Annotated in this window: 76 protein-coding genes; 43 read left to right on the top strand and 33 right to left on the bottom strand. The window is 46.3% G+C overall.

Annotation, left to right across the window (positions count from 1 at the left end):
* Positions 1-570: 570 nt before the first annotated feature.
* The 7 genes from C943_RS13000 to C943_RS12960 all read left to right on the top strand — a co-directional run bounded on the left by C943_RS13000 (position 571) and on the right by C943_RS12960 (position 11,373).
* Positions 571-1,728, top strand: a complete 1,158-nt coding sequence (locus C943_RS13000; protein ID WP_008628553.1) for a helix-turn-helix domain-containing protein — start codon at positions 571-573, stop codon at positions 1,726-1,728.
* A 264-nt stretch (positions 1,729-1,992) separates the two neighbouring features.
* Positions 1,993-3,519, top strand: coding sequence for a DUF1214 domain-containing protein (locus C943_RS12990; protein WP_008628552.1), 1,527 nt, complete (start codon positions 1,993-1,995; stop codon positions 3,517-3,519).
* 56 nt (positions 3,520-3,575) lie between these two features.
* Complete coding sequence (locus C943_RS12985; protein ID WP_008628550.1) at positions 3,576-4,976, top strand: DUF1254 domain-containing protein; 1,401 nt, start codon at positions 3,576-3,578, stop codon at positions 4,974-4,976.
* Between the two features lie 32 nt (positions 4,977-5,008).
* The gene (locus C943_RS12980; RefSeq protein ID WP_081610485.1) at positions 5,009-6,475 is read left to right on the top strand and encodes a DUF1254 domain-containing protein; all 1,467 of its coding nucleotides are present in this window, start codon (positions 5,009-5,011) and stop codon (positions 6,473-6,475) included.
* A gap of 292 nt (positions 6,476-6,767) precedes the next feature.
* Positions 6,768-7,934 carry a helix-turn-helix domain-containing protein gene (locus C943_RS12975; protein WP_008628539.1) on the top strand — a complete coding sequence of 389 codons (1,167 nt, stop codon included), beginning with the start codon at positions 6,768-6,770 and terminating at the stop codon, positions 7,932-7,934.
* Between the two features lie 416 nt (positions 7,935-8,350).
* Positions 8,351-10,234: an alkyl sulfatase dimerization domain-containing protein gene (locus C943_RS12965; RefSeq protein WP_040480601.1), complete on the top strand. Its 1,884-nt coding sequence runs from the start codon at positions 8,351-8,353 to the stop codon at positions 10,232-10,234.
* Between the two features lie 389 nt (positions 10,235-10,623).
* Positions 10,624-11,373 carry a porin family protein gene (locus C943_RS12960; protein WP_008628533.1) on the top strand — a complete coding sequence of 250 codons (750 nt, stop codon included), beginning with the start codon at positions 10,624-10,626 and terminating at the stop codon, positions 11,371-11,373.
* 55 nt (positions 11,374-11,428) lie between these two features.
* Here the strand turns inward: C943_RS12960 and C943_RS12955 are convergent, their stop codons facing one another.
* Together C943_RS12955 and C943_RS12950 are read right to left on the bottom strand one after the other, a co-directional pair.
* Complete coding sequence (locus tag C943_RS12955; protein WP_008628531.1) at positions 11,429-12,085, bottom strand: hypothetical protein; 657 nt, start codon at positions 12,083-12,085, stop codon at positions 11,429-11,431.
* 31 nt (positions 12,086-12,116) lie between these two features.
* Positions 12,117-12,566, bottom strand: a complete 450-nt coding sequence (locus C943_RS12950; protein WP_157198541.1) for a copper resistance protein NlpE — start codon at positions 12,564-12,566, stop codon at positions 12,117-12,119.
* 171 nt (positions 12,567-12,737) lie between these two features.
* On the opposite strand from C943_RS12950, the gene C943_RS12945 reads away from it, so the two are divergent.
* Positions 12,738-15,269 carry a glycogen/starch/alpha-glucan phosphorylase gene (locus tag C943_RS12945; RefSeq protein WP_008628527.1) on the top strand — a complete coding sequence of 844 codons (2,532 nt, stop codon included), beginning with the start codon at positions 12,738-12,740 and terminating at the stop codon, positions 15,267-15,269.
* 98 nt (positions 15,270-15,367) lie between these two features.
* Here the strand turns inward: C943_RS12945 and C943_RS12940 are convergent, their stop codons facing one another.
* The 3 genes from C943_RS12940 to C943_RS12930 form a co-directional block, all read right to left on the bottom strand.
* Entirely contained in the window at positions 15,368-16,492 is a 1,125-nt protein-coding gene (locus C943_RS12940) for a lipase family protein (protein ID WP_008628524.1), read from the bottom strand.
* Between the two features lie 18 nt (positions 16,493-16,510).
* Complete coding sequence (locus C943_RS12935; RefSeq protein ID WP_008628523.1) at positions 16,511-17,119, bottom strand: HdeD family acid-resistance protein; 609 nt, start codon at positions 17,117-17,119, stop codon at positions 16,511-16,513.
* Between the two features lie 157 nt (positions 17,120-17,276).
* Positions 17,277-18,017, bottom strand: coding sequence for a hypothetical protein (locus C943_RS12930; protein ID WP_245545545.1), 741 nt, complete (start codon positions 18,015-18,017; stop codon positions 17,277-17,279).
* Positions 18,018-18,221: 204 nt separating this feature from the next.
* Here C943_RS12930 and C943_RS12925 point away from each other — a divergent pair, with 204 nt between their 5' ends.
* The 3 genes from C943_RS12925 (at position 18,222) to C943_RS12915 (ending at position 20,268) form a co-directional block, all read left to right on the top strand.
* Complete coding sequence (locus tag C943_RS12925) at positions 18,222-19,145, top strand: tRNA glutamyl-Q synthetase (protein ID WP_008628513.1); 924 nt, start codon at positions 18,222-18,224, stop codon at positions 19,143-19,145.
* 198 nt (positions 19,146-19,343) lie between these two features.
* Positions 19,344-19,805 (top strand): antitoxin Xre-like helix-turn-helix domain-containing protein, encoded by a 462-nt coding sequence (locus C943_RS12920; protein ID WP_008628512.1) that lies wholly within the window; start codon positions 19,344-19,346, stop codon positions 19,803-19,805.
* A gap of 7 nt (positions 19,806-19,812) precedes the next feature.
* Positions 19,813-20,268 carry an RES family NAD+ phosphorylase gene (locus C943_RS12915; protein ID WP_008628511.1) on the top strand — a complete coding sequence of 152 codons (456 nt, stop codon included), beginning with the start codon at positions 19,813-19,815 and terminating at the stop codon, positions 20,266-20,268.
* A 96-nt stretch (positions 20,269-20,364) separates the two neighbouring features.
* Here the strand turns inward: C943_RS12915 and serA are convergent, their stop codons facing one another.
* From serA to C943_RS12895, 4 genes are all read right to left on the bottom strand, one after another.
* Positions 20,365-22,257: a phosphoglycerate dehydrogenase gene (gene serA, locus C943_RS12910; RefSeq protein ID WP_008628510.1), complete on the bottom strand. Its 1,893-nt coding sequence runs from the start codon at positions 22,255-22,257 to the stop codon at positions 20,365-20,367.
* Between the two features lie 137 nt (positions 22,258-22,394).
* The gene (locus C943_RS12905; RefSeq protein WP_008628509.1) at positions 22,395-22,883 is read right to left on the bottom strand and encodes an NUDIX hydrolase; all 489 of its coding nucleotides are present in this window, start codon (positions 22,881-22,883) and stop codon (positions 22,395-22,397) included.
* Positions 22,880-23,503: a chloramphenicol acetyltransferase gene (locus C943_RS12900; RefSeq protein ID WP_008628508.1), complete on the bottom strand. Its 624-nt coding sequence runs from the start codon at positions 23,501-23,503 to the stop codon at positions 22,880-22,882. The genes C943_RS12905 and C943_RS12900 overlap by 4 nt, the downstream gene beginning before the upstream one ends.
* Before the next feature lie 10 nt (positions 23,504-23,513).
* Complete coding sequence (locus tag C943_RS12895) at positions 23,514-24,365, bottom strand: DUF2911 domain-containing protein (RefSeq protein ID WP_008628504.1); 852 nt, start codon at positions 24,363-24,365, stop codon at positions 23,514-23,516.
* A gap of 200 nt (positions 24,366-24,565) precedes the next feature.
* Between C943_RS12895 and C943_RS12890 the strand changes: the two genes are divergently transcribed.
* Both C943_RS12890 and C943_RS12885 read left to right on the top strand, forming a co-directional pair.
* Positions 24,566-25,486 (top strand): 2-hydroxyacid dehydrogenase, encoded by a 921-nt coding sequence (locus tag C943_RS12890; RefSeq protein WP_040480598.1) that lies wholly within the window; start codon positions 24,566-24,568, stop codon positions 25,484-25,486.
* A gap of 18 nt (positions 25,487-25,504) precedes the next feature.
* Positions 25,505-26,347 (top strand): universal stress protein, encoded by an 843-nt coding sequence (locus tag C943_RS12885; protein ID WP_008628499.1) that lies wholly within the window; start codon positions 25,505-25,507, stop codon positions 26,345-26,347.
* A 34-nt stretch (positions 26,348-26,381) separates the two neighbouring features.
* Here C943_RS12885 and C943_RS12880 read toward each other — a convergent pair whose 3' ends face one another.
* Positions 26,382-27,083 carry a tetratricopeptide repeat protein gene (locus C943_RS12880; RefSeq protein WP_008628498.1) on the bottom strand — a complete coding sequence of 234 codons (702 nt, stop codon included), beginning with the start codon at positions 27,081-27,083 and terminating at the stop codon, positions 26,382-26,384.
* 132 nt (positions 27,084-27,215) lie between these two features.
* On the opposite strand from C943_RS12880, the gene holA reads away from it, so the two are divergent.
* The 9 genes from holA (at position 27,216) to trmB (ending at position 37,786) form a co-directional block, all read left to right on the top strand.
* Positions 27,216-28,238 carry a DNA polymerase III subunit delta gene (holA, locus tag C943_RS12875; RefSeq protein ID WP_008628496.1) on the top strand — a complete coding sequence of 341 codons (1,023 nt, stop codon included), beginning with the start codon at positions 27,216-27,218 and terminating at the stop codon, positions 28,236-28,238.
* An 8-nt stretch (positions 28,239-28,246) separates the two neighbouring features.
* Positions 28,247-31,234, top strand: coding sequence for a tetratricopeptide repeat protein (locus C943_RS12870; protein WP_040480623.1), 2,988 nt, complete (start codon positions 28,247-28,249; stop codon positions 31,232-31,234).
* A gap of 8 nt (positions 31,235-31,242) precedes the next feature.
* Entirely contained in the window at positions 31,243-32,916 is a 1,674-nt protein-coding gene (locus C943_RS12865; protein WP_008628492.1) for a TonB-dependent receptor, read from the top strand.
* 89 nt (positions 32,917-33,005) lie between these two features.
* Complete coding sequence (locus C943_RS12860; RefSeq protein WP_008628490.1) at positions 33,006-33,773, top strand: SPOR domain-containing protein; 768 nt, start codon at positions 33,006-33,008, stop codon at positions 33,771-33,773.
* 2 nt (positions 33,774-33,775) lie between these two features.
* Positions 33,776-34,468, top strand: a complete 693-nt coding sequence (locus tag C943_RS12855) for a MotA/TolQ/ExbB proton channel family protein (RefSeq protein WP_008628488.1) — start codon at positions 33,776-33,778, stop codon at positions 34,466-34,468.
* Positions 34,469-34,470: 2 nt separating this feature from the next.
* A complete protein-coding gene (locus C943_RS12850) occupies positions 34,471-34,863 on the top strand; it encodes an ExbD/TolR family protein (RefSeq protein WP_040480596.1) in 393 nt (130 codons plus the stop codon).
* A 6-nt stretch (positions 34,864-34,869) separates the two neighbouring features.
* Positions 34,870-35,829: a Ferric siderophore transport system, periplasmic-binding protein TonB gene (locus C943_RS12845; RefSeq protein WP_008628478.1), complete on the top strand. Its 960-nt coding sequence runs from the start codon at positions 34,870-34,872 to the stop codon at positions 35,827-35,829.
* Between the two features lie 5 nt (positions 35,830-35,834).
* On the top strand, positions 35,835-37,124 hold the full coding sequence (locus C943_RS12840; RefSeq protein ID WP_040480621.1) for a bifunctional folylpolyglutamate synthase/dihydrofolate synthase: 1,290 nt from the start codon (positions 35,835-35,837) through the stop codon (positions 37,122-37,124).
* Positions 37,124-37,786 carry a tRNA (guanosine(46)-N7)-methyltransferase TrmB gene (gene trmB, locus C943_RS12835; RefSeq protein ID WP_008628476.1) on the top strand — a complete coding sequence of 221 codons (663 nt, stop codon included), beginning with the start codon at positions 37,124-37,126 and terminating at the stop codon, positions 37,784-37,786. Before C943_RS12840 ends, trmB begins: the two co-directional genes overlap by 1 nt.
* A 17-nt stretch (positions 37,787-37,803) precedes the next feature.
* Here the strand turns inward: trmB and C943_RS12830 are convergent, their stop codons facing one another.
* Complete coding sequence (locus tag C943_RS12830) at positions 37,804-38,304, bottom strand: GNAT family N-acetyltransferase (protein ID WP_008628474.1); 501 nt, start codon at positions 38,302-38,304, stop codon at positions 37,804-37,806.
* Between the two features lie 474 nt (positions 38,305-38,778).
* Between C943_RS12830 and C943_RS12825 the strand changes: the two genes are divergently transcribed.
* The 3 genes from C943_RS12825 (at position 38,779) to arfB (ending at position 44,800) form a co-directional block, all read left to right on the top strand.
* Positions 38,779-41,454, top strand: coding sequence for an amylo-alpha-1,6-glucosidase (locus C943_RS12825; protein WP_157198536.1), 2,676 nt, complete (start codon positions 38,779-38,781; stop codon positions 41,452-41,454).
* Positions 41,455-41,586: 132 nt separating this feature from the next.
* Positions 41,587-44,379: a formylglycine-generating enzyme family protein gene (locus C943_RS12820; RefSeq protein WP_008628468.1), complete on the top strand. Its 2,793-nt coding sequence runs from the start codon at positions 41,587-41,589 to the stop codon at positions 44,377-44,379.
* A gap of 4 nt (positions 44,380-44,383) precedes the next feature.
* Positions 44,384-44,800, top strand: coding sequence for an alternative ribosome rescue aminoacyl-tRNA hydrolase ArfB (gene arfB / locus C943_RS12815; RefSeq protein ID WP_008628466.1), 417 nt, complete (start codon positions 44,384-44,386; stop codon positions 44,798-44,800).
* Positions 44,801-44,866: 66 nt separating this feature from the next.
* Here arfB and C943_RS12810 read toward each other — a convergent pair whose 3' ends face one another.
* Genes C943_RS12810 through C943_RS12800 form a run of 3 tightly spaced genes read right to left on the bottom strand, consistent with a single transcriptional unit; the run spans position 44,867 to position 50,579 of the window.
* On the bottom strand, positions 44,867-46,243 hold the full coding sequence (locus C943_RS12810) for an efflux transporter outer membrane subunit (protein ID WP_008628464.1): 1,377 nt from the start codon (positions 46,241-46,243) through the stop codon (positions 44,867-44,869).
* A gap of 1 nt (position 46,244) precedes the next feature.
* Positions 46,245-49,394 carry an efflux RND transporter permease subunit gene (locus C943_RS12805; protein WP_040480594.1) on the bottom strand — a complete coding sequence of 1,050 codons (3,150 nt, stop codon included), beginning with the start codon at positions 49,392-49,394 and terminating at the stop codon, positions 46,245-46,247.
* 30 nt (positions 49,395-49,424) lie between these two features.
* Positions 49,425-50,579, bottom strand: a complete 1,155-nt coding sequence (locus C943_RS12800; protein ID WP_081610483.1) for an efflux RND transporter periplasmic adaptor subunit — start codon at positions 50,577-50,579, stop codon at positions 49,425-49,427.
* 539 nt (positions 50,580-51,118) lie between these two features.
* Here C943_RS12800 and C943_RS12795 point away from each other — a divergent pair.
* The 8 genes from C943_RS12795 (at position 51,119) to C943_RS12765 (ending at position 64,595) form a co-directional block, all read left to right on the top strand.
* Positions 51,119-51,856, top strand: a complete 738-nt coding sequence (locus C943_RS12795) for a glycosyltransferase family 2 protein (protein ID WP_040480592.1) — start codon at positions 51,119-51,121, stop codon at positions 51,854-51,856.
* On the top strand, positions 51,849-54,095 hold the full coding sequence (locus tag C943_RS12790) for a lipid-A-disaccharide synthase N-terminal domain-containing protein (RefSeq protein WP_008628455.1): 2,247 nt from the start codon (positions 51,849-51,851) through the stop codon (positions 54,093-54,095). The genes C943_RS12795 and C943_RS12790 overlap by 8 nt, the downstream gene beginning before the upstream one ends.
* A gap of 64 nt (positions 54,096-54,159) precedes the next feature.
* Positions 54,160-54,828 carry a response regulator transcription factor gene (locus C943_RS12785; RefSeq protein WP_008628453.1) on the top strand — a complete coding sequence of 223 codons (669 nt, stop codon included), beginning with the start codon at positions 54,160-54,162 and terminating at the stop codon, positions 54,826-54,828.
* Positions 54,825-56,210 carry a sensor histidine kinase gene (locus C943_RS12780; protein ID WP_008628451.1) on the top strand — a complete coding sequence of 462 codons (1,386 nt, stop codon included), beginning with the start codon at positions 54,825-54,827 and terminating at the stop codon, positions 56,208-56,210. Before C943_RS12785 ends, C943_RS12780 begins: the two co-directional genes overlap by 4 nt.
* A 238-nt stretch (positions 56,211-56,448) precedes the next feature.
* The gene (locus C943_RS12775) at positions 56,449-59,586 is read left to right on the top strand and encodes an efflux RND transporter permease subunit (RefSeq protein ID WP_008628449.1); all 3,138 of its coding nucleotides are present in this window, start codon (positions 56,449-56,451) and stop codon (positions 59,584-59,586) included.
* On the top strand, positions 59,570-60,781 hold the full coding sequence (locus tag C943_RS22480; RefSeq protein WP_008628447.1) for a TolC family protein: 1,212 nt from the start codon (positions 59,570-59,572) through the stop codon (positions 60,779-60,781). The genes C943_RS12775 and C943_RS22480 overlap by 17 nt, the downstream gene beginning before the upstream one ends.
* Before the next feature lie 3 nt (positions 60,782-60,784).
* The gene (locus C943_RS12770; protein ID WP_008628445.1) at positions 60,785-61,924 is read left to right on the top strand and encodes an efflux RND transporter periplasmic adaptor subunit; all 1,140 of its coding nucleotides are present in this window, start codon (positions 60,785-60,787) and stop codon (positions 61,922-61,924) included.
* Between the two features lie 169 nt (positions 61,925-62,093).
* Positions 62,094-64,595: a cation-translocating P-type ATPase gene (locus tag C943_RS12765; protein WP_008628444.1), complete on the top strand. Its 2,502-nt coding sequence runs from the start codon at positions 62,094-62,096 to the stop codon at positions 64,593-64,595.
* Between the two features lie 141 nt (positions 64,596-64,736).
* Here the strand turns inward: C943_RS12765 and C943_RS12760 are convergent, their stop codons facing one another.
* The 3 genes from C943_RS12760 to C943_RS12750 form a co-directional block, all read right to left on the bottom strand.
* The gene (locus C943_RS12760; protein WP_008628443.1) at positions 64,737-65,309 is read right to left on the bottom strand and encodes a DUF4136 domain-containing protein; all 573 of its coding nucleotides are present in this window, start codon (positions 65,307-65,309) and stop codon (positions 64,737-64,739) included.
* A 96-nt stretch (positions 65,310-65,405) separates the two neighbouring features.
* Positions 65,406-66,002 (bottom strand): OmpW family outer membrane protein, encoded by a 597-nt coding sequence (locus tag C943_RS12755; RefSeq protein ID WP_008628442.1) that lies wholly within the window; start codon positions 66,000-66,002, stop codon positions 65,406-65,408.
* An 8-nt stretch (positions 66,003-66,010) separates the two neighbouring features.
* Positions 66,011-66,646 (bottom strand): DUF4136 domain-containing protein, encoded by a 636-nt coding sequence (locus tag C943_RS12750; RefSeq protein ID WP_008628441.1) that lies wholly within the window; start codon positions 66,644-66,646, stop codon positions 66,011-66,013.
* A 291-nt stretch (positions 66,647-66,937) separates the two neighbouring features.
* On the opposite strand from C943_RS12750, the gene C943_RS12745 reads away from it, so the two are divergent.
* The 6 genes from C943_RS12745 (at position 66,938) to C943_RS12720 (ending at position 74,640) form a co-directional block, all read left to right on the top strand.
* Positions 66,938-67,519, top strand: a complete 582-nt coding sequence (locus C943_RS12745; RefSeq protein WP_008628440.1) for a TetR/AcrR family transcriptional regulator — start codon at positions 66,938-66,940, stop codon at positions 67,517-67,519.
* Between the two features lie 383 nt (positions 67,520-67,902).
* Positions 67,903-69,255 carry an anaerobic C4-dicarboxylate transporter family protein gene (locus C943_RS12740; RefSeq protein WP_008628438.1) on the top strand — a complete coding sequence of 451 codons (1,353 nt, stop codon included), beginning with the start codon at positions 67,903-67,905 and terminating at the stop codon, positions 69,253-69,255.
* Between the two features lie 58 nt (positions 69,256-69,313).
* Positions 69,314-70,372, top strand: a complete 1,059-nt coding sequence (locus C943_RS12735) for an asparaginase (protein ID WP_008628435.1) — start codon at positions 69,314-69,316, stop codon at positions 70,370-70,372.
* Between the two features lie 128 nt (positions 70,373-70,500).
* Positions 70,501-71,988 carry an aspartate ammonia-lyase gene (locus tag C943_RS12730; RefSeq protein WP_008628433.1) on the top strand — a complete coding sequence of 496 codons (1,488 nt, stop codon included), beginning with the start codon at positions 70,501-70,503 and terminating at the stop codon, positions 71,986-71,988.
* Between the two features lie 56 nt (positions 71,989-72,044).
* Positions 72,045-73,259: a porin gene (locus C943_RS12725; protein WP_008628429.1), complete on the top strand. Its 1,215-nt coding sequence runs from the start codon at positions 72,045-72,047 to the stop codon at positions 73,257-73,259.
* Between the two features lie 31 nt (positions 73,260-73,290).
* Positions 73,291-74,640, top strand: coding sequence for an OprO/OprP family phosphate-selective porin (locus C943_RS12720; RefSeq protein ID WP_008628428.1), 1,350 nt, complete (start codon positions 73,291-73,293; stop codon positions 74,638-74,640).
* A 71-nt stretch (positions 74,641-74,711) separates the two neighbouring features.
* Here the strand turns inward: C943_RS12720 and C943_RS12715 are convergent, their stop codons facing one another.
* A complete protein-coding gene (locus C943_RS12715) occupies positions 74,712-75,842 on the bottom strand; it encodes a cation:proton antiporter (RefSeq protein WP_008628426.1) in 1,131 nt (376 codons plus the stop codon).
* A 581-nt stretch (positions 75,843-76,423) separates the two neighbouring features.
* Here C943_RS12715 and C943_RS12710 point away from each other — a divergent pair.
* A complete protein-coding gene (locus C943_RS12710) occupies positions 76,424-77,545 on the top strand; it encodes a hypothetical protein (protein ID WP_008628424.1) in 1,122 nt (373 codons plus the stop codon).
* Between the two features lie 69 nt (positions 77,546-77,614).
* Here the strand turns inward: C943_RS12710 and C943_RS12705 are convergent, their stop codons facing one another.
* The 5 genes from C943_RS12705 to C943_RS12685 form a co-directional block, all read right to left on the bottom strand.
* On the bottom strand, positions 77,615-79,993 hold the full coding sequence (locus C943_RS12705; RefSeq protein ID WP_245545543.1) for a hybrid sensor histidine kinase/response regulator: 2,379 nt from the start codon (positions 79,991-79,993) through the stop codon (positions 77,615-77,617).
* Positions 79,994-80,085: 92 nt separating this feature from the next.
* Positions 80,086-80,964, bottom strand: a complete 879-nt coding sequence (locus C943_RS12700; protein ID WP_008628422.1) for a 3-hydroxyacyl-CoA dehydrogenase NAD-binding domain-containing protein — start codon at positions 80,962-80,964, stop codon at positions 80,086-80,088.
* Between the two features lie 10 nt (positions 80,965-80,974).
* Positions 80,975-82,006, bottom strand: a complete 1,032-nt coding sequence (locus C943_RS12695) for a phosphotransferase family protein (RefSeq protein WP_008628420.1) — start codon at positions 82,004-82,006, stop codon at positions 80,975-80,977.
* Positions 82,003-83,211, bottom strand: a complete 1,209-nt coding sequence (locus C943_RS12690; RefSeq protein ID WP_008628417.1) for an acyl-CoA dehydrogenase family protein — start codon at positions 83,209-83,211, stop codon at positions 82,003-82,005. The genes C943_RS12695 and C943_RS12690 overlap by 4 nt, the downstream gene beginning before the upstream one ends.
* Positions 83,212-83,220: 9 nt before the next feature.
* Positions 83,221-83,988, bottom strand: coding sequence for a glucose 1-dehydrogenase (locus C943_RS12685; RefSeq protein WP_008628416.1), 768 nt, complete (start codon positions 83,986-83,988; stop codon positions 83,221-83,223).
* A 348-nt stretch (positions 83,989-84,336) separates the two neighbouring features.
* Between C943_RS12685 and C943_RS12680 the strand changes: the two genes are divergently transcribed.
* Entirely contained in the window at positions 84,337-85,305 is a 969-nt protein-coding gene (locus C943_RS12680; RefSeq protein ID WP_008628400.1) for a zinc-dependent alcohol dehydrogenase family protein, read from the top strand.
* Between the two features lie 158 nt (positions 85,306-85,463).
* Here the strand turns inward: C943_RS12680 and C943_RS12675 are convergent, their stop codons facing one another.
* The 5 genes from C943_RS12675 to C943_RS12655 form a co-directional block, all read right to left on the bottom strand.
* Entirely contained in the window at positions 85,464-86,489 is a 1,026-nt protein-coding gene (locus C943_RS12675) for a hypothetical protein (RefSeq protein ID WP_008628395.1), read from the bottom strand.
* A gap of 11 nt (positions 86,490-86,500) precedes the next feature.
* Positions 86,501-86,824 carry a DUF3817 domain-containing protein gene (locus tag C943_RS12670; RefSeq protein WP_008628394.1) on the bottom strand — a complete coding sequence of 108 codons (324 nt, stop codon included), beginning with the start codon at positions 86,822-86,824 and terminating at the stop codon, positions 86,501-86,503.
* 5 nt (positions 86,825-86,829) lie between these two features.
* A complete protein-coding gene (locus C943_RS12665; RefSeq protein ID WP_169334622.1) occupies positions 86,830-87,357 on the bottom strand; it encodes a hypothetical protein in 528 nt (175 codons plus the stop codon).
* Positions 87,358-87,431: 74 nt separating this feature from the next.
* Complete coding sequence (locus C943_RS21480) at positions 87,432-90,575, bottom strand: AsmA family protein (RefSeq protein ID WP_008628392.1); 3,144 nt, start codon at positions 90,573-90,575, stop codon at positions 87,432-87,434.
* Between the two features lie 15 nt (positions 90,576-90,590).
* Complete coding sequence (locus C943_RS12655) at positions 90,591-91,175, bottom strand: peptidylprolyl isomerase (RefSeq protein ID WP_008628391.1); 585 nt, start codon at positions 91,173-91,175, stop codon at positions 90,591-90,593.
* 157 nt (positions 91,176-91,332) lie between these two features.
* Here C943_RS12655 and C943_RS12650 point away from each other — a divergent pair, with 157 nt between their 5' ends.
* Complete coding sequence (locus C943_RS12650; RefSeq protein WP_008628389.1) at positions 91,333-91,668, top strand: nucleotide pyrophosphohydrolase; 336 nt, start codon at positions 91,333-91,335, stop codon at positions 91,666-91,668.
* Positions 91,669-91,800: 132 nt separating this feature from the next.
* Here C943_RS12650 and C943_RS12645 read toward each other — a convergent pair whose 3' ends face one another.
* Both C943_RS12645 and C943_RS12640 read right to left on the bottom strand, forming a co-directional pair.
* Positions 91,801-92,232 (bottom strand): hypothetical protein, encoded by a 432-nt coding sequence (locus C943_RS12645; protein WP_008628387.1) that lies wholly within the window; start codon positions 92,230-92,232, stop codon positions 91,801-91,803.
* 163 nt (positions 92,233-92,395) lie between these two features.
* Positions 92,396-93,874 carry a potassium/proton antiporter gene (locus C943_RS12640; RefSeq protein WP_008628385.1) on the bottom strand — a complete coding sequence of 493 codons (1,479 nt, stop codon included), beginning with the start codon at positions 93,872-93,874 and terminating at the stop codon, positions 92,396-92,398.
* 386 nt (positions 93,875-94,260) lie between these two features.
* Here C943_RS12640 and C943_RS12635 point away from each other — a divergent pair, with 386 nt between their 5' ends.
* Positions 94,261-94,938: a potassium channel family protein gene (locus C943_RS12635; protein ID WP_008628383.1), complete on the top strand. Its 678-nt coding sequence runs from the start codon at positions 94,261-94,263 to the stop codon at positions 94,936-94,938.
* A 46-nt stretch (positions 94,939-94,984) separates the two neighbouring features.
* Here C943_RS12635 and C943_RS12630 read toward each other — a convergent pair whose 3' ends face one another.
* The 3 genes from C943_RS12630 to C943_RS12615 all read right to left on the bottom strand — a co-directional run.
* Positions 94,985-95,395: an OsmC family peroxiredoxin gene (locus tag C943_RS12630; protein WP_008628381.1), complete on the bottom strand. Its 411-nt coding sequence runs from the start codon at positions 95,393-95,395 to the stop codon at positions 94,985-94,987.
* Between the two features lie 620 nt (positions 95,396-96,015).
* The gene (locus C943_RS12620; protein ID WP_008628379.1) at positions 96,016-98,337 is read right to left on the bottom strand and encodes an OmpA family protein; all 2,322 of its coding nucleotides are present in this window, start codon (positions 98,335-98,337) and stop codon (positions 96,016-96,018) included.
* A gap of 86 nt (positions 98,338-98,423) precedes the next feature.
* The coding region (locus C943_RS12615) for a DUF7507 domain-containing protein (RefSeq protein ID WP_081610482.1) at positions 98,424-100,892 on the bottom strand (2,469 nt) is incomplete at its 5' end.

The raw sequence follows: 100,892 nt of genomic DNA, 5'->3' as shown, positions 1-100,892 counted from the left end.
AAACTGTCAACTTTTTTCAGGACGGGTCAAAAAGCCGACACGACTCGCCTCGGAACCGACACGAGTCAGCAAAAAGCCTACATGAGTCACCTCGGAACCGACACGAGTCGGTAAAAAGCCGACACGAGTCGCCTCGGAACCGACATGAGTCGGCAAAAAGCCGACACGAGTCACCTCGGAACCGACATGAGTTAGCAAAAAGCCGACACGAGTGACCTCGGAACCGACATGAGTTAGTAAAAAGCCGGCACGAGTGACCTCGGAACCGACATGAGTTAGTAAAAAGCCGGCACGAGTCAATTGATAGGTTGTTTGGTTTACCCAGCCTGCCGACAAATGCAGGGTTGCACTTTTGGGAATCGGGATTACAAATCCCGAGAAACAAAAGGGTGGAATTGCAAATCCCACCCAGCCGGGGGCCTGCCTGCCGACAATTGCAGGGTTGAACTTTGGAATGTTGGAATTTCAAATGCCAACAGGCTTCCATTCCCCTCGTTTTTAATTCCGCCGAAATCTTCATTAATTGGAGGGTATTTTGCCATATAAATCAGTAAAGGAGTAAGCCGAGAAATGGAAATCAATTTTGACCTCGCCACCTTTACACATTTGGCCGCCTGTGTGTTGGGGGTTGTTTCGGGGATTGTATTGCTTTATCAGGGAATCAAAAGTAACCCGGTCAATCTGCCCTTAGCCTTTGGCCAGATTATTCTCGCGGTTGCCATTTGGGTAAGTTTTTTGGTGGTATCCGAATTGCTGGTCCACTGGCCCTTTTTGTTCCGAACGGGCAGTTTTTTTGGATTGCTGTTTGTACCGCTGCCTTTTCTTTACGTACGGTTCTATACCGAGAAGCGAACTTGGCGTTGGTATGATTTTCTGCACTTTATCCCTGCCTTGGTTTTTCTGGTCGATTTCTGGCCGATTTTCACACTTTCAAACCAAGAGAAGCTGGCTTTGATCCTCAAGGATATCGCCAATGAAAACCAATTTGCGCAAATGCGAGAAAGTCGATTTTTCCCTCCAGGCTTTCATCAGTCCTTTCGAACCATTTTGTTCAGTGTTTATTGGCTGCTGGAAATTAGGCTAGTATTCCGCTGGATCAAGGCAAAACCGAATTTGGGGTTCGAGGAGAGGATCTGGAAAAATTGGATGTTTGTCTATCTGGCTTTTCAGATGGCTATTTGGCTTCCTTTCTATCTCACTTTTATTTGGATCGACCCGGCGCTGACTTACCACATGGTCTACACCGCAGGTGCAGCTTGGCTGGTGGTTTCTTCTTTTCTTTTGCTCTTATATCCATCGCTTGTATATGGCCAAGCCAACAATAGGGGGCACCACAAGGCACCCAAGCAGAAACCAACGGAATTGGAGCAAGGTGCCGAGCTTTTGAAGTTGCAGGAAGTAAAGACAGCGATTGAGATAGCGATGGAAAAAGACGCTCTATTTCTGAAACCCGGCTATACGATCAATGATTTTTCGCGAGACATCGGCATCCCGGTGTATCAGATATCCAAATGTATCTCCCATTTTGAGGGCATCAGCTTTATAGACTTCATCAACCGAAAGCGTGTTGGATACTGTGCACAAAAGCTTGAGGCCGGCGAGTGGAGAAACCTCAAGATCGAAGCCTTGGCCTTGGAATGCGGCTTCAATAACCGAAATTCCTTTACCAATGCCTTCAAAAAGTTCAAAGGTATTTCCCCATCCGAGTTCATCGTCAAGCATAGGTAACCATCCACTGTAGAGGAGACCGTTCGAAAGTGTTTTTTTGATTTTGCCGCATAACAGGATTTAGAAAATAAATACCACTTTTCGAGACATCCTTTAATGGTCGTTTTCGTGCCAATCTTCGCCCAAGGATGGCCATGCGTAGCCCTTTTTCGCCCAGGTCACCCCAAGAAAGACTTACTTTTATGATCAGGCTACAATCTGGTTTGTTTCGATTCCACACGCCATGAAGCCGATTTTCATTCACCAAATTTTTGCTTTCAAAATATGAAGACCAACAAACTACTTGCCTTCTCAATCATCGCGGTCTTTAGCCTTGCGTTTGCGGGCAATGTCGATGCGCAAAGAAAGTCACGTGCCGCACAACCTGCTCCTGTACCTTTGGAAAAAGCTGGTTTAAAGGGAGATGAAAAAATCCAGACCCCTTATGGGGTGATGGAGCTGCAGCATAACTACCTCACGGACGAAAGCTCCCAAAAGCTTTTTGATGCCATGGACCTGCAGCGTGCCTCTCAGGCTTATATGTGGTCGACACCTTTGGTGAGTTTCGTGACTTGGAGGGAGGAGCAGAATAAGCACTACGGACCCAATGCCCGCGGCACGTTTGCGGTGTATGTGAGCTTTCGGGAGAAGCAGGGCATCGTCACCGCCAACTTGACAACTCCTTATTTTATTGCTTTCGATAACCTTTCGAATGGACCACTCTACATCGAGTATCCCGCTGGCATGACAGCAGGTGCCGCCCTTGATTTCTGGCAGCGTCCAGTTTGTGACCTGGGCCTCACTGGCCCGGATAGGGGCGAAGGTGGAACTTACATCATTGTGGGTCCGGAAGACAATCCTGAAAAATATGAGAAGAAGGGAGTCCATGTATTCCAGTCGGCTACCAACAACATCATGTGGGGATTTCGGATACTGGATACAAACCCGGCATTTAAAACCAATTTCGTGAAAGCCTTGAAGGTCTCCGCGCTCGGGGGTCAGCCTGTGCAGAACAAATTGATCGAAGGTTTGGATAAAACCTGGTCGGCGACCGCCTACCGGGGCATGGACTACTGGAAAGCCTTGCACAATGTCATCAACCAAGAGCCTGTGCGCGAGCAGGACAAGGCATGGATGGCGATGATCGAACCACTGGGAATTGTAAAAGGAAAGCCTTTTTCTCCGGATGCCCGTCAAACAAAAATTCTGACCGAAGGTGCAGCCCTGGGTGAGCTGATGGCGCGTAATCTGGCAACCAATCCACGTTTCATGGAGAATTACTGGCCGGAAAAACAATGGCACAATATGATAGCCTTCTCGATTCCGCAGATTACTTACAACAAGGTGGAACTGGACGAGCGGACCGTATGGTTTTATGATGCCGTTACCAGCAGCGAAGGCATGGTTAACCCATACATCGGAAAAGGTCAGGTTTACCTCGCTGCCAAGCGCGACAGTGAGGGCAATCTTTTCAGAGCTGACAAAACTTACCGCTTGCGCGTGCCGGCTGATGTGCCGGTTGCACAATTTTGGGCGGTGGATTTGTACAGTGCAGAAACAAGAAGGCACTACGAAAGCGGCTTAGGAACTGTAAGGTCGGTGGCTATTGATAGCAGGATGCCCGACATCAAGCGCAATGAAGATGGTTCGGTTGACTTATACATCGGAGCCAAAGCGCCAGAGGGATACGAAAGCAACTACATGAAGACGGTGGGTACTGATGGCTGGTTTGTGATCTTCAGGCTTTATGCACCGTTGCAGCCCTATTTCGATAAGACTTTTGTATTGCCTGATTTTGAGGAGGTGAATTAAATAGAAGAGTATAGAGAGGCTATACATGTAATCCGGAACACTTTAAACAAGATCATATGAATATCAAATTTTTGATTGGCCTAGGGTTAATAGCCTTTGTCCTTGGTTGCCAAAGTCCGAAAACCGAAGTGACGCCCGAAGAAGCAAGGAGAATTGCTAAGGAAGCGTACATCTACGGCTTCCCGCTTGTAGACAATATGCGGGTGCAATATGCCTATTTCATCGACAAGAACGATCCGGATTACAAAGCGCCTTACAATATCCTCTATAATATTCCCCGCGTTTTTACCTCCCAAGACAAAGCAATCCAAACGGCAAATTCGGACACTCCCTATTCGTGGATCGGCCTTGATTTGCGCACAGAACCGATTGTGTTCACTGTGCCGCCTATCGAAAAAGATCGGTACTGGAGTTTGCAGCTCATCGACCTGTACACACACAACTTCGACATACCGGGTACGCGCACAGATGGGAACAATGGCGGCAGTTTTCTGATTGCAGGTCCCAACTGGAAAGGGGAAATACCCGAAGGAATTACAAGGGTAATCCGTTGTGAGACTGAGATCGCATCTGCCCAGTTCCGGACTCAACTCTTTGATCCTGCCGATCTGGAGAATGTCAAGAAGATCCAGGAGCAGTATATTGTAAAGCCTTTATCGGCCTTCCTCAATCAGCCTGCTCCAAAGGCTGCCCCTGAGATCAACTTCCCCAAGCCGCTCACTCCGGAAACCCAGAGGACATCGTTGGAATTCTTCAGCCTGTTGAACTTCTACTTGCAGTTCTGCCCTACACATCCATCCGAAAAAGACCTCAGGGAGCAATTTGCTAAAATCGGCCTGGTACCCGGAAAGACCTTTGATACAGTATCATTGTCTCCCGAAATCAAAGATGCGCTGAATGCGGGTATAGAGGATGCCTGGAAAGAATTTGAGGCCTTCAATACGAACGAAATTAAAACCGGCAAAGTGGGTAGTGCTGAGGCGTTTGGCACCAGGGAGCATTTAAACAACAATTATATGTTTCGCATGGCCGGAGCGGTATTGGGAATTTATGGCCTTTCAAAAGAAGAAGCGATCTACCCTATTTACCAGACTGATTCAGAAGGGCAGCCTTTGAATGCCGCTACCAACAAGTATACATTGACCATGAAGAGTGATGAAATGCCCCCGGTTAATGCATTTTGGTCATATACCATGTATGAGCTGCCGGCAAGAATTATGACGGAAAATCCGATTAACCGGTATTTGATAAATTCCGCCATGTTGCCAAATCTCAAGCGCAATCCAGACAATAGTATTACAATTTATATACAGCACGAATCTCCGGGTAAGGACAAGGAGTCGAATTGGCTTCCTGCGCCTAATGGGCCTTTCTTTTTCGTAAACCGCCTGTATTTGCCCAAACCTGAGGCCTTGAACGGTACGTGGAAGCCAAAGCCTTTGGTGCGGGTGCAATAAATCAAGGTTTTGATGAAGTAATGACTGATAAAATGAGAAAAATAAAAGTTGGCGTATTTACTGTCCTAGGTCTTATTGCTTTCTCCACGGCATGTCAGAGCCCGAAAAAGGAAACTCAAACAGATTTGGTTGCTGTGGCAAACGCAGAGAAGTCTTACGCTGATTTGCAGCAGCAAGTGATGCAATCGCGGGCGATAGAGGCGATGATCTGGGGAATGCCTGCGGTGAATCTTGACCTTATGTACCAGGCTATGCTCAATGAGACGGCCTGCCGGGAAAACCAGATGTTGTATTGGTCGCGCCTGCTCGATTGGAAGAACCAAACGCTTACGCCCAATACCGACGTGGTCTATTTCACGCCTTACTTTGATACCCGGGAAGTTGGCCCCATTGTGTTGGAGGTACCACCGGCTGATGAGGGTGCCATTGTGGGTACGATCATGGATGCCTGGCAAATGCCACTGGAGGACATTGGTGTGGCTGGCGCTGACCAGGGCAAGGGAGGGAAATACCTCATCCTGCCTCCAGGGCATGATGGCAAGGTACCGGCTGGATACATCGTGCTCCCTTCCCAGACCTACAAAGGATATGCCCTGATCCGGTCCGTCCTGAAGAGCGGAAGCGAGGAAGACCTGGCTAAGGCAGTCGCTTACGGCAAGCGCATGAAAATCTACCCGCTTTCTCAAGCAAACGCTCCATCCCCCACGGTTTATGTGGATGCTGCGGGCGTATTGTATGATGCCACGATCAAGTATGACATCCGGTTTTTCGAGTCGTTGGATCGCATCGTTCAGTATGAACCATGGCTGGAACGCGACCGGGCCATGATCGACAAGTTGCGTATGATCGGTATTGAAAAAGGCAAGCCATTTGCACCAGATGCTGCCCAAACCGAATTGCTCAATGAGGCAGCCGCGCAGGGTTTTACCTTCATTGATGGGATGTACAAGGAAGTGGTCAAGGGTGGTGCATTTGCAGAGGGCAGCAGGTGGTCATTTCCCCAGTCGATTGCCATGGTCTTCAAGGCATCGCAAGACCAATTCAAGGATCCGAACCTCTATCCTGTAGATGCACGTGGCCTGTTGTTTTCCTTTATTTTCTTCACCCCCAAGCGGATGGGAGAAGGCCAATTTTACCTGATGGCCCTGGAGGATAAAGATGGCCAACTGTTGGACGGCAGTAAGAATTATAAGCTTACCGTTCCTGCCAATGCACCCGTGCGTCAATATTGGTCGGCTACGCTTTACGATCTTCGTACGCATGCCCTCATTCGCGAAATGTCCCATGCAGGTCGCTCTTCCCAGAGCCCAGGATTGCAGGTCAATGCCGACGGCTCTGTGGATCTTTACTTTGGTCCCCAAGCCCCAGAGGGAAAAGAGTCCAACTGGACCCCGACAGATCCAAATGGGCAATTCGAGATATTGTTCAGATTCTATGGCCCGCTTCCATCCTTGTTTGATAAGACTTGGGTGTTGCCTGACATCGAGCCCGTAAAGTAAAAACTACCCCGTCATGGAACGGAGCCCTGAAACAAAAGTCCGCAAGACAAGGGCTCCGATTCCAGGGGGACTTGCCTTTCGGGAAAGGTCAGATTGAACTTTTGAGAATTGGGATTTCAGATACCAAAACAAGACACGGTGGAATTGCATCCCGAAGCCTGTCGCGGATCCACCCAGCCCTAGGGATTTCTAATGCCAACAGGCCTTCATTCCCATCGTTTTTTATTCAGCCGAAATCTTCTTTATTTGATGATCGTTTTCCAGGATAGTCTGTAAAGGAGCAAATCAAGCGATGGAAATCAATTTTGATTGGATCATCTTTGTGCATTTGGCAGCGGCAGTACTTGGGGTATTGTCGGCAGCGGTTATTTTTCGTTTTGCCGTAAAAAATAACCCTGCCTACCAGCCGCTGGCGATAGGGCAACTGAGTATTTCCTTGGCTGTATTTGTTGGATTCTCCAATGTATCCCAATTGACGATCTATTGGCCATTCATGTACCGGATGGGAAATCTATTTGCATTGATCTTCATACCGATGCCTTACCTGCACATGGTCTTTTTCACAAAGAAGCGGCTTTGGAGGTGGTATGATATCTTTCATTTGATTCCCCTTTTGGTGTATTTGGTAGACTATTGGCATGTGTTTTCGATGTCTTCTGCGCAAAAGGCCGAATTGATTGTCCGTGAGGTGCAGGATTTGAACCTCTTGGGTATGTTTGCCCAGAGCAAGTACTTTGGGCCAGGTTTCCACCAGGAGTTTCGTACGATATTATTTAGTTTGTATTGGATTGCCACGGTATGGCTCTTTTTGAAATGGAACAAAAGCCGCTCGGAGTCAAATTCCGATGCGAAAGGCTGGAGGAATTGGATGGTGATATTTCTGGGATGTCAGGTTTTTTTGTGGTTTCCGTTTTACCTCAGCATGTTGGGTTTGGAAATAATGACTACTTACCATATCGTCAATTCGTTTTCGGTGGTATGGCTGATGGTTTCGAGTCTGTCGCTATTTTTCTTTCCGTCTTTGCTTTATGGAGGATTGCTCCAGAACTCCGCCCAATCGCACCGACAAGGAAGAGTTCATGTCAAGCAGGAGTCAAATCCGGAGGAGGAGAAAAAATTGGAAGAGTTCATTCAAATCATTGAATCGGAGATGGATGGGAAGAAGTTTTTCCTCGAACGGGGCTACAGTATCAATGATTTTTCGAACGATATCCATATACCTGTGTATCAGATTTCAAAAAGCCTCAACACATTCCGAAGCATCAGTTTTATAGATTTTATCAATCTAAAAAGGATTCATCATTGTGTGGAAAACATTGAAAACGGGAAATGGTCGAACTATACGATTGAAGCGATTGCGAATGAGTGTGGCTTCAATAATCGAAACTCCTTTACCAATGCTTTCAAGAAGTTCATCGGAACCTCCCCGTCCGAATACCGGGAAAACATCAAGCATTGACATTGTCCCGCCGGAAATTCACTCATGAATTGAATTTTTCTTGATTATTATTGGCCAAGACGCCAGCGGGTTCATAAGGATTTTTTCGCTAATAAATTAGGTTTCGCCACTTTTTAGGGAATGCGTGCTGATACATGTGGCCTTGCGGATTGCCCTGAGCTACTTTTGGTCCAACTCGGCAATCTTGGCGACCAGAGGAAAAGAGGGAATTCTTTAGGGTGCATTCAAATATTCCCGAGGGTAGTTGGAAATAATGCGGGGCTTGAACTCTTGGAAAGAAGGATTAGATGCTTTAATGAGCAGTGATAGACTCTTTTTACAGCGTTGATCCGGCCAAGAAATTAATCGTTGCTTTGATGGAAGGGGGAAACTATTCGAACGTCAATATTCTATTTTCAAAAACTAATCAAACTTCTATGAGATCTAGGTCAAATTTCGCCATTAAGCTGTTTGCAATTTTACTCCTGCTGGTCACTGGCTGTAATCGGCAACAGTCAGAAACAGAAATAAATGAAGCAGATGCCCAAGAACTGACCATTGAAAAGAGTGGAACCTTCATGGGCAAACCTTATGAATTGGTTGAATTTCCCAATGGCGCATGGGCTAACAAAACCCTACAGACTGACTACAAAATGTTCAAAGTCCCATTATCGTCCAATTTCATCAAAAAGGAAGTTGCAAAAATTGCCGATGGTATCTACACCATCAACGGCTTGTTTGCATCATACATACCCGTGATCGAAACAAAAAATGGGGTGATCATCTACGATAGTGGTACCAGCCCGGAAATAGGACGGGAGATCCTGAAGATGCTGGAAACAGTAACCGAGAAGCCGGTGATTGCGGTTATCTATAGCCACTCACACTACATTTTCGGAAGTTCCGCAATCAAGGAAAAATACCCCAATGCCCAATTCATTGCCAACCCGAGATTGGCATCAAACCTGGCTTCCGGCCAAGGGGCAGGAAGCGTGTTTCCTGAGATTGGCCCCCTTTTGAACAGTGGTTTGGTACAGCAGTTTCATATGATGCTGCCACGAGAGGGCAAGGATGCGCCCTTTGGTGGATTCATCTCGTTTCCTGACTTCAGCGGATTCGTAAGGCCGACCACTGAGGTGACCGAAGGGCAGGTGCTCAATATTGATGGGGTAGATTTGCAGTTCTTCACCAATTTCAATGTGGACTCTGACGATCAATTGCTGGTATGGATTCCAAGTAAGAAAATAGTACTAAACAATGCATTCTGGGGATTTATGCCCAACATGTATTCTTTGCGGGGTTCCAACTTCAGAGATCCGGAAAACATCACGCAGGCATTATTCAAAATCAGGGACCTGGGTACTGAAATAATGCTGAGTACACACGGCACACCTATAGTGGGCAAACAGGCGGTCAAGGAAACCGTGGAGACCTATGCTGATTTTTACAATTTTGTGAAGGACCAGACTTTGAGGGCCATGCTGTTGGGTAGGGCCCCGCAGGACCTGGGCAAGTTTTTGAAATTGCCACAGCATTTTCGCGATGCGGAGTACTTGTGTGAAACCTATGGTCCGCTCGAGACATTTGCCGAACCTATCTATCATCACGGCCGAGGATGGTTTGACAACGATGCTGCCAATATTTTCAAACTTACAAGGGAAGATGAGGCAAGAAACCTGATCAAAGCAATGGGAGGTCCTGACCGGGTGGTGCAGCTGAGCGATCAGGCCATCAAAGAGGGTGACCAAATGTGGGCGCTGAAGCTGATCAACTATCTGTATGTAACCGAACCCACCAACCAAACTTACCGCACCAAAAAAGCGCAATTGCTTTACCAATTAGGAATGGTGCTCGAATCGCAAAATGCACGGAGTTGGTGCATCACACAGGCCTATGCGCTTACCAATAAATTGGCTTTGCCGCGGTTGGTATTGCCTGATGAGATCGTGAATAATATGAATCCAACCACGCTGCTCACGCAGTACAAGGTAAGGATTGACCCTGAAAAGGCCGGTACCACGAATTACCTGTTGGCTTTTGCCGTAGGCGATGGCAAAAAAGTCGGGCTTCATTGCCGCTTTGGCGTGGTTGAGTTTATTGATGATGTAGAAAAATACGGTCAAGCGCCCAATGCCACCCTTACCATGTCGCAAACCTCCTTGGTTGATCTTTTCATGAACAGAAAACCTGTTGGCCAAATTTTGTCAGAACAAGGCAACGCAGTTAAGGGAGACAGGAAGGAAGTGGAAAATTTCCTGTCGTATTTCGATGAAATATTTAGCCCCCAAGTGAATCAGGCTATACCCGTAGTGAAGAAATAGCCTATGAGGAGAGAAATGCCTGGCACATGGTTTTCAAATATGAATTCATTGTCACGCGATTGTTTCTTTTGCCAACTGATTGGCAACCATCTTCGCTAGCGCCTAGGTGCCCTTATTTAAAATGCTTCTTCCATGTCGAAAGGCTGTAATGTCGCATTCGAGAGCTTTCTAGGCCATTTCAAATGCTGAGATTGTCCAATATTTTACTTCGATGAAAGGCCGACGTATTTGTCGGCCTTTTTTTTCTACAAAGGTGATGCGGTGGTTGTAGTGCTTGGGTGGTTTACCTATCGGGTTGGTTTTGTCGGACCATTCAAAGCAAATCGATACCGTGGGAAATCCAAAACCTGATAAATATTGTATTTTTGGGCATTTACAAATTTTGCGTGATGCGGGGACTATTTAGCCTTCTGTTGTTTTTGATTTCTTTTTCGGCTTATTCCCAAAGAGAAGTATTGGATGACAATGAAAACTGGTGGGGGATACTTACCTCTGGTCAGATTGCGCCCAATTATGCCTTGTGGATGGACAGCCATTTTGTGAATGAAACGTTTTGGATCATTCGTTCTGGACTTACCTACCAAACCGACAATGGACTTTGGGCCATTACCGGCGGATATGCCTACTTGCGGCTTGGCGCACCGTTTTCCGAGGGCAAATTGGTAAGGCCGGAGCATCGCCCTTGGGGACAGGTCGTGTATCGGGTTCCGGGGAAAGGCCCTTTCACGGCTAGTTTCAGGTTCAGGTATGATGCACGATTCAGGGCAAACCTCGGTCCTACGGGTGTGGAAGAAGGCTATATGTTCAATAGTCGTTTCCGTTTCAACAATTCCCTTCGGTACAATTTCCGGGATGCCCTGAGTCCCCATTTCAATTTTGCGACTTCTCTACTCAACGAGAGCTTGATTACGACGGGACCGGCCCCCGTTACCAATGCTTTTGAGCACCGGATATTTTTTCTCCTGAATTTTCAAAAAAACAGCATTACGCTTTCTCCCGGATACCAAATGCGCTTTTTGGACTTTCAGCCTGATTTTCTCAGGTTCAGGCATGGATTCATTTTTTGGCTGACTTACAACTACCGCTTCAAGGACTTCAAAAGGAAGAACTTCGAGATTTTACCGACAGATAAAATGTAAAAAAGGGAACCAGTTCATCCACTAGCCCCCTTTTTTGTGAGAAGTTCAGGAAATGTTAGTTTTTCTGGATCACGCCTTCTTGCATCATTCTTTCCAAAACGACCTCCGCAAATTCCTTGGAGAATTTCTCCATGGACGAGGGATTCAAAGTTTTGGACTGACCGGTCCACACAAGGAGCTCGGAGCTTACATCGTAGATATTGATTTCGACGAAATACTTTCTGTCATTGACGATATGGCCGGGAGTCATCATCATGCCGTGGTGCATGCCCCAAAAGCCACCAAAACCTCCGGCGCCTCCCATTCCCCATCCTGGGCCCCACATCATCGGACCGCCCATCATGGCGCCTGGGATGTAGCGTTGCTCGTTTTGTACGTCGATGAGCGTCATGGTCATGATGGCGTCATTGCCGCGCTGATAGATGATGTTCATCATGGCGTTTTTGTCGAGATCGGTGCTCATCCAAAAATTTGGCTGAATGGTCGAACTGCTGGTGGTGGAATTGATACCGATATTGCCAAGGATGCGTTGCACATCATTTTCAAAACTCTGTCTCTTGGCCATGTCGCCAATCACTGCCGCTACGTAGAGGTTTTTGTAACCACCTGGATTCTTGGACGGGCTGGTCCATGATCTGGTGATCTTGGTAGCGGGAGAGCATGACACAACTGTCAGAAATATCATGAAAGCGTAAACGATATTCTTTTTCATCACTGTAGTTTGATTAATTTTTCTTGGTTTGTTATTTCTTGTTCAATCTATATTTATCTGCCAAATCCCCCGTGATGCGATTTCCGTCCATGTCAAGGTGGAAAAGCACATTTTCACCTACGAAATATTGGTTCGGAGCGGGTTCGCTATCCAGGGTAATCGTGTTTCCTTCGTCATTCCAGGAGAAAGTGCCCTGGGTTTCGATGACTTCGCTATTTTCCTTTCCCAGATAGGTAACCTTTTTTACATAAGAGTTGCCTACACCCAACTCGATCACCGTTTGGATGCCTTCACAGTCAGCACATGGGAGGACTCCCTCGTAGGTTCCCATGAAGTCCAAAGATGTCACCGCGTTGTGTTCATCTCCTTCAAACATTTCATCGGAAACGACAATCTCTTCTGTTTGCTGTTTTGTTTGGCAGGCGACCATCATCCCTCCGAAGGCTGCCAAAATCACCATAATTACCGCATTTAATCTCATTTTTTGCATCAGGTAAAATCCGGTTCAATATACAACCAATTTGCTACATTCATCCTCGTAGATTACGTTATTCGCCACGATTCAATGAAAAAGATCGGATTCTATCTGTTTTGTTTGCTTCGCGATTTGGTTAACTTTCGCGCTTGAAATTTTTGGTAAAGTTGAAATAAAATGAAAAAGAAAGTACTAGCGGATAAGGTCCAAGCCGACGCGACCAACGGCAATGGCAACGGACACTCACCGTATTTGGAGGATTCAAGGACAGGCTTGGGTGTGGATACGCTTAAAAGAGCGATCAGGAATAACCTGTTTTATGTGCAAGGCAAGTTTCCCGAAATTGCAACTCGAAACGATTATTATATGGCCATCGCATATGCGGTCAGGGACAGGCTTTTACAGCGATGGGTGGCTTCTGTCAAGCAATATATTCAGGAGAAACACAGGGTAGTTGCTTATTTATCCGCAGAATACCTGCTTGGGCCACATTTGGCCAATAACCTCATCAATCTTGGGATTTACAAGGAAACCGAACAGGCCTGTAAGGAATTGGGATTGGATTTGGAATGGCTGATCGAAAAAGAAGTTGAACCGGGTCTTGGAAATGGCGGTTTGGGTCGTTTGGCTGCCTGCTATATGGACTCTTTGGCCACCTTGGAAGTACCCGCTATCGGCTATGGCATCAGGTATCAGTTTGGGATTTTCGAACAGGATATCAGGGATGGCTGGCAAGTGGAGGATACTGACAACTGGCTGCGCCGTGGTAACCCTTGGGAAATCGCCCGCCGGGAGTTGAGCTATGACATCAAGTTTGGAGGTTATGTGCAGACCTATTTGGACCGAGCAGGAAAGCTTTGCTTCAACTGGATTCCCGAGTTGGTGGTGAAGGGTGTGGCTTACGATACACCAATTTTGGGTTACAAAGTAAACACAGCCAATACTCTAAGGCTTTGGAAATCAGAGGCTCCACACTCGTTTGATTTTCAGTCATTTAATGCAGGTGACTACAACAGTGCAGTGAACTCGAAGATCATTTGCGAAAACATCTCGAAGGTCCTTTATCCCAATGATGAACAAATAGAAGGTAAAAGGCTTAGGCTGCAGCAGCAGTATTTCTTTGTGTCCTGTTCGCTTCAGGATATGATTGGAATCCACTTGCGTCAAGGTGAGAAAATCCATGATTTCCACAAAAAGTTTGTGGTGCAGCTTAACGATACCCACCCTGCGATCGGAGTCGCGGAATTGATGCGTTTGCTGATGGATGTCCATCAGTTGGAATGGGAAGAGGCTTGGGATATCACTTCCAAGACATTTGCATACACCAACCATACACTGCTGCCCGAGGCCTTGGAGACTTGGGATTTGCAGCTATTCGGATCAGTCCTGCCACGGCACCTACAATTGATCTATGAAATCAACCGTAGGTTTGTAGACTATGCAACCATTAAGCTATATGGCAACCACCAGAAGATTTCCAGCCTTTCGTTGATCGGCGAAGGTCCTAGGAAATATATCAAAATGGCCAATTTGGCTTGTTTGGGGAGCTTTGCGATCAATGGCGTGGCGGCTTTGCACTCCGAATTGTTGAAGAAGACCGTCTTGAAGGATTGGTATGAACTGATGCCGCACAAGTTCCAGAATAAGACAAATGGGGTAACCCCGCGTCGCTGGATGGTGCTTGCCAATCCTGAATTGACAAATCTCATCAGCGGCAAGATAGGCGAGGGCTGGATCAAAAATCTCCACGAATTGAAGCAGCTGGAGCCATTTGCGGACGATCCGGAATTCAGAAAGGAATGGATGCAGGTCAAGTTCAATAAGAAGAAGGCATTGGCCAAGCGAATAAAGAAAAGACTTGGGGTGGATGTCGATCCCAATTCCATGTTTGACATCTTGGTGAAGCGTATCCATGAGTACAAGCGTCAGCATCTCAAGGTGCTGCACATCATTACGCTGTACAATCAAATCAAAAAGAATCCAAGTATGGACGTGGTTCCAAGGACGTTCATTTTTGCTGGAAAAGCTGCGCCCGGGTATAGAAAAGCAAAGCTGATGATCAAGTTGATCAACTCGGTTGGTGAAATCGTCAACAATGATCCTGATATCAATGGCCGCATCAAAGTGGTCTTCTATCCCAACTACAATGTCACCAACGCCCAAAAAATATATCCTGCCGCGGATGTTTCTGAGCAGATTTCGACAGCGGGCAAGGAGGCATCCGGAACAGGAAACATGAAATTGTCCCTAAATGGAGCCTTGACAGTAGGCACGTTAGATGGTGCAAATGTGGAAATCAGGGAATGTGTGGGCGAAGAAAACTTCTTCCTGTTCGGATTGACAGCGGACGAAGTTGCCAAAGTAAAATCCGAAGGCTACAAGCCCTGGGATTACTACAGCGAAAATCCGAATCTCAAAGAGGTCATCGACCAAATCAATTCAGGATATTTCTCGCATCTGGACAGCAAGGTGTTCAAGGAATTGACGGATTCCTTGTTGTATGACGACCAATACTTACTGTTTGCAGATTATCAATCCTATATCGATACCCAGGCCAAAGTCGAGGAGGCGTTCAAGGACCAAGACAAATGGGCCAGGATGTCGATTCTCAATACCGCTAGGATGGGCAAATTTTCATCAGATCGCAGTATTCGCGAATACTGTGATGAAATCTGGAAAGTGGAATCTGTCCCTGTCACATTGGACTAACCATAAAAAAATCCCGGTTTTAACAGCCGGGATTTTTTTTGACTTTGAAGATGCCGGATTGGTGATGCCTAGGATTGGCATTTAGATTTGAATACGGATCAGCGTGTGCCATACCTACGTTCTATCAACTCCATGTAAGGCAGGTGGAAATGGTGCATGAAGATTTTTTCGGGATCATCAGGATATTTTTCCAAATATGCCGCATCGGCAGTAAGGGAGATTGTGTTTCCTGCACGCGCGTAGTCCATCGTCCCCGCAAAGGTCGGTTTTTGGAATTCGGGCAGGTACCTCTGCACAAGTCCCGTAGCCTTGTCGCCCAGGAATTTTTCGAAATTCCGACTCGCTTTTCGGGTCGGCTTGTCCAGTTTGTTGTAGACATGTTTGAAAAGTAGCCGTTGCGAAAATTTCTGCTTTTTCAATATTTGATCAACATCCGAAAAAGGGTTCACCTTGTTGAAATCGGCAATCGTTTGGATGGAAAACGGAGTTTGCGGTACCCAATCAGATGCGTTGATGACATTGTAAGCCCATCCGTCTTGGGTCAGGTTTTCATAATCCATGGCGAAAAATAGATTTCCCGGCTTCGGGGCAGCACTACAATAAGTCTTGATTATCCAGTCTGAAGGGATTTTTCCATTGGCACGGTTGGTGAGTAAATAAGCTGTCAATAAGTAGGCAATTCCACCGCCCTGACTGTGGCCCATGATGAGTAGGTCTTTGGTGCCCGCTTGGTATAAGGAATCCATCTTCGGTCCAAGGTCCCTGGCGATGAAAGCAGTAGCCAAGAGCCAACCTACATGCACTGCTGCCCTTGGATTTGCCGCTACTTGATAGTCAAATCGGAAATCTTTTGCGATTTGGAGCGTGCCTGATGCTGGCACCATGCCTGAATAGAAATTTTCAAGCCAAGACGAGGGGTCCCCTGCGGTGCCACGAATGCTGACCAAGGCGGTGTTTGAGTCTTTGTCAAACCACAGTTGCCATTTGTTTTTCAAGCCCATCTCGGGGGAATCGTATATTTTCTCGAAGAATTCAGGCTCAGGAATTTTACTCAAGTAAAGGCTATCCTGGGCAAACTTGGCCGATACCTTCATCAGCTCAAGGTATTCTTTTGGACTGAATCCCGGTTTTAGACCCTGTGCCCGCAGGCCATTGACTGAGTAAAATGCCAAAAACAGCAATAAGGAGATCCTTCTCCAATTCCAACAAGGTGTATTTCTCATCCAAAAAATGTCTTGAGTTTAGGATAACCGATTTTTCAATTCTTCTAAACCTTCCTTCATGTCTTGGCCTTTGTTCTTGATTTTTTTGAGCCCAAGCGACAAGACGATGTTGAATAGACCGAGGGAAAAGAAAGCCATGGCTGTGAAAATCACGATTGTCAATCCGCCCAAGGTTGGGTTGAAAATGATCATAATGGCTAAAAGAATCGAGATAGAGCCTGAAAATAGGAGCCATCCCCATCGGCTGTCACCGTATCGCTTCATGTCAAAAGCAAACCCGAAAGTCGCGAATCCTTTGAATAGAAAATAGAACGCGACCAAGTAGGGGAGCACGGCCATTGTCAACGGCGGATGAAAAAACAGGATCGCACCGACTACGAAATCAAAGATCGCTCCTGTGAGGTGCCAGCCCCAATCCTCGATGTCTGCCCTATTGCTGATCGCAAAAATCAAATTGAAAATGCCGGAGACAAACATGAATGCCGCAAAGAAGATCGCCAAGGCCACAAAGCTGGCAACGGGCGTAGTGATCGTCCATATGCCCGCGATGATGAACATGATTCCGATAATCAATGGCATCCACCAATATTTTACAGCAGTTGTGGTTTTTTGGAGAATTGATTTCATAAAAGATTGATTAAGGATAAATTTTTGAAGTAAGCTTTTGAAAAATACAAAATTTTGTAATGTCCGAATGTTATGGTTTGTTGAATTTTAAAAAATCCCATTAGAAATGAATTTCCCGAAGGGATAGATGCCTCGGTAGAGTTTGGCGTTCAGCGTTTTACTCTTCTTTTCGATACAAAGTTTTTCGTTCCAGAAAATCGGTCAGCATTTTTTCCACTTGCTCCCAATTCATGTCCAGGAATTGATGGTCGATGTTAAGGAGGTTGAACTCAATGATCAGGTCGTCAAGGTCTTTGTCGGAAAGCTGATATTCATATTTCAAGGCTTGCATGACTGAATCTGATTGTATAAGGTCCAAATAGTCCTTTTGTCGGGCCAAGAAGGCGAGTTTTTTTGCGTAGGCACGCTTTTGTCGCTCACTTTTCATGAAGTAGGATATCGGGCCATCCAGCGTCAACCCCGGTTGGAGGCTTTGGTTGTTGCTCGTGCCGGCATATACTTTTCCGGGTCCGGCAGGCCGATCACTCAAAGCACGCATGGTGGAGAGATTTCCTGCCCGAAATGGAATCACGATCTCCTCCGCGTACAAGTCAAACCTCGGAAGCGTTCTCCCGTCCAAGAACACTTCCACAAGTATATGTTTCTCGGAACCAACGACATGGGCCTTGGGGATAAAGTAGTACCTCAAGAAAACGAGAGAATCGCCCTCTTGCGCCCGTACCCGAAAATAACCCCGTTCATTTGTGACGCTACTGTCACCATTTTGAAGGTTGACTACCAACACTTTGTCCAAAAAATTGCGATCCAATCCATCAAGGACATTTCCGGTCACTACTTGGGACATCGCGCTAAGCGGTCCAAAGACAAGGAAAATGCAGAGAAGGAAGAATCTATTCACGATGCAAAATTAAGGTAAGGCTCTGCCGTATAAAAATCCAAGCGGTTAAAAGATATTAATGGCCGAATAGTGGTGCAGTAAATGCCAGAGTGAGCATGTCCCCGAATTATCATGGGCGCGTTTTGAATTCAAGTGAGGTATGTCGTTAACTGGAGGCAGCCTTTTCGGGCTTTTGCAGTATCTTCGGTTTTCGATCAAATCAAAATGGAAAAAAGTAAACTGACACGCTACGCGCCCACTCCAAGTGGATTTTTGCACTTGGGGAATATCTATTCATTTATTCTGACATATCACCTCGCAAACAAGCAGGGAGCCAAGATACTCCTGAGGATCGATGACTTGGATAGTGACCGCATCAAACCCGCCTATATACAAGATATCTTTGACTGTCTTGATTTTTTGGAGTTGCCCTTTGACCTAGGTCCTCGGACTCCAAAGGAGTATGAAGCCGAGTTTTCCCAAAGACACCGGAAAGCCCTATATGTCCATGCTTTGGAGGTTTTGAAGGGGAAAGGAAAGTTGTTTGCGTGTGAATGTAGCCGTTCCAAAGTGGATCGTATGCATCCCTTGGGCTATTACACGGGACTATGTCGCGACAAAAAGCTACCGTTTGAGGCTAAAGACAACTCGTGGAGATTTCGTGCTGATATGCACCAGGAGGTACTCTTTAATGAACTTGGGAAAGGGCAGGTCCACGGAAAGCTACCGGGGATTTTGGCGGATTTTATTGTGAGGCGAAAGGATGGCTTGCCAGCTTACCAATTGACTTCTGTGGTGGATGACATACATTTTGGAGTGGACTTGGTGGTGAGAGGCAAGGACTTGTGGGGCTCGACGATCGCCCAGGTTTTGCTTTCCAAGTCGCTGGAAAAGAATGACTTTTCGAATACTTTATTTCACCATCATACCCTATTGAAAGGGCCTGGAGATCAAAAACTTTCCAAATCTGCGGGAGCAACTTCCATTTATCATCTGAGGAAAGAGGGTAAGACGAGGAAAGAGATATTTGGGTTGATTGGAAAAATGATCGGTCTGGAATATGTGGCCAATTTGGAGGATTTTGCTGAATTGGTGCCCGATAATGGGCCATCTGTGAAGCGCCAAAATGACAAGAGGAGAGGAAAATGATTCATTGTTTTGTGATTTCCTATCGTGGCGGTACCGCCCAATTTTGTTCAAAATCCTTTAATGGGTGAATCCAGCTACCACAAAACACCAAATTATCTGTTAAGCCTTCCAAACCGAAATTGAAAAGTAAAAAATCGTCACTTATTGAAATAACGGACAAAATTCCATATATTAGGGGACAATTTTCCGATTAAAGATATGGCAAGACGCATTTCAAAAGTAAGCGAACCGGCGATGGCCGTCTACCAGAAAGCCAAGCTTTCCCCAAATGATGTATTGGGAGTAGAAGAAGGGCTGCTCGATGAGCCACTTATGCGAATTGAGACATTCCGCAATGGCCTGTCCAAGGCTTCATTTGAACGCCTCAAAGAGTTATCAGGCCTCGACAACAACCTGCTTGCCAATGCCCTTTCCGTCTCCTCGAAGACACTTCAGCGTAAGGATGTGTTTGATACTGCGCAGTCCGAGCGAATGTATGAATTGGCAGAACTGTACGCCTTAGGTACCAATTATTTTGGCAGAGAAGGATTCCAACGGTGGATGGTTCGCCCAGTCTTCTCGATCGGGAATCGTATTCCGATTGAGTTGATCGATGTTTCTGAGGGCTTGGAGATACTTAAGACAGAGATCATGCGACTACAGCATGGGATAGCCGTCTAAGACCGATATGCGGATTTTTAGAATTGCCTTGACGGAGTATTGTGATACAAGCGGGGAAGGAGCGAGGGTATATGGCGGTAGATGGAATTTACGGAGACTTCCTGCGCTGTACGGAAGCGGCTCTGTTGCTTCCTGTTTGCTTGAGCGGCTTACGATTGATTCTGAGTTGTTTTCTTCAGAGCGGTATGTTTTTTATTCTGTGATGGAATTCACCGTTCCAGACCAATTGGTGGTAGTGCCACCGATTTCGGAGCTCCCACTAGATTGGGACGCGATTCCTCCCCAAAGAGCCTCGCAAGAGTTTGGCACACGCATGCTTTCGTCTGGGATGCTTTGTTTTGGGGTTCCTTCGGTCGTGGATCCTACTTCCATGAATTACGTCATAAATCCACTTTCCAAAGACTTTCCGCTTTTGACCTATCGTGTTTTTCCATTGGAATTGGACAAGCGGATACTGAGATAAGGTCGTCAAAATATTTAGGTCTGGAATTAAAAAAAAGGTAGCGAGTTATGCTCGCCACCTTTGTTGAATCTTACCTTGTTCAGAGCCTTTTTTCGATCAATAGAGTACTCTAAATCTGATTGTGCCAGGGATTGCCTTCATGACATCAATTACTTCAGGGGAGTAAGCCTTGTCGATATCCGTGATGACATAGCCTATCTTCTCGTTGGTTTTCAAATATTGCCCTACGATATTGATGTTGTAATTTGCAAGGCACTGATTGATTTTGGCCAATACCCCAGGCTCGTTGTGGTGCACATGTATCAATCGATGGGCATCCCTCAAGAACGGCAATTGGATGTTGGGGAAGTTGACGGAATTGTAGGTGTTTCCGGTATTTATGTACTCCATGATTTTTCCAGGAACAAACCTTGCGATGTTTTGCTGTGCCTCCAATGTTGATCCGCCGATATGCGGTGTCAAGATTGTATTTCTCATTCCAATCAATTCAGACACAAATGGTTCGTCGTTGTTTTTTGGTTCATGCGGGAAAACATCCACAGCTGTTCCTGCAATATGTCCTGATTCCAGGGCATCTTTCAAAGCCTTGATGTCTACAATATGACCGCGGCTTAGGTTGACCAAATAGGATCCCTTTTTCATGAGGGCCATTTTTTCCGCATCGATCAGGTTTTTGTTGTCCTTGCGGCCATCCACGTGGAGAGAAACGACATCACAGGTTCTGAGGAGTTCTTCCAATGAATCCAATTTTGTTGCGTTTCCGAGTGCCAATTTTTCGATGACATCGTAGTAATAGACATCCATCCCCATGTTTTCTGCAAGGACCGATAGCTGGGCGCCGATGTTTCCGTAGCCTACAATACCCAGCTTTTTGCCTCTGATCTCGAAGCTCCCGGAGGCAGATTTGTCCCATTTGCCTTGGTGCATTCCGAGACTCTTGTCCTGGAAATTTCTCATCAGGAAAATTATCTCCGCAATCGCCATTTCCACCACGGAGCGTGTGTTGCTGAAAGGCGCATTGAAGACCGCGATGCCTTTCTCAGTACAGGTTTCGAGGTCAATTTGATTGGTTCCTATACAAAAGGCTCCAATTGAAATAAGCCTATTGGCATTTTCCAGGACCTTTTTGGTGACGTTGGTTTTGGACCGAATGCCAAGGATACTGACGTTCTTGATTTTTTCGGCCAGTTCATCCTCATTGAGTGCAGAACTGATTACTTCCACATTGTATCCTTCATGTTTCATCAATTCCACGCCGATCGGGTGGACATTTTCGAGCAAAAGGACGTTGATACGGCTTTTTGGGTAAGAGAATTTCTTATTCATTTTGTTGATATATAGAATTTCATCGAGGCTGGGTGCCACATGGTCGGCTTTGGAGGTGACTTTTGGCCGGGCAACATTTTCAGTAAAGGCGTAGAATTTGTTGGCCATCCCGAAGGCTTTTATTTCATAATCCGTGTATCCATCCCCGATAACATACACATCGCCCTCAAGATTCAACCTTTTGATGGTTTCGGGTTTCCCACCGTTTTTTGAGAGGATATTCTCGCGGTCGAAATCTTTGATCTTTCCTGATTCATCGTAGATGAACTCGTTGGCGAAGACGTTTTCAGGCTTGATACCATAGTCACCGACGATCGGCACTATGAAATCCTTGAAACCATTGGAGATGATAATGATGTCTTCGGCGTTTTCTTTCAAAAATTCCTTGTTGCGCTGAAAAGATTTGGAGACTTTCTGCTTGAGGGCCGTAATTAGTTCCTCTATCTGTGGCTTGCTCGCCTGTAAAATTGCCAGCCTCCTTTCAAGACTCTCGCGGAAATTGAGGCTTCCATCCATTCCCAAGTCGGTGATGTGTTTGATGGCGTGCAACTTTTCTGACTTTTCGGGATCATCTTTCAGACTGATTTCACCAAGTACGTCCAAAGCCTCTACTTGGGTAAAAGTACTATCAAAGTCAATGATAAATTTTTTGCTGCTAGGCATTTCCGTAATAATATTTTTAGAATGCAAGGCCAAAATTAGAATTTTATCAAAAAAATCCGCCTTTTGTTAATAAAAATACTTCTTTAACGCCCTTCCTGTCCCGAGAAATCGATTGCGGATCAAGTTTTGGGAGATGTTTAAACCAGTTGTAATCCCTCGAGCTCTTCATACATGCGGATCAACTCTAAGTTTTCATTGAATTCCGCATTCAAGACAAATTTTTTCCCATCCAAAATCATCCTGTAGATATGCCAATCTGTTTTAGGTGTTGGAATATCCAGCAGGTTGTCAAAGCTGATCCATTCCAATGTCCCTTCATTACAATGTGGGGGAGCCATTTTCTCGATCTCGGCAAGGAATACATAATTGATCCAATTGTAGGATAGGGGCGAAGTTTCCGTCAATATCCCGCAAAACTGCATGTTTTCGAATTTGATTCCAGCCTCTTCACAAGTCTCCCGTAATGCACTTTGCAAAGGTGATTCGAAGGGATCCAATTTTCCTCCGATCGGCGTGTACATGTCTTTGTTCGGGTCTTTGAGCCGTTTGAGAAGCAAAAAGCTGTTGTGGTTTTTTAGAATACAAAGGGTTGCTGCCTTTTTCAGCCCAGTTGGAAATTGGTTCATGTGTTCACTAAATGTTGAAATCTTTCTACAAATAAGCCCACGTGATAACCATCCAACAGCGCATGATGCACATGAATCGATACAGGCATAGTCCATATGCCGTTGGTTTCGGTAATTTTTCCGAAACTGATTTTTGGGCAGGAATCTGGAAAGGAGAAGCTCCTTGCATGAGAAACGGAACTGAAGTCTAGCCAAGTGATTGCCGAAAAATGGATCACATTCTCGCCTGATATGGCTGGTTGGAGGCCAGTGCCCATTTTCACCTTTTCAATTTCCACCTTTGCTTTTTCGGCAAATTCATAAAAATCCTCTTCATAATTGAGATAGGAGAATCCAAAAGTTCCATCCGGCCTATTGATGGTTGGGGAAGCATGAACCCGGTCGTAAAGCCTGACTTCAGCGCCATTGATTCTCATTCTGAAATTTTCGACCTCATTTGCCGCTGTGAGTGCTGCATGCAGATAGAGAAGAAAAAGGGAATCGCCATTTTCCTTGGCTTTCCGATAAGCGTTGGTCATGTCCACCCTTACTGTAACACCAAAAAACGGTTCCTCAAATTGGCTGAAAAAAAGAAAGTGGTCTTTTCGGGACCACTTCTCTATCTCAATGATTTCAAACATGCTGCGTAGGTTATTTTATAGATTTGATCAGACGTTCGTTGAGTCCAACATAGTCAGGATTCTTGGCTTCTTTGGCCATTTCCATTGATTTGGTGGCACTTTCGATTGCTTCTTTTTTCTTTCCAAGCGCAAGTTCAATTTTTGCCTTCAGGTGCATCGTCCAGTATTTTGGATCGCTTTCTACGGACTTGACAATCCATTCGTAGGCTTGATTCATGTCCTTGTTATTCGTGAAATAGTAATTGGCGGCTTGGTAATACAGTCCAGGGTTCTGTGGATCTTTGTCGATTACCATTTCCTTGATCTGTTTCATCACGATGGTGTCCACCTCAGTTTCGATCCTGAATTTCACACGCACATTTTCCCATTTGATGGCGATGGATGCACCTGTGTCTGTCATGTCCACGAAGTTGATTTCCATCGTTTCATATTTCTGGCCTGTTTTACCAGGTTTCACCGTAAACCTCAACGCATCTTCGTCTTGGTTGTAGCCTACTGCCCCCCATAACTTGGTGTTTTTGGAGAAGATTATCGTCCAATCTGATTTGCCAGGAATCGAGTAGAGTGCATAGGATCCTGCAGGCAGATTATTTCCTTCGATTATTACAGGGGTGCTGAAAGTAATCACTGTCGCGGCATTTGCGCCAGTTCTCCAGACCTCACCGTATGTAACTAATTCCCCGAATATTTTTCTGCCCTTGGTGCTAGGGCGGCTATAGTCAATGGTAACATCAGTAAGTCCAATTTTTTGGCTGATCTTAGCGGTTGGGCTTGCTTGGGGCATTTGGATTTGTTGGGCGAGACCAAGGGAATAAATTCCGGCTATCAAAACGAAGGACAATAAAATAGATTTGCTTTTCATTTTTTTGTATGTAATTTAGTTGGAGTAGAAAATGAACGGCTAAAATTAACAATTAATTCCGATCATTGCGGGGGGTTTTTGAGATTGAGGTCTAAAGAAGCATTGAAAGGCATGCGCATCGTTTTTGCCGTTCAAAAAAATGTTTTTAATAGTTCAAACCAAACAAAGGATTTTAGCGAATCCAATCAAATTATCGACAAATGGGCTTTGCCATCATATCACCAGGACGAGACGTCACCAAATGGAAGGAAAGCTTGAAATGGCATATGCCAAATTTGGATATTCAGGTGTATCCCGAAATTTCTGCTCCTGAAAGGGTGGAGGCGGTACTTCTTTGGCAGCATCCAAAGGGAATATTGAGGGAGTTTCCAAACTTGAAGTTGATTTGTTCGATGGGCGCCGGTGTGGACCATATTCTTTCGGACAAAGACATAGACCCTTCCCTTCCAATCAGCAGGGTAGTGGACAAGGGGCTTACCAACCCAATGACCAACTATGTCCTGATGGGGATATTGGCATATCAACGGCAGCTATCCCGCTACCAAAAAAACCAAAAGACAAAGACTTGGGATATGAGCAATCCCGAATTGGATATCACCGTCGGTGTACTCGGCGTGGGCGCTTTGGGCGGAGATGTGGTGAAAAAGTTACAGGTTTTGGAAGTTCCGGTATTGGGGTATGGCAACTCACCGAAGAGTGTTTCTTCCTATCCTTATTATTATGGAACACAGCTACAGGATTTTCTGGATAAAGTCAACGTGATAGTCTGTATGCTTCCATTGACCGAAAAGACAACTGGTTTTCTTAATATTGATTTCTTCAGACGTTGTAGAAAAGGCACCTATCTCATTAATGTGGCGAGGGGAAACCACTTGGTAGAAGAGGATCTTTTGACTGCAATAAATGAGGGGTTTATTTCAGGGGCGATGCTGGATGTGTTTCGTAAAGAGCCCCTACCCAAGGAACACCCATTTTGGGAGACTCCCGAAATTACCGTAACTCCCCATATCGCCAGTGTGACCAATCCTGACGCAGCTGTGCCTCAGATTTTAGAGAATTATAATCGTATCAAATCCAATAAACCACTTCTAAACATCGTCGACAGAAATTTAGGCTATTGAAAAAAAGAAGATAAACCCATGACTCAAAATTTTGTAATTGTTTGTCCAACTGATTTTTCGGAATGTTCGCTTAATGCGATCGAATATGCGGCAAAGCTGGGAGAACTATATGCCGCTGATTTGTACCTATTCCATGTTCCGGACCATGATGACTATCAAAAACTCGCCTCACGAGACCACCATACTGGGGACCAATATTCCTTTATCCAGAGAAAATTGGAGAATCTTAGAGCGGTCGTTGAAAAGGAAAGTATTCCAAATGGTTTGAAATCCTGTCATGCCAGCTTCAAAGAGGGGAAAACCGTACAGACGATCTTGGAGTTCAGCGAGGAGATCAAAGCCAATTTAATCGTAATCGGCACAGAAGGTGTCAATGATTTCAAACTGAATTTTATCGGAACGAGGTCAAGCAAAATTGTGGAGAGGTCTGAGATCGACGTTTTGGTGGTCCCAAGACGGGTGTTTTTCAAGCCGCCTAAGAAATTTGTCTATGCCACGGATTACCTGGAAGAGGATAAAATCGCAATCCAAAAGGTAGTCGAATTGGCAAAGTTTTGGGAGAGCGAGATTGATATCGTCCACGTCAGCACCAGATTAAAGGCCATTGACAAATCGCTCCACATTACTATGGTACAGGAGATTAGGCCGTTTGTGAAATATGAAAAGGTGAACTACATACTCAAATCCTATCGGGATGAACCAGGACTGGGCTTGGAAAACTACCTAATCATCGCCAAGGGCGATATTCTCGTGACATTGAGTAAGAAAAAGTCTTGGTTCGAACAGATTTTTTCAAACAACCTTTCTAGGAAAATGTCCTATTTCATCAATAAGCCACTGTTGGTCATCAAGATGGCATAGCTGTTTTTCGAATCATTGTATTGTTCCGACCCGATTATTTTCGGCCCAATTTCTTTTTCAGAAAATCTTTAAATTCCTGCTGGGTTGCTTTGTCGGAGACGAGGCGATTTAGGGTCTCCATAAAATACCCGATGGTCAACTTTTTAGTGGTTTTTTGGGCTTTTTGGATCTCAGGCAATGGAATAGGCGATTGGCTTTCGGTTTCTTTGGACAAATTGCTTGGTTGTTCTGGCTTGTATCCAACCAGTTCATCTGCTTTTTCAAAGCTCTTTTTGGCTTTTGCCATGTAGCCAAGTTTCTCTTCTACGAGGCCTTTGTTGTTGTGGGATACCGCATCCTCAGGGTCCAGTTCAATGGCTTTTTCGTAATCCTCAATTGCGCCAAGTAAATCTCCGATCCGATCCTTAAAGTACGCACGGCTCGCAAACCTGTATGGATTTTTTGGATCGAGATTTAGCGCGCGGTCAAATTCCGCCATGGCCTCGTCATTTCTTTTCAAGAGGTGAAGCACCACAGCGCGGTCGTTGATAATGCTTGGATTGAATGGCTCCAAAGCATAGAGGTAATCAAAGTCCTCCAAAGCGCTATCAAAATTGCCAAGACGTGTGAAGATCCTCGCCCTCAGCGAAACATAGTCAGTCGATTTGCCTTCCTGACTAATGCAGGTTTCAATAAGTGCGAGCGACTGCTCAAACTTTCCGACACTGAATAATTCCAGACTTCTCTCCAAGCTCATACTTTCGGTTTTTTGGATTACTTTTTCAATACAAAAATAGAGGTCATAAAGTTTAGATTTAGCATGGTTGGTGATTCAAATGGTAGCTCCGAAAATCTATTTCTTTCTATATTTGGGCCGTAAACTTCAACCATGGCGAGCAAAGCAGAAGACGTACTGAAGGATTTGAAAGCCGGGAAATATGCTCCGGTTTATTTTTTGCAGGGGGAAGAGCCATTTTTCATCGACCAAATTTCCAGCTATATCGAGGCCAATGCGCTCCAACCGCACGACCGCGGATTCAATCAGCTGGTTGTATATGGAAAGGATGTCAGCATGATGGACATTCTGAACAATGCCCGGCGGTTTCCCATGATGTCTGACCGACAGGTGGTGATTGTGAAAGAGGCTCAAAACATCCTGAACCTTGGGAGGGAGGATATTGACAATCAGTTGATCAATTACCTGAAAAATCCACTTCCAAGCACCATTTTGGTGTTTGCCCATAAGTATAAAAGCCTTGATGGAAGAAAGCAGCTGTCAAAGGAATTGGACAAAGCTGCGGTTTTTGTGAAATCGGAAAAAATCAAGGATCATTTGCTTTCAGGTTGGATTGAGAGTTATGTGAAGTCAAAAGGTCATTCTATCGATAATCCAACAGCAGTGTTTTTGGCGGAAGCCATTGGAAACAACTTGGAGGTGATTTCCAATGAGGTGGACAAGATTATCATCAATTTTTCCAGTCCGTCGGCGATTACCAAGGAACTTATCCAAAAATACGTTGGCATCAATAAAGAGTACAACAACTTTGAACTCACCAAGGCAATTGGCGTGAGGGATACGCTCAAGGTGAACAAGATTATCGAGTACTTTTCCCAAAATCCAAAGAACCATCCGATCATCCCGATCGTAGCATTGATATTCTCATACTTTCAAAAGATCGCGCTTTTGCACCAAAACAAATCAGCCTCAGAAACTGAATTGGCGAGAATTCTCGGAATCAACCCATATTTCATCAAAGAATATAAAATAGCAGCCAACAATTACCGTTTAGGCAAAGTAATTGATTGCTTCTCCCATATTCGCGAGGCAGACCTCCGTTCCAAGGGTGTGGATGCATCAGGCTGGGAAGACAAGGAAATCCTGCGCGAATTGTTGTTCAAAATCATGCATTGAAAATGCCCATGAAAAAAATCCTCTCGGGTCTGTTGATTGCCACTTCTGCTTCCTTCGCAAGTGCCCAATCCAGCCTGTATCAAAATGGTCCGCAGCAAGAGTTGGACGAAAACCTTGAGTTATTTGACAAACACCAGTTCGCCGCGACCTCCTTCGGGTTCAGGCAAATCCGGGAAGGAGAAGTCGACGGAAACCAGGCAGTCACTTCCGAATTTCACCATGCGATCGCTGCTCTCAAAATAGAGCAGCCGGGTGGTTCAGATTGGGTCAGAAGATTCATCAGAAACCATCCCCAGCATCCAAGAAAGACTGAAGCGGCGTACGAACTAGGGAGTTTTTTCTTTGAAAAAAAGAACTACAAGGAGGCGATCGCTGGGTTCCAATTGATGGGGGATGGTTTGGTTACTCCTGAAGTACAATCCGAGGTGGCCTTCAAGATGGGCTATTCCTTTTTTCAATTGAAGAATTTTGCGGCTGCGTTGCCTTATTTCACCAGGGTAAAGGGACAAAAATCACCTTTCAGACCCGATGCACATTACTATTCAGGTTTTATCCAAAAGGAATCGGGCAAATTCGATTTGGCAATTGCGGATTTCTTGGAAGCAGAGAAAAATTCTTTCTATGCGCCCAAGGTTCCGTACATGATCGCAGGCTTGTATTACCAGCAACGGCAGTTTGATACCCTCATTCCCTATGCTGAAAGTGCCTTGAAGTCAGGAAAAACCTTGGATAGAAAAGAGGAAATCCATCTGTTTTTGGCGGAGGCTTATTTTGAAAAGCGGAATTTTCAGGGTGCTGCGAGCAATTATGACGCATTTGTCAATGCCAAGAAGCGTGACCTGGACCGCTCGCAGGTCTACAAGGCAGGCGTTGCCCAGTTTGAAACCGGAAATTTCCAGAGGGCTTCGGACTACTTCAAAGTTTCCGCGGTGCAGGACGACAGGATCGGGCAGGTGTCAAGTTACTATCTGGGGCATTCATACTTGAAGTTGAACAATCCGCAATTTGCATCCAATAGCTTCAACGCAGCCTATAAAAGCAATGCCGATCCAAACATTAAAGAGGACGCTCTGGTTAATTATGCCAAATTGAATCTGGAGCGTGGCAGTTTTCAGGAGGCGGTAAATGCGCTTGATGCCTATTTGGAGAATTATCCAAACGGCCGATATGCACGTCAGGCCGAAGACCTGCTGACAGACGCGCTCATCAACACGAGCAATTACCTTCGGGCAATAGACCATATAGAGAAACTTCCAAGGAAGTCCGAACGCATGCGTACCGCCTACCAGAAGATCGCTTTCTACCAAGGCGTGGTGTACTACAGGGACAAAAAGCACGACCTTGCAAATACCTATTTCGATAAGTCATTGAGTACGCCGAGCGATCGGGACTTGGTCGTTCAGACACATTTTTGGAAAGGGGAGAACAACGCCGCGGCGGACAGACTTCCCCAAGCTATCAAGTCCTACGAGACCTTGCAAGGGCTGAGGCCAAATGCCAGTGATCCGTTTCTGCTCAAATCCTATTATGGCCTCGGATACGCTTTTTTCAACACCCAACAATACCCAAAAGCTGAGGCACAGTTTCGACAATACATCGAAAAAGGAGGGAAGTCGGACAATCGGGAGCATTTTGACGAGGCTTTGGTGAGGTTGGGGGACGTTTACTTCGTCCAAAAGAAGTTTACAGAATCGCAGAATGCCTACCAGCGGGCGATCTCGGAGGGGGGGAGTTCGGTTGATTATGCCTATTTCAGATCGGGAGTTGTCTACAATTTCCAAAACAGGAACTCGGAAGCGATTGCCCAGTTGGACAGATTGATCACCGGCTATCCGAACAGCATATATTTCGAAGATGCGCTCTTCCAAAAATCCCAGATCAACATGGAAGAAATGCGGTATGCGGATGCAGTAGATGGATTCAGCAAATTGATCGCAGCCAGGCCCAACAGCCAGTTTGTTCCGCATGCCTTGGAAGGAAGGGCTGTAGCCAATTTCTCGCGTCAACAATACGACCAAACGATCGAGGACTACAAGCGGATATTGGATAGGTTCCCCAATTCCACGAATGCAGAAGCGGCCTTGGTTGGACTTCAGGAATCTTTGACCTTACAGGGAAGGTCCGCAGAGTTTTCCCAATACCTCGCCACCTACCGCAAGGCAAATCCAGGAAATACGAGCGTTCAAGGTTTAGAATATGAGGCTGCCAAAAACCTTTACCTGTCAGGTTCTTGGGAGCAATCGTATCGCGCTTTTGAGACTTATTTGAGAAATTACCCCCAGTCCGCCAATAAGCCTGAAGCGAGCTATTTTATGGCTGATGCGCAATACAGGTTGGGCAGAAAAGCACAGGCCTTGGAGCTTTTTTACCAGATTGATAGGGACAAAAATTCCGCTCAAAGAAGCCGTGCCGTGCAAAGGATAGCCTCCATCGAACTTGAAAACAAAAACTATAAGAAAGCCATCGGATATCTCAGGGAATCAATTAATTATTCCAGGAATCCTTTGGAAGAAAACGAGACATTCTCTGGGTTGATGCAAGCCTATCTGGAGACTGGAAAAATCGACTCCACGATCTTCTTCGCCGAAAAAGTGGTCAACTTGGGGAATGTGACACCTGACAATGTCCCCGCAGCCTTGTTGATCAAAGCAAAGGCATTACAGCAGCAGGCAAAGACGAATCAGGCTGAGGAAACCTTACGGGACCTGGTCAACGATTACAAATCCATACAAGGGGCAGAAGGCTTGTTTTTGCTGGCAGAAAGCCAAGCCAAACGCAAAAGCTACGACCAATCGAACAATACGATTTTCGATTTTTCAGCGCCGTTTTTCGAATATGATTACTGGTACGGGCGGGCTTTCGTGCTCTTGGCGGAAAATTATCTTGCCCTCGGCGAGACCTTCCAAGCCAAAGCGACCTTAGAGTCTATCGTAGAGAATTCCCCAAATGCTGAAATCAAAGCCTTGGCAAGCCAAAAATTGGCTACAATTCAATAGCAAAGACCATGAGATCTATTTATTCAAAAATATTTCAATATTCACTTGCAGGCATTTTGGGACTGTTCTTCGCTGCCGAAGGATTTTCTCAACAGACGGGTGAGGTGAAGGACCAAGAATTTATCATCCGCAAAGACAGGGTACTTACGCTTCCTGCCCAGCCCAGAAGGTTTGAGCGGCTACCTGTTCTTCCCAATCCCAAAAGTAGCAATGCATATACCTATGAGGTACAGCCCTATTTCCTGAACCTTGAACCAGTTGCCATCAAGTCGGAGGCCGCCCAGAAGAATTTCCCCAAAAAACAGGAGGAAATGTACCGGGGATTTGCAAGGTTTGGATTGGGGAACTATAATTCCCCTTTGTTGGAAGGAAGGTACAATCTATGGGAAGACGGTGACTACCAAGTTTCGGCAAAGATTTTTCACCATGGATTTTACTCAGGACCGACAGGTGATTCCAATTCAGCAGAGACAAAAACCAACGTGAAATTGGACGGGCGTCTGTACAAAGAGGTATATCAATTTTTCGGAGGCGTACATTATAACCGCCACATGGTCAATTTCTACGGTTTTGATTGGAACGATTTAAACTTGGCGGATTATGTTCCCGGACAAAATGTGCTGAATACCTTCCAGGTTATGGGAGGAATCGAGGACGTTGACAAAGTCGAAGGGCTGAATTATGAAGGGAGAGTTTTCATCCGAGCGTTTCATGACAATTATGAGGCCTCGGAAACAGAAATCGGGATCTTGGCAAAAACAGATTATTGGTTTGACGATGCGTTGAGGTTCGATTTTGACATGAATCTATCCCTGACTGGCCCCAAGGATGTTTTTTATGGTGATATCAACCGAAACTATTTCAAGATTCGACCATCTGTCGGCTATTTGACAGAAAGCATCAAGGTTGATGTTGGAGCCAATATTGTATTTGAAAACGATGTCACCAACAACAAATCTTCTGATTTCCATATTTTCCCAGCACTCTATGGACATTACATGTTGGCGAAGGAATTTGGTATTTATGCGCAATTTGAAGGTGACGTACTGCGGACAACCTATCAGGATTTTGTCCGGGAAAACCCATTTTTGGGGCCAAGTGATCGCCTGCTGAATACGATCCAAAATTTCAAAACGGGAGCCGGCGTTAAAGGAAATTTGCTCGACGAGTTGGTCTATGAAGTGGGTTTCAATGTCGGCAGGTACCGCAATATGTATTTCTTCGCCAACAGTGCTACCGATAGTACGCGATTCAATCTGCTTTACGATGATTTGACAAATGTGATCAACTATCGCGCGATGGCCTCATGGAAGTATGATACCTGGTATCAAGTTACCGGTTTGGTCAATTATTATAGTTATGACATGGGTACTTTGTCGGCAGCGTACCATCGTCCGGAGTGGGAGGTAAGTCTCAACAACCAAATCCAGCCGACAGAGAAGTGGTTGATACAGTTCAATGCCAACTTAATGGGTGGAATCCAAGGATTCAATCAGCAGTCGGATGTCTCGGTTAAGCTTCCCGCGGTTTTGGATCTCCAATTTAAGGCGGATTACAAAATCACGGATCGGTTTTCGGCATTTGCAATCGGCAATAATCTCCTGAATAGGACAAACCAGCGCTTTCTGAATTATCCCGTCAGGGGCATTCAAGGAATTCTTGGGGCAACATTCCAATTTTAATCCTAATATTGCGTAACTGATTACCCGAGTTTACGGCACCATTTTGACGGTGCGAGATCCATTTCTGAAAACAGCGGATTAAAAAAAGCATGGAAGAGAAAGAACAGGAAGCCCTTCGACGACAAGAAGACAAAGACTACGGTTTTCCGTTTGTTGACGTGAGGCCGCTCTCTTCCACAGAAAACCAGAAATCAGAACCTGCCCAGTCCGTAGACCCGGTAGCGGAATCGGCTACAATTGAACCAGAAACATCCGTCCCAGGCTCCCTTTCAAATCCGATTCATTTTGAGCGAAAGGAGACTCAGAAAAGAAACCAAACGCCCTTGCTTATTACATTGGTGTTTATGTTGGCTGTGATTTTGGCGGCGATGGCCTATTTTCTCTATTTTACCCCAGCAGAGGAAACTGTCAAAGAAGTCGCCGAGACACCACAACCAGAAGCTATGCAGGAAGTAGAGCCCGTTGTGGACGAGGTCGCTGCAGATACGGTCGAATTGGAAGTTCCTCTGACGCTAGAGAAAGAGGAAGAACCAGTGAAAGAAGCAGCTGCCCCTCCCGTCACCCAAACCCAACCTGCACCCACGGGCCCAATCGGTCAATTGCACTTGGTCGAATCAAAAGGCGAGCGGCCCATCTACCATTTGATTGTTGCCAGTTTACCGAATGAGAGAATTGCGCGGGAAGAAGCACAGGTATTTCTCAACAGCGGTAGGGATGTTTGGATGATTTTTCCGGTTGGGGATACCAAAAACTTCAGACTTTCCGTTGGAAGTTTCGGCAGCTTCAAATCCGCCTCAGAAGCACTTCCCCAAGCAAAAAATGACTTTGGCGAATCAACTTGGATTTTGAAATATTAAATATGGTTTTGTTACAAACACTCAGTACAGAAGGCCAGGTCATGGCCGATTCTTTGGTTTCACTCGATGGTGGACAAAAAAGCATAGGATTGCTGGATTTGCTGATCAAGGGAGGATACATGATGATTCCTTTGTACATCCTGTTCATCATGGCGATCTACATCTTCATTGAGAAGCTGATGACCCTCAAGAAGGCATCCAAATCACCCAAACACATGATGGATCAAGTCAAGATTTTGGTGCAAACGGGGAAAATCGAGCAGGCAAAGATGCTCTGTATGACAGAAAATTCACCCGTCGCCAATATGGTTTCCAAGGGTTTGGAGCGGATCGGAAGTCCATTGAAAAATATTGAGGTTTCCATCGAAAATGTGGGAAAAATCGAGATATACAAGCTTGAGAAGAATCTGGGTGTATTGGCAACAGTTGCAGGCGCTGCTCCCATGATTGGTTTCTTGGGGACGGTTACTGGTATGATACAGGCATTTATCGCTGTGGCCCAAGAGGAGGGAATGGTTTCCCCAAAATTGCTGTCTACGGGTATTTATGAAGCTATGATCACGACAGCGACAGGATTAGTTGTCGGTATCATTGCTTACCTTGGGTACAATTACTTGGTGACCCAGGTTTCCAAATTGGTACATAGCATGGAATATGCTTCGGTGGAATTCATTGATCTTTTGCAAGAAAAATAAGTATGGGCCTTCAATCCAAACATAAAGTTGATGCGTCGTTCAGCATGTCCTCCATGACCGATATCATCTTTCTTTTGTTGATATTCTTCATGTTGACTTCTTCCTTCATCACGCCATCTGGATTGCCCGTCAATCTGCCATCCAGCGAGACTTCGGACATTGTCATGCAGGAAGTGACCGTCACGGTAACCAAAGACCTGCGTTTTTCCGTTAACGATAAGGTAGTCACAAGAGAGGAAATCAAGGGAGAGCTTACGTCCCTGCTACAAGACAAGAAAGGGCAAGTTGTCCTGCATATCGACAAATCCGTTCCAGTTGAGTATTTGGTAGAGATTGGCGGGATTGCGGCCTCCTTGGAGGCGAATGTTTCCATCGCGACAGTTCCATTCAAATAGATAGAAATGCAGATCTGGGAAGCCGAGAAGACTGAGTCGGAAAACAAAAAAAAGGCAGCGATCATTACGGTGCTTGTCAATCTTCTTTTGCTGCTGGCGATCTATTTTATTGTGGTATGGAAGGAACACATTCCGCCCCTTCCAAAGTACGGGATGGAACTGAATCTTGGATTTACCGACACTGGCAGTGGTGATAGGCAGACCAATGCGCCGCCTTCAGAAGCACAGGCGCAAGCGGACAATGCACCCGCGCCAGGGGAACAATCACCTAAGCCGACGGAATCGGCTGTACCCGTTGCACAACCAAAGACAGAAACGGCAAAGCCAAAATCTACTCCAGCAAAGCCGGCCTATGAGGCGCCTGCCAAAACGAATAGCCCGGTAAAGGGCGCTGAAAATCCCAAGCCAGTAGTGAAGGAAACAAGCCCTGCCAAAAAAGAAAATGTCCCAAGTACACAGCCAGCCACATCGGAGGCTGAAAAAACTACCACAAAGGCTGAGGAAAAACCTAAAATAGACCAAAGAGCTATCTTTGGCGCAGGAGGTACATCAGGCACCGGAAACAAACCCGCAGCCGGTAGTTCTCAGGGTTCTTCGTCCAAAGCAGGCGATGAAGGAAAGCCCACAGGAACAGTAGATGGACGGGCAATCATGGGTTCGGGCACCGGTACGGGGAATCCAGGCCCAGCATCAGGCGTCGGGCTGGACTTGGCGGGATGGGAATTTGCTACGCAGCCAACCATTCGCGATAATGTTTCTACAAGAAATGGTAAGATAGTTTTCCGTATCACGGTAGATGATGCTGGCAAAATAGTGCAGGCAGTGCCAATAGAATACAACGTAACAAATGATGTATTGGCTTACTACCGGACTGTAGTAAACCAGGTAAAATTCAAACGCCAAAGCGGCAACGCTACTGCTGATTTTTCAACCGGGCGCATCACTTTTATTATCAAGGTTGATTGATGTCGATGACCTATAAGGAGACGTTGGACTATCTGTTCAATGCACTGCCGATGTTTCAGCGGATCGGTGCAGCGGCTTTCAAAAAAGACCTGACCAATACACTGGCACTTTGCGATCATCTCGGTAACCCCCAAAGAGCGTTTAAAAGTGTCCATGTCGCTGGCACCAACGGCAAGGGCAGTACCTCCCATGCCATGTGCTCTATCCTGATGGAGGCTGGATACAAGGTCGGACTCTACACGTCCCCGCATTTGAAATCATTCACCGAGCGAATAAAGATCAACGGTGAAGAAATTCCCGAAGGAGACGTGGTCACCTTCGTAGCCCAAAACAAGGCGTTTTTGGAAGAGTTAAGGCCGAGTTTCTTTGAAATGACAGTCGCCATGGCTTTTTGGTATTTTGCCAAGGAGCATGTCGATATCGCCGTGATCGAGGTTGGCATGGGAGGAAGATTGGACAGCACGAATGTTATTTTGCCTGAACTCTCCCTTATCACCAATATTGGCTACGACCATATGCAGTTTCTGGGAGATACACTTCCCTTGATCGCAGGTGAAAAAGCAGGGATCATTAAACAGGAGGTTCCCGTTGTTATCAGCCAAACGCAGTCGGAAACGCAGCCGGTATTCTTGGCCAAAGCCGCAGAAATGCATGCTCCAATATATTTTGCCGATCAGGTTTTCAGGGTCAAAGCGAGTAAACCTTCGGTCTCTGGAATGCAAACTTTCGAGTTCGAATCTAACCGTGGAATAGTTCAATACGATATGGACCTATTGGGGAGTTACCAGCGGTACAACTTACCAGGGATTTTGAATGCTTGCAAGGTTTTGAATACGCTCGGTTGGGAAATTCCGGAAACAGCCATTCGCCGAGGTTTATCGCGTATTGTAGCAAACACCGGACTGAAAGGTCGATGGCAAATACTTGGGAAGGCACCTTGGGTCATTTGTGATACTGGGCACAACGAGGATGGAATCCGCCTCATTCTGGATCAAATCGGAAAAATGACTTTTGGTCACCTTTGGATGGTGATCGGTATGGTACGTGACAAGGATATTTCAAAGATCCTTTCGATGCTACCCAGGGACGCATCCTATGTGTTTTGCGAAGCTAGCATTCCCAGGGCCTTGCCAGCCGCTGAGCTTTCCGCGGCGGCCTTAGGACATGGTTTGATGGGTGAAACTATCCCTGACGTGAATGATGCCATCGGCCGTGCCAAGCAATTGGCAAAAGAAAATGACTTGATCTTCATCGGAGGCAGTACTTTTGTCGTCGCCGAAATCGAAAATTTGTAATGAGCAGAAAGAAACTCCAAAGATTCAAGGAAAACGATGCCAATCGCAACGTAGTCCAAGCGGGGAAGCCGATATTTGAAACCATCAAAGGGAATTGGAACAAAGTCCAATTTCCAATCGCACAACCTATCGTCGTCGAACTTGCCTGCGGTAGGGGAGAGTTTACTGTAGGGCTTGCACGTGAATACCCACAGTCCAATTTTATAGGAGTGGATATAAAAGGTTCGAGAATATGGAAAGGCAGTACGATCGCCATTCAGGAAGGACTGGACAATGTGGCTTTTCTCAGAACCCAGATTCAGGAATTGGACAAATATTTTGACAATGGGGAGATTTCCGAGCTTTGGATCACTTTTCCAGACCCATTTCCGAGGGAAGGGGATGAGAAGAGACGATTGACCTCAGGCAAATTTTTGGATATGTACAAGCCACTCATCGCCATAGGAGGGGTGGTACATTTCAAGACCGACAACACTGGACTTTTTGATTATTCCCTTGAATTGCTCAAATCAAGGCAGGATGTGGAGCTTTTGTTATTTACCAATGATTTTTACCAATCTCCCTATCGGGATGAGCACCACGGTATCCAGACCCGATACGAAAAGATGTTCAGCGAAAAAGGTGAAAAGATCAAATACCTGAAATTTAAATTCATCGGATAGGACACAGTAAAGATCCCTTAAAGATCCATTTCCATCACAAAGTCGTCCATCACGAATCCGTTACCGATGTCGATCACCTCTTCTTTGGCTTTCCTCATGCCAATCCGCTCATAGAATTGGATTGCCTTTTCATTGAACTTGTTCACGTTGAGGTAAATAGCTGCTTGGTTTTTTCTCTTGGCCTGATCGACCACGTAGTTGATGAGAAGTCTTCCAAGCCCTTTTCCCTGTGTCTCGGGGAGTAGATAGATGCGATGGATTTTTGTCTTGTTGGATTGATTGGAGTCGTGTTCAAAGGAGCAAAAACCTAAATAACCCGTTTCATCCTTAGCCAGTATGTACTGATGGCCTTTTTCCAGCACGAGCGATTCCAATATAGGCAGGTCGTACATCGCTTCTAGCATGTAATCGATTTGTTCTTTGGTGAGGATTTTACTAAAGGTTGAGGGCCAGGTCTTATATGCGATCGATTTGACTTCAGGTAGCAAATCCACCGTGGCGGGGATAATCTCAATCATTGAGAAGGAGTGGGTTTTGTTCCTAGATACGTTTCAATACATTCAAGTTTAATAAACAGGACCAAAAAAAGAAACCCTTCCGAAGGAAGGGTTTTTTGGGTGATTAAGAAAATGACAAAAAGTTGCGAGATAGACGAGAATTCAAGGTTAAAAAAATGGAAGCTTTTCAAATGGGTGATGCTTGAAAAACGCGGGTGATTAAGTCGTTTTGTCGTTCAAGATGATTCAAAGCTAGGCAATTGATTTAATAAAAACAAAATAAAAAGTATGCGAAGATCTCAAATAATAAATATTATTAATTTTTTGTATGAAAAAACAGAATAATAATTTGAAATATAAAAAACTTGCCATCAAATACAGTTCTCTATGTTTTTGTCGTTTGGCGGGGTGTTGATGACTGTGGATTTTATGTTTACCAATACCATTTTTATTTCTATCTTTTATCTCCAAGACCTGAAAAAAATTCTGAAAAAGTTGAAAAAAAATTTTCTGCCCCTGGTTTTTCTGCTCGGTTTCTTGAGTTGCAGCCAAAATGCACCCGAAAAAGTCCAGTTTAGTTCAAAAGATGAGCCGATCTATGCGACCTACGCAGCCGGTTTGGAGCGTTCCCAATATCTGATCGACCAAGGCTATGAGTTCCAATATTTCGAAGCCCACAAGCCGCTCGGATTTAATTCACAAAAGGGAGGTCAAATGGGATTGGTTTTCAAAGTCGACGGCATATTGATTTCGGATATCGATCAATATTTCCGACAACCATCTATCAGCGAGAGCTTTCCTGACATGGTTAATTTTTCCTTTCAGCCAGCGCAGGGTTTAGAGATAAATGGTGATTTTTTTGTTTTTAGTTCAACTGTTGCGATACAACAATATGAACTCATGAATTCTAGCGGGAAACCAATGAAAATATCGTTGATTCCCTTTTTTCAGAACGATTATCGAACTGTCCGGGATCTGAAGACTTTCGCCCGAAATAACGCCTTTCACTTTTTTCATGAAAAATATCCCGACGGGTGGTCAGTCAACCAAAAGATACCGTACAAGGACAGTCTGCAGAGTGTTTTGGTTTTTTCAGACGCGGCAAAAGACTGGTCCTTTTTTAATTCAGCATCCGGAAGGGCTGCCCAGCCGGACTTTGCTTTTTTTGAAGATAGGAAGCAGAAGCTTCAGATCTATGGCCGGGCGTATGACAAAAAGGAGCGACTTGCCGAACCGAGAGGATCAGCGAGAATTCTCGTCAGAGACCCCGGAAATCCGAAATATATCTTAACGGAAAATGCACCTGTTTGGGGACTGCGGGCGCCTGCGATCGATGAAGATGGCTTGTTTCGTATCGAATTGGGGAATTTTCCTGATGGATTTTCCTTGCACAACCTTGAATTCAGCTATCTGAATTTGACCAGAAATATTGCAGACATCTTTTCGCCGGGCTTGCTAGAGTCATCCAAACGAATTGACTTTCACGCTTCCGACAGCGTCAGATTGGTTAGGGTTTCGGGTATTGAGAAACATTGGCATGATTCGGTTTTTTCATTTTCCTGGGAGCCGGTCCCAGATATCGAGTCATACTTGATCTATCAAAGAAGTTATGCCGATGGCCTGTATGAACTTGTCAAGGAAGTGAAAGACGCTTCTTTTCAACCCGAGAATAACTCAGGAGAACGTTTGATGGGCTATGTGGTCTTACCTAAGGGTGATTTTGCATCTATCCATTCCGAGGAGATACTCAATGTGCCCGATCACAGTTTAGATCGTTGGTTGGCAGAGGAAAAAGGTCCCGCCCATATTGAAAATCCAACGGGAATGGCTGCCAAGTTTGAATTTACGTTGAAGCCAGGCGAATCAAGGACTTTCTCGATAGTACGGGGAATTGCAGACCACAAAGCTGATTCAGATAGTCTTTACCAAGCGATAGGGGATATTTTGCCGATTGACTTTGGGAAATACAGGGCTGAGAATCGCAGTCTTTTTGCCAAAGTTGCTCCGCCGGAAGAATGGGATAAGGATACACAATGGCTCTACAAAAGTGCTTGGAACATGATGCGCCAAGTCATGATGCCTGCCGAGGGCAAAGCCAAGCACAATTATTACCTATTTTCTCGGGAACCGACTTGGGGTTGGGGACACGGAGGGCAGGTGTTTCACGAGAGTATCACGATGCTGGCCTATGCCCATTTGGATCCACAGAGTGCGATGAATTCCCAAAGGATCTTTTCCGAAAGGCAATATGAAAACGGCTATATCAATTACCGCACAGGGCCTTTTTTGGATGAAATCATAGAATACAACGGCCAGTTGACCTCGTCCGCACCTTGGTACAATTGGCTCAATTGGGAGATTTACCTCATTACCAAGGACCGTAAGTTTTTGGAAGAAATGTACAATTCAGGAAGGAAGTTCTACGATTTTTACACCCAAAACAGGGACAGTGATGGCGATGGACTTTTGGAATGGGGCGGTCATGCCATCCTGGAATCCGTTCGGGATGCGAATGTGGCGGTTTGGGACGAGGTAGGTTGGCCAGCCAATTTTGAATCTGTGGACCTCAACTGCATGATGGTCATGGAAGCAAAATCCTTGGAGCAAATGGCTCTGGTTTTGGGGAAAAACGATGAGGCAAAACAATGGAGGACCGACCATCAAACCCGTATTCGCCTGATCAACGATACATTTTGGGATGAAGAAAACGATTTCTTCTACAACGTCAACAAGACCGACAATTCCTTTACTTTCAATCGTCCAAATGATTTGAAAAGGGACGAAATCATTGGTTTTTTGCCACTTTGGGCGGGCGTTGTCGATGAAGACAGAGCTCGAACACTGGTAGAGAAGCTGACTAATCCAAATCAGTTTTGGAGAAAACACGGCATCCCTTCGCTTTCTGCCAAAGATCCCTATTACAACGACAAAGGATACTGGAACGGTCCGGTTTGGCTGCCTTGGAACTACCTCATATTTCGTGGGCTCAAGGATTATGGCTACCATCAGGAAGCGGCTGAACTGACCGATAGGGTCGCAGCGGTGATGATTTCACAACTGAAACAAAACCACAACCTATGGGAATTCTATTCGCCGGACCAAGATTGGGCAGGCTACCATAAGACCTATATATGGGCCGAGATCATCAATCGGATGCTGATGGATAGGTGAAGTAATGCTTGAAAAAAATGAGATTTGGCAAACTGGTGAACTTTGGACCCTGCAGAACATATAACGTAGCATTTCATTTCAGGTGCTCGATCGATTGTTTGCGTCATTGAAAAAAGAAAACACCCAAAAACTATGGCCCGAATATTTGTCTTGCTTCTTTTATTGCACCAACTCGCTAGCCTCTCACAGGCGCAGAACCTGACTGTATCGGCAGACAATCGCCTGCAGGTCCACCAATTGCAGGGGATTGACTTGGTGCAATCATTACCGATTTTTTCGATCGTCATCAGTGGCGAGAAGGTCCTATCCAGCGAATTTAATCCAGCAGTTTCTTCTTCCATTTGGCAAAGCAAGCTTGCTGTGGTCATGGATAGCACGGAGACCTCGGAAAATCATTGGGAAGGTATTTTCAGGTTTAAAAACATGTCCAAGGATACCTTGACTTTGGAGAATTTTGTCCCCTTTGGAGGATCGAATGGCCAAGTATACATCACAGGTCTTGGTAAGCACCGTCTCTCACGGACGCACCTTTTTCGTCCGGGTTTCCAGCCGGTCAATGTGATTTTGCCTGATAACGCATGGGAATTGGGCTACTGTAGTTTTGAAATAGGCGGCAAAGGTTTTGCTGCATTGGCGAGAAGGAAGTATTGGGAAGGGGCCATCAGGAGGCGTTTCGAAACGGTACTTCCCCCGGGGGCTTCAGTGACTTACAGGCTCTATTTGGATACTTATACTGGAACATGGCAAGACGGATTGCGGAAGGTTTTTCAGGAGAAATTCCTGTACGATTTGGACACTTTTGACAATAGTCTCTATGAAAGGAAAGACCTTCAGTGGATCAGAAAGGCCTATGCCATGCATTTGCTGATGGCTTGGGACAAGGATTTTTACAGTTCTGAAAAACAGGTTTTTAACATATTTGAATTTGAGCAAAAAAGTAAGCGATGGTTCGGGGGCAACGATGTCATTGGAATATGGCCGACTTGGCCGACCTTGGGTTTGGACCAAAGGAACCAATGGGATCTTTTCCGGGATCTACCCGGTGGATTGGAAGGCATCGCGGCTGTTTCGGATAGCCTGAATGCATTGGGGACCAAGCTGTTTATTTCTTACAATCCCTGGGATGAGAGCACACGTCTTGAAGGACATCTGGAAGGTATGGCCGAGCTCATTCGAGGTACGCATGCGGACGGCGTGGTCTTGGACACAAAGGGAAGCTCAAGCGGCGAGATCCAGGCCGCGGCAGACGGTGTCAGACAAGGCGTCGTGATGTACAGCGAAGGGATGGCGGTGCCAAAGGACATGCCGGGAATTGTATCCGGACGAGTACACAATGCGCTCTACTACCCCCCGATGCTGAATCTCAACAAACTGATCAAGCCCGATTTTGCCATTTTCAGGGTTGCAGAATTGGCGTTCGACCGTATCCGAAGGGAATATGCGCTATCCCTATTCAACGGCTACGGTACCGAGCTCAATATATTCCGTCCCGGAAGACCGGAATGGATGGAGGAGGATTACCGGTTTTTTGGGCAAACCTTGAGGATTTTGAGGGAAAACCATTCCAATTTCATCGTGCAATCTTACACGCCGCTATTTCCGACCTTGGAAGACGGGATATTTGTCAATCATTGGCCAAGGGCAGAGAAAGAGATTTTCACGGTTTTTAGCCTTAGGCCAGAAGGCTTTATTGGAAACTTGCTGGAGGTACCGGTTCCAAAACCAGGCTGGCACTATGTCGACCTCTGGAACCACCTCGAGGTTAAACCTAAGGAAGTTGATGGAAAGTACTTCCTGCCAGCCGATCTGGAAGCCTTTCACAAAAAGTGGCTCGGCACCAACAACGAAGGAGCGGTAGGGGCGTTTGCCTATATGCCCGATGTTTTGGAAGCTTCCCTGGTAGAAAACATGCTGCTAGTGCGGTCAAAGGTCGCAGGTGAAATCCGTATCTGGGCTGGTCAGCCTGCTTATGACAGGGATGCGGTTACCGTATCAGGGGAACAGGCAAGCGTCGATATCCGAACCCAGTTTGGGGATTATGAAGGAAAGATCGTGATCCAACTGATGGACAAAGAAGGGGAATTGGTCGATGAGCAAATCATCCAAATGGAGTATGGCGTACCCAGATTGGTTTCGGTATCCAAAAGGACAAACCCATTGAAAAAGGCTCCAAAAGGCATGGTGGAGATTCCTTCTGGGACATTTGAAATGAGGGTTACCCAAGGAGATCAGTTCATCCCTTATCCGGTTTCCGGATTTCCAAAAAAATTGCAAATCACGGGATTCTTCATGGATGTTTTCCCAGTCACCAATGTCCAATTTCAAGAGTTTTTGGATGCATCCGGGTACAAGCCGAAGGAAGCTCACCGATTTTTGTCACATTGGGTGGATGGCAAAATCCCGATTGGGCAGGAGAATTTCCCTGTGGTCAATGTAAGTTATGAAGATGCCCAGGCCTATGCAGTTTGGGCTGGAAAGCGACTACCCACCGAAGCCGAGTGGCAATATGCGGCTTCGGCGGGAGACGGCAGGGATTGGCCTTGGGATGCCAGTTTGAAGGTAAAAAAACGCACGGAATATGTGACCAATACGCTTACGGTAGAGCATTTGGACGGCCTGGATTCGGCATTCGTCAACCTAGGAAATGGGCAAATCGAAGCAGTTGGCTCAAGGCCTAAAGGAAAAAGCCCCTGGGGATTGCAGGATATGGTTGGCTCGGTTTGGCAAATGACCAATGACCTATACGATAGCGGAACGAGCCGATTGATCATCCTGAAAGGGGGGAGTTATTTCAAGCCGAGTTCGAGTTGGTGGTATGTGCAGGGAGGCCCGCGTGAAACCCATTACCGTCAGATGCTGTTACGGGTATCGGAGGGATTCGAGCGCAATGCCACGGTGGGATTCCGCTGCGTCGCTGACAAATAGAAACATGGATATCTACCAAAAGATCAGGGAAAAGGCATTTGACGGGGAATTTGAGTTTCAGATGAGCCGTAGTTCAGGTCCGGGCGGGCAAAATGTCAACAAAGTGAACTCTAAGGTGGCCTTGGTTTTCAACGTTCGCGGATCTGTTGTGCTTTCCGAGGAAGAGAAAAGTGAATTGCTGGTCAAACTCGCCAATAAATTGGATAGCGAAGGTAATATTCAAATCCAAAGCCAGGAAAAGCGCTCCCAACTTCAGAACAAGGAAATTGCCATTGCGAAGTTCTATGAAATGATCTCCAAAGCCTTCCAGAAGAGGAAGATCCGCAAGGCGAGCAAACCGAGCAGATCAGCAATTGAGAAGCGTTTAAAAGAAAAGAAGGCACAGTCCGAAAAGAAAAAAATCAGAAGGGGAGGGGATTGAGCTTCTATTCGTCATAAAAATAAGGGCCCTGTTTTAAGGGCCCTTTTTTCGTTTACAATATTCCAATTACCAACCGCCTCCCAAAGCCTTGTACAACCTGACCGTGGCGACAAGTTGGTTTTCCAAGGCGACGGACTTTTCAAACTCGGCGTTGAATGATTCCCTTTCGGCATCCAATACCTGAAGAAAGGAAGTATAGCCATTATCGTACAGCGCCTTGGACAGGAAAAGTGACTTTTCCGTGGCTGCTTTCTGCACGCGACGGGCATTGAACTCATTGCGGTAGGTCCTGATTTCCGCAAGGGAATTTTCCACCTCTGCAAATGCCGTCAGCACGGTTTTCTCATATTCATAGGCACTTTGTACCGCACGGGCACGTTCCACATCGACACGGCGTTTGTTTTTTCCAAAATTGAAAATCGGTCCCGTCAATTGCCCGGTGACTGTTCCAAGAACAGCCTCAGGTGTAAACAGATTGCTCAAACTAGGGCTCGCGACTCCCATCATCCCTGTTAGGCTAATAGAGGGAAAACGCATCGCCACTGCAATTCCAATCCGTTCGGTTTGGGCCATCAAACGCTGTTCTGCTGCCTGAATGTCTGGTCTTCGGACCAAAAGCTCAGATGGTAATCCGACCGGGATGTCCAAAGGCAGGGTTTGATCCTGGTTTTCCTTTCCTCTTTCGATGGGCCGATAGGGTCTCGCAAGTAGCACGTTGAGGGCGTTTTCCACGTAGATGATTTGCCGCTCGAGCGCATAAATCTGCGATTCTGCGGCAGCCGCGATTTGTTGGGCCTGCAGTTTGTCCAATTCGGAGACATTTCCTTTTTCAAACCTTTTTGAAATGATATCCAGGTATTCCAACCGGATTTCGTGGGTTCTTTTTGTGATTGCCAATCGTTCATCCAATCCTCTGAGATTGAAGTATAACTCGGCAACTTGGGCCACTAGCGATATGTAGACCGTTTTCCGGGCTTCTTCAGCTGCCATCATTTCGGCAAAAGCGGCACGGTTTGCCCGACGAAGCTTGCCCCAGAAGTCAATTTCCCAAGAAACATTTCCCAACACAGCAAGCATATTTGGGGAAAAAGCCACGCCCGCATCCTGTGCAAAATCCCTGAAATTTGCTGCCCTGCCGAGCGCATTGTAATTGAGCATCGGGTAGAGATTTGCCTTGTTGAATCCCAGCGTGGCTTTTGCCTCCTCGACCCTGGCCGCAGCCTGCAATAGGTTGAGGTTGGAGTCCAATGCCGTTTGGATCAAACCCTTCAAAGTCTCGTCTTGGTATACCTCCCACCACGCTAGATTGGTGATGGAATCCGTAGACGTCGCAGCCTGTGTATATTTGGGCGGCTGCTGCATTTCTGGCTTTTCGTATTTAGGACCAACTTTACATCCCACTAATACCAAACCCAAAAGAATAATCAGTGCTAAGTTTTTCATGTCAGTGTGTGGGTTCAGAAGGTGAAACAGGAGCTTCAGGTTTCTTTCTCTTTCCGCCGATACTCTCTATCAGTACAAAAAGCCCAGGCACGACAATTACCCCGATAATCGTTGCAATGAGTGTTCCGCTGAATACGGCCATGCCCATGACTTTCCGCGCTTCGGCACCAGCTCCTGAAGCCGTCAGAAGTGGAACCACGCCGAGCATAAAGGCAAAAGAGGTCATCAAGATAGGACGGAGGCGGAGCTTTGCTGCTTCCAGAGCCGATTCGAAAAGGCCCTTGCCTTCCTCATACAGCATTTTTGCAAATTCCACGATCAGGATGGCATTTTTTGCCGTCAAGCCAATCAACATCACGAGGCCGATTTGGGCAAAAACATTGTTGACATAACTGGTGCTCCATAGACCACCCAGCCACAATCCCAAAAATGCCCCAAATACCGCCGCAGGCACACCCAACAAGACAGAGAATGGTAACTTCCAGCTTTCATATTGTGCTGCCAAAATCAGGAACACAAATACCAAGGCCATCAAAAACATTGTACTACCTGTTCCTTCCGCTGCCTTTTCCTGATAAGACATGTTACTCCACGAATAGCCGATTTCCTTTGGCATTGTGGCTGCGACTTCCTCCAAGGCACGTAAAGCGTCTCCGGAGCTGTACCCTTCTTTCGGTGCGCCCGAGATTTCAGCGGCGCGGTACATGTTGAATCGATTGGTATAGGATGGGCCACTGATGTCTTCCACAGATGTCAATGTCGAAAGCGGAATAATCTCGCCTTTTCTACTTCTCACGTAATACCTTGAAATATCCAAGGGATCAAGCCTGTCTTCTCCCTCAGCCTGGACAAAGACCTTGTATTGCCTGCCGAATCGGTTAAAGTCGTTGACATAGGCACTTCCTAGATAGGTAGAAATCGTGCTCGTTACCTCGGCGAGGTCAATTCCGAGCTTTTCGACTTTGTCGTAGTCGATCGTGATTTTCTTTTGCGGCACATTGGCGCGGTAGAGGGAGAAAATGTTTCCAATTTCAGGGCGTTTTCTCGCCTCACTTATAAAATGCTGGGTTTGCTCCGCCAGGAATTCGGGCGTGCCACCGGATCGATCCTGAAGTTGGAGCGTGAAACCGGCAGAGGTTCCCAGACCTTCTATAGGTGGAGGTCCAAAGGCAATTGCCGTCGCTTCGGTGATATTGCTTCTGAAGGCGATATTGGTGGCTTGGATGAGTTCCTTCGCGGTCATCTTTCTTTCCTCCCATGGTTTCAAGGAGACAAACACGAACGCATTATTGGTAGAGTAGGACCCCGTCAACAAGCTAAATCCCAATACCATGGTAGAATACTCGATATCCTCAAATTCGGACAGGACGGTTTCTACCTTTTTGGCTACTTGGTCGGATCGCTCCAGCGAAGAAGCATCGGGAAGTTGGATGTTGATCAAATAGTAACCCTCATCTTCTTCGGGAACAAATCCGGATGGGATCCCTCGTCCCAAGAACACCGTAGCAAACAGGACGACTCCGATAATCATAGCGGACCGGATGGATTTTCTGGCTACTATTCCTGCAACGCCTGTATAGCCTAATGTAAACTTGTCAAATGCCTTGTTGAAAGCATTGAAAAACCGTTGTAGCAATCCCTTTGATTCTTTTTTGGGCTTGAGCATCAAAGCTGCCAGGGCTGGACTCAATGTCAAGGCATTGAAAGCTGAAAACAAGACAGAGATAGCGATGGTGATGGCGAACTGCTGATAGAGCCTTCCGGTAATTCCTCCTGCAAATGCAACCGGTACGAATACAGCTGCCAATATCAAAGCAATTGCGACGACAGGCCCGCCCACTTCCTTCATGGCCTTTTTCGTTGCATCTTTTGGCGAAAGTCCATGTTCGATATGGTGCATAACAGCCTCCACAACCACGATGGCATCATCCACTACGAGCCCGATCGCCAAAACCAAGCCCAGAAGGGAAAGTACATTGACCGAAAATCCAAGAAGCGGAAAGATGATGAACGTACCGATCAAGGATACCGGTACTGTCAAGAGTGGAATCAAGGTGGCGCGCCAATCTTGCAGGAATAGGAACACGACCAAGATTACAAGGATCACAGCTTCGAAAAGCGTATGGACAATTTCCTCAATACCTACCGAAATCGCCCGGGTCGTGTTGAGAGACACCTCATAATTGACATCCTGTGGAAAGAACTTTTTCAAATCCTCCATCGAGGCTTGGATCAAGTCTGCGACTTCCAAGGCATTGGATCCAGGCATTTGGTACACGACGATGGTGGATGCCGGTGCACCGTTCAAGCGGCTGACAGCATTGTAGTTATCCAAACCCAACTCGATTCTCGCAACATCCTTCAGCCTGATGATGGCTCCGCGGTCGTCAGACTTCACGATGATATTGCCAAATTCCTCCTCGGTAACCAGGCGCTCCTGCATCGTGACCGTATAGGTGTATTCAACACCCTCAGGAGCGGGAGGTGCCCCGAATTTTCCACCAGGGGTAATGGCATTTTGCTTACGAACGGCGGCGACCACATCGTTGACAGTCATGTCCATACGGGTCAAAAGGTCGGGATCCAACCAAATCCGCATAGAGTAATCCGAACCACCAAACAACAACACATCGCCGACACCTTTGATCCGTTTCAATTGGTCGACGATATTGATGTTTGCGTAGTTATTGAGGAATTTGGAATCGTAGGTGTTGCTGGGTGAGGTCAGGGTCACCAGCATCAGGGGGAAAACCAGGGACTTTTTGGTCGTCACCCCGAAGTTCTTCACTTCGACTGGTAGTTTGGCATTGGCTTGGGAAACCCTATTTTGGGTCAGCATGTTGGCATTGTCCAAGTCTGTCCCTACCTCAAATGATACCTGCAATGTCAACGAACCGTCGGCGGCGTTGATCGATTTCATGTAAAGCATTTCTTCCACCCCATTCACCTGTTGCTCGATAGGCGTCGCTACGGCCTGTTCCACGTTGACTGCATTGGCTCCGGTGAAGTTGGTGGTGACCTGAATCATCGGTGGGGTGATTTCAGGGTATTTTGAAATGGGAATGCCACGTAGCGTGATCAATCCCATGATAACCAATAGGATGGAGATTACCATCGCTACTATCGGTCTGCGTATGAAAAACTCGCTCATAATGTCTTTGTCTTAGGCTGTCAGAAAAACTTATTTTGCTGGGGCTTTTTCCGGCCAAGCCTGCTCATTGACCGTGATCTTTGTGTCGGGTGTCAAACTCGCAGTTCCCAATATCGCAACTAAGTCTCCTGCCTTCACACCGGAATTGATCACCCAACCATCACCGGATTTTGGCCCTGTGGTGACCGGAACAGCCTGTATTCCACCAGAGGCATTTATCGTAAACACCTGGGACAAATGTTGTTGTTGGATAACCGCCCGCTGCGGCACTAGCACCGCATTGGGAATCGTAGTCACCAAGATTCTGGCCTTCACAAATAGACCCGGCCGCAAAACACCCGTCGGATTGGGAAATCTGGCTTCTACTGTCAGTGTGCCCGTTTTGGGATCGATTTCCCGGTCGGCCAAGTTTATTTCACCAACACCTTCGTATTCGGTACCGTCCGCCAAAACCAAGTGGACATTTTTTCGGGTTTGCTCTATTTCTTCCTTAGTCAGTCTACTCAGCCGCAGGTATTCCTTCTCACTGATTTGAAACCTCACCCTCACGGCCCCTACGCTAGAAATCGTTGCCAATACCGATGTGGTTCCCATTCTGGTCACATAGTCTCCTACCCGAAAATTCGAGATCCCGATGATTCCGTCAAATGGCGCATACACGCGGGTGTAGCCCAGTTCGATTTTAGAATTTGCGAGAGAAGCCTCTGCCGCGCGTACACGGGAGGCAGCGGCCTCATAGCTTGCAACAGCATTGTCCAGATCCTGCTTGCTGAGCGCATTCATCTCAGCCAAGGGTCGTACACGTGAAAGTTCGTTTTGTGCCCTCACCAGTTCGGTCTGTGCGCTGGCAACTTGGCTTTTCTCCCGATCCACACTCGTCTGATATTGGATATCATCGATCGTATAAAGCAAAGTGCCCTTTTTCACAAAAGTGCCTTCGCGAAAATTAAGTGATGTGACCCAGCCATCAACCCTTGATCGAATGTCCACGTCGGACTCACCGTAAACCTGGGCGACGAATTCTTCAAAAATGGGAACATCCTGTTGGATGGCCTTGACGGCATTGACTTGAACCGGTGGAAGCTCCACAACCTCCTTTTTGGCACACGCCGACCAGAAACATCCAGCCAAAACAATGGCCAAGGAAAGGGCTTTGTACCTTTGAAACCTATAACTTAACTTCATGGTATGTAGTGTTTTTTTCTAACAGAAAGTTAAAAAAATCAAATAAAAAATTTTGTTTTTTGTTGAAAAAAGTAAAAAATATTTGTTTTCGTATGCTGATATTATTGATTTATGTCAATTTCGAAGAGGCATCGAAATCTGGTTTGTCGGGCAAGAATGACTAGATGTATTGAAAAAGGAAATGACTGGTAAGTAATTCGTTGATTCGCAGTATGATGCCACTTTGGATGCCAACAAACATGCTTAGGTTTCCAAACTGCAGAAATCATAGTTTTCGTTTTGATGTAAAAATAAAACTAATCCTAACCTTGTTGTGGTTGAATATTGCCAGAGGAATTTTGGAGGCTTTTTTTAGACTGAGGCATTCGTGAAAAAAAATCAGCTCAAAGAGGCGGTCAAGGCTCAAGGAGGCAGGCAATTAGGTATTTATGATATACATATATTGTCGACGGTTCTAAACTAGATTTAAGGTTTTCTTAAGCAAATATTAAGCGTTGTATCCAACCTTTGTGGGGTATTGTCCCATTGATTTTGAAGCCATGGAAGCAATGACCTTGATTGTGCCGATTTTCAACGAAGAAGCCAATATCCTGAGGGTATGGGCGCAGGTGGACGAATACCGCAAAAAATCAAATCTCCAGATCTACACGCTTTTTGTCGATGATGGGTCTACCGACAGCAGCTTGGACCTCATCAGGGAAGTCTGTCGGGAAGATCCTTGTTATGGCTACCTTTCTTTCTTCCAGAATAGGGGACTGAGTGCTGCTATCAAGGCGGGAGTTGACCATGCTCAATCGAGGTGGGTTGGCTACATCGACGGAGACTTGCAGACGAGCCCTCTGGATCTGCTCAAATTTGAGACGTTCCTGTATTTTTATGATTTGGTTACGGGAGAGAGAAGGCAAAGACAGGATTCGTACGGAAAGAAGTTGTCCTCCTCCTTTGCGAATTGGTTTAGAAATCTCTTCCTGAAGGATGGTATTTCCGACACGGGCTGCCCCTTGAAGGTATTCGACAGGGAGTTTTTCCTCAAAATCCCCTACTTCAATGGTTTCCACAGGTTTTTCCCAGCCTTGACCCAGATTTATGGTGGTACGGTGAAAGTAATCCCCGTACAGCATTTCCCTCGGGTGGAAGGTAAATCCAAATTCAATGCTTGGAATCGCATGATCCAACCGCTATTGGATATGTTGCTTGTTTGGCGGCTCAAAAAGAGGCGTATCCATTATGCTGTCAAGGAATCCAAAGTCGCCCAATTGGCGCTGATACATGAGTAACTATTTTGTCCTCGCGCTCGGACTGGTAGCCCAAGGGCTCTTTGCCGGGAGGTTCATCATCCAGATGTTTGAGTCGGATCGGATCAAAAAGGTGACCGCACCCACGCTTTTTTGGCAGCTAAGCCTCCTTGCTTCGTTTCTGTTGATCGTTTATGGCTTTGTAAGAAACGACATTGTGATCGTGGGAGGCCAGCTGATTGGCTATCTGATTTATATCCGAAACTTGGTCATTCAGGGAAAATGGGATCTACTGCCCAAGTTTGTTCGATTTTCAGCTTGGGTATTACCTTCGGTATTTCTGCTTTTTTTGGTTTTTGGACTGGATTTCAATTGGGAAAATTTCCTCGCCAATCCCGAAATCGATTCCCTTTTGTTGACTTGGGGAACATTCGGCCAAGTCATATTTACCTCCAGATTTGTCATCCAATGGATTCATTCCGAGCAAAATCGCGAATCAGCGTTCCCAACTTCGTTCTGGTACATCAGTATCGTTGGTGCTTTGATGATTTCGGTTTATGCCGTATTTAGAAAAGACGCTGTTTTGTTTATCGGTCAGGCTTTTGGGCTGTTGGTGTATTTCCGAAACCTTCAAATCCACTATCGTTCCCAGGGTAAACCCTTGATCTCCCTGGCCAAGTGGAATGCCAATCTTCCGATTTTCGCCCTCCTGTTTTTCCTCTCCTTGGTCCTGTTTTTCAATCTTGGAAACTGGGGAGTGACCGAAAGCAGCGAGGCGCGATATGCGCAGATTTCGAAGGAAATGCTAGTCTCCGGCGATTATATCCATCCTACACTGATGGGGATTTACCACTACCATAAACCTCCGGTGACCTACTGGATTACTGCGGTGGCATACCAACTCTTCGGCGTTTCGCCTTGGTCGGCCCGGTTTTTTCTTCAAATAGCCATCTTGATTCAAGTCTGGATCGTCTTCAGCATTTCAAAAATCCTGCTTGAGGGTAGCACCGTTGCTTGGCGGGCTGCGCTGCTTTATTCTTCCTTTGTTTTGGTGATTGCAGCCGGACGTGCACTTACGACAGATATCTACTTGGTTACTTTTGTGTTGGCTGCGCTGCTGTTTTGGTTTTTGTATCTCAAGAATTACAAGAATTTCCACCTTTTGCTATTTTATCTTTTTTTGGGACTGGGCTTTCTTACCAAGGGGCCGGTTGTTTTGATCGCGCCTGTCGTGGTCTTGGCATTCCAAGGTTTTTTCCTCAAAATCTCTTTCGGGAAAACGTTGATTCATTTGCTTGGAATCGCCTTGTTTCTTTTTGTTGGCTTGGGATGGTTTGTATTTCTGTATGTAGAAAACAGGCAGTTTTTGGACTACTTTGTTTTGAAACATACGGTTGACCGATTCTCGACTAACGCCTTTAGCCGAAGTCAGCCTTTTTGGTTTTATTTACCAATGGTCCTGGTGACGGCATTTCCCTGGATAATTGTTGCTTTTCTGAAATTCAAAGAAATTGAAATCAAGTCACCCTATTGGATGCTTTTGGCGTGGATCGTTTTCCCTTTATTCTTTTTTTCTTTGAGTCAATCAAAACTAGCCCTTTACGTTCTCCCGATTTATCCGGGGATTGCAATGGCCGCAGCCTTGGTTTGGGAGAAGATGTCCCCTGCGCGACAAAAATCGTGGGGCCTTATCCAATCGGTCTTTCAGCTTCTGATTGTTTTGGCATTGGTGGCTATGCCCTGGTTTGATACAAGGATTGTCTTGAATTACAAGTTTTTCTTTATTTTGATCAGCATGGCTACTGTCTTGGTTTCACTTTGGATTATTCGTATCCCTGATTCTGAGCGGGCATTATGGTCTGCTGTTGTATTTATGGGAGGCATTACGGCGGCTTCGACCTATTTTCTGGGTGCCAATCCAAGCTTGGTCAACGATCAAAGAAATCTGGCCATGTTCCTGCAAAACGACTTAGGAAGTACCGAGAATGTATTGGTCTATGACAGCCGTTTGCCTTCGCTGTCATTTGCGACCGATAAGAACATCATTTCCCTCTACGATGGGTCTGATGACCTCAACCGCGAGACACAATTTCAAAAAGATGACCGTTGGAGGGAAAATCTCATCAATCTCCGCGAACATCCCGATTGGTTGGAAGAACATGTTCCTGCGAGGTCTGTGCTGGTAGTAAAGAAGTCGAAGCTGGGCGATACCTTGGAAGCAAGGGTAAAGCGTGTATTTTTGAATCAAAAGCAGATTGACGGATGGGTGTTGTATTATTGAGAAGGAATTTGAGGTGGGGAATAGAATGGATTTGCTTTATTCACAATGAAATAAATCTCAAGCGATGAGGATATTGGTCATAGAGGACGAACCAGGAATTTCGGGTTTTCTGAAGCAGGGCTTGGAGGAAGAGTCTTTTTCTGTCGATGTGGCAGCCGATGGAAAACACGGTTTGGAAATGGCCTTGAGCGGAGAATATGACCTGATTTTGGTGGATTGGATGTTGCCGGGAAAAAGCGGGATCGAAGTGACGCGGGAGTTTAGGAAGTCATATCCGGCGACGCCCTTGATTTTCCTGACCGCAAAGGACACAACAGATGAAATCGTGTTTGCCCTACAGGAAGGTGCCAATGATTACATCCGCAAGCCTTTCCACTTCGAGGAACTGTTGGCGCGGATTCGTGTGCAACTTAGGCCAAAAACGGGCGAAACCACGGTTTTCACCCTCGGACCGATCACCTTGTATACGGAAAGCCATCGGGTCGAAAAGGATGGGAAAGAAATTGCGCTTACCCAAAAGGAATTTGCGCTTTTGGAATACCTCATACGCAACAAGGGAAAGGTATGCCGCAGAAGCCGGATTATAGAGAGCGTCTGGGATATTCATTTTGGGTATGATTCGGGAGTCATCGATGTGTTTATCAATTCCATCCGCAAGAAGCTCGGACTTACCAAAGAAGACAACTATCTACAGGCCATAAGGGGTGTCGGCTATATGGCACAGGAAATATGACACTTCCCTACAAAATCAGACTTTCGCTGCAGCTGACCGGGACCTCGGCCCTTGTGGTACTGGCAGCTTTTTTGATCATTTATAAGGTTGCCGAATGGACCCTTATCAGGAATATTGACGAGGATTTGGTGCGGGAATCAAAGAAACATGAAGCCCAAATCACACTCAAGAATGGAGTGCTTGCTTTTTCCCACAGTGGGGAGTGGGAGGAAGAGGAGCATCAGGAAGTCCAATTTCACCCGATTTTCATTGAGATAGTGGATGCCGCAGGCCGGCAAATCGATCGATCGCCAAATCTCGGAAACCTCAGGCTCAGCTTCAGGCCGGATTACGAAAATCCAGCCGTCGGATACTTCCAATTTTTGGGCAACCAAGAACTAAGGCAGCTGCAGACTACGCTTCGTAATGGTGATAGGATCGAGGGGTATCTTTTGGTAGCGACTTCATTTGAGGAATCCAGAAACCTGTTGGACAATCTCAGGACGATTCTTCTCCTCCTGTATCCGCTGATATTGTTGTCACTATTTTTGGCGATGCGGTTTTTGGCTGGGAAAAGTATCGAACCGGTCGACAAAATCACGAAGCGGGCAAGAATGATTTCGCAGAACAACCTCAACGATCGGATTCCCCTGCCGGTTAAGAATGACGAAATCAAAGCCCTTGCAGTCGCCATCAACGAGCTTTTGGAGCGCTTGGAAGATGCCATGAACCGCGAGCGTCAATTTACCTCTGATGCTTCCCACGAACTCCGAACGCCCATTTCGATACTCAAAGGAAACTTTGAAGTGCTGATTCGGAAGCCTAGGGATCCGGAGGAATATGTTTCCAAAATAAAATCCGGACTGCAGGAAATCGAAAAACTGGATGGGATCATTGACCAGCTTTTGGACTTGGCGCGGTTCCAAAGAGACAAATGGGATATCCATGAAATTGAGATCGGGAGCATCGCTGCCGAAGTCGCCGAACTCATATCCAAGAGCCAGCAAAGGCAAATCATGGTTGATTGCCAACCGGAGGGCCCAATCTATGTTAATTCCAACGAGAAATCCATTTTTATCATCCTGAACAACCTCATCCGCAATGCCGTGAAGTTTTCGTTGGCCGAGACGCCGGTATTGGTGGAAATCAGGAAGCAGCAATCCTCGGTGATTTTGGAGGTGAAGGACAAGGGCATTGGGATAGAGGAGCAGTCTTTGTCCCAGGTTTTCAGCCCATTTTTTAGGGAAAACGCACCAGAACTTGGTAAGGTACCGGGTTCGGGCTTGGGGCTTTCCATTGTCAAAAAGTTATGCGACCACCTCGGTATCGCTATTTCCGTCGAAAGCCTGAAGGGCAAAGGGACGACGGTTCGCTTGGTTTTCCAACAAGAACCCGAATCTTAAGGGAACATTAAGAATTCCCTAAGGGATTCGAAAGACGCCAGAACTACTTTTGATCCATCAAATAAATCGGTTGGAAGATTCAGTATTGGATACATGGGTATAAATGCTTGAAACAGTGCGACTTTCAAAGATGCATCAAATAGCATTGGCCGGCTGAAAGATACCGAAAAAATCAAACTCCATTTCGAGTTTTTCCCCTGATAAAAGGGTAAATTAAGATATCGAAAATCAAGAAAACATGTTGGACAAGATCATTCGCTGGAGCGTAGAAAACAAGATTATTGTCTTCCTTTTTGTTTTGGGAATCATCGGCTTTGGATTTTATTCGCTGACGAAGATCCCCATCGGCGCAGTCCCCGATGTGACCAACAATCAGGTGCAGGTCATCACCACTTCCCGAAATCTATCCACCGAGGACGTTGAAAAATATCTGACTTATCCCATCGAGTTGGAGATGGTCAACCTCCCGGGCGTGAAGGAAATCCGTTCCGTTTCCAAGTTTGGCCTGTCTGTGGTCACGATCGTGTTTGAGGATAAAATAGGCACCTATCTGCCTCGGCAATTGATTGCGGAGAAAATCAAGATAGCAGAGGAGCGGATTCCTGCCGGATTTGGCAAGCCCTTCATGGGCCCAATATCCACTGGATTGGGTGAAATCTTCCAATACATCATCGATGTGAAGCCGGGCTACGAGGACCGCTACAGCCTGACCGATCTCAGGACGATTCAGGATTGGATTGTAAAAAGACAACTTTCCGGCATCAGCGGCGTCGTGGAGGTGAATACCTGGGGTGGCTTTTTGAAGCAATATGAAGTAGCTGTCAGTCCGGAGCGTCTCCGGGCAATGAATATCGATCTGGTTCAGGTATTTAAGGCACTCGAGGAGAACAATGCCATCGCAGGCGGCGGCTATATCGAAAAGACAAACGAGTCTTATTTTATACGTGCGGAAGGCCAAGTCAAGACCCTTGAAGAAATCGGGCTGATCGTGGTGGATAACCGCAACGGTTTGCCAATCTATGTCCGGGACTTGGCGAGTGTCGGTTTTGGCCATGCAAACCGCTTTGGCGCCATCACCGCAAATGGGCAGGGTGAAAAGGTGCTAGGCCAAGTCATGATGCTAAAGGATGCGGATTCCAAGGCCACCATCGACCGGGTCAAGGCCAAGTTGGAACAAATCAAACCCACGCTGCCCGAAGGAATTGTTGTCAATGGCTTTTTAGACCGCAGTGAATTGATCGGGAAAACCACCTTCACAATTGCGGAAAACCTCGTCCTTGGTTGTCTTATTGTGGTATTCGTGGTGGTGTTGCTTTTGGGAAATTTGAGGTCAGGGCTTGTTGTCTCCTCCGTCATTCCACTGAGCCTGCTTTTTGCACTTTCCATGATGTACATTTTTGGTGTCGATGCCAACCTGATGAGTTTGGGTGCGATCGATTTTGGGATCATCATAGATGGCGCTGTGATTATTGTTGAGTTTATTGCTTTTCAGTTGACGGCGAAATATGGATTGCTCTTGGGTCTTTCCAAGTCCGAAATGAAAATCCAAAAAGACAAGATCGCGGTAGAAAGTGCCTCCAAAATGATGCATTCGGCTGTTTTTGGCCAAATCATCATCATTATTGTATTTATTCCCATTCTCTCATTGTCGGGCGTGGAGGGGAAAATGTTTGGTCCCATGGCCAAGGTCTTCAGCTTCGCCCTTATTGGAACCATGCTGCTGGGCATGACTTATGTTCCGGTGGTTTCTTCGCTCTTCCTCAAGCCAACAGATCCAAACAAAAGGAACATCACCAAAAGGCTGATCGACTGGATCAACAGCCTTTATGGACCTTCGATCAATTGGGCCTTGGATCGGAAAAAGACTGTCCTGGCCCTCGCCGTGGCAATATTGGTCGTGGCGTTTGGGATTTTTTCGAGAATGGGAGGGGAGTTTATCCCTACCTTGGATGAAGGGGATTTTGTAATTCAGCCGGTTTTGAAGACTGGTACCACACTCAGCAATACCATCGAGACAACCACCGAGATCGAGAAAATACTGTTGGAGTTCCCGGAAGTCGATCAAGTGGTCAGCCGCATCGGTGCTGCAGAAATCCCCACGGACCCGATGTCCATGGAGGAAAGCGACATCATCGTGACGCTGCTGCCGCCTAAGGAATGGAAAACGGCTTCAACCAAAGATGAGTTGGCCGATGCTTTCAAGGAAGCCCTTTCCGTGATTCCGGGTTTGGAATTTGAGTTTACCCAGCCAATCGAAATGCGCTTCAATGAGTTGATCACAGGTGTGCGTGCCGATTTGGCGATCAAGGTCTTTGGGGAGGATTTGACCGTCCTCAACCAAAAAGCCTTGGAGATCGAAGCCGCAATAAAAGGCGTGGAGGGTGCCGCGGATATCATTGTCGAGAAAACCGCTGGACTTCCGCAGATGAAAATCCGCTACGACCGAGAAAAGATCGCCAAGTATGGCATCAACATCAGCACGCTCAACGACATCATCACCATGGGTTTTGCGGGAAAGGCAGCCGGAACGGTTTTCGAGGGCGAGAAGCAATTCGATCTGGTGATCCGGTTTCCACAGGAATTCAGGACCGACCTCGACAACATCCGAAGAGCATCCGTGAATTTGCCAGACGGCAGTTCGCTGCCGTTGAGCGAGTTTGCAGAGATATACCTGGACAAGGGTCCTGCCAAGATCTCGAGGGACGGCACGAGAAGGAGGGTGGTGATTGGCGTCAATGTCAGAAACAGGGATTTGCAGTCTGTGGTCACCGATATCCAACAAATCATCCAATCGGAGATAGACCTTCCCGAGGGTTATTTTCTGGATTATGGAGGTCAATTTGAAAACCTCAACATGGCTAAAGCCCGACTCATGGTCGCAGTTCCGATCGCCTTGGCCTTGATCCTGTTGCTGTTGTATTTTGCGCTTTCCTCCATGAAGGAAGCGCTGATGATCTACACTGCGATCCCCTTCTCCGCTGTCGGAGGCATCCTGTTGCTGTATTTCAGGGGAATGCCATTCAGCATTTCTGCAGGGGTTGGATTTATTGCGCTCTTCGGAATAGCGGTACTCAACGGCATTGTGCTGATCGAGCATTTCAAAGAATTGCAAAAGGACCATGAGGGGGACCTGAAATCCTTGATTCTGAGAGGTACCCAAGAAAGATTGCGTCCGGTATTGCTCACCGCTGCCGCTGCCGCGATGGGCTTCCTGCCCATGGCCATTTCTACTTCTGCTGGTGCGGAAGTACAGCGTCCTTTGGCCACGGTCGTGGTAGGGGGGCTGATTTCCGCAACCTTGCTTACCATGATTGTCCTTCCTGTTTTGTACACCATCTTTCATTCAACCAAGAAAAGCCATGAAACTGACAAGTGAAGCCCGTCTTTTACTTCTCTGGGCGTTGATGGCAATACCGTTTCAGGCGATTGCGCAAAAAACAGTGCTGGATCTTCCCGCAGCCATCGCTGCTGCCCAACAGAATAACCTAGGACTTCAATCGGCCTTCCAAAAGCTGGAAGCGGCCAGGGCGATGGTTCCTATGGGTTTCGACTTGGACAAAACCCAAGTCTTTTACCGCCATGACCAAAACGACATCGCGGAAAACGGATACGCAAACAAGGTATTCGGAATAAGCCAAAACCTGCAATTCCCGACCGTATACGGAAAGCAGAGACGTGTTTTGGAGGATTTAAGCTTGGTCGAGCAGCAGCAATTTCAACTCACCCAAAACCAGGTCATCAAGGAAGTGTCGCAGACCTATTATACAATCGTGTACCTTCAGAAACTGGAGCAGAACTTTCGTTTTTTGGATAGCTTGTACAAACAGTTTTCCATCGCCGCTGATAGAAGGTATGAAGTGGGTGAAACCAATTACCTCGAAAAACTCACCGCACGCAGCAAAATGAGGGAATTGGCGGTCCGCTTGGCACAAACCATCGAAAGCAAAAACCAAGCCTATGTCAGGTTGGAACAGTTGATCCAACTGGGCAGCGAGTTCGAAATTCCCGACCAGGATCTTGCGCCATTGCCCGTCGCCGACTGGCCCTTGGATTCCCATCCGGGTGTATTGTACTACCAGGAAGCTGTCCAATGGAAAAAGGACAATCTTTCTCTGGAACGGCATCGCCTGATGCCGGATTTGTTTGGGGAGTTTTTTCGCGGTACCAACACCGGCCCCAATGCCCGAATCTACCCGGGCGTGCAGTTGGGCGTAGCCATTCCGCTGTGGTTTGGGGCCCAAAAGGCCAAAATCAGCTCCTCAAAACATGAACTTTCACAGACCTCTTTGGCTGCGGAGAATTATACCTTCCAATTGGGAAATCGAAGAAGACAATTGGAAATCGAGTTGCAGAAATACAAGGAAGCGATCGCTTTCTACACCGAGGAAGGAAGGCAACTCAGCATGCAGTTGATCAACCAAGGCAACCAAGCTTACAAGGGTGGAGAAATCGATTTTTTCCAATATGTGTTGCTGGTGGAAAATTCACGGAGTATCGAAGTCGACTACCTTTCCAGCCTCCAAGGCTACAATATGACTGTTTTTGAAATCAATTACCTGATCAATCCCTGACCCATGAAAAGGCTCATTTATATATCGCAACTCTCGGTTATCCTGGCAGCTATGTTTACAGCATGCGGGTCTGGCGGGGAAAAGACCGTCGAAAAGCAAGCAGAGGCCGAACTGAACGAGATTGTTATCTCACAAGCACAGTTCGAGAAAGCCCAAATGGAATTGGACACGCTATCTGAGCATGTTTTTTCGGATTTCATTATGACCACGGGAATGGTCAATATCCCTGCAGAAGGGCGCTTTGACGTGAGTTCCTATTTTGGAGGAAACATCGTCAGGTTTGACTTGTTGGTAGGGCAGAAGGTCCAGAAAGGGCAGGTACTTTTTACCCTCGAAAACCCCCAATTTGTCCAGATGCAGCAGGATTACCTGGATGCATCCAGCCAACTTTCGTACCTCAAATCCGATTATGAACGTCAGAAAACGCTCATTTCAGAAAACATTTCCTCCCAGAAAAGCTTCGCAAAAGCCGAGTCCGACTACAAGAGCACACTTGCCATCACAGAAAGTCTCCGCAAAAAGCTCCAGTTGATCAATATTGCAACAAGGGATTTGGATCCCGCCAAAATCACCTCCACCGCCAACATCTACGCCCCGATTTCGGGATACATCGAGTCCATCAGGGTAAACCAAGGCACTTACCTCAATCCCTCTGACATCGCATTGACCATTATCAACAAGGATCACCTGCATATCGAACTTAGCGTATTTGAGCAGGATGCGATAGCCTTGGCCATTGGGCAGCAAGTGACTTTTTACTTACCTGACAACAAAGACAGAGAATTCAAAGGCAAAATCTTTCTCATAGGCCAGTCCATCAACGAGAAGCGGATGCTGAATATTCATGTCCATTTGGATGACGAAAAAGAGGGAAATCTGCTCGTGCCGGGTATGTTCATAGAGGCCAAAATTGCTGTGAAGAGCAAGAAAAGTACGGCATTACCCGCCACGGCAGTCGTCAATGCCAACGAGGTCAATTTTGTCCTGGTACTCATGAGACAGGAAAATGATCAGTATTTCCTGAAAAAGGCGAAAGTGGAGGTCGGATTGCAGGACAGCCAAATGGTTGAGATTCGTTCTGAACAGGATTTTGCGCCTGGTACGCGGTTTCTCTCCAAAGGAGGCTTTCAACTGGTGAAGTGATGCCCTGCCAATGCAAGGATGTAATCGATGCGCCGCGCTGAAAGCCTGCGAATGCGGTATTGGTGACCCGCGTATCACTTTAGCAAGGACCTTCAAATGTCATTTTCAACGAAAACCCCTCATTTTAAAATAGGATATGCAGACTTTGGTTTTTTGATTATTTTACAAGATGAACGAATATCAAGGTCTTTCGGATGCCGAGGTGGATGCAAGTCGCAAGGCTTTCGGGCGCAATGAATTGCGAACAAAGACCAAGAGCCCGATTTGGGGTATTTTGCTGGAAATCCTCAAAGAGCCTTTGTTCATTATCCTGGTGGCGACCTCCATTGTCTACTTTTTGCTCGGAGAGCTAAGCGAGGGTACGATCATGTTGGTTGCCATTGGGCTGGTTTCAGCGATTTCCATATTTCAGGAAAACAAAAGCAGGACGGCCATTGAAGCCCTCAAGAAACTATCCACCCCGAAGGCAAATGTTTATCGCAACGGCAAAAAGACCAATATTGCAGTGGAAGAAGTCGTGGTGGGGGATTTTGTACTGGTTGAGGACGGAAACGTGGTGCCCGCAGATGCCAGAATCGTGGAGGCTCACGATTTTTCGGTCAACGAAAGCATATTGACCGGAGAGTCGCTCTCAGTATCTAAGGACCAATATTCAGAATCTCCCATGATCTATAAAGGGACGACGGTCGATTCGGGAAGCTGCGTGGCGGAAGTGGTCGCGGTTGGAATCCAGTCCTCTTTGGGGAAAATCGGGGACAGCCTCCAAGACATAGAACAAACCAAAACCCCGCTTCAGACCCAGATAAAGAACTTCGTCCGGTCGATGGTCATCTTTGGAGGCATCGCTTTTCTGTTGGTATGGCTCATCAATTACCTGGATTCCCACGACCTGTTCAATTCCCTGCTTCGGGGGCTGACATTGGCCATGTCGGTCCTTCCTGAGGAAATACCGGTCGCTTTCAGCACCTTCATGGCCTTGGGTGCGTATCGCCTTTACAAAAGCAATGTCATCACCAGAAGTCCCTACACCGTGGAGACCTTGGGAACCGCGACGGTGATTTGTACGGATAAGACAGGCACCCTGACCGAAAACCGAATGGAACTCCGGGCGATCTATGATTTTGGATCGGATACCTTGACTGATTTCACAAAGCATCAGCCCGCATTCAACGAAACGATCGAATATGGCTTATGGGCCTCGGAGGTCTTGCCATTTGACCCAATGGAAAAATCCATCCATGCCTTTTATGAAAGGCATGCGCCAGTCGATGAGCGCAATTCCTTCAAGATGGTACACGAGTATCCGCTGAGCGGAAAGCCACCCATCATGACGCACATTTTTGAAAAGCCAAATGGAGAAAAAGTGATCGCTGTGAAGGGAAGCGTGGAAGGATTGATGAACCAATGCGATCTCTCGACGGCGTCTATTGTGAAGATTCTTGCACACGTGGCAGCATTTACGGAAAAAGGATTTCGGGTTTTGGCGGTAGGCAAGGCGGATGCCGGACTTGCCGTCTATCCCATTACGCAGCATGAATTTGATTTTGAATTTTTGGGTCTCATGGCCTTTTATGATCCCCCTAAGGCAAACATCCAAAATGTACTCAACACATTTTACGAGGCTGGTATCGAGGTAAAGATGATCACGGGCGATTACGCTACTACCGCGACGGCGATTGCCCAGCAAGTGGGGCTGCGGTCTACCGATTCGGTGCTTAAGGGCGATGAAGTGATGCTGATGGAATTTTCAGAGCTGCAACAGTGGGTAAAGGACACCCAGGTGTTTGCCCGGATGTTTCCCGAGGCAAAGCTGCGGGTAGTCCAAGCGCTCAAAAACAATGGAGAAATCGTAGCCATGACCGGTGATGGCGTCAATGACGGTCCAGCTTTGAAGGCGGCGCATATCGGCATCGCCATGGGAAAAAGGGGGACTGAAGTCGCAAAGTCAGCGGCGGCATTGGTGCTGTTGGATGATGACTTGGGTCATATGACCGAGGCGGTTGCCTTGGGGAGGAGAATTTATGAAAACCTGAAAAAGGCTATCCAATACATCATTTCCATTCACATTCCAATTATTCTCATCGTCCTGCTTCCTTTGGTTTTGTCCTGGGAATATGTGCTCATTTTCACGCCAATCCACGTGATATTCTTGGAGTTAATCATGGGGCCAACCTGCTCCATCGTCTTTGAAAACGAACCGATTGAGCCCAACTCGATGAACAATCCCCCTCGAAAGATGTCACAGACGTTTTTCTCTTGGCCGGAACTTTCCCTGAGTGTTGTACAAGGCTTGCTGATCACCGTTGCCACTTTGGGATTGGGATATTTCGTGATGGTTTCCGGAGAGTCCATTGAGACAGTCCGTACAATCATATTCACAACCCTCGTCATGAGCAATGTTTTCCTGACTCTGGTAAACAGATCCTTTTATTATTCGGTACTCAAAACCTTCGGGTATCCCAACAGACTGATTCCCATAATTCTGGGGATTTCGGTGGTATTGTTGATTTTGATTTTGACCGTCCCGCCTATCCAAGGCATCTTCAAATTTGAGGCGGTGCGGATTCAATTCATCGCCATGGCATTGCTTGTGTCTTTTGTTGGGGTGTTTTGGATAGAGGTCTGGAAAGCTTGGCGAAGGCATAGACAGCGCAGTAGAGAAAATGCGTAACTGGGCAGACATATTGGGATGCAGTCCAAAAAGTGAAAGTTCAAGTATCAACAAACCACAACCGAGGTAATTGAAACAAAGCAGCGGTTGGATTTGATCAGATTCCGCTTTTTACTTTTCGTTTCGGTAATAATGCCTTATTCATTTGTGTTTGACGGGCAATCTCATAAAAATCTGCTCAACTGCGCGACGTATGTCTGTTTCTAAGTCTGTCGTGAAGGAAATCTTTTCTTGGGCCCAGCCTCTCCAAACCAACTTCTGGGTTTTGGTATCGTACATTTCGATAAATAAAACGCCTTCATCGTAATTCTCCTGGGTAATTTGTCCTCCAGCCACGGGAACATACCCGCCGACATAATATCCCGGTCCTCCAAATCCCACGCCCACGCTTACCTGTGGAGCCTGATTGTATGCGATTCGGTTTTCGATTTGTGTATCAAAAAGAAATACCGCATCTGGATTTTCAACATCCAAGATGAATCCCTTTTTCTTCAATTCTTGGTTGGCCAGATCAAGGATGTATTTGGCGTAGAGCTTGTTCCCTTTTTTGTTATCCTCTACAAAATGATCCAAATTTATCCAGGCGTAGGTTTTGTATTGCTTTAGATCTGTTTTTTTGTCCTTGTAGGAATATGTCTTCATGATGGAGGAACAAGAAGAAGCAAGGATTTGGGCGGCAAAAATAAGGAAAAGGAACCGGGTCAGATTTTTCATTTTTTGTAGGTTTGATCGGGGTTAGCTCTAAACAAATGAGGACGGAAAAATCTCCGTCCTCAGCTATCTCTAACATAAAGCTGGGTTTATATACTTCTAGTTGCCCATGAAAACATAGCCGATATTTAGCGAGAGGAAGGACTGCGCAGCGTTAAAGTCACCGGCGGCAAGTCCGTAGGAATATTTCACGGCGACTGAAACGCCGGCAAAATGGTTTACAGAGTAGAAGAAACCAACCTGTGGCTGAAAGGCAAAACTCCAGGCATCCTCTTCCAATCGGAAGATACCCATATCCGTGGCCCGCTTATTGTAAATAGTGCCCACGCCCAATCCTACGTATGGATTGAGGTCATCTCCCGGCTTGAGGTAATAATCCCCTGAAAGAAACAACGGAAAACTATTCATATACCTCCATTGCTTTCCACTCAATGATCGGTTGTCAATGGTATAGGTCGCAAACGCCCTTTCCTCGAAAAAGGTATTCCATCCTGTAGTCAGGCCAATTCCAATGTTGGGCTTGATCAACTTTCTGTAATCAAAGGCAATCCCCCTAAAGCTTGGTGCCGAAATAAAGCTATTAAGATCACCGGTCGGAAGTGCTATTGAATAAGAAGTGTTGGTATAGGACTGCCCATTCGCCGAAAAGTCGCCCAGTATCAATATCAATGCCGCCAAAACAAATATCTTTTTCATAACAAATATTAGTCGTTTAGTTTCAGATAGGGTGACTGAATGAATGCTTGATCAATTGAATCAGTGATCCTCGCTATATTTCCCGTTCCCGATAGCAAGCCATTGCCTACCATGATCCACGATGCCCTTGTCAAATTGATGGGATTATCGACATTGGGATCCGACATGGTGATGATCATCGAGCCTGTCGTGTAGCTTGACACGGTGTAAAATGGTGGATAATACCATCCCCATCCGGGATAGTAGCCTCCATACCACCAATTGTACCAATAACTGTACAACAGAGTGGTATTCCTTATTGCCCCCGGGGTCAATACCACGTCAGGGCTTTCGCTGATTGCTACCTTTTCCCATCCGAAATCCGCCATGTTTTGCTCGATTGCCTCAAGAATTGGTATGGCATAGATATCCTTCATAAAAATATAGGTGGTGTCACCATTTTTGATTTCCACATCAGTCACGATTTTATTGGGCAAAGAATAGGTGCTTCTGGCCTGAAAATCAAAATCCCGCTCAAATGAAGTGAATGTAATATCCATATCTTCATAAAATTCCGGTCCGTCAGGATAGCAATTCCACAATAGGAAACTAGCGATAAACGGTATCAAAACTCTTGTCAAAACCCTGTCCATAAGTTGGTTCATTTATACACGTCTAATTTTCCACAACAATCTAATTGGATACATAAAGGTACCGTTCTGCAACATCATTTTCCAGAAGGCTTTACGCTAGTTTATGGACGTTGTAGTTTAGAAAGAAAACAGAAAAAATGGTTTGACTACTTGGTGGCCGTTTATTGCCGGTTTGTATAAAACTGAAGGTACCTGATTATATTTTTATCGATTTTTTCGAGAAAGATTAAAAAATTTCCTTGTTTTATTCTTTTCCATTAGCCTGATTTTTTTTAAGTTTATAGTGGTCCGATAACGCATTTTATGAGCAGAGTCAATAAGGGAGAATATTGGGTCTTGAAGGGATATGAGTTGTTTGGAGAGGATGGTATAGAGGGACTTCAAGTGGAAAGGCTGGCAAGGGTTTTGGGGTTGAATAAATCAGGGTTCTACCATTATTTCAAAACAATGGATCATCTTTTGGATTCACTGATGGAACGCCATCATCAGAATGTAGATGAGATGGTAGTCGGTATGGCTTCCATCAAAAAGTATGATCCGGATTATATTCACTTTTTGGTGAAGAATAAGCGAACCGTTCTATTTCAAATGCAATTATTGAGGGATAGGCATATTAGGCTTTTTTGGGACACCTATAACCAAGTGAATAACAAGATAAATCAGGGTGTAATGGACCTTTGGTCAGCGGAAATTGGTTTGCCAAAGGAAGTTGCAGAACATTTTTACAACGTCGTGCGGGAGATTTTCTACGCAAAAGTGACCGCCAAAAACCTGACTTTTGACTTCATCCACCAAATTCTATCTGATGCGAAGCTGTTGATTCAAGAAATACAGAGCAACAATTTTGAACCAAAGGGTACGCGGAGTGCTACAATTTACGAGTAGTTTTTAGCTTAAATTGATTTTATTTATTGATAGACTATGTTTGATTTTTCTTTTCTATCAAGCCTGGGATTTTAACTTTCGCCCGTTGATTTTATCCTGTAATATTAAGTTTAGTCAAGTTTAGTTTTCGGTCAAAAAACAGATACCATTTGATTTTATATTGTCTGGAGAGGATTCCTGTTTTGGTTTTTTTTTGAACGGTGACGTTCCCTTTTCCATTACGAAGAATGATTTTTATCATGATTCCCACGGATAAAAGACGCTATTTTTACCTAAATCATCGAAGTTAATTTCAATAAATCCTGTTGGAAAGAATAATATTCTGATTTGTAACCACTGCGAGTTGATGTTTTCAAATTGATTGACAATTAAATCAATCCCAAGTGATACTTATACAACTGCTTGTTCTGCTGTTTTGTATTTTCCTTGGTGCCCGAATGTCAGGCATTGGGCTGGGAGTGATGGGCATGATCGGACTTCTGATTTTTATGTTTGGGTTTGGCATTCAACCCGCAGATCCGCCTCTTGAGGTGATGCTGATCATTCTAAGTGTGGTTACGGCTGCTGCTGCCTTGCAAGCAGCCGGTGGCATGGATTACCTCGTGCAAATAGCGGGAAAGATTCTTCGGAAAAACCCCAAACAGATCACCCTGCTTGGACCACTTGTCACATACGCATTTGTTCTTTTTGCCGGAACTGCACATATCTCCTATTCCATCATGCCAATTATCGCTGAGGTGGCGATTAAGAACCGTATTCGTCCTGAACGGGCCATGAGTATGAGCGTAACCGCTGCTCATATGGCCATAACCGCCAGTCCGGTATCGGCTGCTGCTGCTGCCTTGCTCACCGTATTGGGGGCATCAGGTGTTCAGCTAGCTGATATTTTGGTGGTTGGTATTCCTTCTACGCTAGTAGGTGTGATGGTTGGGATATTGTTCGTGTGGAGACGCGGGAAAGAATTGAGCGATGACCCGGAATTTCAGGAACGGATAAAAGATCCCGTCTTTGCCACTAACTTGGAAGGCACGGGAAAAACAAAAGAATTTATTCTAGCACCTGGTGCTATCAAATCAGTGGTAATTTTTGGATTGGCTGTGGTGGCTGTAGTTGTGTTGGGTTCTTTTCCCACCTTTTTACCGGAGTTTGGAGACAAACCTGGATTTTCTCCCGGGTTTGCGGTGAATGAAGCAGGGCATGTACTCATGCCTTCCATGATCATGATTGTAATGCTGGCAGCAACCGGCTTTATCATATTGTTTGCCAACACCACCGCGGCTGCGGTTACCAAGGCAAGTCTATTCGCTTCGGCTGGTCAGGCCACTATTGCCGTGTTTGGTGTGGTTTGGATGAGCGGAACCTTTATGGAAAATAACTTCGAGGTGATTCAAGGGACATTGGGGGAACTCGTGTCTTCCTATCCTTGGTCCTTTGCCATTGCGCTCTTTATGCTTAGCATGTTGCTATATAGCCAGGCTTCGACAGTCAAGGCTTTGATGCCGCTGGGCCTGGCGCTTGGATTGCCGCCTGCTTATCTCATTGGGATTTTTCCGGCGTGCAATGGACACTTCTTTATTCCGGGATATCCAACATTGCTGACAGCTATTCAATTTGATCGTACCGGTACGACGCGAATCGGCAAGTACGTTTTGAACCACAGTTTTATGCTTCCAGGTCTTGTTACCACTACTGCATCGGTATTAGCAGGGTTGCTATTTCACTCCATACTATTGTAAAGGCCACCTTCTTATTGTAGACAACTTAATTATTAATAAAAACTAAAATTGCAACAACATGAAAACGCTAATTTCAATTTTTGCATTTCTGGTCCTGGTAATTCAAGTTCAGGCCCAGAATCAGCCTCAATTGCCAAGGGTGATAATTTTGGCAACAGGCGGAACGATTGCAGGGGCAGGGGCATCTGCTGACAGGGCCGGCTACACAGCCGGAAAAATCCCAATTGACGATCTGATTGGAACGATCCCTTCCGTAAAGAAGATCGCGAATATTTCCGGTGAGCAGATTGCTTCCGTAGGCAGCCAGGATATGACCATTGAAATCTGGAAAAAACTGGCAATTCGCGCCAATGAAATTTTTGCCAAGAATGAAGCCGATGCCATCGTCGTAACACACGGTACCGATACGCAGGAAGAAACCGCATATTTTCTTGATTTGGTAATTCCATCTGACAAGCCGGTAGTACTTACCGGATCGATGCGTCCTGCTACAGCGATTAGCGCTGACGGTCCGAAGAATTTGTACGATGCCATTACGGTAGCGATTAATCCCGAAACGAAAGGCAGGGGTGTACTGGTAAGTTTCAATGAAGGCATTTTCGATGCACGGGAAGTGATGAAGATGAGCACCACCAAAACGAATGCTTTTGATTCTCCTAATACAGGCGCTATTGGCCAAGCTTACGACGGAAGGGTTGAATATTACTCACGATCTGTTCGGGAAGTGAACCCCCCTAAACCCATTCAGCTAAGAGCTGATACCAAATTACCAAGGGTTGATATCGTGTACATGTATGCCGATGCCCCGGGGGATCAAATTGATTTCCTCATCAGCAAGAAAGTGGATGGCATCGTAATCGCCGGTGTGGGTAATGGCAACTTCAACAAGGCCTATATGGATGCCGTGAAACGCGCGGTTGCCGCCGGTATTGTAGTTTGCCGTGCCAGCCGGGCACCGTCCGGCCGGGTAGTGCTGCATGACGAAATCAATGACGATGAATTGGGTACCATCGTTTCGGATGACCTGACTCCTCAGAAGGCAAGGGTATTGCTGATGCTGGCCCTGACAAGAACAAAAGACAGGAAGCAATTGCAGGAGATTTTCTTCACCTACTAACGCGTATTATGAACGTCATTTCGAAGGGGAGGTATTTCGATGTAGGCTGGGAAAAAATCCATAGACGATTTCCAGTTGCAGCCCGTGAAGTCTAAACATCCATTTTCATAGTTGAACTAGCATAAGGTATGAATAAGATCAAATTAATCATCGCATTGCCGATACTGATGCTATTTGCCCCTCAGTATGCACAGGCACAAAAGAAAACACCGGCTGAACAGCCCCCTCAATTCCGTACGGAAAAGGATTTGTTGGGAGAAAAGCAGATCCCACATGATGCGTACTATGGCGTTCAAACCCTCCGTGCCCTCGAGAATTTTCCAATCAGTGGCGTAAAGACCAATTTTTACCCAGATTATGTCAAGGCCTATGCGATCGTAAAACTGGCGGCTGCCCGCGCCAATACGGAGGTAGGTAGAATGCAGCCAGAGCGGATGGCGGCTATCGAGAAGGCCTGCCTTGCCGTGATAGATGGCAAATATCATGATCAGTTCTTAACAGACCTTTACCAAGGTGGTGCGGGTACTTCTGCCAACATGAATGCCAACGAGGTATTGGCTAACATCGCGCTGGAGATGATGGGTAAGAAAAAGGGAGAGTATCAATTCATCGAACCCCACGATGACCTCAACATGGGTCAGTCGACCAACGATGTGTATCCTACCGCTATTCATATTGCGCTGATATTGCATAATGACAAAGTGATCAAAGAAGCGGAGTTGTTGGCACAAGCCTTTCACAAAAAAGGCGAGGAATTCAAAAACCTGGTAAAGATGGGCCGTACCGAAGGTCAGGACGCCGTGCCGATGACGCTGGGTCAAGAATTCCACGCCTTTGGTTCACAAATTGACGGCGCCATAGAGGTACTCCGTAAAAGTGAAACCTACTTGTATGAGATCAACATGGGGGCGACGGCAATTGGTACCGGACTTACTGCGTCGCCCGGTTATGCAGAGAAGTGCGTGGCACAGATTGCTAAAATCACGGGAAAGCCTTTTGTCGGACCAAAGGACCTGATTGCAGCTACCAGCAGCATGCAAGGCTTTGTGATGTTTTCTTCAGCTTATAAAAATCTTGCGGTAACCTTGTCCAAAATCAGCAGTGACTTGATTTTCCTTACATCCGGTCCGCGAAATGGGATTTTTGAAATCAATTTGCCGGCATTGCAGCCGGGCTCGTCGATCATGCCCGGAAAAGTAAATCCGGTAATGCCCGAAGTGATGAACCAGGTGTGCTACAAAGTAATGGGAAATGATGTGACAGTCACGATAGCCTCCCGCGACGGTCTACTGCAGCTAAATGCCTACGAGCCCGTGGTCGCTACTTCAATCATGGAATCTCAAGCGCTTTTCTTTAAGGTGATGCCTTTGTTCCGCACCAACTGTATTGATGGAATCACTGCCAATGAAGAGGTTTTAAAACGCTATCTCGAAACGACGATTGGGATTGTAACTGCGCTCAATCCAGTTTTGGGCTATGAGAAAACCACTGAACTGGCCAAGGAAGCCTTGGAAAGCGGAAAAGGAATACTTGAACTCATCCGGGAGAAGAAACTGCTGACCGAAGATCAAATCAAAAAGCTATTGGATCCCGCTGCTTTGACAGGGCAGAAGTAGTCATTCCTATCAATAAGTAATACAAATTATTCTTTCACTCTGTAAATGATACCGGTATGAAATCATTCAACAGTGCAATATGGATGCTTTTGCTTTTCATGCTGCCCGCTTTTGTGTGGGCGCAAAAACAAGAGCGTCAGATTGGTGACACTACGTCCATAAGAACCCTGATCCCGGAGTCCAAGCAGGGCTTGCTCAAAAATGTGAGCATGATTGCCAACATGAATTATGCCTTTCGAAATGAATTTGTCGACGGAGCATACACGCAATCCAGGTTCAAAAATGAGCAGTTTCGTTTGGAGATTCGGGGACAAGTCCACGAAAAGGTTTTTTTCCGATTTCGGGATCGGTATACCCGTGCGCAGACTTCTGAGTCTCTAGACAATTTAAGTCGATCTGTAGATTTGGCCCATATCCGCGTGGACATAAACTCAAGATGGAGTATTTCAGCCGGAAAGATGTGTGCTGATTGGGGGGCTTGGGAATTTGATTGGAATCCAATCGATATCTACGAATATTCGGACATTGTAGAGTACGCAGACAACTTCCTGAGTGGTGTAGGATTCACCTACACCCCAAGCGCAAAAAATCAGTGGACCTTTCAGATACTCGACTCAAGAACCAAAACTTTCGAGGAATTGTATGGGACCCAGCCTAATTACACGGCTTCCAAGGCACCTTTGGCCTTCGTTTCCAATTGGCGAGGAAGCCTGTTTGATGGAAAGTTGAAGACTATCTGGTCCTACTCCCTTTTTAATGAAGCGCAGGATCTAAGCGGACGGAGTGCAAATATGAACTACATAGCACTAGGTAACGAATTCAATTTCTTTCCGAGATTCAGATTTATCTATGATTTCAAATGGAGTGATGAGCGATTGGACCGCACAGGTATCGTTAGCCAAACAATTCCAGATGATTTGTTTCCATATTCTGTGTCTAATACTGTTTACATCGGTCACTGGATCAACCTACGCTATATCGTGAGCCAAAAAGTACACCTTACCTTCGTGGGCATGCTCGATATTGCCAATTGGAACAATAGCTTCAACGATCCCGAAAACCTTACAGGCGAGCAAAACATACGGAACGCGTGGGGCTTTATTCCTGCTGTCGAGGTGTACCCTTGGAGTAACCTGAATTTTCGGTTTTTCGCCAACTGGGTAGGGAGGGTTTATGACTATTCGGATTATGCCCAGAACCGATTTGGAGCACAGAACAGCACCACAGGAAGGTTTACGGTAGGATTTATTACTCCGCTTGGAATTTTTTAGCCAGATAAAAAAAGTGCTACACATAGCATTGATGTCTGTTGCAAAAGACAAAAAAATGCTTCAGGATTTTTGTATTAGACTGTCAGCGATTGTTTTCCCTTCAGGATTAGCCGTCAGGCTAATCCTGACTTTGCTTTTTATTACCTCTTTGGCAGTTGCTCAAGAAACAGAGAGGAGACTCATTCCTGATGGAACAATGGGAGAATATTTGGAACCGATCGATTCCCTCGAGAAGAAGAAATTCCTCAAGAACCGAATCATATTTACCGGGCGATTCAGCAGCTTACGGGTCGGCATGGGTTTTCTTTATGAGTTTGCTGGTTATTCTCAGGACGCCGCCGCAATGCAACAAATGGATTCCGCCGGGCTTTCGCTTGAAAATCAGTTCAAACCGCGTGATTTTAGGATTCTTGTTAACGGACAACTCCGGACCAAGAGAATGATATCCTGGAAGGCAGGACTCATGTACGATGGACCCACTCGGGAATGGTTTATGCGCGAATCCGGGGTGACCATTGCTGTACCGGAGATTTCAGGCCATATTTTCGTCGGAAGGACCAAAGAAGGTTATTCACTCAACAAGGTCATGAATGGTTATGCAGGCTGGACCATGGAGCGGCAAATGGCATTGGACGTTATTCCGATTTTGGCCGATGGGATTAAGTGGATTGGCTTTTGGCCAAAGAAAAGAATCCTGTGGAATGTAGGAATCTACGATGATTTCTTTTCAAGAAGCCAGGCGTTTTCGACCTACAGCTGGCAAACTGCGGCGAGAATAGGGTGGCTTCCTATCTTTCAACCGAGGGAGAATAAGCAACTTCATTTAGGACTAAGCTATCGATTTGGAAAGGTTGAATCGGGGGAGATGAGATTAAAATCGCGCCCAGAATCCAATCCCGCACCTTTTTTTATTGACACGGATAACTTCAAATCGAAACACTCCAATCACGTTGGGGCGGAGATTTACTACACCGAGGGTCCACTAATGATCGGTTCAGAGTACCATTGGCACAAGTTTGAAGTAAACAACGCAGGGAAAGTGCTTTTTCATGGAGGAGAAGCTGTTATCAGTTACATTCTCACGGGTGCGTCGAGACCCTACAGTACCACGAGTGGGGTGTATGCGTTTGTACCCGTGAATAAATCCGTTTTTAAAGGCGGATTTGGGGAACTTGAAGGGTTGGTTCGGATTTCAAACCTTGACTTAGACGGGGGAGTAGTAGCGGGGGGCAGGTTTTGGAGGCTGACTCCTATGATCAATTGGTATATGTCGCGATCCCTGAGGTTCGAATTAGCGTACGGCTATGGGATTTTGCATCGGTTCGAACTGAAAGGTGCAACACAATTTTTTCATGCCCGAATTCAGGTAGCGATTTTGTAAAACCCTGTTGCAATTCAAGCAGACTTAGACTCGAAGTTTGAGAGTTTTGAAGAGAATGATGTGGTGAAGACTCATGTTTGTTTGGATGGCGATGGGCTTTCGTCCTTTTCAGAAAAGAGCTTCGAAAATGGCAGGGCGGTTAGGCCATGAAGAAAAATGCTTAAGAAGACGGTCAATGAAATTACCGCAGTTACTTTTTCATATCCCTCTACACCCAATTGGATTACTGCCATCAGAAGGTAAAGCACGGAAGCGATTCCCCTAGGTCCAAACCACCCTATGAACAGGACCGTTTTTCTGTCCAGGCCAGATCCTATGAGACTCAGGGCCACAGGTAATATTCTGATAATAGTCAAGCTCAAAACAGCATACACCCAAGCCCTCCAGTCCCAGTATTGATAAGATATCGGAAGGAGGATCATTCCAAAAAGAAGAAATATGAACATGATCAGAACCTGACTTTCAGCTTCTCCAAATTCCCGTATCCTTTCTCTTATCATTTCAGATTGTGTTCCTAGCATCAATCCTGCAAAGTAGGCCGCGATAAATCCGTTGCCACCCAAATGTTCGGCCAAGGAATATGCAAGAATGGCAATTGCAACGGATGCCAACATTTGGTAAGTATGGCTCATCCATCCTTTTTTGGAATATTTTTCCACAATGACTCCGCCCAGCCAGCCAACAAACCCACCGATGATCGGACCAAAAAGGAATTGCTTGACAATAAAGGTAAACCAATAAGAGAAATCTGTGCTGCCTCCGGCTTTTCCAGAAAGTATGGCGAAACAAATCAAAATCGGAGGGAGGGCAATACCGTCATTTAATCCACTTTCGACGTTGATTGTCTGTCTGATTCTCAATGGAACCTGCTCTCCTGTGACTACAGCCTGCCCCAACGCAGCATCAGTTGGGGATAAAATGAATGCCATCATAACCAACGCTACCGTGCTAATTTCAGGAAAAAGAGGTAATGCCAGCAGCGCTCCTAGCAACATTGTGAGTGGCAATCCAATTAATAACAACCTTAACGGCAGCGACATATCCAACCTCAGTACATTGCGGTTAATGGTCGATGCGTCAATAAACAGGACAAGGATTAGGGTCAGTTCGGCGAAAGGTTTAACAATCCCAGCTTTTGGTCCCTCTTCCAAAAACTCAATCCCCAAAAAGCTAACTATCAACCCAATTAAAACAAAAACCATGGGAGGAGAGATTATCGTTTTTTCGACCTTTTTGGAGAAAATTCCAAAAGCCAATATCAATAATGCCATGAATATAATTATCGGGTGCTCGTTCATTGGGATAGAAAATAATTGGCATTGAATCGCTTTAGGTAAAGATAAAAAAATTAACGTCGGGACACTAAATGTGAGTTTTTAGATTATTGAAAGCATCCGGACACCGACCTGTATTTCGCACCTTAGTCGAGTTTAATTTGCTAAATTTTAATGATTGGCGAATCAGAGACCGATTTAAGGTTGCAATTTTCTTGAAAGAATAGGTATTAGTGCGACATCATAGGGTCTGCCATCTAAGCTCTACTAACTCTGATGGATTCAGAAGTTCTCAAAAATAAATTGTTCGCTATTGAGGCGAAAGCGTCCATTTCGACAGGTGTGGATTATGCCAACAATTTCCCTCGTACGAAACAATTCTTCATTCATTTTTCACGATATTTATACAGTGCAAAGGAATATTGATCGCCTTTTGTTATCAGCGATAAGTCAATTATCCCTTAGTGTTCATCTTTCTAACATCTTCAACAAAAGTCTGCAAAATTCCCATGAGATCTTTGTATTTACTTAGTGTCGCATTTTTGTTGGTAATCTCCGGTGCACATGCGCAGGTTTTTACGAATAAAGTAGTCGGTGAGAAGAATCAATCCAAAAGGGATAGTCTTAAAGATTCAGAATACCCTTATTCATTGCCGATATGGGGAGCGAAGGCAACAAAGGCAGGGTATGATCTTCCATATTCTGCAGGGTTGAGTTCCCAATATTTTTGGCAAGAATCGGACATCGTCATAGATAACTTGATGGTGGGATTTAATGGTGGGCAAATGTACAATGTTGACGACTTGATCCGGTTCAACAAGGCGGTCGCTGCTGCGAGTGCCGTTTCGGTGAGGCCTGATATCTGGTTGTTCCCATTCCTAAATGTTTATGCGATTTTGGGACGTACCCAAGCATCTACGGATGTTGGTTTTGGACTTTGGCTCCCAGATTCTACAAATAATTATACCGAGGTAATGACATCAGGCTCCAAAGTTGATTTCAATGCCAGCACTTTTGGAATAGGAATGACACCTACCATTGGTGTCGGAGGGGGCTTTTTGGCCCTTGATATGAATGTGGCATGGACAGATGTACCGCAGTTGACGCAGCCTGCAAGAACATTCATTTTCGGGCCCAGGCTTGGAAAAAACTTCAAACTCGAAAAGCCTCAAAGGGCTGTAGCAGTTTGGGTCGGTGCCTTTAGAGTTCACCTCAATTCAGAGACCAATGGTTCTGTTAAGCTCAGCGACGTCGTACCCGTTGAGGAGTTACAGCCAAAAATTGACCTAGGATTTGAGAAAGTCGAAAATGCGCAGACCCAGGTTGATACTTGGTGGGAAGGACTTTCACCGACTGACCAAAGAAATCCGATCAATATAGCGAAGTACAATGCCGCTAACTCAGCACTGACTAGGGCAAGTCAGATACTTGTCGCGGCAGATGCTGCACTGAATGATGATCAGTATTCTACTGTCGAATACTCAATGGACAAAAGACCTGCCAACGCTTGGAATTTTATTGTTGGAACCCAATATCAATTCAGCAAACACTTGATGCTAAGGCTGGAATATGGTTTTCTTGGTACCAGGCAACAAATAATTACCGGTGTACAGTATAGATTCGGACTTTGATGGTCGGTATCTATTGAATCGAGAAAGTTGACAAAATCGGGAAAGTTTGGTTGAGTCTCAGATCGGCAATTAAATAATTCCATTAAGTTCCACAGCCTGCAGCACCAAGGCGTTTTTAACCTTGGAGTAAAGAATTTCGGCATCAATCGGCTTGGTGGTATAGTCGTCCATACCGACTTCGAAGACGCGGGATTTTGCTTTTTCCGTGGCGTCAGCGGTTACGGCAATGATGGGGATAGATTGGTAAGCACTGCCGCAGGCCCCTTTTCGGATAGCCTCTGTCGCTTCATAGCCATCCATTTCGGGCATTTGGAGGTCCATCAGAATCAAGTCGAACTTTCCAGCTTTCAGTTTATCCAAAGCCTCCAATCCGTTGAAAGCCACATCGAAGCTGGTGTTTTTCCATTTTTTCAGGATGGATTTCATTACCAATTGGTTGACTGGATTGTCCTCTACCACGAGCAAATGCTTTTGTGCCAATTCGAATGCTGCTGCCTTGGGTAGTTCGGGTTGCGGTTTTGGCTCCGGCTGGTCAAGTTCCAAAACGATTGAAACGTTAGTGCCCAGTCCGGGAGTACTATCAAGGTTCAGCTTGCCGCCGTATTGGTCTACGAGAGCTTTGACGATACAGAGTCCCAAGCCGAATCCCCCAAATTTTCGTTTGTCGTCAATTTGCTCTTGGATAAAGGATTCGAATATCCTGTCCAGTTTTTCAGCCTGGATTCCAACGCCGGTATCTGCAATCGTGAATACGATTTTGCTTCGGTTTTCTCCGATGGCTTCGGTTTTGATGGCGAGTTTCACTTGACCTTCATGGGTAAACTTGATCGCATTGCTCAGAACATTGAGCAGAATCTGCCTAGTTCGGGTCCGGTCGCCGATGACGAAATTCGGCATTTGCATGATTTCCTCGAAGACAAATTTGAGACCTTTGTCACTCGCTTGCTTCTCGGTCATACTGTGCACTTCCTTGACGACCCTGTGCAGATCAAAGGGTTTATATTCCAACTTAAGTTCTTTTTTCTCAATCTTGGAATAGTCCAAAATGTCGTCGATGGCATTGAGTAAGCCAAGCGAAGAATATTCTATTACCTCCAGGTTACCCTTGATTGCGGGGTCAGGGATATTGTCTTTGATGGTTTTGGAGAGTCCAATGATGGCATTGAGTGGCGTCCGGAGTTCGTGGCTGATATTGGACAGGAAAAACGATTTGATCTGATTGGACTCTTCTGATTGTTGAAGCGCGATGGCTTGCATTTTTTCCTTTTCGCTTTTCAGCAATCGGATCCTGTTGGACATGGATAGCGAAAGGAACATGACCTCCAGTCCAGTACCCAATTTGGAGCTAAACTCGGTGATGAAGTTGTTGGGCAGCACGCTGAAGTTGTTCAGGATAAAGACCGTGAAGCCAAGGAAAAAACACGCGATACCCAAACTGAAAAAAATATCCGGCTTTTTGCTGCGGATGTAGCCCATTACCAAGGCCGAAATCACATGGAAGAGGACCAAAATCCCCAACAGGTTGACTGAGGGGTAATAAAACTTCTGCCCTGCGGGAACAACAAGCACCAAGACCAACAGCCCAATCAAAATCAGCATCAGGCCATTGAACGACTTGTGTAGTCCGGGACTATAGGATTTTACGTCGAGGTAGATCTGCCCGTATCTGCCAAAGGCCATAGCAGACAAGGTGGCAAAAATCAATACTGCTTGCTGGGAAAACCAACCTCCGTCAGGAGTGAAATACTGAAAGAAATACCCATCCAACGAAAGGTGCAAAAGGATGATCGACAACACATAAGCCGAATAGAGAAGAAAGCTTTTTTCCCTGATGCCAAAGTAGAAAAACAAATAGATGACGCCGGCCAACAACAAGATCCCATAAAAGGCGCCAAATATCAACTGGTCGAAATAAGACTGCTCAACCATGGCCTCCGCATCAAATAGATTCAGCGGAAGGTTGATGACTTCCCCATCGCTCTCATATTTGATGTAAAAGGTGTAGGATTTTCCCGCTTCCAGTTCGATCGGAAAGATTATTTTCCGATGCCGAAAAGGATGTGCATCAAAGGGTACCAAGTCCCCACTATTTTGGCGAAACTCCATACCACTTTCATTCACCTGGTAAAGTTCCACCACGTCGGTGATGGGCCGACCTGTTTCTAGGAAGATACGCTGTGGCTTTTTGCCAGGGTTGCTCAAAGAGAATTTCACCCAATATTGGTGGTCCGTGAAGCCGAGATTTGTGTTTGGATTTCCGAGAGGGGAAAAGGTGAGTGTTGACTCTCGTTTTAGCAGTTCATCGAAACTGATTCTTTCCTCACCCATATCGACTAACATCGCTTGGGAAAAAATGCTTTGAGGCAGGTTTTCGAAATCGGAAAAGAATTCTTGGGCGCTGGAAATGCAAAAAAGCATCGACAGCAAAAAAGTCATAAATAACCTCATGCGCTTAGTTGTGGATGAAAAGGCAATGTAATATACGGGAATAAGTCAAATTCCAGATTCCCATTAAAAAAACTTATGAAGTTCGATTTTGTTCAGGACAGAAAACCAGGCTGCCTGAAAGCAGGATTGGGGTATTTGTAAAACCCTTCACCCGACTTTACGCCTGCTTTTCCCTGATCCAGCATTCCTTTGAGCAGGGCCGCAAAAGCCTTCGAGCCTTCCTCGTTGTTGTTGACCGTCACATGCCATACCGTATCCAGACCGATGCTGTCCATGATGGCAAAAGGTCCCATATCCACGCGGAAGTTGACCATGTATGATTTATCGATGGCTTCGACACTTCCGACACCATTCGCAAGCAGTTTGCCGGCCGTGCTGAGAATCGCCCCAAGCATGGCATTGAACAGATAGCCATGGTTTTCTTTTTGGATCACGACAGGCACTTGTTCCAAGGACCTACCAAATGCCTCCAAAACAGGAATCAATTTTGGATCAGTGCCGGGATGTGGCATGATGTCCACGCCCTTCGCATAAAACACATCGTGGAAATGAAGTGCGCAGAACCGCTCCGGTCTTCCCGAAATCTCTGCAAACATGGAGGGTAAGAGAAACGAGGTATTTGTGGTAAAGATGGTCTTTTCAGGCGCTATTTGGCCAAACAGTTCCCAAACCTCATTTTTCACCTTCACATTTTCCAAAACGCTTTCGTTGATGATGTCGGCATCTTGTACCGCAACTTGTGGGTTGTCGGTGAAAAAAATGCCTTGAATCGCATTCAACCCCGAGTCCGCTTCAAAACCACTGCTTTTCGCCAATTGGTGGACGATCGTTTCCATTGTCTTCTTGGATGTATCCAAGGCCTTTGGGTTGATATCGTAAATGCGGACGTTGAATTGCGATAACGCGGCCTGGAGAGCCACACGGGTACCAAGTGTACCAGCGCCAAGGATGCAAACATTTTTGATTTTCATGGTCTTCGGTTTAAATCTTTTCGGTTTCAATACTTTTCATGGCTTTTTTGCCGCAGGCTTCGACCACATGGATCAGGCCGGCAAATCGCTCATCTTTCGCGAAGCCCAAGGAGTAGCGCTTGAATATTTGCTGTGCGATCACGCCCACCTTGAATAGCCCAAAGGCATAGTAAAACAACATATTGTCCGATGGTAGGGGGCTTTTGGATGCATAATATTGAATGGCTTCCTGCCGCGTAAAATTTCCAGGGAAATGCGTCAAGTTGAACAATTTGAGGATAACCGGATCGTCCGGCTCGGCCCAATAGGCCAAACTCGTTCCCAAATCCATCAAGGGATCGCCGACGGTAGCCATTTCCCAATCCAAAACGGCCTTGATGTTTGGGTTTCCTGGACTTTCCAAGACAAGGTTGTCATATTTGTAGTCGTTGTGGATGAAGCCACTAAACTCGATTTTAGGCATATTTTCCAGCAACCAGCGACTTGTGCGCTCCATTTCGGTCAACTCATGGCTCTTGGCATGTAAGTACCTTTCCGACCAGCCAATTACCTGTCTTTCCACATATCCCTCAGGTTTGCCCATTTTCGCCAAGCCGGATTGCTCCATTTCCAATTGGTGGAGTTCCAACAGCCCGTCGAGGGTATTGATGGATAGTTGATGGAAAAAACCTGGACCTAAGTCCAAGTCTGCGGGAATCTTGTTGCGCAGGATCAGCCCATCGACTTTTTCCATGATGAAAAAAGGCGCACCAATGACAGATTCGTCTTCGCAGCATAGGACGGGCTTGGGGACTTTATTATAACCTGCTTTTTGCAAAGCCTCCAAAATCCGATACTCCCGCACCATATCATGCCCCTTGGCAATCCTGAGTCCCAATGGAGGCCTTCTCAAGACCCAGTCCTTTTCCGGTGTATGAATCAAAAACGTCAAGTTTGAGTAGCCGCCTTTGAATTGGGTAATGACGGTATCCGTGGCGTGAATGTCCAGATGGGCTTCCAGATAGGGGAATAGGTTTTCCAGTCCTTGTGGTTCCTTGTTCATCCCTGCGCGTATTGTTTGAGGATTTTCTTTGCCAAAACTGATTTATGCACCTCATCCGGACCGTCATAAATCCGTGCCCCACGCTCGTGTCGGTACCAAAAGGAGAGGAGCGTATCATCGGTAATGCCGAGTGCGCCATGGATTTGGATCGCGTGGTCCAAGGTTTTCATCAATACATCCGATACAAAAAACTTGATCGTGGATATATCCTCTTTTGCGGCTTTGGCACCTTGGGTATCGATCTTATGGGCGGTCGCCATGACGAGTAGGGCGGAGGCCTTGATGGAGGCTGCAGTTTCGGCGATCCAGTTTTGGATGGTTTGCTGGGCTGCCAAAGGCTTACCCGGGTCGAGTTCCCGGGCAATGGCACGGCGGCACATCATTTCCAAGGCCCGATCACAAATGCCAATCCAGCGCATGCAATGATGGATGCGGCCGGGTCCGAGTCTTTCCTGCGCCAAGGCAAAACCTTCTCCTTCCTTGCCGATGAGATTGCTGACTGGCACCCTGCAATTCGTGAACCTCACTTCCCCATGGGAGAGATAATCCTCGCCGGCATCGCCCATGATGGGGATATTGCGTATCAATTTGTAGCCCGGATTATCCAATGGCACCAAAATCATGCTTGCCCGCTGATAGGGATTCGGGTTTGCAGGGTCGGTGACAGCCATCACGATCGTAAATGCCGCCCCGTCGGCGGCTGTGGTAAACCATTTGTGACCATTGATGATGTATTCGTTTCCTTCCCTGACCGCGGTCGTAGAAAGATGGACTGGATTGCTTCCCGCATGCTGCGGTTCGGTCATCGCGAAACAGCTTCGGATAACGCCTTTTTCCAATGGATGCAGGTATTTTTCCTTTAACTCCGCATGGGCAAATTTGTGCATCAGCTCCATGTTGCCGATGTCGGGGGCGTTGCAGTTGAAGATATAATGTCCCAAGGGGCTTCTTCCCAAGATGCGGGAGACTTCTGCAAATTCCGTTAGGCTTAGCCCCAGCCCACCTGAAGAGATCGGAAGATGTGGCGCAAATAAGCCTAAATCCTTGGCCTTTTGCCTTATAGCTTTCAGTTTGGGCAAGGTGTTTCTGAACGAACCATAGATGGCCTCCATTTCGATTGGGAATACATTTTCTTCCAAAAATGCCTCATATCTCGGCAGCAAGCGCTGCACATTTTCTCCTGAAAATTGGGTGATAAATTCCATGCGCTAACCTTAAATCGTGAATCCCCCGTCTGCGGTGACGATACTCCCCGTTGTGTAAGATGAAGCTGCGGAAGCCAAAAACAAGGCCGCAGCACCGATTTCCTCAGGAGCGCCAATGCGCTTTATCGCCATCATCTTCATCATCTGATGCATGAGCTTTTCGTTGCTCCACAAGGCCTCTGCAAATTTTGTTTGGATCAGGCCGGGACAAATCGCATTGACGCGGATCTTGTGGTCACCCCATTCCTTGGCATATACCTTGGTAAGGGAAATTAAGGCAGCTTTACTGACGCTGTAGATGCCCAAGCCAGGTTCGGGAGATATTCCACCGATCGAACTGATGTTGATTACAGATGCACCGGAAGAGGCCCTCAAGTACGGGAAACACAGGTTCATCAGGTGGAAAGGCGCTTTCAGGTTGACGTCGATGATCTTATCAAATGCCTCCAAAGTCGTATCGTGGACAGGTCCATATACCGGATTGGTCGCGGCATTGTTGACGAGGATATCGATTTGGTTGTACTGTTTGACGGTGGCATCGACGAGTTTTTCGAGGGCGTCCATTTGGCCGACATGGCAGGCGATGCCGGTGACATCGTAGCCTTTTTGCCGAAGTTGGGCCGCCATTTCGTCCAATGATTCCTGCTTTCGGCTGCTGATGACCACTTTCGCTCCTGCAGCGGCAAAAATCTCGGCGATGGCAAAACCTATCCCTTTACTTGCCCCTGTGATCAAGGCTACCTTGTTTTCTAGAGAAAAGAGTGATGATAAATCCATTTCTAAAGGTTATTTGAGTTTATCGACAAGTTAGAAAAACAATCGTTGATTGGCTATCACTGGCCTAAAAATCCGAACTAATTATCGACAATTGCCCATTCAACAAAATGCAATTCAGATCGTGGACGACGTCGGGCAGCTTTTTTGAAGTTTAACTGCCAACTGCATCAATGCGGCCCCTATTTTTTGACAGTAGGTTTTCAGCATATCGGTTTTGTGTTTTTGAAAACCCTCATTCCATAACGATGGAAACAATCCCGGTTTCTTTGGGGTTTTGGAGGCTTCGGGGCACGATGGCTGTGATTTTTACTTATCTTGCCTTTCCAGATTTACCCAAATAATCCAAAGATGAAACAAATCATTTTCCACCACACCGGTCTGCCTGCTGAGGTTTTGAAACTCGAAGAGGCGGCGATTCCCCAACCAAAGGCGCACGAAGTTCTGATCAAGGTAACCGCACGCAATATCAACCCCTCCGACATCATGTTTGTCAGGGGGATGTACGGCATTACGCCGAGACTTCCCAGTAGCGCTGGTTTTGAAGCGGTGGGAATTGTGGAAAAAACCGACGAGAAAAACACGATTCCCGTCGGCACAAAGGTCGTCTTCACGGCCATTGGAACCTGGAAGGAGTACGTCTGCGTGCCTGCTGCCATGGCCATTCCCGTTCCGCCTCAGATGCCCGACGAGATCGCCTGTCAGGCCTTTGTCAATCCTTTGACCGCATATGCCATGGTTGAAACCAGCGGGCTCCAAGCCGGGGATTGGCTCTTGATCACTGCGGGCGCTTCCGCCTTTGGGAAATTGGCCATACAATTTGCGAAGCAAAAAGGCATCAAAGTCGCGTGTACGGTGAGGCAGGATGCCCAAAAGGACTATTTGACAGAAATGGGGGCCGATTTGGTGATAAACACCGAAACCGAAAAGCTTCAAAAAGTAGTCATGGAAAAGACTGGGGAAGGAGTACATGTGGTGTTTGATGCAGTCGGCGGCGCATTGGGTGCAAGGGCTTTGGCGAGTCTTCGTCCGGGAGGCCGAATGATGGTTTTTGGCCTGCTGAGCCTTGAGAGTATTCCCCTTAATTCTGGATTGCTGATTTTCAAAAATCTCAAAGTCGAAGGATTTTGGCTGACTACCTGGATCGAAAGCCTGTCGGCAGAGGCGAGGCAAAAAGCATTCAAGACCGTTTTTTCACATCTTTTGGGACAGAGCGTCAAATTGGACGTAGCGGCTTCCTATCCCTTGGAGCAGTTCAAAGAAGCATTGGAAGCATACGAGAAAGGCGGGAGAAACGGCAAGATTTTATTGGTTTCATGACGTAGTAATCTTGTGAATAAGATGAGTTGATGGGGCTCTGATTTGCCGTAAACAAAAAAAACGGCGTTTTGGGGCCCTATCGTTTTTTGGAGATTGAAAGTGCTTTCAATATGGATGAGCTCCCTTTTTAATTTGGGGAGAGGAATTTTTCAAGAGTCTCATCCTTTTTTCCTCACCATCTCCAGGCTTTCCCGCAAAATATGTCCCATGTTATTGCAGTCCAGAAACTTTGGATTGTTGTAGTGTTTGGCAAGCTCCTGCCTGAGGGAGGCGATGTTTTCGGCTGTGGAGATCACGTCGTTTTCCATCGCCTGGAGAAGGTCTTCGATCTCTTTTGAAGAGTTTTTGAGTCGGTTGGCAATCAGCGCACGTTCCTCGCGCTGGTATTGTACCATGGATTCTGGCGTGATATGCTTGATTCCCAATTGGATCAAAGGGTTGTTTTGCTTGAAATACTGTGGCAGATAAACGGACTTTTTTCCTTCAAAAGACTGTTGGTCAAAGTCAATCGCCCGAATCCTATAGTGTGTTTCTTCAAAGTCAGGCGTCACATCGACCACAAAGTTGGAGGAATGCATATCGCCCAAAAGTCTCACAAAGCAACGTTCGTTGAATTTTACAAACTCCTTGGCCAAGCGAATCACGTTGAGGGAAGGATCATTGAGATGTTTTTTGATAAATTGCTCCCCTGGAATTCCCGCAATATGTTCTTCGATTAGGGTTCCTTCATGAACCAGGTAGTTGATGCGGTTGGGCGAAAGTAAGTGCTCCAATTCCAGACCATAAACACGTGAAGCATCCGCGTTCTTGATATAGAAATAGTCAAAGTTATCGTTGATCTTGTTGACAATTCTAACACGGAACGGCTGCGTATTGCCATAGATGCACAGGTCGATGCGGTCGACAAAAAGGTGCTGCATGACCGACATGTCGCCCTCCGCCTTTAGCAAAGCATAGATTTTCTTGACGTTGTAATGAATGTCCTCCCGGTCTGATTCTGCAAAAAGTACTGTCTCCCAGTGGGTGTCGTTTCCTTTAGAATCATATAAGGGGAAAGAACCCGAATACCGCAACAAATCCCTGTAGTGTATCGGAACTTCCACCTCCCGCCCATAAGCCTGCAAGAACTTGCGCAAGCCAGGCGAAATATGGTAGATGATCTTTTTCCTGCTGATCAGGGCCATTCGTTGAATTGTTAATGCCGCGCCATTTCCCGTTCCTCGGGACTCAGGTTTCTATCAAACACAAAGGGGCCAAAGGGCAGTATCGCTGCGACGAGTGCGAAAAATGTTTTGCCGAATTTCCAATCAAGTTTGTGCGCAGTGGGAAATACCATGTACACATAAACCACAAACAAAACCCCATGTGCCCAGCCAACATATGTAACAGCCAAGGGCATATCCATGACATATTTCAGCGGCATCGCTACAAAAAGCAGCAGCAGAAAGGAAATCCCTTCGATGATACTGATGGCTCGAAAACGCCTGAGCCATTTCGCTTGTTCACTTTTTCCTTCCATGAGTTTTATTTCTTGATGTTGAACAGTATCTGAATTTCTTTCCAAAGTAGTTTCTTCAGTTCCTTGCTTTCGGAAATTGCCCCCAAGGAGTCGGCAAACAGGTATTCAATCCCATCTTCTTGTACGATTTCGTATTTGCTTTTCTGAAAGGACATCAGGTCATGCCTTACCAAACCAAACACGACTACCCTGGAAGGTCCTAGATTGGTGATGCTTTCCATGGGAAGACCTTCCAAATGTTCCGCAGAGACCAGTGCCATATCCTTCAGAGAAAACTGCAGCGCACCAAACAAGTTGAATAGCATCTCGCGGAGTTCGGCTCTCAGGTCCATTTCCTCGTGGATTACGAGGATACCTTTTTCAAATCCTCCCTCAAATGTGATGGAAGGTGTTTCGTCGAGTGTTTCGACCGATTCCGTGGAAGCATCGACCGGCTCTTCCCTGCGACTTTGGAACTTTGTGTAATCATGTTTTTCGCCTGGGACGAGGTAAATTTCTTTGTCCAAAAACAGGCTTAATAGCTGGAGATTCATATTTTCCATGGTTGCAAATTGCTCAAAAATCGCCTCAATCCAACTCCTCCGCGAAAATTATCTGGGCATTTTGATTATTGGTTTTCGCCGGTAGGTCCAGCGGTTTCTTCCAATTGATCCTCCTCCGTGATTTTTCCAACCTCGATGATGGGATTCTCGGCGTTGCCGGTGATTTTGATCGGAATTCCAAAGATGCCTAAGGGTGGAAGCCCCAACCTAAAGGCGATGCTCATGTCTCCATCGAGGCTGACCTGTCCTTCAAATCTTGGCCTGAATCCGGCAATTCGCATCCTTGTCCGGTCGATGGTCATGAGATTGTTGGAGATTTTAGTCTTGATCTGGACGTTGGAAAGGCTGGGGTCCCGAAGTTCGGCATTGTCGGTATCCTTGGCGATGGTGTTCATGAGCTTAAATCCCTTCAGGCGGATATCGTCCAAGCCAAGTACACCTTCCCCTTGGATCGATGGCATGACAGGATACATGCTGGCGTCAAGTTTTCCGGATAGTTTGTAGTCTAGAGATGCCTTTCCCGAGGCATAGGCTGCCGCGGATGCCATTTCCCTGAAAAGACTGATTTCTTGGTAGGCCCGCTGTATATCAAATCCACTGGCCTTGATCCGGTAGGAAAAGCCTGCCTCCCACGGCGAAAAGGCTTGATAATCACCATCCATCAGGAATTGCGCGCCAATGAGCTCAAAGGTTGTGTTGTCCATGACGAGTTTCGTATCCTTCACCGATAGGTTCCCCTTGAATTTTTCCAATTTGAGATCGTCCCAAATGACTTCCCCAACAGCGGCATTCATTTGAAAATCCACCCCGGAAGGCATCATCACCACGCCCGCAGCCTGCGAAATACTGTCAGTCGCGTTGGTGGAATCACTGCCGTATTCGGCAAAAAACATAAAGTCGTTGACCAATATTCTCGGGCTTTTGATGTCCAATTTTCCAGATAGTGGGCGGTCCGATTCCGTTGCGTAGGCTATCAGTCCATACAGGTAGCCCGATGCTTGGAGCGAGTTTTCGAGGTATTTTGCCTCAAAATCCTCCAGGTAAAGCCGATCTGCATCCACCCGGAGTCTACCCGTCACCACTTGGACCGGATGGGGTACCCAATCGGGCCGCAATTGGATATTTTCCATTACCACGGTGCCTTTGTTGTCCAGCCGTCCAAATCGGCCTGCCATGGCATCGGATTGCTGGCCTTTCATCTCTAGATCTGTGAGGATATACCCCGACAGATCATATCCTTCGACCCCAAAGGTGCGGTAGAGTTTCCCCAGATCGATCCTTCCTTTGGAAACCACCTCATATCGTATATCTTCCAAGTTGGAAAGATTGGCCGTCAGTGTAAACGGACTTCCCGCAAAGCTGAATGAGATAGGCTGGAGATCAAAAGTCGCATCTTCGAAGGTACCTTTTTCACTAAGGATGTCCAAGGACAAGGACGCATCCTCGATCGCCTCTGGCGCATAGGGAGTCCTCAACAATCCATCTTTAAGTTTGAAATTCGCCTTTGCTACGGGAAAAGTCATCTTGGCTTCATCATAGGCACCTTTCGCTGTCAATCCCACATCCAATTGGCCGCCAAGCACAAAACCACTATCCAAGGGATAGAAGCGCACTATTTCGCTGAGGTTGATACTTGCATCCAATTTCGCGTCGATCTGTGGGTTGATGATCGAATTTACTTTCAGGTAGCCTTCGGCAAAATTGTCGAGCATCCTGAACCGAAGATTCTCGATACTTCCCACCATATGGTCAGGAATACTGTCGGGACTTTGAAGCTTTAATTGATAGGAAATATCACGAAGGGCCTCGGGCATGGATATCCAATGCAGGAAGCCTGAATTGAGACTTGATTCAATGGTAAACTTTGGGACACTGGAAGTCTTGTATTTTGGTTTGCGAAAAGAGCCCTCTACCGGCTTGGTCGCATAAACGCCGTCCACGTTGACATTCCAAGTCATCAGTCCTTTCAGGTCATATGGCTGTATGTCCAAGGCCTGATCCAAAAGTTCCAAATCCACCTTGGCATTGATCAGACCGGACATTTCGGCAGGGTCCAAGCCCCTGATATGATAGTGGCCATTGAGGAATCCTTCACCAAGTTTGAAATGGATACTGTCCAAGGAAACTTCCGTTTTCATCATATCCAAACTGGGGATTGTCAAATCCATCTCCACGTGAAGTTCTTCCAATGGCACTGCTGCCCTGGAATGGCTGATTTTTCCCCGGTTGATTAGCATGCTCGCAAGGATACTCGGCATTAGGTTGTCTTCGGCCATGTAAAGCCCCTGCAGGGAAGCCCTCAGTTCGCCCCTGCCTTGGATCTTCAAATTCGACAGCCAAGCTGAGTACGCTTCCGGCACGAGCGAGAGCATGTCTCGGAAATCCACGTCTACCGATTCCAGGACAAAGTTCATGTCATAGCCGCCCGTGATGAACTCCAATTTTCCTACAAAGTCTACGGGTAGCTCATTGATGACCAATTGGTTGCGCTCAAAAGTGATGGCGGTAGACTCGGTGTTGATCTTTGTCAGGAGGTTGGCCTTCACCTGATTTCTGGAAAAGTACCGAACATCATCGTATTCCAATCCAAAATCCCTGATGCCGATCTCACTCGAAAGGTCAAAAATGGAGGCTTGCAAATTGCCGCTTCCCGAGTAGTCCAAGCCGTCAGCAAGCACAGAAAGTCCAAGATCCGTGTCCTCATATACCAACCTGCAGGATTGCAGCCGGATGTTTTGGATTTGAATGTTGGGTCCAGCCCCGCTTTCAGTCTCAACCGTATCGGCAGGTGTCGAGCGAAAGACATCAAAGTTCGCATGGCCTTTGGTGTCCCGTAGGATATTGATTTGGGCATCCACCAATCGTACACTTTTGATGCTGATTTGGTTTTGGAAAAGCGACATTAGGTTTACCCCAAAAGAAAGGTCTTTGGCAAAGAGTAAGGTGTCCTGCTCAAATCCCGGGGCAGATTGCAGCCACACATCGTCCAGCGAAACCGTCAGCGTGGGAAAATGCCTGAAAAATGTCAGGTCGAAACTGCCAAATCTAATCTCTGAAACCAGTTGCTCATTGAGCAATGCTTCGACTTGGCTTTTGGCTTTTTGCTTAAAAAATATGGGGAAAATAGCCATCAGCAGCAACAAGCCGCCCAGTCCGATTCCAAGGATTTTGGCGGATTTCAACCATAGTTTCTTTTGGTGCTGATTCATCTTGAAGACTTGCCTTTAGATAGATCCAATAATGGCTTTCAACTCCTCGGCACTCAGGTGGAGGATTTTGACCTTCAGAGTCACGGGCGAAATCGGTTCATCCTTGGCATCCCGGTCCACGGCAACAATACGGTCCACGATATCCATGCCTTTGATGACATGTCCAAAAATCGTGTAATCCCCATCTAGCCTTGGGATTCCGTTTTTGTTTTGCACGATATAAAATTGGCAGCGGGCCGACACCTTGCCGGGGTTGTTATCTCTACCGGCACCCACAGCGCCGTACCGATGCTTGAGATTGGGGTGAAATTCCGGTTCAAGCAAATATTCTGGATCATTGAAGCCCTCCTCCGTATCCGGGCAACCACCTTGCGCCACAAAATTGGGAATGACGCGGTTGAAGGTCAGCGAATCCCAATAGCCTGCCTCGGCAAGTTGGATGAAGCTTGCCTTATGTTTTGGCGTTTCATCAGAAAGCTGGATATAGATGTTGCCGAGCGGTGTTTCAATCAGGCCTATCGGCTGTTTGGTTTGTGAAGAGACCCGTTCATTTAATCCCAAAAACAATAAAGCAAAAAGCAAAAGGGTAGGGGCACGCATAGGAATTGGATTTGGGATCCAAGTAAGGAAAAAATTCCGAGAATGGCGATTTGCTGTGTTCAATTCATTAGGAAAGGAATTGCCTGAAACCAAATAAGGGATTTTCCAGAGCGATAATATCATTTACCTTTGGTATCATTCATTTAAATCTGTTTCCATGTCCGATATCACCCTTTCCGAAGCACAGCAATTGGTCGACCAATGGATCAAAACCGTCGGTGTGCGCTATTTCAACGAACTCACCAATACGGCCATCCTGATGGAAGAAGTCGGTGAACTCGCGCGTATCATGGCGCGAAAATATGGCGAACAATCATTCAAGGAATCGGATAAAAATCGGGACTTGGCGGATGAAATGGCCGACGTGCTTTGGGTCTTGATTTGCCTTGCCAACCAGACCGGTGTGGATTTGACAGAGGCTATGCACAAGAATTTTGAGAAGAAAAATATTCGCGACAAGGACCGCCACCACAACAACCCCAAGCTGAAATAAAAAAACCGGGTATAGCCCGGTCTCTCTTTTTTGGTATTCAATCTCTACTTCTATTCTAACAGTTGGACGAGTATCGGTACTTCCCGGCTTCCCAGCATCCTATCTTCCCAACTTCCCGTATTCGCCATCCACTCATCCCAACCAATTGCTCCAAGGAATCCTGGACAAAATCAGCACCAAGCCGATAGCATACATCATGTAAATGGACCTGAATTTGGCACGACTGAGCTCAGATTTCTTAGCCCTTGTGTATCCTAGGGTAATGAACACGATCGCCAAAATGTTGATCAGGGGATGTTCCAAAGTAGTCAATCTGGCGACAGGATCTTTCATCGCTTCTCCCGACAGGAGGCTGATGCCCACGGGACTTACGAAATAGAGGACCAAGCCGACCAAGAGCTGTACGTGGGAAAGGATAAAGGCTATAAGGGCGAATTTTCTGTCCTTTTCGGTAAACTCCCTGTTGCTCAATGAACCGACCAAGGCATAAATGATCACAATCACCAAAGCCACCAAAGCCAGATAGGCAAGGCCAGAGTGCAGATGTTTTATTCCGATATACATAGTTTTTATTTTTTGTTAAAATAAGGTAGGGAAGGGTACAATTTCCAAATTTTAAACCCGAAAAAGAGAAATCCAGGAGGAGGTTTTCATTCTGTTCCTACGTTGGTTTGGTTTTACTCACAGAATTATTTTTTGGTTTGGTACAAATCGAATCGACGTGACGCTATTCTTCAAAGGAATCGGGACTTGTCTTGAGGGCATTGTATACATCCTTTAGCGCATCGTCATCCTCTGCCAAAACCACGAGCTGATCATTTTGTTCGATAACAGTGTTGCCCTGCGCAGTCAAGTATTGGTCTCTTCGCTTGATCATGGCAATACTGGCATTTTTTGGAAACCCAAGGTCCAGAATTTTTTTCCCAACGATTTCATTTGTCGGCTCTACGAGCACTTCGATCAGTTTTGTCTTTGCTGTCTCATTGAGGAATGAGTCTATCACGGATTTTGGTTTGGCGGAGGAAGGGAGGAGGACCCGAAGCCAGTCGGCCATTTTTGTCAGGGTCGTCCCCTGCAATACCACCGAGGTCACGGAAATGAAAAACACGAGATTGAAGATCGCATGGGCTTTGTCGATACCTGCAATCAGCGGATAGGTGGCAAAAACAATCGGCACCGCGCCCCGTAGACCCACCCAAGAGATATACCAGCGCCTGCGAGCCTTCATCTTGAAAGGGATGAGGGAAATAAAAACCGCAATCGGCCGTGCAAGAAAGATCAGAAACAGAGAGGCCGCCAATCCTAAGCCCACATAAGGAATCATATCTGTCGGATTGACAAGCAGGCCAAGGGTCAAGAACAACACGATCTGCATCAACCAAGCAATCCCGTCATATAGTTTGAGAATCGTACGCTTGTGAATGAGTTCCTGGTTGCCGAGATATACCGCGCACAGGTAGACTGCCAAAAAACCATTGCCTCCCATAAAATCCGTAAAGGAAAAGGTGATGAACATCAGGGCAATCACGAGAACAGGATATAGCCCTTCAAAGTCCAGATTGATTTTGTTGATCGAGTACTTGCTGATCCAACCGAAGCCAAGACCCAAAACCCCACCAAGTATCATCTGTCTGAAAAAGACTAAAACCAAACTGCCGTAGGACATTTCTGGATTCACCACCAACCCTAGGAATGCAATCGTAAGTACATAGGCCATCGGGTCGTTACTCCCGCTCTCAAGTTCAAGCGTAGATCGCAGTTTATACTTGAGTGCCAGACTCTTGGAACGTAAGACCGAAAAGACGGCCGCCGCATCCGTCGAAGAAACGATGGATCCCAAAAGCAGACTCTCATAGATCGTAAAGTCTGAAATCCACCAAAAGAAAATCCCCAAGGAAAATGCGGTGATCAAAACACCCAAGGTCGAAAGTGTGATGCCTTGGGCCAGGACGGGCTTGATTGAATGCCAGTTGGTATCAAGGCCTCCTGAAAATAGGATGAAATTGAGGGAAACGATCCCGACAAACTGTGCCGCGGCCGAGTTGTCAAACTGTATCCCCAAACCATCAGATCCAGCCAACATCCCTACTCCCAAAAAGAAAATCAATGTCGGCACCCCAAATTTATAGGATGTTTTGCCCACCAGTATACTGATTAGCAACAGGACCGAACCGATTAACAATATATTTTCGGAAGAAATACTCATAGGCTTTTTTAGTACTACAGTTGGTTTGACGGCCTAATAATATCAAGAAATCGCTTTAAAATTGATGTGAAGCTGATCAATGGATACAAATACTTTTTTGATCAACCTTTCTTAACAAAACAATTGGTTGTTTGCAATCAAATTTTAACCCCCATTTGAATCGTTGTTTTTTGAATTCTCGATCGGAAGAGTTGCCTGATTGTGAAAAGTACCCTAATCAAATTGCAGCACCGAATCAACCGCCAAAATACTCGTAGTGGCTTTTCTCCAACGTTTGCTACAATATCGTATTTTTGATTGTGGCTGGTAAAAAGTTCAACAGGATTTTTCGGGCCAATATATTTTCCCGTTGAGCTATAGGATTCAAACTTGAAAATAGATCACCCATGACTGATTTTCTCAAAAAAGCGAAGAATTACTGGATTTCGGATGCAAGCTTTCTTTCCTTGTTTCTGATGCTGTTTGCAACGGTTTTTCTATTGCCCGTCATGATCGACAACGAACAGGAAAGTACCGTGTTTCTCAATATGATGTTTGTACTACTCTTCTTCGTAGGTGTGTTTTCATCTAGGGAGAGAGTTTTTTTGGTTTTTTCGATCTCACTCTTGTCGATCCATATTGTGTTGAAATTGATCCGTTTTGGCAACAATCCCTACGAGTTCTACCTCTTGGAACGGATCGTAATCCTCGGTAATCTCCTGGTATTTGTCATCATAAACTTTCGTTTATTATTTCGGGATGATCAGGTCAATCTGTACCGTGTTGTCGGTGCAGTAAACGTCTATTTATTGGTGGCATTGGTTGGGGCGATGGGTTTTGAAATCATCCAACTCACGCACGGTCAGTCGATTGGTGGCTCTGTTGAGTTTGGCGGAAATGAAAAAGATTACGTCCACTACATGTACTACAGCTTGGTTTGCATCACCACGGTAGGCTTTGGGGATATTTTTCCGATCAATATGCCGACCAAAATGCTTTCTGTGTTTTTGTCGGCCTTAGGTATTCTATACCCCGCAGTCGTGATCGCCAAGTTGGTTTCATTTCCCATGGTGGCAAAAAAATAGCCCTCCCCATACACTTGAAGAGGAGGGCAGTATATGTCCTTTGTTTTTAATTGAGGCTGAACTCCACGACAATATTCGTGTCCAAAGATTTGGAAATTGGGCAGTTCAGCTCGGCATCTTTTACACATTCAGCGAACTTTTCCGCGTCGATTCCAGCAACTTTTGCTTTCAAGATCAATTTGGATTCCTGGATTTTTCCGTCTGCCAAGGTGACCACGCCATCCACATGCAATTCTTCCGGAGCGAAACCAGCGCCCGTCAACACAAAACTTAGCTTCATGGCAAAGCATCCCGCATGGGCAGCGGCGATCAACTCCTCGGGGTTTGTTCCAACACCTTGCTCAAATCTGGACAGGTAGGAATATTGGGTTTTTTCAAGTACGCCGGATTGGGTGGACAGGTGGCCATTTCCTTCTTTTCCGGTTCCTTGCCATACGGCAGTGGCTTTTCTTTTCATGTTAGTTTGGATTATAGTTTAAAATAGTGACAAAATTATAGGGTCTTAACACCAAGGTCCTATGAATTGGTTTTGAATTTAATGAAAAAATGTTTGCCCTACTTTCCAAAGCCCTTCACTTAGATTGGCAGCAGATAGTCAATGTTCTGATTGGTTGCGATTGGGTGGACATTTTTTGCAAAATGATGATGTAAGGCAATGCTTTGGATCCCAAGGTTGGGTTCACGTCGTGAATAAGGATACCGCCAAAAAAAAAAGTCTCCCAAGGGGAGACTCTTTTCGGTATTTAACTCTTCAATCAAAAGTTTAAAAAATGTGTCGTAGCGCCTTGGCGCAGTTTCTTTCGGTCGTTTTTTGCAAAGCATCTGTGAAGAGCATTCCACTTGTCCTGGTTGGGAGCCCGATGTGCGTGGAAAAAAGGGGGAAAAAAGTCCCCCAAAAGGAGACTCTTTTCGGTATTTAACTCTTCAATCAAAAACTAAAAAAATGCTTTTAAGGACTTGGGTGATTTCATTGATTCTGGTTTTTTCATCGAATTATACTTTTCCAAAGGCTCAGTGCATATCTTTTTCACTTTCCTTGTCTTGTTTCTTGAGTCTCAAGTCTTTTGTCTCCTGTCTCTATTTCTTCTCCTTCTGAAGCTTCAGTTCTGTCCGGCGGTTTTCTTGGTGCTTCTGCTCGCTGCAATCTCCGTTGGCACAGTCGTTTACAGGCTTGGATTCCCCAATCCATTCGGAGACGATACGTCTTTTTTCCAAACCACGCTTGCTGAGATAGTCTTCCACAGCTTTTGCTCTGCGCTCGGAAAGTTTCATGTTGTAGTCGTCGGAACCTCGCTGGTCTGTGTGCCCTTGGAGAAGGAGATCCAAACTTGGAATCCGTTGCATCATAAGGTTTACCCGCTCGAGTTCTTTTTTGTGGATCGGTCTTAAGTCCGCTTTGTCAAAATCAAAATAAATGGTCGGCAAGGAGTTGATTTCCTCATTGAGCACGGTGAAGATGTCCGCGGGATCGCAGATATCCCTGCCGATAAATTGACTTGGCAACTTGTAGTCCTTTGTCGGGTCAGAAAACGCTTCCAACACCAATTCGCTGCGGCGGTTGAGTTGGTGCTCCGTTTCCGGACAAGGTACGCCATCCCCACAGTCGTTGACTCGTTTTTCTTCCCCAAACCATTCCAGTTTCACCCGGTTTCCCGGGATTTCGAAGGTGGCAAGATACTCCCTGACGGCGTCTGCCCTCCGGTTGCTGAGCGCTTCGTTGTATGTATTGGATGCACGGGAGTCGGTATGGGAATTGACCACCAAATCGAGGAAGTCATATTCTGCCATCAAGTTGGCGATCTTGTCGAGGACAGGTTCGGCATCTTTCCGGATCGCTGATTTGTCCAGGTCATAGTAAACGATGTCGACATATACAGGCGTACGGTAGGGGATAGGGAAAAGCTTGTATTCCCGGTAGAGGGTATCTCCTTCAAATCCGATGGTTGATAGCTGATCGTCAAGGATGGAGAAATGGCCCTTTTTGTGGATTTCGAGTTTGAAATTGGTATCCAGGTCCAAATCAGCCGAAATAGCGCCGCTAGCAATCCTTTCAATGCCGATGGTGGCGTTATTGTTCTTGTTTTGGAGCCTGCTCTCGAAATCCGCGGTGATCAGATTGCCATCACAATCGATGACTTTTGCTATCAGTTTTTTGTTCAGGTCCTCGATCAGGTAAATGTCGTCCATTCCCATGCCTCCCTGTCTGTCGGAGGAAAGGTATCTTTTTCCTTTTTCCGTCACCGTAAAGGCGAAATCGTCACGAACAGAGTTGAACGGGATACCCATGTTCTCGATTTGGGAATAACTCGAGCCGTTTTCGATGGCGGTGAAAATGTCCATTCCTCCCAAGCCAGGATGGCCTTTGGATGAAAAGTACAACCGATCAGCCAGTTTGAAAGGATGGCTTTCATTCTTGGCAGTGTTGATATCCGGGCCCAAATTTACGGGTTGACCAAAGTTCAAGTCATCGTCGTAGGTGACATAATACAGATCATAGCCGCCATTGCCGCCAGCCATATCCGAAGCGAAGTAAATGCGTTTGGACGCCTCATCCACAAAAGGGGTCATCACGCCATGGGAAATGGTCTTGTTGAGTGGAAAAGGTTTGCTTTCACTGATGTTTCCTTCCGCATCGATTTTCCCAAAGTAGATCTCAGGATTTACGTCAAACTCCCGCTTTTTCTTGATCTTCTTGATATCGCGGAAAAGGGTGTAAAAAACCAAACCCTTGGATTCCATGAGACTTGGATCAGAAAACTGCATGCCTGCCGTCACATCCGAATTGAAGGATTGAATGTTTCCTTGGTCATCTGCACGAAATATCCCGAAATAAGGCCGATCATTGAAGTCGTTTTTTTCCTCGGAAAATAGATTGTTTTTCGCATCCAAACGGATCGAGGGCTTGAGGGAGGGGTTCTCTGAACCACGATCGCTCGTGAAGTACCGCACACCGGATTTGCTCTCTACCAATCCATAATCCGAACCATCCGAATTTAGCTCTTGAACCGGGGTCAACTTCACCCTTGCTTCCTTTTTCTGAAGTTCCCGGATTACGGGAAAGTTGATTTCCGGAAAATCAAACTCGTTGTAGGGGCTTCCCTCCAACAAGTCTTCAATGGATTTGTCTTGGTCGATTTTCATCGCCGCAGACAGGTAATTGGAATAATCCTCCTTGCTTGCCTCCTCATGGGAAATGGTTTTTTCCCACCATTTGAAGCTGTTTTCATAGTCATGCACATTTTGGAAGGAAAGTGCCGCCTGACGGGCTGTCAGGTATTTCGGCTTGGCTGCGTAGGCTTCGCCGTACATTTCCCCCGCGTGGGCGTAATTCTCGAGCACGAACTGTTTGTCCGCATATTTCAATTGACGGTTTTGGGCTTGAGCCGATACCACTGCCATGCAAGCGAAGACGATTGGAAGAGTTAATTTGATAAGTCCTTTCATATTGATTGATATATGAGGGTGGAATTGAATTAAATTAAATGTTACTTGATGACCTGGATCCAGCCTTTGTATTCATGCTCCTTACCTTGACGGTCCGTAGCTTTCAAGACATAGAAGTAAGTGCCTGCCACAAGACCTTCAGCGGTCCAGTCATTTTGATAATTCTTCATTTCGTAGACATGGTCGCCGTTTCGGTTGAAGATGACGATCTCGGTGCTGACAAACTTGTTGATGCCCTTGATTTCAAACTTGTCGTTCATGCCGTTACCGCTTGGCGTGATCACGTTTGGAATAAAGAATGGATTGATCTGGTTCACGTCAGTGTCTTGGTTGTCCGAAGGATTCAAGTCGTCTTCTTCAGAGGAAACCCTTGCCACATTGGTGATTGACTGCGCCTTGTCGCTATCGATCGCATTTGCCCTGACGCGCATCCTGATAAGGATCGAGGATTTGGCCGGAAGTTGATCAATGGTATAGGTGACTTTGGATCCTGACACGCTTACTTTGGCGGAGAGATTGGGTAGGCTTGGCTCGAAGCTCGAGCTCAAGTAGGTCACCTGCGAAGGAAGCTCGTCTACTACAAGGACGTTGGTTGCATCGGTTTCTCCGACATTTTGGACAAGAATTTCGTAGTCGAATTCATCCCCTTCGAAGATTTCCACGCCTTTGGAGGTTTTGCTGACTGCGAGGTCAACATCATTGACGAGAAGTTTGAAAGTGACTGTAGCTTCATCTTGGTTCGCAGGATTGAGTGCCTCTCTCAGAATGTATTTGAGCACATATTCACCTGGAGGATTAAGGCCTGGAACGAGACTGAGTTCGCCGTTTTCATTGATCAATAGACCGACTACTCCCGCCAATTCGCTGAATTCGAAGTTGACATCTTTCCAGTCTACAGGCTTGTTGTTCAACAAGTCATTGCCAAGGATGTTGCCCAAAACTCCGCCGAAGTCTACTGGATATTCGCCAAGGTCATCATCGACTGCGATGATTGGGGTGAATGTGCTGCCTACGGTCACGGAATCGGACCCATCAATTTGGTCATCTTTTGGAGATTTACTGAATGCGTTGACCACGTTGACGATGCTTCCTTTTTCCAAATCCGCTGCAGTCACTTGGTACTTGGTCTGGAATGTGACGCTTTGACCTGGGGCCAAAATCTCGATGATGTCTTCAAAGCCTGTCAATGGATCCGATACAATTACATTTCCAAGGGTGACGTTGCCTGCATTTTTGACAATGATGGTATAGGTAATTATCTGTCCAATTTGTGAGAAGCTGGTCAAATCTGCGGTTTTGGTCACTTCGATGGCTGGCATTGAATTGGCGATTGTCAATACCTCATCCTTGACGGCTATGGTCAGCGTGGATGCAGTCGCGATGTTGAGTATCTCTCCTTTGTCGAGGTCGGCTTGTGTCACAACGTAGGAAGTATTGAAGTTCTGCGAAGCCGTTGGAGCCAGCGAAGCGATGGTCTGGTTGAGTCCTGTCAAAGGATCAACCACGACAACATTCGACAAGGTCACGTTGCCCGTGTTGGTCACCACAATAGTATAATTCAACACGTCTCCCACAGCGTCGAAGCTGCCCTCTGCGGCTGTTTTCTGGATACCCAAAGCCGGGGACTGTACTGCATTGACGGTTACCTGGTCGGAGACGCTTACCGAGCCGCTTGACGCGGAAGCGGTATTTGCCACCGAACCGTTGTCCAAGTCAGACTGGACGATTGAGTAAGTGGTGTTGAAGCTCTGCGAAGCCGTTGGGGCCAGCGAAGCGATGGTCTGGTTGAGGCCGGTCAAAGGATCAACGACCACGACGTTGGAGAGTGTTGTATTGCCCGTGTTGGTGACAGTGACGGTGTAGTTCAACACATCGCCTACCGCACTGTAACTGCCCTCTGCGACTGTTTTCTGGATACCTAATGCAGGGGACTGTACCGCATTCACGACCACCTGGTCGGAAACGCTTACCGACCCTGAAGAAGCCGAAGCGGTGTTGGCGACGGAACCGTTGTCCAGATCAGACTGGACGATGGTATAAGAAGTATTGAAGCTCTGCGAAGCCGTTGGGGCGAGCGAAGCGATGGTCTGGTTGAGGCCGGTCAGCGGATCGACGACCACGACGTTGGACAGGGTTATATTGCCCGTGTTGGTGACGGTGACGGTGTAGTTCAATACATCGCCTACCACACTGTAACTGCCCTCTGCGACTGTTTTCTGGATACCCAATGCAGGTGATTGCACCGCGTTGACGGTTATCTGGTCTGAAACGGATACCGAACCGGAAGAAGCGGACGCAGTATTTGCGACCGAACCGCTGTCCAGATCAGACTGGACGATGGTATAAGAAGTATTGAAGCTTTGCGAAGCCGTCGGAGCCAAACTTGGAATAGTCTGGTTCAAACCTGTCAAAGGATCAACCACGACAACATTCGACAAAGTCACGTTGCCCGTGTTGGTGACTGTAACGGTATAGTTCAATACATCGCCCACCGCATCGTAACTGCCTTC

Origin of the sequence: Mariniradius saccharolyticus AK6 (genome assembly GCF_000330725.2) — a bacterium.
Taxonomy (GTDB): Bacteria; Bacteroidota; Bacteroidia; order Cytophagales; family Cyclobacteriaceae; genus Mariniradius; species Mariniradius saccharolyticus.
The sequence above is the reverse complement of the archived record's forward strand: the minus strand, read 5'-3'. Positions and strand labels throughout refer to the sequence as shown.

Excerpts from the sequence above, each read along its gene's own strand:
- C943_RS13000 (WP_008628553.1), top strand. The coding sequence starts at position 571 with ATGGAAATCAATTTTGACCTCGCCACCTTTACACATTTGGCCGCCTGT.
- C943_RS12990 (WP_008628552.1), top strand. The coding sequence starts at position 1,993 with ATGAAGACCAACAAACTACTTGCCTTCTCAATCATCGCGGTCTTTAGC.
- C943_RS12985 (WP_008628550.1), top strand. The coding sequence starts at position 3,576 with ATGAATATCAAATTTTTGATTGGCCTAGGGTTAATAGCCTTTGTCCTT.
- C943_RS12980 (WP_081610485.1), top strand. The coding sequence starts at position 5,009 with ATGAGAAAAATAAAAGTTGGCGTATTTACTGTCCTAGGTCTTATTGCT.
- C943_RS12975 (WP_008628539.1), top strand. The coding sequence starts at position 6,768 with ATGGAAATCAATTTTGATTGGATCATCTTTGTGCATTTGGCAGCGGCA.
- C943_RS12965 (WP_040480601.1), top strand. The coding sequence starts at position 8,351 with ATGAGATCTAGGTCAAATTTCGCCATTAAGCTGTTTGCAATTTTACTC.
- C943_RS12960 (WP_008628533.1), top strand. The coding sequence starts at position 10,624 with ATGCGGGGACTATTTAGCCTTCTGTTGTTTTTGATTTCTTTTTCGGCT.
- C943_RS12955 (WP_008628531.1), bottom strand. The coding sequence starts at position 12,085 with ATGAAAAAGAATATCGTTTACGCTTTCATGATATTTCTGACAGTTGTG.
- C943_RS12950 (WP_157198541.1), bottom strand. The coding sequence starts at position 12,566 with ATGAGATTAAATGCGGTAATTATGGTGATTTTGGCAGCCTTCGGAGGG.
- C943_RS12945 (WP_008628527.1), top strand. The coding sequence starts at position 12,738 with ATGAAAAAGAAAGTACTAGCGGATAAGGTCCAAGCCGACGCGACCAAC.
- C943_RS12940 (WP_008628524.1), bottom strand. The coding sequence starts at position 16,492 with ATGAGAAATACACCTTGTTGGAATTGGAGAAGGATCTCCTTATTGCTG.
- C943_RS12935 (WP_008628523.1), bottom strand. The coding sequence starts at position 17,119 with ATGAAATCAATTCTCCAAAAAACCACAACTGCTGTAAAATATTGGTGG.
- C943_RS12925 (WP_008628513.1), top strand. The coding sequence starts at position 18,222 with ATGGAAAAAAGTAAACTGACACGCTACGCGCCCACTCCAAGTGGATTT.
- C943_RS12920 (WP_008628512.1), top strand. The coding sequence starts at position 19,344 with ATGGCAAGACGCATTTCAAAAGTAAGCGAACCGGCGATGGCCGTCTAC.
- C943_RS12915 (WP_008628511.1), top strand. The coding sequence starts at position 19,813 with ATGCGGATTTTTAGAATTGCCTTGACGGAGTATTGTGATACAAGCGGG.
- serA (WP_008628510.1), bottom strand. The coding sequence starts at position 22,257 with ATGCCTAGCAGCAAAAAATTTATCATTGACTTTGATAGTACTTTTACC.
- C943_RS12905 (WP_008628509.1), bottom strand. The coding sequence starts at position 22,883 with ATGAACCAATTTCCAACTGGGCTGAAAAAGGCAGCAACCCTTTGTATT.
- C943_RS12900 (WP_008628508.1), bottom strand. The coding sequence starts at position 23,503 with ATGTTTGAAATCATTGAGATAGAGAAGTGGTCCCGAAAAGACCACTTT.
- C943_RS12895 (WP_008628504.1), bottom strand. The coding sequence starts at position 24,365 with ATGAAAAGCAAATCTATTTTATTGTCCTTCGTTTTGATAGCCGGAATT.
- C943_RS12890 (WP_040480598.1), top strand. The coding sequence starts at position 24,566 with ATGGGCTTTGCCATCATATCACCAGGACGAGACGTCACCAAATGGAAG.
- C943_RS12885 (WP_008628499.1), top strand. The coding sequence starts at position 25,505 with ATGACTCAAAATTTTGTAATTGTTTGTCCAACTGATTTTTCGGAATGT.
- C943_RS12880 (WP_008628498.1), bottom strand. The coding sequence starts at position 27,083 with ATGAGCTTGGAGAGAAGTCTGGAATTATTCAGTGTCGGAAAGTTTGAG.
- holA (WP_008628496.1), top strand. The coding sequence starts at position 27,216 with ATGGCGAGCAAAGCAGAAGACGTACTGAAGGATTTGAAAGCCGGGAAA.
- C943_RS12870 (WP_040480623.1), top strand. The coding sequence starts at position 28,247 with ATGAAAAAAATCCTCTCGGGTCTGTTGATTGCCACTTCTGCTTCCTTC.
- C943_RS12865 (WP_008628492.1), top strand. The coding sequence starts at position 31,243 with ATGAGATCTATTTATTCAAAAATATTTCAATATTCACTTGCAGGCATT.
- C943_RS12860 (WP_008628490.1), top strand. The coding sequence starts at position 33,006 with ATGGAAGAGAAAGAACAGGAAGCCCTTCGACGACAAGAAGACAAAGAC.
- C943_RS12855 (WP_008628488.1), top strand. The coding sequence starts at position 33,776 with ATGGTTTTGTTACAAACACTCAGTACAGAAGGCCAGGTCATGGCCGAT.
- C943_RS12850 (WP_040480596.1), top strand. The coding sequence starts at position 34,471 with ATGGGCCTTCAATCCAAACATAAAGTTGATGCGTCGTTCAGCATGTCC.
- C943_RS12845 (WP_008628478.1), top strand. The coding sequence starts at position 34,870 with ATGCAGATCTGGGAAGCCGAGAAGACTGAGTCGGAAAACAAAAAAAAG.
- C943_RS12840 (WP_040480621.1), top strand. The coding sequence starts at position 35,835 with ATGACCTATAAGGAGACGTTGGACTATCTGTTCAATGCACTGCCGATG.
- trmB (WP_008628476.1), top strand. The coding sequence starts at position 37,124 with ATGAGCAGAAAGAAACTCCAAAGATTCAAGGAAAACGATGCCAATCGC.
- C943_RS12830 (WP_008628474.1), bottom strand. The coding sequence starts at position 38,304 with ATGATTGAGATTATCCCCGCCACGGTGGATTTGCTACCTGAAGTCAAA.
- C943_RS12820 (WP_008628468.1), top strand. The coding sequence starts at position 41,587 with ATGGCCCGAATATTTGTCTTGCTTCTTTTATTGCACCAACTCGCTAGC.
- arfB (WP_008628466.1), top strand. The coding sequence starts at position 44,384 with ATGGATATCTACCAAAAGATCAGGGAAAAGGCATTTGACGGGGAATTT.
- C943_RS12810 (WP_008628464.1), bottom strand. The coding sequence starts at position 46,243 with ATGAAAAACTTAGCACTGATTATTCTTTTGGGTTTGGTATTAGTGGGA.
- C943_RS12805 (WP_040480594.1), bottom strand. The coding sequence starts at position 49,394 with ATGAGCGAGTTTTTCATACGCAGACCGATAGTAGCGATGGTAATCTCC.
- C943_RS12800 (WP_081610483.1), bottom strand. The coding sequence starts at position 50,579 with ATGAAGTTAAGTTATAGGTTTCAAAGGTACAAAGCCCTTTCCTTGGCC.
- C943_RS12795 (WP_040480592.1), top strand. The coding sequence starts at position 51,119 with ATGGAAGCAATGACCTTGATTGTGCCGATTTTCAACGAAGAAGCCAAT.
- C943_RS12790 (WP_008628455.1), top strand. The coding sequence starts at position 51,849 with ATGAGTAACTATTTTGTCCTCGCGCTCGGACTGGTAGCCCAAGGGCTC.
- C943_RS12785 (WP_008628453.1), top strand. The coding sequence starts at position 54,160 with ATGAGGATATTGGTCATAGAGGACGAACCAGGAATTTCGGGTTTTCTG.
- C943_RS12780 (WP_008628451.1), top strand. The coding sequence starts at position 54,825 with ATGACACTTCCCTACAAAATCAGACTTTCGCTGCAGCTGACCGGGACC.
- C943_RS12775 (WP_008628449.1), top strand. The coding sequence starts at position 56,449 with ATGTTGGACAAGATCATTCGCTGGAGCGTAGAAAACAAGATTATTGTC.
- C943_RS22480 (WP_008628447.1), top strand. The coding sequence starts at position 59,570 with ATGAAACTGACAAGTGAAGCCCGTCTTTTACTTCTCTGGGCGTTGATG.
- C943_RS12770 (WP_008628445.1), top strand. The coding sequence starts at position 60,785 with ATGAAAAGGCTCATTTATATATCGCAACTCTCGGTTATCCTGGCAGCT.
- C943_RS12765 (WP_008628444.1), top strand. The coding sequence starts at position 62,094 with ATGAACGAATATCAAGGTCTTTCGGATGCCGAGGTGGATGCAAGTCGC.
- C943_RS12760 (WP_008628443.1), bottom strand. The coding sequence starts at position 65,309 with ATGAAAAATCTGACCCGGTTCCTTTTCCTTATTTTTGCCGCCCAAATC.
- C943_RS12755 (WP_008628442.1), bottom strand. The coding sequence starts at position 66,002 with ATGAAAAAGATATTTGTTTTGGCGGCATTGATATTGATACTGGGCGAC.
- C943_RS12750 (WP_008628441.1), bottom strand. The coding sequence starts at position 66,646 with ATGAACCAACTTATGGACAGGGTTTTGACAAGAGTTTTGATACCGTTT.
- C943_RS12745 (WP_008628440.1), top strand. The coding sequence starts at position 66,938 with ATGAGCAGAGTCAATAAGGGAGAATATTGGGTCTTGAAGGGATATGAG.
- C943_RS12735 (WP_008628435.1), top strand. The coding sequence starts at position 69,314 with ATGAAAACGCTAATTTCAATTTTTGCATTTCTGGTCCTGGTAATTCAA.
- C943_RS12730 (WP_008628433.1), top strand. The coding sequence starts at position 70,501 with ATGAATAAGATCAAATTAATCATCGCATTGCCGATACTGATGCTATTT.
- C943_RS12725 (WP_008628429.1), top strand. The coding sequence starts at position 72,045 with ATGAAATCATTCAACAGTGCAATATGGATGCTTTTGCTTTTCATGCTG.
- C943_RS12720 (WP_008628428.1), top strand. The coding sequence starts at position 73,291 with ATGTCTGTTGCAAAAGACAAAAAAATGCTTCAGGATTTTTGTATTAGA.
- C943_RS12715 (WP_008628426.1), bottom strand. The coding sequence starts at position 75,842 with ATGGTTTTTGTTTTAATTGGGTTGATAGTTAGCTTTTTGGGGATTGAG.
- C943_RS12710 (WP_008628424.1), top strand. The coding sequence starts at position 76,424 with ATGAGATCTTTGTATTTACTTAGTGTCGCATTTTTGTTGGTAATCTCC.
- C943_RS12705 (WP_245545543.1), bottom strand. The coding sequence starts at position 79,993 with ATGAGGTTATTTATGACTTTTTTGCTGTCGATGCTTTTTTGCATTTCC.
- C943_RS12700 (WP_008628422.1), bottom strand. The coding sequence starts at position 80,964 with ATGAAAATCAAAAATGTTTGCATCCTTGGCGCTGGTACACTTGGTACC.
- C943_RS12695 (WP_008628420.1), bottom strand. The coding sequence starts at position 82,006 with ATGAACAAGGAACCACAAGGACTGGAAAACCTATTCCCCTATCTGGAA.
- C943_RS12690 (WP_008628417.1), bottom strand. The coding sequence starts at position 83,211 with ATGGAATTTATCACCCAATTTTCAGGAGAAAATGTGCAGCGCTTGCTG.
- C943_RS12685 (WP_008628416.1), bottom strand. The coding sequence starts at position 83,988 with ATGGATTTATCATCACTCTTTTCTCTAGAAAACAAGGTAGCCTTGATC.
- C943_RS12680 (WP_008628400.1), top strand. The coding sequence starts at position 84,337 with ATGAAACAAATCATTTTCCACCACACCGGTCTGCCTGCTGAGGTTTTG.
- C943_RS12675 (WP_008628395.1), bottom strand. The coding sequence starts at position 86,489 with ATGGCCCTGATCAGCAGGAAAAAGATCATCTACCATATTTCGCCTGGC.
- C943_RS12670 (WP_008628394.1), bottom strand. The coding sequence starts at position 86,824 with ATGGAAGGAAAAAGTGAACAAGCGAAATGGCTCAGGCGTTTTCGAGCC.
- C943_RS12665 (WP_169334622.1), bottom strand. The coding sequence starts at position 87,357 with ATGAATCTCCAGCTATTAAGCCTGTTTTTGGACAAAGAAATTTACCTC.
- C943_RS21480 (WP_008628392.1), bottom strand. The coding sequence starts at position 90,575 with ATGAATCAGCACCAAAAGAAACTATGGTTGAAATCCGCCAAAATCCTT.
- C943_RS12655 (WP_008628391.1), bottom strand. The coding sequence starts at position 91,175 with ATGCGTGCCCCTACCCTTTTGCTTTTTGCTTTATTGTTTTTGGGATTA.
- C943_RS12650 (WP_008628389.1), top strand. The coding sequence starts at position 91,333 with ATGTCCGATATCACCCTTTCCGAAGCACAGCAATTGGTCGACCAATGG.
- C943_RS12645 (WP_008628387.1), bottom strand. The coding sequence starts at position 92,232 with ATGTATATCGGAATAAAACATCTGCACTCTGGCCTTGCCTATCTGGCT.
- C943_RS12640 (WP_008628385.1), bottom strand. The coding sequence starts at position 93,874 with ATGAGTATTTCTTCCGAAAATATATTGTTAATCGGTTCGGTCCTGTTG.
- C943_RS12635 (WP_008628383.1), top strand. The coding sequence starts at position 94,261 with ATGACTGATTTTCTCAAAAAAGCGAAGAATTACTGGATTTCGGATGCA.
- C943_RS12630 (WP_008628381.1), bottom strand. The coding sequence starts at position 95,395 with ATGAAAAGAAAAGCCACTGCCGTATGGCAAGGAACCGGAAAAGAAGGA.
- C943_RS12620 (WP_008628379.1), bottom strand. The coding sequence starts at position 98,337 with ATGGCAGTGGTATCGGCTCAAGCCCAAAACCGTCAATTGAAATATGCG.